At 68.4% G+C, this 113907-nt stretch carries 102 protein-coding genes (1 of these 102 only partly in view); 43 read left to right on the plus strand and 59 right to left on the minus strand.

The window, feature by feature from the left end; translation table 11 throughout:
• Nucleotides 1-97: 97 nt before the first annotated feature.
• The 4 genes from PV762_RS09230 (at nt 98) to PV762_RS09245 (ending at nt 6455) form a co-directional block, all read left to right on the plus strand.
• Nucleotides 98-2155 (plus strand): M13 family metallopeptidase, encoded by a 2058-nt coding sequence (locus PV762_RS09230; RefSeq protein ID WP_421034726.1) that lies wholly within the window; start codon nt 98-100, stop codon nt 2153-2155.
• 422 nt (nt 2156-2577) lie between these two features.
• Entirely contained in the window at nt 2578-3132 is a 555-nt protein-coding gene (locus tag PV762_RS09235) for a hypothetical protein (protein ID WP_421034727.1), read from the plus strand.
• Nucleotides 3133-3205: 73 nt separating this feature from the next.
• Complete coding sequence (locus tag PV762_RS09240) at nt 3206-4207, plus strand: Bug family tripartite tricarboxylate transporter substrate binding protein (protein ID WP_421034728.1); 1002 nt, start codon at nt 3206-3208, stop codon at nt 4205-4207.
• Between the two features lie 313 nt (nt 4208-4520).
• Nucleotides 4521-6455: a Cache 3/Cache 2 fusion domain-containing protein gene (locus PV762_RS09245; protein WP_421034729.1), complete on the plus strand. Its 1935-nt coding sequence runs from the start codon at nt 4521-4523 to the stop codon at nt 6453-6455.
• Nucleotides 6456-6548: 93 nt separating this feature from the next.
• On the opposite strand, the gene PV762_RS09250 is transcribed toward PV762_RS09245, so the two are convergent.
• Entirely contained in the window at nt 6549-10472 is a 3924-nt protein-coding gene (locus tag PV762_RS09250; RefSeq protein ID WP_421034730.1) for a DUF3683 domain-containing protein, read from the minus strand.
• Nucleotides 10473-10882: 410 nt separating this feature from the next.
• Here PV762_RS09250 and ugpB point away from each other — a divergent pair, with 410 nt between their 5' ends.
• From ugpB to ugpQ, 5 genes are all read left to right on the plus strand, one after another.
• Nucleotides 10883-12208 carry a sn-glycerol-3-phosphate ABC transporter substrate-binding protein UgpB gene (gene ugpB, locus PV762_RS09255; protein WP_421034731.1) on the plus strand — a complete coding sequence of 442 codons (1326 nt, stop codon included), beginning with the start codon at nt 10883-10885 and terminating at the stop codon, nt 12206-12208.
• Nucleotides 12209-12288: 80 nt separating this feature from the next.
• On the plus strand, nt 12289-13176 hold the full coding sequence (gene ugpA / locus PV762_RS09260; protein ID WP_421034732.1) for a sn-glycerol-3-phosphate ABC transporter permease UgpA: 888 nt from the start codon (nt 12289-12291) through the stop codon (nt 13174-13176).
• 1 nt (nt 13177) lies between these two features.
• A complete protein-coding gene (ugpE, locus tag PV762_RS09265; RefSeq protein ID WP_421034733.1) occupies nt 13178-14026 on the plus strand; it encodes a sn-glycerol-3-phosphate ABC transporter permease UgpE in 849 nt (282 codons plus the stop codon).
• A gap of 73 nt (nt 14027-14099) precedes the next feature.
• Nucleotides 14100-15197 carry a sn-glycerol-3-phosphate import ATP-binding protein UgpC gene (locus tag PV762_RS09270; RefSeq protein WP_421034734.1) on the plus strand — a complete coding sequence of 366 codons (1098 nt, stop codon included), beginning with the start codon at nt 14100-14102 and terminating at the stop codon, nt 15195-15197.
• Nucleotides 15198-15249: 52 nt separating this feature from the next.
• Nucleotides 15250-16029, plus strand: a complete 780-nt coding sequence (ugpQ, locus tag PV762_RS09275; protein WP_421034735.1) for a glycerophosphodiester phosphodiesterase — start codon at nt 15250-15252, stop codon at nt 16027-16029.
• 8 nt (nt 16030-16037) lie between these two features.
• Here ugpQ and PV762_RS09280 read toward each other — a convergent pair whose 3' ends face one another.
• From PV762_RS09280 to PV762_RS09290, 3 genes are all read right to left on the minus strand, one after another.
• Nucleotides 16038-16643, minus strand: coding sequence for a GNAT family N-acetyltransferase (locus PV762_RS09280; protein ID WP_421034736.1), 606 nt, complete (start codon nt 16641-16643; stop codon nt 16038-16040).
• Nucleotides 16644-16670: 27 nt separating this feature from the next.
• The gene (locus PV762_RS09285; RefSeq protein WP_421034737.1) at nt 16671-18062 is read right to left on the minus strand and encodes an MFS transporter; all 1392 of its coding nucleotides are present in this window, start codon (nt 18060-18062) and stop codon (nt 16671-16673) included.
• A gap of 346 nt (nt 18063-18408) precedes the next feature.
• On the minus strand, nt 18409-20040 hold the full coding sequence (locus tag PV762_RS09290) for a gamma-glutamyltransferase family protein (RefSeq protein ID WP_421034738.1): 1632 nt from the start codon (nt 20038-20040) through the stop codon (nt 18409-18411).
• A 186-nt stretch (nt 20041-20226) separates the two neighbouring features.
• Between PV762_RS09290 and PV762_RS09295 the strand changes: the two genes are divergently transcribed.
• Nucleotides 20227-20499 carry a hypothetical protein gene (locus PV762_RS09295; RefSeq protein WP_421034739.1) on the plus strand — a complete coding sequence of 91 codons (273 nt, stop codon included), beginning with the start codon at nt 20227-20229 and terminating at the stop codon, nt 20497-20499.
• Between the two features lie 113 nt (nt 20500-20612).
• Here the strand turns inward: PV762_RS09295 and PV762_RS09300 are convergent, their stop codons facing one another.
• Both PV762_RS09300 and bfr read right to left on the minus strand, forming a co-directional pair.
• Nucleotides 20613-20849 (minus strand): (2Fe-2S)-binding protein, encoded by a 237-nt coding sequence (locus PV762_RS09300; protein ID WP_421034740.1) that lies wholly within the window; start codon nt 20847-20849, stop codon nt 20613-20615.
• Between the two features lie 214 nt (nt 20850-21063).
• Complete coding sequence (bfr, locus tag PV762_RS09305; RefSeq protein WP_421034741.1) at nt 21064-21540, minus strand: bacterioferritin; 477 nt, start codon at nt 21538-21540, stop codon at nt 21064-21066.
• A gap of 222 nt (nt 21541-21762) precedes the next feature.
• Here bfr and hemP point away from each other — a divergent pair, with 222 nt between their 5' ends.
• From hemP to PV762_RS09345, 8 genes are all read left to right on the plus strand, one after another.
• Complete coding sequence (gene hemP / locus PV762_RS09310) at nt 21763-21987, plus strand: hemin uptake protein HemP (protein WP_067277199.1); 225 nt, start codon at nt 21763-21765, stop codon at nt 21985-21987.
• A 179-nt stretch (nt 21988-22166) separates the two neighbouring features.
• Nucleotides 22167-24407 carry a TonB-dependent hemoglobin/transferrin/lactoferrin family receptor gene (locus PV762_RS09315; RefSeq protein WP_421034742.1) on the plus strand — a complete coding sequence of 747 codons (2241 nt, stop codon included), beginning with the start codon at nt 22167-22169 and terminating at the stop codon, nt 24405-24407.
• A 16-nt stretch (nt 24408-24423) separates the two neighbouring features.
• On the plus strand, nt 24424-25521 hold the full coding sequence (locus PV762_RS09320; RefSeq protein ID WP_421034743.1) for a hemin-degrading factor: 1098 nt from the start codon (nt 24424-24426) through the stop codon (nt 25519-25521).
• Complete coding sequence (locus tag PV762_RS09325) at nt 25515-26378, plus strand: heme/hemin ABC transporter substrate-binding protein (RefSeq protein ID WP_421034744.1); 864 nt, start codon at nt 25515-25517, stop codon at nt 26376-26378. The genes PV762_RS09320 and PV762_RS09325 overlap by 7 nt, the downstream gene beginning before the upstream one ends.
• A complete protein-coding gene (locus PV762_RS09330) occupies nt 26375-27448 on the plus strand; it encodes a FecCD family ABC transporter permease (RefSeq protein ID WP_421034745.1) in 1074 nt (357 codons plus the stop codon). The genes PV762_RS09325 and PV762_RS09330 overlap by 4 nt, the downstream gene beginning before the upstream one ends.
• A complete protein-coding gene (locus tag PV762_RS09335; protein ID WP_421034746.1) occupies nt 27448-28236 on the plus strand; it encodes an ATP-binding cassette domain-containing protein in 789 nt (262 codons plus the stop codon). The genes PV762_RS09330 and PV762_RS09335 overlap by 1 nt, the downstream gene beginning before the upstream one ends.
• Complete coding sequence (locus PV762_RS09340) at nt 28233-28961, plus strand: energy transducer TonB (RefSeq protein WP_421034747.1); 729 nt, start codon at nt 28233-28235, stop codon at nt 28959-28961. Before PV762_RS09335 ends, PV762_RS09340 begins: the two co-directional genes overlap by 4 nt.
• Nucleotides 28962-28973: 12 nt before the next feature.
• Entirely contained in the window at nt 28974-30458 is a 1485-nt protein-coding gene (locus PV762_RS09345) for a DUF2325 domain-containing protein (protein ID WP_421034748.1), read from the plus strand.
• Between the two features lie 574 nt (nt 30459-31032).
• Here PV762_RS09345 and PV762_RS09350 read toward each other — a convergent pair.
• The 3 genes from PV762_RS09350 to PV762_RS09360 all read right to left on the minus strand — a co-directional run bounded on the left by PV762_RS09350 (nt 31033) and on the right by PV762_RS09360 (nt 33618).
• The gene (locus tag PV762_RS09350) at nt 31033-31683 is read right to left on the minus strand and encodes an Imm1 family immunity protein (protein WP_421034749.1); all 651 of its coding nucleotides are present in this window, start codon (nt 31681-31683) and stop codon (nt 31033-31035) included.
• Complete coding sequence (locus PV762_RS09355) at nt 31631-32422, minus strand: hypothetical protein (RefSeq protein ID WP_421034750.1); 792 nt, start codon at nt 32420-32422, stop codon at nt 31631-31633. Before PV762_RS09355 ends, PV762_RS09350 begins: the two co-directional genes overlap by 53 nt.
• An 80-nt stretch (nt 32423-32502) precedes the next feature.
• Complete coding sequence (locus PV762_RS09360) at nt 32503-33618, minus strand: serine hydrolase domain-containing protein (protein WP_421034751.1); 1116 nt, start codon at nt 33616-33618, stop codon at nt 32503-32505.
• Between the two features lie 251 nt (nt 33619-33869).
• Between PV762_RS09360 and PV762_RS09365 the strand changes: the two genes are divergently transcribed.
• Both PV762_RS09365 and PV762_RS09370 read left to right on the plus strand, forming a co-directional pair.
• On the plus strand, nt 33870-34256 hold the full coding sequence (locus PV762_RS09365; RefSeq protein WP_421034752.1) for a DUF1090 domain-containing protein: 387 nt from the start codon (nt 33870-33872) through the stop codon (nt 34254-34256).
• A gap of 183 nt (nt 34257-34439) precedes the next feature.
• A complete protein-coding gene (locus tag PV762_RS09370; RefSeq protein ID WP_421034753.1) occupies nt 34440-35558 on the plus strand; it encodes an ABC transporter substrate-binding protein in 1119 nt (372 codons plus the stop codon).
• A gap of 91 nt (nt 35559-35649) precedes the next feature.
• On the opposite strand, the gene PV762_RS09375 is transcribed toward PV762_RS09370, so the two are convergent.
• Nucleotides 35650-36042 carry a GFA family protein gene (locus PV762_RS09375; RefSeq protein ID WP_421034754.1) on the minus strand — a complete coding sequence of 131 codons (393 nt, stop codon included), beginning with the start codon at nt 36040-36042 and terminating at the stop codon, nt 35650-35652.
• A gap of 20 nt (nt 36043-36062) precedes the next feature.
• A complete protein-coding gene (locus PV762_RS09380; protein ID WP_421034755.1) occupies nt 36063-36560 on the minus strand; it encodes a DoxX family protein in 498 nt (165 codons plus the stop codon).
• A 291-nt stretch (nt 36561-36851) separates the two neighbouring features.
• Between PV762_RS09380 and PV762_RS09385 the strand changes: the two genes are divergently transcribed.
• Both PV762_RS09385 and PV762_RS09390 read left to right on the plus strand, forming a co-directional pair.
• Nucleotides 36852-38000: a carbohydrate-binding protein gene (locus tag PV762_RS09385; protein WP_421034756.1), complete on the plus strand. Its 1149-nt coding sequence runs from the start codon at nt 36852-36854 to the stop codon at nt 37998-38000.
• A 13-nt stretch (nt 38001-38013) separates the two neighbouring features.
• Nucleotides 38014-38550, plus strand: coding sequence for a DUF2867 domain-containing protein (locus PV762_RS09390; RefSeq protein ID WP_421034757.1), 537 nt, complete (start codon nt 38014-38016; stop codon nt 38548-38550).
• 42 nt (nt 38551-38592) lie between these two features.
• Here the strand turns inward: PV762_RS09390 and PV762_RS09395 are convergent, their stop codons facing one another.
• Entirely contained in the window at nt 38593-39855 is a 1263-nt protein-coding gene (locus PV762_RS09395; RefSeq protein ID WP_421034758.1) for an MFS transporter, read from the minus strand.
• A gap of 198 nt (nt 39856-40053) precedes the next feature.
• On the opposite strand from PV762_RS09395, the gene PV762_RS09400 reads away from it, so the two are divergent.
• Nucleotides 40054-40920 (plus strand): CsgG/HfaB family protein, encoded by an 867-nt coding sequence (locus tag PV762_RS09400; protein WP_421034759.1) that lies wholly within the window; start codon nt 40054-40056, stop codon nt 40918-40920.
• A gap of 202 nt (nt 40921-41122) precedes the next feature.
• A complete protein-coding gene (locus tag PV762_RS09405; RefSeq protein ID WP_421034760.1) occupies nt 41123-43735 on the plus strand; it encodes an RICIN domain-containing protein in 2613 nt (870 codons plus the stop codon).
• A 94-nt stretch (nt 43736-43829) separates the two neighbouring features.
• Here the strand turns inward: PV762_RS09405 and PV762_RS09410 are convergent, their stop codons facing one another.
• From PV762_RS09410 to PV762_RS09425, 4 genes are all read right to left on the minus strand, one after another.
• Nucleotides 43830-46658 carry an alpha-galactosidase gene (locus PV762_RS09410; RefSeq protein WP_421034761.1) on the minus strand — a complete coding sequence of 943 codons (2829 nt, stop codon included), beginning with the start codon at nt 46656-46658 and terminating at the stop codon, nt 43830-43832.
• On the minus strand, nt 46655-47797 hold the full coding sequence (locus tag PV762_RS09415; RefSeq protein ID WP_421034762.1) for an amidohydrolase family protein: 1143 nt from the start codon (nt 47795-47797) through the stop codon (nt 46655-46657). The genes PV762_RS09410 and PV762_RS09415 overlap by 4 nt, the downstream gene beginning before the upstream one ends.
• A 75-nt stretch (nt 47798-47872) precedes the next feature.
• A complete protein-coding gene (locus tag PV762_RS09420) occupies nt 47873-48697 on the minus strand; it encodes an endo alpha-1,4 polygalactosaminidase (protein WP_421034763.1) in 825 nt (274 codons plus the stop codon).
• 101 nt (nt 48698-48798) lie between these two features.
• Nucleotides 48799-51672: a TonB-dependent receptor gene (locus tag PV762_RS09425; protein ID WP_421034764.1), complete on the minus strand. Its 2874-nt coding sequence runs from the start codon at nt 51670-51672 to the stop codon at nt 48799-48801.
• A gap of 303 nt (nt 51673-51975) precedes the next feature.
• Between PV762_RS09425 and PV762_RS09430 the strand changes: the two genes are divergently transcribed.
• The 5 genes from PV762_RS09430 to PV762_RS09450 all read left to right on the plus strand — a co-directional run bounded on the left by PV762_RS09430 (nt 51976) and on the right by PV762_RS09450 (nt 57336).
• Complete coding sequence (locus PV762_RS09430) at nt 51976-52857, plus strand: EamA family transporter (RefSeq protein ID WP_421034765.1); 882 nt, start codon at nt 51976-51978, stop codon at nt 52855-52857.
• Between the two features lie 56 nt (nt 52858-52913).
• Complete coding sequence (locus PV762_RS09435) at nt 52914-54242, plus strand: D-tagatose-bisphosphate aldolase, class II, non-catalytic subunit (protein ID WP_421034766.1); 1329 nt, start codon at nt 52914-52916, stop codon at nt 54240-54242.
• Between the two features lie 54 nt (nt 54243-54296).
• Nucleotides 54297-55472, plus strand: coding sequence for an SIS domain-containing protein (locus tag PV762_RS09440; RefSeq protein WP_421034767.1), 1176 nt, complete (start codon nt 54297-54299; stop codon nt 55470-55472).
• A 22-nt stretch (nt 55473-55494) separates the two neighbouring features.
• Nucleotides 55495-56460, plus strand: coding sequence for an N-acetylglucosamine kinase (locus tag PV762_RS09445; protein WP_421034768.1), 966 nt, complete (start codon nt 55495-55497; stop codon nt 56458-56460).
• Between the two features lie 63 nt (nt 56461-56523).
• Nucleotides 56524-57336 (plus strand): DeoR/GlpR family DNA-binding transcription regulator, encoded by an 813-nt coding sequence (locus PV762_RS09450; protein ID WP_421034769.1) that lies wholly within the window; start codon nt 56524-56526, stop codon nt 57334-57336.
• Nucleotides 57337-57355: 19 nt separating this feature from the next.
• Here the strand turns inward: PV762_RS09450 and PV762_RS09455 are convergent, their stop codons facing one another.
• The 6 genes from PV762_RS09455 to PV762_RS09480 all read right to left on the minus strand — a co-directional run bounded on the left by PV762_RS09455 (nt 57356) and on the right by PV762_RS09480 (nt 62184).
• Nucleotides 57356-57739: a hypothetical protein gene (locus tag PV762_RS09455; RefSeq protein ID WP_421034770.1), complete on the minus strand. Its 384-nt coding sequence runs from the start codon at nt 57737-57739 to the stop codon at nt 57356-57358.
• Between the two features lie 229 nt (nt 57740-57968).
• Nucleotides 57969-58841 (minus strand): ChaN family lipoprotein, encoded by an 873-nt coding sequence (locus tag PV762_RS09460; RefSeq protein WP_421034771.1) that lies wholly within the window; start codon nt 58839-58841, stop codon nt 57969-57971.
• A 113-nt stretch (nt 58842-58954) separates the two neighbouring features.
• Entirely contained in the window at nt 58955-60034 is a 1080-nt protein-coding gene (locus tag PV762_RS09465; RefSeq protein WP_421034772.1) for a S49 family peptidase, read from the minus strand.
• 14 nt (nt 60035-60048) lie between these two features.
• Nucleotides 60049-60435 carry a Rieske (2Fe-2S) protein gene (locus PV762_RS09470; RefSeq protein ID WP_421034773.1) on the minus strand — a complete coding sequence of 129 codons (387 nt, stop codon included), beginning with the start codon at nt 60433-60435 and terminating at the stop codon, nt 60049-60051.
• A 73-nt stretch (nt 60436-60508) separates the two neighbouring features.
• Nucleotides 60509-61165, minus strand: a complete 657-nt coding sequence (locus tag PV762_RS09475; RefSeq protein ID WP_421034774.1) for an HAD family hydrolase — start codon at nt 61163-61165, stop codon at nt 60509-60511.
• A gap of 47 nt (nt 61166-61212) precedes the next feature.
• Nucleotides 61213-62184 carry an RluA family pseudouridine synthase gene (locus PV762_RS09480; protein ID WP_421034775.1) on the minus strand — a complete coding sequence of 324 codons (972 nt, stop codon included), beginning with the start codon at nt 62182-62184 and terminating at the stop codon, nt 61213-61215.
• An 825-nt stretch (nt 62185-63009) separates the two neighbouring features.
• Here PV762_RS09480 and PV762_RS09485 point away from each other — a divergent pair.
• From PV762_RS09485 to PV762_RS09495, 3 genes are all read left to right on the plus strand, one after another.
• Nucleotides 63010-66234, plus strand: a complete 3225-nt coding sequence (locus tag PV762_RS09485; protein ID WP_421034776.1) for an Rne/Rng family ribonuclease — start codon at nt 63010-63012, stop codon at nt 66232-66234.
• A 224-nt stretch (nt 66235-66458) separates the two neighbouring features.
• Nucleotides 66459-67982, plus strand: coding sequence for an oligopeptide:H+ symporter (locus tag PV762_RS09490; protein WP_421034837.1), 1524 nt, complete (start codon nt 66459-66461; stop codon nt 67980-67982).
• 86 nt (nt 67983-68068) lie between these two features.
• Nucleotides 68069-69028, plus strand: a complete 960-nt coding sequence (locus PV762_RS09495) for a hypothetical protein (protein ID WP_421034777.1) — start codon at nt 68069-68071, stop codon at nt 69026-69028.
• 88 nt (nt 69029-69116) lie between these two features.
• On the opposite strand, the gene PV762_RS09500 is transcribed toward PV762_RS09495, so the two are convergent.
• Both PV762_RS09500 and PV762_RS09505 read right to left on the minus strand, forming a co-directional pair.
• The gene (locus PV762_RS09500; RefSeq protein ID WP_421034778.1) at nt 69117-69524 is read right to left on the minus strand and encodes a hypothetical protein; all 408 of its coding nucleotides are present in this window, start codon (nt 69522-69524) and stop codon (nt 69117-69119) included.
• Nucleotides 69525-69666: 142 nt separating this feature from the next.
• Entirely contained in the window at nt 69667-70638 is a 972-nt protein-coding gene (locus PV762_RS09505; protein ID WP_421034779.1) for a LysR family transcriptional regulator, read from the minus strand.
• A 160-nt stretch (nt 70639-70798) separates the two neighbouring features.
• Between PV762_RS09505 and PV762_RS09510 the strand changes: the two genes are divergently transcribed.
• Complete coding sequence (locus PV762_RS09510) at nt 70799-72013, plus strand: MFS transporter (RefSeq protein ID WP_421034780.1); 1215 nt, start codon at nt 70799-70801, stop codon at nt 72011-72013.
• 15 nt (nt 72014-72028) lie between these two features.
• Here the strand turns inward: PV762_RS09510 and PV762_RS09515 are convergent, their stop codons facing one another.
• From PV762_RS09515 to PV762_RS09540, 6 genes are all read right to left on the minus strand, one after another.
• Nucleotides 72029-72376 (minus strand): nuclear transport factor 2 family protein, encoded by a 348-nt coding sequence (locus tag PV762_RS09515; RefSeq protein ID WP_421034781.1) that lies wholly within the window; start codon nt 72374-72376, stop codon nt 72029-72031.
• Nucleotides 72377-72446: 70 nt separating this feature from the next.
• Nucleotides 72447-73163 (minus strand): hypothetical protein, encoded by a 717-nt coding sequence (locus tag PV762_RS09520; RefSeq protein WP_421034782.1) that lies wholly within the window; start codon nt 73161-73163, stop codon nt 72447-72449.
• A 99-nt stretch (nt 73164-73262) separates the two neighbouring features.
• Nucleotides 73263-73835 carry a putative glycolipid-binding domain-containing protein gene (locus PV762_RS09525; RefSeq protein ID WP_421034783.1) on the minus strand — a complete coding sequence of 191 codons (573 nt, stop codon included), beginning with the start codon at nt 73833-73835 and terminating at the stop codon, nt 73263-73265.
• Between the two features lie 17 nt (nt 73836-73852).
• Nucleotides 73853-74218: a hypothetical protein gene (locus PV762_RS09530; protein WP_421034784.1), complete on the minus strand. Its 366-nt coding sequence runs from the start codon at nt 74216-74218 to the stop codon at nt 73853-73855.
• A gap of 20 nt (nt 74219-74238) precedes the next feature.
• Complete coding sequence (locus PV762_RS09535) at nt 74239-74649, minus strand: VOC family protein (RefSeq protein WP_421034785.1); 411 nt, start codon at nt 74647-74649, stop codon at nt 74239-74241.
• Nucleotides 74650-74662: 13 nt separating this feature from the next.
• Nucleotides 74663-75307 carry a LysE family translocator gene (locus tag PV762_RS09540; protein ID WP_421034786.1) on the minus strand — a complete coding sequence of 215 codons (645 nt, stop codon included), beginning with the start codon at nt 75305-75307 and terminating at the stop codon, nt 74663-74665.
• A gap of 99 nt (nt 75308-75406) precedes the next feature.
• On the opposite strand from PV762_RS09540, the gene PV762_RS09545 reads away from it, so the two are divergent.
• The 5 genes from PV762_RS09545 to PV762_RS09565 all read left to right on the plus strand — a co-directional run bounded on the left by PV762_RS09545 (nt 75407) and on the right by PV762_RS09565 (nt 78415).
• Nucleotides 75407-75820, plus strand: a complete 414-nt coding sequence (locus PV762_RS09545; protein ID WP_421034787.1) for a VOC family protein — start codon at nt 75407-75409, stop codon at nt 75818-75820.
• A 10-nt stretch (nt 75821-75830) separates the two neighbouring features.
• Entirely contained in the window at nt 75831-76634 is an 804-nt protein-coding gene (locus tag PV762_RS09550; RefSeq protein ID WP_421034788.1) for a prolipoprotein diacylglyceryl transferase family protein, read from the plus strand.
• Nucleotides 76635-76774: 140 nt separating this feature from the next.
• Nucleotides 76775-77296, plus strand: coding sequence for a GNAT family N-acetyltransferase (locus PV762_RS09555; protein ID WP_421034789.1), 522 nt, complete (start codon nt 76775-76777; stop codon nt 77294-77296).
• Nucleotides 77293-77730, plus strand: coding sequence for a GNAT family N-acetyltransferase (locus PV762_RS09560; RefSeq protein ID WP_421034790.1), 438 nt, complete (start codon nt 77293-77295; stop codon nt 77728-77730). The genes PV762_RS09555 and PV762_RS09560 overlap by 4 nt, the downstream gene beginning before the upstream one ends.
• 49 nt (nt 77731-77779) lie before the next feature.
• Entirely contained in the window at nt 77780-78415 is a 636-nt protein-coding gene (locus PV762_RS09565) for a DJ-1/PfpI family protein (protein ID WP_421034791.1), read from the plus strand.
• A 79-nt stretch (nt 78416-78494) separates the two neighbouring features.
• Here PV762_RS09565 and PV762_RS09570 read toward each other — a convergent pair whose 3' ends face one another.
• The 27 genes from PV762_RS09570 to PV762_RS09700 form a co-directional block, all read right to left on the minus strand.
• The gene (locus PV762_RS09570; protein WP_421034792.1) at nt 78495-79058 is read right to left on the minus strand and encodes a DUF4240 domain-containing protein; all 564 of its coding nucleotides are present in this window, start codon (nt 79056-79058) and stop codon (nt 78495-78497) included.
• Nucleotides 79013-80248, minus strand: coding sequence for a VWA domain-containing protein (locus PV762_RS09575; RefSeq protein WP_421034793.1), 1236 nt, complete (start codon nt 80246-80248; stop codon nt 79013-79015). Before PV762_RS09575 ends, PV762_RS09570 begins: the two co-directional genes overlap by 46 nt.
• Complete coding sequence (locus PV762_RS09580) at nt 80245-82620, minus strand: DUF5682 family protein (RefSeq protein ID WP_421034794.1); 2376 nt, start codon at nt 82618-82620, stop codon at nt 80245-80247. Before PV762_RS09580 ends, PV762_RS09575 begins: the two co-directional genes overlap by 4 nt.
• A gap of 13 nt (nt 82621-82633) precedes the next feature.
• Complete coding sequence (locus tag PV762_RS09585) at nt 82634-83737, minus strand: ATP-binding protein (RefSeq protein WP_421034795.1); 1104 nt, start codon at nt 83735-83737, stop codon at nt 82634-82636.
• Nucleotides 83734-85359 carry a DUF5691 domain-containing protein gene (locus tag PV762_RS09590; protein WP_421034796.1) on the minus strand — a complete coding sequence of 542 codons (1626 nt, stop codon included), beginning with the start codon at nt 85357-85359 and terminating at the stop codon, nt 83734-83736. The genes PV762_RS09585 and PV762_RS09590 overlap by 4 nt, the downstream gene beginning before the upstream one ends.
• Nucleotides 85356-86768, minus strand: a complete 1413-nt coding sequence (locus PV762_RS09595; RefSeq protein WP_421034797.1) for an SWIM zinc finger family protein — start codon at nt 86766-86768, stop codon at nt 85356-85358. The genes PV762_RS09590 and PV762_RS09595 overlap by 4 nt, the downstream gene beginning before the upstream one ends.
• A gap of 137 nt (nt 86769-86905) precedes the next feature.
• Nucleotides 86906-87325, minus strand: a complete 420-nt coding sequence (locus PV762_RS09600; RefSeq protein WP_421034798.1) for a lysozyme inhibitor LprI family protein — start codon at nt 87323-87325, stop codon at nt 86906-86908.
• Entirely contained in the window at nt 87322-87795 is a 474-nt protein-coding gene (locus PV762_RS09605; protein ID WP_421034799.1) for a DUF7684 family protein, read from the minus strand. The genes PV762_RS09600 and PV762_RS09605 overlap by 4 nt, the downstream gene beginning before the upstream one ends.
• Before the next feature lie 128 nt (nt 87796-87923).
• Nucleotides 87924-89009, minus strand: a complete 1086-nt coding sequence (gene nagZ, locus PV762_RS09610; protein WP_421034800.1) for a beta-N-acetylhexosaminidase — start codon at nt 89007-89009, stop codon at nt 87924-87926.
• Nucleotides 89010-89047: 38 nt separating this feature from the next.
• Nucleotides 89048-89443, minus strand: coding sequence for a holo-ACP synthase (gene acpS / locus PV762_RS09615; RefSeq protein ID WP_421034801.1), 396 nt, complete (start codon nt 89441-89443; stop codon nt 89048-89050).
• Nucleotides 89444-89513: 70 nt separating this feature from the next.
• Nucleotides 89514-90296 carry a pyridoxine 5'-phosphate synthase gene (locus PV762_RS09620; protein WP_421034802.1) on the minus strand — a complete coding sequence of 261 codons (783 nt, stop codon included), beginning with the start codon at nt 90294-90296 and terminating at the stop codon, nt 89514-89516.
• The gene (recO, locus tag PV762_RS09625; RefSeq protein ID WP_421034803.1) at nt 90293-91069 is read right to left on the minus strand and encodes a DNA repair protein RecO; all 777 of its coding nucleotides are present in this window, start codon (nt 91067-91069) and stop codon (nt 90293-90295) included. The genes PV762_RS09620 and recO overlap by 4 nt, the downstream gene beginning before the upstream one ends.
• A 5-nt stretch (nt 91070-91074) precedes the next feature.
• Entirely contained in the window at nt 91075-91968 is an 894-nt protein-coding gene (era, locus tag PV762_RS09630; RefSeq protein ID WP_421034838.1) for a GTPase Era, read from the minus strand.
• Nucleotides 91969-92287: 319 nt separating this feature from the next.
• Nucleotides 92288-92995, minus strand: a complete 708-nt coding sequence (rnc, locus tag PV762_RS09635) for a ribonuclease III (protein ID WP_421034804.1) — start codon at nt 92993-92995, stop codon at nt 92288-92290.
• Between the two features lie 31 nt (nt 92996-93026).
• Nucleotides 93027-93383, minus strand: coding sequence for a DUF4845 domain-containing protein (locus tag PV762_RS09640; protein WP_421034805.1), 357 nt, complete (start codon nt 93381-93383; stop codon nt 93027-93029).
• Nucleotides 93384-93465: 82 nt separating this feature from the next.
• On the minus strand, nt 93466-94437 hold the full coding sequence (gene lepB, locus PV762_RS09645) for a signal peptidase I (RefSeq protein WP_421034806.1): 972 nt from the start codon (nt 94435-94437) through the stop codon (nt 93466-93468).
• A gap of 17 nt (nt 94438-94454) precedes the next feature.
• Nucleotides 94455-96263, minus strand: coding sequence for a translation elongation factor 4 (gene lepA, locus PV762_RS09650; RefSeq protein ID WP_421034807.1), 1809 nt, complete (start codon nt 96261-96263; stop codon nt 94455-94457).
• 563 nt (nt 96264-96826) lie between these two features.
• The gene (locus PV762_RS09655) at nt 96827-98317 is read right to left on the minus strand and encodes a DegQ family serine endoprotease (protein ID WP_421034839.1); all 1491 of its coding nucleotides are present in this window, start codon (nt 98315-98317) and stop codon (nt 96827-96829) included.
• Between the two features lie 136 nt (nt 98318-98453).
• On the minus strand, nt 98454-98921 hold the full coding sequence (locus PV762_RS09660) for a hypothetical protein (protein ID WP_421034808.1): 468 nt from the start codon (nt 98919-98921) through the stop codon (nt 98454-98456).
• Nucleotides 98922-98984: 63 nt separating this feature from the next.
• Nucleotides 98985-100232 (minus strand): beta-ketoacyl-ACP synthase II, encoded by a 1248-nt coding sequence (gene fabF, locus PV762_RS09665; RefSeq protein WP_421034809.1) that lies wholly within the window; start codon nt 100230-100232, stop codon nt 98985-98987.
• Between the two features lie 9 nt (nt 100233-100241).
• On the minus strand, nt 100242-100481 hold the full coding sequence (gene acpP, locus PV762_RS09670; protein ID WP_058936430.1) for an acyl carrier protein: 240 nt from the start codon (nt 100479-100481) through the stop codon (nt 100242-100244).
• A gap of 195 nt (nt 100482-100676) precedes the next feature.
• Nucleotides 100677-101450, minus strand: coding sequence for a 3-oxoacyl-ACP reductase FabG (gene fabG, locus PV762_RS09675; RefSeq protein WP_421034810.1), 774 nt, complete (start codon nt 101448-101450; stop codon nt 100677-100679).
• Nucleotides 101451-101502: 52 nt separating this feature from the next.
• Nucleotides 101503-102444: an ACP S-malonyltransferase gene (gene fabD / locus PV762_RS09680; protein WP_421034811.1), complete on the minus strand. Its 942-nt coding sequence runs from the start codon at nt 102442-102444 to the stop codon at nt 101503-101505.
• 151 nt (nt 102445-102595) lie between these two features.
• Entirely contained in the window at nt 102596-103585 is a 990-nt protein-coding gene (locus PV762_RS09685; RefSeq protein ID WP_421034812.1) for a beta-ketoacyl-ACP synthase III, read from the minus strand.
• Entirely contained in the window at nt 103582-104715 is a 1134-nt protein-coding gene (gene plsX, locus PV762_RS09690) for a phosphate acyltransferase PlsX (RefSeq protein ID WP_421034813.1), read from the minus strand. Before plsX ends, PV762_RS09685 begins: the two co-directional genes overlap by 4 nt.
• A 228-nt stretch (nt 104716-104943) precedes the next feature.
• A complete protein-coding gene (gene rpmF, locus PV762_RS09695) occupies nt 104944-105129 on the minus strand; it encodes a 50S ribosomal protein L32 (RefSeq protein WP_067065736.1) in 186 nt (61 codons plus the stop codon).
• 216 nt (nt 105130-105345) lie between these two features.
• Entirely contained in the window at nt 105346-105909 is a 564-nt protein-coding gene (locus PV762_RS09700) for a YceD family protein (RefSeq protein WP_421034814.1), read from the minus strand.
• 50 nt (nt 105910-105959) lie between these two features.
• On the opposite strand from PV762_RS09700, the gene PV762_RS09705 reads away from it, so the two are divergent.
• Together PV762_RS09705 and PV762_RS09710 are read left to right on the plus strand one after the other, a co-directional pair.
• Nucleotides 105960-106571, plus strand: a complete 612-nt coding sequence (locus tag PV762_RS09705; protein ID WP_421034815.1) for a Maf family nucleotide pyrophosphatase — start codon at nt 105960-105962, stop codon at nt 106569-106571.
• 35 nt (nt 106572-106606) lie between these two features.
• On the plus strand, nt 106607-107398 hold the full coding sequence (locus PV762_RS09710; RefSeq protein ID WP_421034816.1) for an SAM-dependent methyltransferase: 792 nt from the start codon (nt 106607-106609) through the stop codon (nt 107396-107398).
• Here PV762_RS09710 and PV762_RS09715 read toward each other — a convergent pair whose 3' ends face one another.
• Nucleotides 107399-108952 carry a DEAD/DEAH box helicase gene (locus tag PV762_RS09715; RefSeq protein WP_421034817.1) on the minus strand — a complete coding sequence of 518 codons (1554 nt, stop codon included), beginning with the start codon at nt 108950-108952 and terminating at the stop codon, nt 107399-107401.
• A gap of 74 nt (nt 108953-109026) precedes the next feature.
• Nucleotides 109027-110151, minus strand: a complete 1125-nt coding sequence (locus tag PV762_RS09720; protein WP_421034818.1) for an MraY family glycosyltransferase — start codon at nt 110149-110151, stop codon at nt 109027-109029.
• A gap of 142 nt (nt 110152-110293) precedes the next feature.
• Here PV762_RS09720 and PV762_RS09725 point away from each other — a divergent pair, with 142 nt between their 5' ends.
• From PV762_RS09725 to PV762_RS09735, 3 genes are all read left to right on the plus strand, one after another.
• Nucleotides 110294-112339: an SLBB domain-containing protein gene (locus PV762_RS09725; protein ID WP_421034819.1), complete on the plus strand. Its 2046-nt coding sequence runs from the start codon at nt 110294-110296 to the stop codon at nt 112337-112339.
• 4 nt (nt 112340-112343) lie between these two features.
• Nucleotides 112344-113474, plus strand: coding sequence for a Wzz/FepE/Etk N-terminal domain-containing protein (locus PV762_RS09730; RefSeq protein WP_421034820.1), 1131 nt, complete (start codon nt 112344-112346; stop codon nt 113472-113474).
• Between the two features lie 66 nt (nt 113475-113540).
• Nucleotides 113541-113907: the 5' portion of a MarR family EPS-associated transcriptional regulator gene (locus PV762_RS09735; RefSeq protein WP_421034821.1), read on the plus strand. 29 nt of this gene lie beyond the right edge of the window; only the first 367 of its 396 coding nucleotides appear in the window; it begins with the start codon at nt 113541-113543; its stop codon lies beyond the right edge, outside the window.

Here is a 113907-nt window from a genome sequence, read left to right on the forward strand (position 1 = left end):
GGAAGCCATGCGCGGGACGCCTCGGATGGCGGCTCGGGAGGGGCTCGTTTAGCCTGTGAGGCTTGTCGTTTTCGCCACACATTGGTGACAAATAACCATGTTTCCTCTACGCCTGATCGCCGCCGCGGCCGCCTCCACCCTGGCCTTGGCCGTCGCGCCGGCCCGCGCGCTGGACGTCGCCAGCTTCTCGCCCGACGTTCCACCCTGCGCCGACTTCTATGACTACGTGAACGGCCCCTGGGTCGCCCGGACCGAGCTGCCGGCCGACCGCACCCGCATCGGCAGCTTCGACGCGCTGCGCGTCGCCAATGACCGGCTGCTGAGCGAGGCGCTGGCGGAACTGCTGGCCAAGCCGGCGCTGCAGAAGTCGACGGGGCTGAAGCAGGTCGCGGCGTACTACGCCAGCGGCATGGACCGCGCCGCCATCGAGGCGCAAGGCCTGAAGCCGATCAAGCCGCTGCTGGACCGGGTCGCGACCATGAAATCGGCCGGTGATCTGCCGTTCGCGCTGTCGCAGCTCGGCCGCGTGGGCATCGCCGCGCCGGTGAGCGCGTCCGTGCGCGCCGACGTCAAGAACACCCGCGTGAACGTGCTGACGCTGGGCCAGGCCGGCCTGGGCCTGCCCGATCGCGACGACTACTTCAAGGACACCGACATCGCCAAGAAGCTGCGCGCGGCCTATCGGCTGTATGCGCAGCGCCTGCTGTCGTCGGCCGGTTTCGACGCCACGCCACCCACGATCGACGCCCTGATGGCCTTCGAGTCGCAGCTGGCCGAGGCGACGACGCCGCGCGCGCAGCTGCGCGACCCGCTGAAGGTCTACAACCCGATGACGGCGCCGGAACTCGCCGCCAAGGCGCCGGGCCTGAGCTGGGACGCCTACCTGAAGGCGCTGACCCGCAGCGACCAGCGCCCCGGCGGGGTCGAGCGGCTGATCGTCGCGCAGCCGGACTTCATGACGCGCGTCGGCAAGCTGGCGCAGGACGTCCCGCTCGCCACCTGGCAGACCTATCTGCGGGTGCGGGTGCTGGAGAACAGCGCCGCGCGCCTGCCCAAGGCTTTCGCCGACGCCGACTTCGACTACCGCGGCGCGACCATCTCCGGGCTTGAACAGCCGATGCCGCGCAACGAGGAAGTCATCCAGCTGATCGGCGGCCGCACCGGCGGCAGTCCGCTGGGACTGGCGCTGGGCGAGCTGTTTGTCTCCAAGGCCTTCTCGCCGGAGGCGCAACGCCGCGCGACGCTGCTGATCGGCGACGTCAAGGCCGCAATGAAGACGCGCATCCAGAACCTGGCGTGGATGAACCCCGAGACCAAGGTCAAGGCGCTGGAGAAGCTGGAGGCGATGCAGCCCAAGATCGGCGCGCCCGAGACCTGGCCGAAATACGAGGGCATGACGCTGGATCCCAAGGACTTCGCCGGCAACCAGCTGCGCGCCGCGGCCTGGTTCCACGGCGAACAGATCAAGGACCTCGACCGCCCGAGCGACCGCACGCGCTGGACGATGTCGCCGTACATCGTGAACGCGCAGGCCGGCGGCCTCAACGAGATCACCTTCCCCGCCGGCATCCTGCAGCCGCCGTTCTTCGACGCGAAGGCCGACGACGCCGTCAACTACGGCGGCATCGGCATGGTGATCGGGCACGAGATCGTCCACCACTTCGACGACCGCGGCCGGCAGTTCGACAGCATCGGCAGCCTCAACGACTGGTGGACCGCCTCCGACGCCGAGAACTACAAGGCGCGCGCGGACCGCGTGGTGGCGCTCTACGAGAGCTACGAGCCGGTCAAGGGCACTCACATCAACGGCCGCCTGACGCTGGGCGAGAACATCTCCGACATGGCCGGCATGCCGATCGCCTTCGACGCGCTGCAGAACGCGCTGCGCCGCACGGGCCAGGACAAGTCCCGGGACAAGACCCCGGACAAGATCGACGGCTTCACCCCCGAGCAGCGCTTCTTCCTGTCCAACGCCATGGTCTGGCGCAGCAAGTCGCGCGAAGCGGCGCTGCTGAACCAGTTGCGCACCGACCCGCATTCGCCGGGCAAGTACCGCGTGCTGGCGCCGATGTCCAACATGCCGGAGTTCGCCAAGGCCTTCAACTGCAAGACCGGCGACGCGATGGTGGCGGCGGATCCGATCAAGGTCTGGTGATATGTTGAACCCGCCGCGGCGACCGTTGGCCGCGGCCTCCGGGGCCTGCCCGCCGTGAGGCGCGGCAGGCCCCGTGCCATTCGGGACCCGTGCCTTTCGGAACCTGCGCGCGGAAGTCATGGGCCTCGCGCCGCACGCTTGGGGCCAGGTCTTGTCATGGCTCCGTCATGTGCGTCCGGCGAGACGTCGGCCGGAAAGTCACGCATGACTTTTGATCCGATGGATACTGGGGAAAGTCGATCCGCGGATCGTCGCGGCGACGTGCGTTTCGTCGCAGATTTCCCGCGCTCCGCCCCCCGGCTTCGACGCTTGGTCGCGCACCGCTTGGTCGACGACCCCGGGCTGCCTACGCTGAAAAAAGACCGATCGTTCCGCCACCGTGACGCGGGCCGCGACGGTTCCTCAGCCCACAGGAGCACGACATGCACACCACCACCCGCACCGCCCGTCAGACCACCCGCCTCGTCCGCACCAATCTCCTCCGCGCCGCCGCCGGCCTCGCCGCCGGTGCCGTCTTCTCCGTCCTGTTCATCGGTTCCGCCCAGGCCGCGCCCGACGACCTGCAGCGCGTGGAGATCTCCGGCCGCCGTCCCGGCGAGATCCCGCGTACCGACGTGCGCGCCACCTGCCCGGGCGTGGACAAGGCGCTCGATGACCGGCTGGCACGGGTCCAGGCCATCGAAGGCAAGGAAGGGCTGTCCACGGTCAGCTTCCGCCTGAACGGCAACGTCGTGAGCGACGTGCAGGACCGCGGTCCCCTGGCCTACCGCACCGCCCTGCGCCGGGCCGTGCGCGCGCTGCAATGCCAGGGCGCGGCGCGCGACACGCTCTACGTGATGCAGGTGTCGTTCCGCAACGAGGACGAGCGCGACGACATGGGCAGGCGGGTCGCGCTGCTCGAGATGGCCCCGCCGGCGGCGGGATCCGTCGTCGGCGCGGCGAGCGCGGCGGGCGCGGCGATGGTCGACGGGCGCTGAGCGGGTTGTTCCGGAAGAGGAGGTCCCGGGCGCTGGCTAGGATGGTCGGCACGCCAACCCGGAGACCTCATCCATGCCTGTCCGCCCGCACGACGCCTCGCGCCGTTCCCTCGTGATCACGGGCGCCCTCGGCGCCACCGCCGGCGCCCTGGGCTGGCCGGCGACCGCTCATGCGGACACCTGGCCGTCCAAGCCGATCCGATGGGTCGTCGCCTACCCCGCCGGCGGCGGCTCGGACTTCCTGGCGCGCCAGATCGCGCCGGTGCTCGGCAGGGCGCTCGGACAGACGCTGGTCATCGACAACAAACCCGGCGCCGCCGCCATCATCGGCACCGACAACGCCGCCAAGTCGCCGCCGGACGGCTACACCCTCCTCACCGGGGACATCGGTGCGATGGTGTTCAACAGCGCGCTCTACAAGAAGCTGCCCTACTCGGCGACGGACTTCGCGCCGGTCGGCTCCATGGCGCGCTTCCCGCTGCTGCTGGTGGTCAATCCCAATGCCGGGTTCAGCTCGGCCAGGCAGTGGCTGGACACCATCAAGGCCCGGCCGGGAAAGTACAGCTACGCCTCGCCCGGTGTCGGCAGCCCGCATCATCTGGCGATGGAGCTGCTCAAGGACCGCACCAGCAGCTACATCGTCCACGTGCCCTATCGCGGCACGGCGTTCTCGACGCAGGACCTGATCGGCGGCGTGGTGCCGATGGGCATCCTCGACACCGCCGCCGCGCTGCCGCACCTGCGCGCCGGCAAGCTGAAGGCGCTGGCGGTGTTCTCCCCCAGGCGCATCGCCGCGCTGCCCGACGTGCCCAGCATCGACGAGACCGGCGTGACCGGCGTCGAGCTCAGCGCCTGGCAAGGTCTGTTCGTCCCGAAGGGCACGCCCGAGCCGATCGTCGCGCGCCTGGGCTCGGAGCTCGGCAAGACGCTGGCGCAGCCGGACCTGAAAGTGAAGCTGGAGGATTTCGGTCTGGAAGTCATCCCGGGCGACGCCGCGACGCTGGCCCGTGTCATCCAGACCGATACGCAGAAATGGCACGCCCTGATCCGCAGCCGCGGCATTTCGGCGGAGTGAATTCCGAGGGGTCAGGTCGGGTCAGGTCAGGTCGCGTCGAGGCATGCGGAGGCGGCGGGCGGTAATCGACCGTCCGGTCGGTAGCCATGCGCGGGTGGTAGCGCTGTCCTCCTCTCGGGCGATGCGCGACTCATTACTTCACGTCAACGTGAAATAGCCACGGGTTATCCCTTGGAAAGCAATAGCTCAGATAGGCCGAAACCCAGTCATACACACTACAGTTTGATAAAGCGCAAAGATAAAAACCATAACGACGCGCGAGGAGGCTTTCCCCCATCACTTCCGTTCCGCCTTGTCGCGGAGCCGTCCGGACATGAACAACACTCCCGCCGTGCGCGCGACGGTCGCCCGTCGCGTGTCCATCTGGTCCAGCGCCGCGATCGCGGTGCTCCTGATGATCATCTGCGGCGCCCTCTCCTGGGTGCTCACGAACCAGGCTCAACAACGCACGCTGGACTACATGTCGGCGGAAGCGGCTTCGGTGGCGCGTGTCGCGGACGCCCTGGACCGCACGGCGCGGGACTCGGCCAACCGGCTGTACGACGTGCTGGCCGGCGACTTCGAAGGCGGCGCCTTCACGCTGGACGGCGACGGCGAACTGGCCTTCAACGGCCAGAAGCTCAACGGGAACTTCGACGCGGTCGACCGTTTCACCCGCCGCACCGGCGGCGTGGCGACCATCTTCGCGCGCAAGGGTTCGGACGACTTCATCCGCATCACCACCTCGCTGAAGAAGGAAGACGGCTCGCGCGCCGTCGGCACGACGCTGGACCGCGCCGGCGCGGCGTTCAGCAAGCTTTCCGGGGGCGATACCTACGTGGGGCCGGCGACGCTCTTCAAGGTGCCCTACATGACCCGCTATTCGGCGATCAAGGACGCGGGCGGCAAGGTCGTCGGCATCCTGTTCATCGGCTTCGACATGCGCGGCCTGCAGCAGGAACTCGTGAAGATGGCCGACGCGGTCAAGCTCTACGAGACCGGCGGCCTGTACCTCCTGGATCCGGGCAAGACACCGGCCGACGCGCTGCTGCGCGCCCATCCGCGCTCGCAAGGCAAGAAGCTGTCGGAAGTGATGCCGGCCGACCAGGCCGAGCAATACGTCAAGACGCTGACCACCGACGGGGACGGCGTGCTGGAGCAGGTCCAGGCCGTCTACGGCGACAGCTACAAGGACGCGTTCGCCGTGGCGCGCAAGTCCGAAGCCACCGGCTGGTGGGTCGTCGCCGAGGCCTCGCGCGCGCAGGCGCTGGCGGCGCACAACGCCACGCTGTGGGTGCTGTGGGGCCTGATCCTGGCGACCGTCGTGCTGCTGGGCCTGGGCGTCACCTGGATCCTCGGACGCTGGGTCGGCCGACCGCTGGCGGACCTGAACGACGCCGTCAGCGCCGTCGCCGCGGGCGACCTCACCCGTCCGGTGATCGTGCGTCAGCAGGATGACCTGGGCGCCCTGGCGGCCGGCGTTGAACGCATGCGCGTGCAGCTGTCGCGCACCATCAACGAGGTGCGCCAGGCCAGCGATTCCATTGGCACCGCCTCGGCGGAAGTCGCCGCGGGCAGCCGCGACCTGTCGGCGCGCACCGAGCAGTCGGCCAGCCACCTGCAGGAGACCGCCTCCGCGCTGGAAGAACTCGCCAGCTCCATGAGCCAGACCGCCGCGTCGGCCTCGCAGGCCCATCAGCTCGTGGGTGAGTCCGACCGCGCCGCGCAGCGCGGCGGCAACGTCGTCGCCCAGGTCGTGACCACCATGGACGCGATCTCCGCCGCCAGCCGTCAGATCGGCGACATCATCGGCACGATCGACTCGATCGCCTTCCAGACCAACATCCTGGCGCTCAATGCCGCGGTCGAGGCCGCGCGTGCCGGTGAACAAGGTCGCGGCTTCGCGGTCGTCGCCGCCGAGGTCCGGCACCTCGCCCAGCGCAGCGCGGAAGCCGCCAAGCAGATCAAGGGACTGATCACCACCAGCGGCGAACGCGTCGAATCCGGCGCCAAGCTCGTCGGCGACACCGGCGAGGCCATGCGCGACATCGTCACCAGCGTGAAGCGCGTGACCGACATCATCGGAGAGATCTCCACCGCGTCGCGCGAGCAGTCGCTGGGCGTCACCCGCATCAACGGCGCGGTGGCCCAGCTGGATCAGGGCACGCAGCAGAACGCCGCGCTGGTCGAGGAGAGCACCGCCGCCGCGGAAAGCCTGCGGGAGCAGGCGCACCGGCTGGTGGAGCAGGTCGGACAGTTCCGCGTCTGACGCGACGGCCTCCATGGGCGCGAGCAGCGCGCCCAACAACAAAGCCCGCCGGAAGGCGGGCTTTTTCGTCGGCGCTTCAGCCGAACCGGATCGTCAGACCAGCACGCGCTCGATGCCGCCGTGGTTGGCCTTGGCCACGTACTCCGGCATCCAGTTCTCGCCGAGGATCCTGCGGGCCATCTCCACGACGATGTAGTCCGCCTCGAGCAGGCCGTTCTGCATGTCGTCGCCGTAGCGGCTGAGGCCTTGCAGGCAGGACGGGCAGCTGGTGAGGATCTTGAGGTTCTCCTCGGCGCCGACCTTGCCCGCTGCACGCAGTTGCGTCTCCGCCTTGCGCAGCTCCTCTTCCTTGCGGAAGCGCACCTGCGTCGACACGTCCGGCCGCGTGACGCCCAGCGTGCCGCTCTCGCCGCAGCAGCGCTCGCTCTTCATCACCTCGGGACCGACGAGCGCCTTCACCGTCTTCATCGGCTCCTGCAGCTTCATCGGCGAATGGCAGGGGTCGTGATAGAGATAGGCCTGCTTGCTGTCGAGCTGGATGCCCTTCTCCAGCAGGTACTCGTGGATGTCGATGATGCGGCAGCCGGGGAAGATGTCCTCGAACTTGTAGCCTTGAAGCTGGTCATAGCAGGTGCCGCAGCTGACCACCACCGTCTTGATGTCGAGGTAGTTCAGCGTGTTGGCCACGCGGTGGAACAGCACGCGGTTGTCGGTGATGATCTTCTCGGCCTTGTCGAACTGGCCCGAGCCGCGCTGCGGGTAACCGCAGCAGAGGTAGCCCGGCGGCAGCACGGTCTGCACGCCCGCGTGCCAGAGCATGGCCTGCGTCGCCAGCCCGACCTGGCTGAACAGGCGCTCCGAGCCGCAGCCCGGGAAGTAGAAGACCGCCTCCGCTTCGGACGACGTCTTCTGCGGGTTGCGGATGATGGGGACGTAGTCCTTGTCCTCGATGTCGAGCAGCGCACGCGCCGTCTTCTTCGGCAGGCCCCCCGGCAGCTTCTTGTTGATGAAGTGGATGACCTGTTCCTTGATCGGCGCGGTCCCCACCGTCGCCCGCGGCGCGGCGGTCTGCTTGCGCGCGACGCGCTTGAGCAGGCTGTTGGCGATGCGCTGGGCCTTGAAACCGACGCCGACCATCGCCGCGCGGGCCACCTTGATCGTCTCCGGATTGGTCGCGTTGAGCATCAGCATCGCCGCGGCGTTGCCGGGACGGAAGCTCTTCTTGCCCATCTTGCGCAACAGGTTGCGCATGTTCATCGTGACGTCGCCGAAGTCGATCTTCACCGGGCACGGGTTCACGCACTTGTGGCAGACCGTGCAGTGGTCGGCGACGTCCTCGAACTCCTCCCAGTGCTTGATCGACACGCCGCGGCGGGTCTGCTCCTCGTACAGGAAGGCCTCGACCAGCAGCGAGGTCGCAAGGATCTTGTTGCGCGGGCTGTAGAGCAGGTTGGCGCGCGGCACGTGGGTCGCGCACACCGGCTTGCACTTGCCGCAGCGCAGGCAGTCCTTGATGGACTCGCTGATCGCGCCGATGTCGCTCTGCTGCATGATCAGCGACTCGTGCCCCATCAGCCCGAAGCTGGGCGTGTAGGCGTTGGTCAGGTCGGCGAAGGTCGTCTGGCCGCCCTGCCCGCCGGTGCCGGGTCGCAGCAGCTTGCCCTTGTTGAAGCGGCCTTCCGGATCGATCCGGGCCTTGTAGCCGGCGAAGCCCGCCAGCTCCTCATCGGTGAGGAACTCGAGCTTGGTGATGCCGATGCCGTGCTCGCCGGAGATCACGCCGTCCAGCGAGCGCGCCAGCGTCATGATCCGCGCGACCGCCTCGTGCGCGGTCTGCAGCATCTCGTAGTTGTCCGAGTTCACCGGGATGTTGGTGTGCACGTTGCCGTCGCCGGCATGCATGTGCAGCGCCACCCAGACGCGGCCGCGCAGCACTTCCTTGTGGATGCGCTTGCATTCCGCCACGATGGGCGCGAACGCGCCGCCGGCGAAGATGTCCTGCAGCGGTTTCAGGATCTGGCGCTTCCAGCTCGCGCGCAGCGTGTAGTCCTGCAGCTGCTCGAAGTAGGAGCGATCGCCTTCACGGGGAAGGTCCAACTCCTGCATCCACGTGCGCCATTGCAGCCCGGTCTCGTCCAGCAGCGCCAGCGCCTGCGCCACGCGGTCCTCGAGCAGCTCCGCGCTCGGAATCTCGCCGGCGTCGTCGCCCTTGCCCAGCGGCAGGTTGCCGTTGGCGAAGAAGGTGCGCAGCGCCTCGACCAGCGCCAGCTTGTTGCGCAGCGACAGTTCGATGTTGATGCGCTCGATGCCCAGCGTGTACTCGCCCATGCGGGGCAGCGGGATCACGACGTCCTCGTTCACCTTGAACGCGTTCGTGTGCTTGGAGATCGCCGCCGTGCGCTTGCGGTCCAGCCAGAACTTCTTGCGCGCATCGGCGCTGACCGCGACGAAGCCTTCGCCCGAACGGCCGTTGGCCAGGCGCACGACCTCGCTGGTGGCGCGCGCGACCTCGTCGGCGTCGTCACCGACGATGTCGCCGATGAGCACCATCTTTGGCAGCCCGCCGCGCTTGCTCTTGGTGGCATAGCCGACCGCCTTCAGGTAGCGGTCGTCCAGATGCTCGAGGCCGGCGAGGATGGCCCCGTTGGGCTTCTTCATCTCGCCGAACATGAAGTCCTTGATGTCGACGATCGACGGCACGCAGTCCTTCGGATTGCCGAAGAACTCCAGGCAGACCGTGCGCACATGCGCCGGCATGCGGTGCACGATCCAGCGCGCGCTGGTGATCAGGCCGTCGCAGCCTTCCTTCTGGATGCCGGGCAGGCCCGCGAGGAACTTGTCCGTCACGTCCTTGCCCAGGCCTTCCTTGCGGAAGGTGCGCCCGGGGATGTCCAGGCGTTCGGTGCGTTCCAGCGTCTTGCCGGTCGCGTCGTAGTAGTGCAGGTCGAAGCTCGCGACCTCGACGTCGTGGATCTTGCCGAGGTTGTGGTTGACGCGGACGACTTCGAGCCATTTCGCGTCCGGCGTCACCATGCGCCACGAGGCGAGGTTGTCCAGCGCCGTGCCCCACAGCACCGCCTTCTTGCCGCCGGCGTTCATCGCGACGTTGCCGCCGACGCAGGACGCTTCCGCCGAGGTCGGGTCGACCGCGAACACGAAGCCGTGCAGCTCCGCCAGGTCCGACACGCGCTGCGTGACGACGCCGGCTTCGGTCCAGATCGTCGCGACCTCGCGGTCCACGCCCGGCAGGCGCTGCATCTCGACGCCGCGCATGGCCTCGAGCTTCTCGGTGTTGATCACCGCGCTGTTCCACACCAGCGGCACCGCGCCGCCGGTGTAGCCGGTGCCGCCGCCGCGCGGGATCACCGTCAGGCCCAGCTCGAAGCAGCCCGCCACCAGTGCGGCCATCTCGGCCTCGGTGTCCGGGGTCAGCACGACGAAGGGGTACTCGACGCGCCAGTCCGTCGCGTCGGTCACGTGCGAGACACGCGACAGGCCGTCGAACTTGACGTTGTCCTTGGCGGTGATCTTCGCGAAGACCTTGACCGCGCGCTTGCGCAGCTCGGCCACCTGGTCGAACTGGTGGGAGAAGGCGCCCACCGCCGCTTCCGCCGCCGTCAGCAGTTCACCGACCCAGGCATCGCGCTTGGCGTCGTCCTCCGGATGACGACGACGCTGCACTTCGCCCAGACGGTGGCGCAGCGCGCCGATCAGCGCCGCGCGCCGCTTGGGGTTGTCGAGCAGGTCGTCCTGCAGGTACGGATTGCGCTGCACCACCCAGATGTCGCCGAGCACCTCGTACAGCATGCGCGCGGAGCGGCCGGTCTGGCGCTCGGTGCGCAGCTGGTCCAGCAGTTCCCATGACCGGGCGCCGAGCAGGCGAAGGACGATTTCGCGATCGGAGAAGGACGTGTAGTTGTACGGAATCTCGCGCAGCCGGGCGGCGGGCGCGTGCGGCTGGCTCAGGTCGCCGGCCATCGCGGGGTCGGCGGGCATCAGCAGATGCGGTGCATTCATGGCGGCCAGGTGCTCGCGCACCGGGGTTGCGGCAGGCCGGCGTCCAGGGGAGCGGAAACCGATGCCAGGCTGGAAAGACAGGCGGAGAAGGCAAGGCCCCGCGACCGGACAGCGCCCTGGACTTGTGGTCCCCGCACCCGCTGGACACGGGCGTGGAAGCGGCGTTCGCGAATGGCCGCGATCGGCGGCCGGCCCGGTCTGGGCAATGGTTGGAATCCTAACCCACCCCCAGAGGGCCATCCCCGGCGAGGGACTCTAGGGATCTGCCGCCGTCCACCCCTCGGCGGACGGTTCGCCAGTGTCACAATCCATCGATAAGCTCGCCGGCCCTCGCCGGCCCTCGGCGGACCGTCCAACCGACGATGTCCGCCGCGGACCGCAGAACCACCCTCCCCGAGCATCGGAGACCCATGAAGCACCTCCCGACATCCCTGTTGGCCACCTCGGCCGTTGCGCTCGCCGCGCTGATCGCTCCCGCCGCCGCGTCGGCGCAGACCGAGATCCAGTGGTGGCACTCGATGGGCGGCGCCCTCGGCGACTGGGTCAACGACCTGGCCAAGGACTTCAACGCCAGCCAGAAGGACTACAAGATCGTCCCGACCTACAAGGGCAGCTACGACGAGTCCATGGCCGGCGCCATCGCCGCCTTCCGCGCCGGCAACGCGCCGCACATCCTGCAGGTCTTCGAGGTCGGCACCGCCACCATGATGGCCAGCAAGGGCGCGATCGTGCCGGTGGGCCAGGTCATGCAACAGGCGGGCGCCAAGTTCGACAACGCCGCCTATGTGCCCGCCGTCGCCGGTTACTACGCCGCGCCCAACGGCCAGATGCTGAGCTTCCCGTTCAACAGCTCGACGACCGTCTTCCATTACAACAAGGACGCGTTCAAGGCCGCCGGCCTGGACCCCAACAAGCCGCCCAGCTCCTGGCCGGAAGTCGCCGCCGCCGCCGCCAAGCTCAAGGCTGCCGGTCACAAGTGCCCGTTCACCACCAGCTGGGTGAGCTGGACGCAGCTGGAGAGCTTCTCCGCCTGGCACAACGTCGAGTACGCGACGAAGAACAACGGCTTCGGCGGCCTGGACGCGCGGCTGACGTTCAACTCGCCGCTGCACGTGCGCCACATCGAGAACCTGGCCAACATGGCCAAGCAGGGCCTGTTCGTCTACAAGGGCCGCGGCAACAGCGCCGACGCGACCTTCTACTCCGGCGAATGCGCCATGATGACCGGCTCCTCCGGCCTCTACGCCAACATCAAGAAGAGCGCCAAGTTCGCGTCCGGCATCGCGCCGCTGCCCTACTACCCCGACGTGCCCGGCGCGCCGCAGAACACCGTCATCGGCGGCGCCAGCCTGTGGGTGATGTCCGGCAAGAAACCGGCCGAGTACAAGGGCGTGGCCGCGTTCTTCCAGTACCTGTCCAGGGCCGACGTCGCGTCCGAGAGCCACAAGCGCACCGGTTACCTGCCGGTGACCAAGGCGGCCTACGAGCTGACCGAGCAGAGCGGCTTCTACAAGCAGAACCCGGGCACCGACGTCGCCGTGCAGCAGATGATCCGCAAGACGACGGAGAAGTCGCGCGGCGTGCGTCTGGGCAACTTCGCGCAGATCCGCACCGTCATCGACGAGGAAATGGAACAGGTCTGGGCCGGCAAGAAGCAGCCCAAGGAAGGCCTGGAGGCCGCGGTGAAGCGCGGCAACGAACTGCTGGAACGCTTCCAGAAGGCCAACAGGTCCTGACCCCCGGCTGAGCCGACCGGGGCGCCGTCGCGCTCCGGTCTGCCCGCCCTTTCCGATTCCTCTTTCGACGCCCTCCCCGGATGTCCCAACAGAAACGCGTGGTGTTCCGATCGCGCTGGCTGCCCTGGCTGCTGCTGGCGCCGCAGGCGCTGGTGATCGGCGTGTTCTTCTTCTGGCCCGCGGCGCAGGCGCTGCTGCAGAGCCTGCAGCAGCAGGACGCCTTCGGCCTGTCGACCGAGTGGGTCGGCTTGGCCAACTTCCAGAACCTGATCGAGGACGACAGCTACCTCGCCTCGTTCAAGACGACGGCGGTGTTCTCGCTGCTGGTGGCGGTGATCGGGCTGGCGGTGTCGCTGCTGCTGGCCACGATGGCCAACCGCGTCGTGCGCGGCGCGCCGGTCTACAAGACGCTGCTGATCTGGCCCTACGCGGTCGCGCCGGCGATCGCGGGCGTGCTGTGGCTGTTCATGTTCGCGCCGTCCATCGGCGTGGTCGCCTACGGCCTGCAGCAGATGGGCATCAACTGGAATCACCTGCTCAATGCCGACCACGCGATGACCCTCGTCGTGATGGCCGCGATCTGGAAGCAAATCTCCTACAACTTCCTGTTCTTCCTGGCCGGGCTGCAGTCCATCCCGAAGTCGCTGCTGGAGGCCGCCGCGATCGACGGCGCCGGCCCGTGGCGCCGCTTCTGGACGATCACCTTCCCGCTGCTGTCGCCGACCTCGTTCTTCCTGCTGGTGATCAACGTGGTCTACGCCTTCTTCGACACCTTCGGCATCATCGACGCGGCCACCCACGGCGGCCCCGGCAAGGACACCGCGATCCTGGTCTACAAGGTCTACTACGACGGCTTCAAGGCGCTGGACCTCGGCGGCTCGGCCGCGCAGAGCGTCGTGCTGATGGTCATCGTGATCACGCTGACGGTCCTGCAGTTCCGCTTCGTCGAAAAGAAAGTGCAGTACTGACATGGTCGAGCGTCGCCCCGCCCTGACGATGCTGTCGCACCTGATCCTGGTGCTCGGCGTGCTGATCGTCGCCTTCCCGCTGTACATCGCCTTCGTCGCGTCGACGCAGACGGCCGCGGAGATCGTCCAGTCCCCGATGCCGCTGCTGCCGGGATCGCACTTCCTGGACAACTACGCCGCCGCGCTGTTCGGCAACACCGGCGGCGGTTCCAAGGCCCCGGTGGGCCAGATGATGTGGGTCAGCTTCGTCTCCGCGATGGTCATCGCGGTGGGCAAGATCGCGATCTCGCTGCTGTCGGCCTTCGCGATCGTCTACTTCCGCTTCCCGGCGCGGAACTTCTTCTTCTGGGCCATCTTCGTCACCTTGATGCTGCCGGTGGAAGTGCGCATCGGCCCGACCTACCAGGTCGTCTCCGACCTGAAGATGCTCAACACCTACGCCGGGCTGACGGTGCCGCTGATCGCCTCGGCGACCGCGACCTTCCTGTTCCGGCAGTTCTTCCTGACGATCCCGGACGAGCTCGTCGAAGCCTCGCGCATCGACGGCGCCGGTCCGCTGCGCTTCTTCCGGGACGTGCTGCTGCCCTTGTCGAAGACCAGCATCGCGGCGCTCTTCGTCATCCAGTTCATCTACGGCTGGAACCAGTACCTGTGGCCGCTGCTGGTCACGACCGACGAGCAGATGTACCCGGTCGTCATCGGCATCAAGCGCATGATCAGCGGCGGCGACGCGGCCAACGACTGGAACATCATCATGGCCACCGCGATGTTGGCGATGATCCCGCCGGCGCTGGTCGTCGTGCTGATGCAGCGCTGGTTCGTGAAGGGCCTGGTGGACGCCGAGAAGTAAGCGCCGGGAAGCAACCGCCGGGAAACAATCGCCGACCACCAAGCGCCGACAAGTAAAACGAGAGAAGACTCCGATGGCAAGCATTTCCCTGCGCAACGTCGTCAAGCAATACGGCAGCGGCGCCAAGGCCAACCCCGTGATCCACGGCGTCAACGCCGAGATCCGGGACGGCGAGTTCGTCGTCATCGTCGGCCCGTCGGGTTGCGGCAAGTCCACGCTGCTGCGCATGGTCGCCGGCCTGGAGGAGATCAGCGGCGGCGAGATCGCCATCGGCGAACGCGTCGTCAACGAGGTCGAGCCCGCCGACCGCGACATCGCGATGGTGTTCCAGAACTACGCGCTCTACCCGCACATGAGCGTGTTCGAGAACATGGCCTACGGCCTGAAGATCCGCAAGCTGTCCGAGACGCAGATCCGCGAGCGCGTCGACAAGGCCGCGCGCATCCTGGAGCTCGCCCACCTGCTGCAGCGCAAGCCGCGCGAGCTCTCCGGCGGCCAGCGCCAGCGCGTCGCGATGGGCCGCGCGATCGTGCGCGACCCGCAGGTCTTCCTGTTCGACGAACCGCTGTCCAACCTCGACGCCAAGCTGCGCGTGCAGACGCGGCTCGAGATCCAGAAGCTGCACCGCGAACTCGGCGTCACCTCGCTGTTCGTGACCCACGACCAGGTCGAGGCGATGACGCTGGCGCAGCGCATCGTCGTCATGAACGGCGGCCGCATGGAACAGTTCGGCACGCCCGAGGAGGTGTACGGCCGCCCGGCGACGACCTTCGTCGCGAGCTTCATCGGCTCGCCGGCGATGAATCTGCTGAAGGGACGCGTGGAAGCGGGCGCCGGAGGCCGTCGATTCGTCATCGGCAACGCGGTACTGCCGCTGCCGCAACCGGCCCCGCGGGAGGGGGAATTGATCCTCGGCCTGCGCCCGGAACACGCGCTGCCGCATGACGGCCAGATCGTCGCGGGCGACACCACGGCCTGGCCGCTGAAGGTGGAGATGGTCGAGATGCTGGGCGCGGAGCGGCTGGTGTACGGCCGGCTCGGCGATGCGACCTTCACGCTGCGCATCGACGGCACGGACGCCCCGCCGCGGCCCGGCGACGAGGTCCTGCTGAAGGCGCCCGCCGAGCGGCTGCACTGGTTCGATCCGGCGACCGGGCAGCGCGTCGACTGAGCGCGACGCCGGTCTCGAGTCGATGCGAGGATCCTCGATCACGGAGAACGACATGACGCTGCGGACACCCACCCTCACCGACGAGTCCACCTGGCCCTGGTCGCTGCCCTTCTGGGTGGCCCATCGCGGCGCCGGCAAGCTCGCGCCGGAGAACACGCTGGCGGCCTTCCGCGAGGGCGCGCGCCACGGCTACCGCGCCTTCGAATGCGACGTGAAGCTGAGCGCGGATGGCGTGCCCTTCCTGCTGCACGACGCGACGCTGGACCGCACGACGAGCGCGCGCGGCCGCGCTGCGGACCGGACCTGGGGCGAGCTGTCGCGGCTCGACGCCGGCCGCTGGCACAGCCGCGCCTTCGCGGGCGAGCCGCCGCCGAGTCTCGAAGCGATCGCCGCCTTCGTGCGACGCAATCAGCATGCGCTGAACATCGAGATCAAACCCACACCGGGTGACGAGTTCCGCACCGGCGAGGTGGTCGGCGGAGAAGTGCTGCGACTGTGGGAAGGATCGGCGCCGGATACGGTGCTGTTCAGCAGCTTCCAGCCGGAAGCGCTGCGCGGTGCGCGGGAATCCGCGCCGCAGGTGCCGCGGGGCCTGCTGCTCGACAAGATCGACGGCGACGGCTGGTTGCAGCTGGCGCAATCGCTGGGCTGCCGCGCCGTCATCACGCATTACGCGCTGATGGACCAGGCGCTGGTGGAACGCCTGCATGAGGCGGAGATGAAGGCGCTGGTCTACACCGTGAACGACGCCGCCGCCGCGCAGTGGCTGATCGCCAACGGCGTCGACGGCATCATCACTGACGCGGTCGACCGCTTCAGCCCGACGGCCTGAGCCGCGCCTCAGCGCGCGGGGTCGATCAACTCGTTGACCGAGATCATTCCGTAGATGCAGGTGTCGCTGAGCTCGCCCGACACGTTGAGCGCGTCGTCTCTCAGCAGGCCTTCCAGCGAGAAGCCGCACCGCTCGGCGACGGCGCGGCTCGCCGTGTTGCGCGAATCGGTGCGGATCTCCAGCCGTCTCGCGCGTAGCGGGCCGAAGGCCATCCGCGCCAGTGCGACCACCGCTTCGGACACCAGCCCGCGCCCGGTGTGCGCCGGGCTGATCCAGTAGCCCATCTCGTAGCGGCGCACCTTCCACTCCAGCGTGTGCAGACCCGCGCCGCCGATCAACGCGCCGGCGCTGCCGTCGGCCTCGCGCTCGTGCACGTAATACGCCAGGTGCTGCCGTTGCAGGAACTGCGACTGCATGCGCCGCGCGACCGCTTCCGACTGCTCGACGCTGGGTGTCTCGTGCGCCCAGGGCATCCAGGGCTTGAGGTGCTCCTGCGCGTCGAGCACGGCACGGTTGAGGAGGGGCCCGATCCCCGCGCGCGGCGCGAGGAGCAGGAGCCGCGACGTCTCCAGGCGCTCGGGAACGTCGATGAGGATGGGGTCGTCGGTTGGCATGACGCGCATGGTGGAGGGTGACCGCAATCAGTTGCCGTTGGCCGGCTGCAGGTTCGTGCCGTTTGCCTGACTCGCAGGAGGGAGCCGCGGCATCGCTTCGACGCCCAGCGGGGTCTCTTCCTCCTCGACCTTGGGCAGCGCCTTCACGGTGCGGATGGCCCGGACCTGCCAGGCCAGCGCCGCCAGCAGCAAGGCGCCCACGCCGGCAAAGGCCAGCGCGGCGCGCAGGCTGACGTGTTCGCCGAGCCACCCGCCGATCAGCGCGCCGGGACCGGCGGGAATCAGGATCAGCCAGCGCATCGTGCTGGTCATGCGGCCCAGCAGCGGAGCGGGCGTCACCGCCTGCCGCAGGGAGATGAAGTTGATGAAGATCAACACCGCACCGACGCCGAACATGAACAGCGTGAACGCGAAGACCGCCACGCCGATCGCGTTGGGCGGCGCGACGCACAGCGCCGCCCAGCCGATGCCGCACATCGCGAAGCCGCCGATCAGGCTGGGGCCCGGCCCGAAGCGCGTGGTGATGCGATGGCCGAAGGCGCTCGCCAGCACGGTCCCGGCGCCCAGCGCGATGTAGGAGAGGCCGACGCTCTGCGCCGACAGGCCGAGCACGCGCGTCGCAAACAGGATCTGCACCACCTGCGCCGCCTGGTTGAACATCTGCCAGACGCCGACCGCGCAGGCCAGCGCGACCAGCATCCGCTTGCCGCGCACGAAGGCGACGCCGGCCTTCAGGTCGCGCCAGAAATCGCTGCCGTCCAGGCGGTGCAGGGTCTCGTTGACCTTGACGCCGCGCAGGATGGCCGCGGAGGCGACCAGCAGCAGCGCGTCCACCGCCAGCGCCAGCGGCGCGCCGACCAGCTTGATCAGCGCGCCAGCGACGCCGGGGCCGGCGACTTCCGCCCCCGAAGAGGCCAGCGCATTCTTCGCATGCGCCTCGACCAGCCGGTCGCGGCTCACGACCTGCGTCAACACGATCTGAGAGGCGCTGCCCGCGATCGTGTAGACCGTGCCGAGCAGGAATCCGACGAAGTACAGCCAGGGCATGCCCAGCCAGCCCATCCAGTGGGCGACTGGGACGCTGAACACGGCGACGGCCAGCGTGAGCTCGCCGACGATGTAGACCGGCAGCTTGCGCACGCGGTCCAGCCAGACGCCGGCGGGCAGCGAGAACAGCACGAAAGGCGCGAGCTCCATGGCCGTCAGCACACCCATCTGCGTCGGCGAGGCGTGCAGCAGCACGGCTGCGGTCAGCGGCAGCGCCAGCAGCGTGATCTGCCCGCCCAGCGAGCTGATGAGGATGGACGTCCAGAGACGCCGGTAGACGAGGTTGCGCAGCAGATCGCCGGCGGGAAGCTGGATGAGATCCAGCAGGCGGTCGAGCGAACGGTCGACCCACGTGCTTGTCCTGTTGGACATGATGACACTCCGGATGCGGTCCGCACGGGGCGTCGTGCGCCGGGTGCGGACCGGGCGAGCGGGACGCCGTCAGCGTCGCGGTCGCAGAAAGCCAAGGACCTGTCGGGCCGGCCCGGTCGGGGCGATGGGGGCCGGCGAGCGCCGTGAGGACGCTACGGTCGTCGCGCCCAGCCGGACTGACCGAGCGCGCGCACCGACGCCAGGGCGTCGTTTTTGGTGCGGTCTAGCAGCTTGGTCATGCGTCGGCTCCGATCGTGGATCGTGGCGTGAGAGCTTCCGGGGAGGAAGAAGGCGTCGATGCTATCAGCGCCCCGGCGTCATCGACAAGTGAGGAAAGGCAGGGGACTCACCATCCGGCGGCCGCGCCGTCCCGGCGCGGATCGCTCGCCGCGACGTAGCCCTCCACCGCCGGATCGCCGAGACGCCAGATGAACTGGCCCGCGCCGAAGTCCTGGTAGCTGTCGTTGATCTCCGCGATCTGATGGCCCAGCGCGCGCAGCCCGGCGACGGCTTCGGGATTCATCGTCGACTCGACGTTGATCGACAGCCCCACGTTGTAGCGCCAGCGCGGCGCGTCGCAGGCGGCCTGCGGATGCTGCCGGTGATCGACCATGCGGACCAGCGTCTGCAGGTGGCCCTGCGGCTGCATGTTCGCACCCATGACGCCGTAGCTCATCTGCGGCTGCCCGTCCTTCATCAGAAAGGCCGGGATGATGGTGTGGAACGGCCGCTTGCCCGGCGCGACGACGTTGGCGTGTCCCGCCTCGCGCGTGAAGCCGTGACCGCGGTTCTGCAGCGACAGGCCGTAGCCCGGCACCACGACGCCCGAGCCGAAGCCGTGATAGTTGCTCTGGATGAAGCTGACCATCATGCCGTTCTCGTCGGCGGCGGTCAGATAGATGGTGCCGCCCTTGACCGGATTGCCGGCCTGGAAGTCTTGGGCCTTGCGGCGGTCGATCAGCTTCGCGCGCCCGGCCAGGTAGCCGGGATCCAGCAGCTCCGCGGCCTGGACCTTCATCGTCCGCGCGTCGCTGACGTAGCGGTAGGTGTCGGCGAAGGCCAGCTTCATCGCCTCGATCTGCAGGTGATGCGACTCGGCGCTGTCCACCGGCAGCGACGCGATGTCGAACTGCTTGAGGATGCCCAGCGCGATCAGCGCCGCGATGCCCTGCCCGTTCGGCGGGATCTCGTGCAGCGTGTGGCCCGCGTAGTCCATCGAGATCGTGTCCACCCATTCCGGCGCATAGGCGGCGAAGTCGGCGGCGGTGATCGCGCCGCCGGTCTCGCGCGCGAAGGCCGCCGTGGCCTCGGCGATCTCGCCGCGGTAGAAGGCCTCGCCGTTCGTCTCCGCGATCAGACGCAGCGTGCGCGCGGCCGCGGCGAAGCGGAACACCTCGCCCACCTCCGGCGCCCGGCCCTTGGGCAGGAAGGCCTCGGCAAAGCCCGGCTGCGACACGAGGTCCTCGACCTTCGACGCCAGCCGCCACTTGCCCTGCACGACCACCGGCACGGCGTAGCCGCGCTCGGCGATCTCGATCGCGGGCGCCATCAGATCGGCGAAAGGCAGTTTGCCGTAGCGCTTGCTCAAGGCGACCCAGCCGCCCACCGCACCCGGCACGGTCACGGCGTCCCAGCCGCGCAGCGGGAGCGAGGAACCCGCGCCGTACTTGCGATCGAAGTACTCGGGCGTCCACGCTTGCGGAGACAGGCCGGAGGCGTTCAGTCCCTGCAGCGTCTTGCCGTCCCACACGATCGCGAAGGCATCCGACCCCAGACCGTTACTGCAAGGCTCCAGCAGCGTCATGCAGGCCGCGGTCGCGATCGCGGCATCCACCGCGTTGCCGCCCTGCCCGAGGATGCGCAGGCCCGCCTGCGCGGCCTGCGGATGCGAGGTCGACACGACGTTGCGCGCGAAGACCGGGCTGCGTCGGCTCGCGTAGCCGGTGGTCCAGTCGAAGGCGTGGTGGGGGGCGGTCATCGCTGTCTCCTGAAGGGGTGCGCGGCATCTTGCCCGATGCCCTGCCCGTGCGACAGCGCGCAAGACCTGACGCGTGAAGGACCCGTGCGGATTGCGTAACCCATTGCAAAGCAGCGTCGGGCTGTCAACACAAGGTGTCGCCGCGTCGTTGTCTGCTCACCTTGTTCAACCCGCTGGAGAAACCAGATGCAAGCCTTCAAGACCATCAAGACCCTGGCCCTGATCCCCGCCCTGCTGATTGCCGGCGCCGCGATGGCCCAAGGCACCGCCACCCCGGCAGCGCCCACGACGCAAGCCGCTCCGGCAGCGACCGCAGCCCCGGCGTCCGACGCCAAGGCCGAGCACAAGGGCGGCAAGCATCACAAGGCGGCCGGCGACAAGACCGCCGCGCACAAGGCCGGCCACAAGAAGGCCGACAAGGCTGAGAAGCCGGCCGAAGGCGCTTCCGCCGCCAAGTAATCGGCGCGGAAGTGGGGGCGCCACGGGCGTCTCCACGCCCCAAAAAAAAACGCAGCACCGGGCGACCGGTCTGCGGTTTTTTTCGTCCGGCCGTCATGCCGGAAGCGGCGCGCTCAGGCGGCCAGTTGCGCGATCGGGATGACGCGCGGGCTGCTGGCGCAGGTGACGCCGTGGGAAGCGGCGCAGTGGCGCAGCGCTTCGTTGAACACGTCGCGCGCGCAGTCGTGGCAGCTGCCGCAGGCGGAGGCCACCTGCGTCTCGTCCTGGAGCACCTCGAAGTTGTGCACGCCGTCGGCGACGTTGCGACGGATGTCGCGGTCGGAAACTCGGTGGCAGAGGCAGACGATCATGGCGGCGGCGAGTCAGGAAAAACCTGGGATGGCCGTGATACTAGCGCAAACGCGAATCCCTCTCAATTAGATTGCAGAAGCCCTTCGGCGCGTCCGACAACTGTCAGTGAACAACGACACAGCGCCGGTCTCGTCATCAAGACGAAAAAAAGCCCCGCTGGGCGGGGCTGGGGTTCCTGGCGGCGGCTGGGGTCCCGGGAGGGCGGGCTGGCGATCAGCTGGCTTCGCCCATCTGGCTTTGCAGCCAATTCTGCTCGCCGATCTGTCCGATCAGTTCGATCTGGGTTTCCAGATGGTCGATGTGCTCTTCGGTGTCGGCGAGGATCTCCTCGAGGACCTCGCGGGAGATGTAGTCGCGCACGCTCTCGCAATAGGCGATGGCTTCCTTCAGCAGCGGATGGCTGCCCATCTCGATCTTCAGGTCGCAGTGCTGGGCCTCGACGGCGTTCTCGCCGATGTAGAGCTTGCCCAGGTCCTGCAGGTTCGGCAGGCCTTCCAGCAGCAGGATGCGATCCATCAGCTTGTCGGCATGCTTCATCTCCTCGATGGACTCGGCGTACTCGTGCTTGGCCAGGCGCTCCAGGCCCCAGCTCTTGTACATCTTGTAGTGCAGGAAGTACTGGTTGATCGCGGTCAGCTCGTTCTTCAGCTGCGCGTTCAGATACTCGATGACCTTGGCGTCGCCCTTCATGTTCTTCTCCTGGGAATTCGGTCGGATGGGGCGCATTGTCCTCATCCCTACGTCGAATGGGGACAAGACCCGCCGCCCGCGCTCTGCATGCGAAGTATTCGCAGCCTGTTTCCGTCGTCCGCCCGGGTTGTCCCCCCCGTCCCAGCGGCGTTCGATCAAGAAAAAAGCAATCATCGCGATTCTTGGTTGATATTGCGAATCGTTCTCATTAAGATGCTTCGCATGAATGCCCACCACCACCCCCATCTCGAAGCCCTGCAAGCCGTTGCGCTGGACAGCGCACGCGTCGCCGCAGGTTCGCCGCGCGAAGCGGTTCCGCTCGTTCAGCGCCGCCGCATCAGCAGCCAGGCGCTGATGGGCAACGATCGCGAGGTCGAGATCGAACACGCCGGCTCGCTCTACCGGCTGCGCGTGACCTCGCTGGGCAAGCTCATCCTGACCAAGTGATCCGCTGAGCGGCGCGGCCGGCCGAGGACCGGTCCGCCCGCTCGCGATCCCCGTCCCAGTCTCCGTCTCCGTTTCCCCTTCCGCCCTCTCTGCCGGCCGTCCGCGAGGACCGCCTGCCCGCACCAGCCCGCGTCGTGCCAGCCCGTGCGAGATCCAAGAACTACAAGGATTTCGTCACCATGCCACTGCGCCCGACGCCCGTCGCGCTCGCCCTGTCGTTGGCTTTCCCGCTGGTGTTCGCGCCAGCCTTCGCCCAGACCCAGCCGGCCTCCACGACCACCTCGACCGCCGCGAAGACCGCGACCGCCGAGGCCCCCCAGCCACTCGGTGAACTGACCGTCTCCGCGACCCGCACCGAACGCTCGGTCGACGCGGTGCCCAACACGGTCACCGTGAAGAACCGCAAGCAGCTCGATCGCCGCGACGCGCGCGATTTGAAGGACCTGCTGTCCGACGAGGTCGATCTCTCGGTCAAGGCCATGACGCCGCGCTTCACGGCGGCGGGCGCCTCCACGGGCCGCTCGGGCAACGAAGGCATCAACATCCGCGGCCTGGAAGGCAACCGCGTGCTGATGATGGTGGACGGCATCCGCCTGCCGCAGAGCTTCGCCTTCGGCGCGTTCGCGAGCGGCCGGGCCGACTTCGTCGACCTCAACAGCCTGGTCAGCGCCGAGGTGCTGCGTGGCCCGACGTCCACCTCCTACGGCGGCGACGGCCTGGCCGGCGCGCTGAGCCTGCGCACGCTGTCGCCGGAGGACCTGCTGGTGAACGGCAAGACCTTCGCCGGCTTCGCCAAGCTGACCGGCCTGAGCGCCGACGACTCCAAGCGGGCCAGCGCCGCCGTCGCCTTCGGCGCGGAGGACTGGAGCAGCCTGGTGCAGGCGACAGTCCAGCGCGGTCACGAGACCAAGAACGAGGGCGGCAACGACGCGCCCAACGCCACGCGTACCACGCCCAATCCGACCGACGTCGAAACCCGCAGCGTGATGGCCAAGCTCGGTTATCGCGTGAACGCGAACCACCGCCTGATGGGCACGCTCGAGTACCGCGAGCGCAAGGTCGACACCGACGTGCTGACGGCCGTGACCGCGCCGCCGGCGACCGGCACGCTGCCGGGGACGGCGGTGCTGGGGCTGGTCGCGCACGACAAGCTGGAGCGCACGCGGGTCTCGCTGGCGCACCGCTACGAGGACCTCAACGCCGCGTGGCTGCAGCAGGCGACCACGCACGTCTACGTGCAGGACAGCGAGACGCGCCAGTTCGCCGCCGAGGACCGCAACACCTCGCCCGACCGCACGCGCCTGGGCACCTACAAGGAACGCGTGATCGGCGTGAGCTCGCAGGCGCAGACGCAGCTCGCGAACCAGCGCCTGAGCTACGGCGTCGACCTCAGCCGCAACACGATCGACGGCGTGCGCGACGGCACCGTGCCTCCGGCCGGGGAGACCTTCCCGAGCAAGGCCTTCCCCGACACGAAGTACACCTTGGCCGGCGCCTTCGTGCAGGACGAGATCGAGGCGGGCGACTTCACGCTCATTCCCGCGCTGCGCTTCGAGCACTACAAGCTGTCGCCCAAGCAGAACGGCTACACCGGCCAGATCGTCTCGCTGTCGGACCAGGCGGTGACGCCGCGGATCGGCCTGATCTGGCGCGCGACACCCGTCGTCCAGCCCTACGTCAACTGGGCGCAAGGCTTCCGCGCCCCGACGCCGGACCAGGTCAACAACGGCTTCACCAACCCGATCCAGGGCTACCAGAGCATCGGCAACCCCGACCTGAAGGCGGAACACGCCAACAGCTGGGAACTGGGCCTGCGCGGCAAGCTGATGGAGACGCTGCGCTGGCAGCTGAGCGCCTACGACAACCGCTACCGCGACTTCATCTCGCAGGAGATGGTGCGCGGCTCCTTCACGCCCAACGATCCGGCGATCTTCCAGTACGTCAACCTGAGCCAGGCCCGCATCAAGGGCGTGGAAGCGCGTGTCGTCTGGGACATCTCCTCGAGCTTCAACGTCAACGCGTCGGTGGCGAAGTCGCGCGGCCACAGCATCGAGAACGGCGTCGAGACGCCGCTGGACAGCGTGCAGCCGTTGCGCGGCAAGGTCGGCGCGCGCTACGAGTCCGGCCCCTGGGGCGTCGAAGCCACCTGGCTGCACAGCTCGGGCAAGAAGCCGTCGGACGTCAGCACGGCCGGCCAGTTCACGCCGAAGAAGTACGACGTCGTGGACCTCGGCGGCGCCTACCGCTTCGACAAGACCTTCTCGTTCTCGGCCTACGTCACCAACCTCTTCGACAAGAAATACTGGCGTTGGGGCGACGTGACCGGCATCAGCGCGGCCACGCCTGCGGCGCTGGCCACGATCGACAGCTACACCGCCACCGGCCGCGCCTTCCAGGTGACCCTGCGCGCCGATTTCTGACCAGGAGTTGTTCCCCATGCATGCCAGCTTCACCGCTTTGCGACAGGCCTTCGCCACGGCGCGCCAGGAACGCAAGGCGCGCCACCGCGACATCGCCAGCGACCTGCGCATCTCCGAGGGCGCGCTGCTGGCCGCGCACGTCGGCCCGTTCGCCGACGACGAGTCCCCGCTGCGCGCGCGTCGCCTGCGCGCGGCGTGGCAGGACCTGATCGCCGCGCTGGAGCCGCTGGGCCCGGTCATGGCGCTGACCCGCAACGAGTCCTGCGTGCACGAGAAGGTCGGCGTCTACACCGCCGTCAGCGCGATGGGGCCGCAGCGCCAGATGGGCCTGGTGCTGGGCGGCGCGATCGACCTGCGCGTCTTCTACAGCCACTGGCGCCACGGCTTCGCCGTCGCCGAACGGCTGTCCGACGGCGCGGTGCAGCGCAGCCTCCAGTTCTTCGACGCCGCCGGCCAGGCCATCCACAAGGTCTTCGTGAAGCCGGAGAGCGATCTCGCCGCCTACGAGGCCTTGGTGGCGCGCTTCCTGGCGGATGACCAGCAGCCCGGCTTCGAGCCCGGCGATGCGTGGCAGGAGCCGGCGGAAGTGTCGGACGCGCACATCGATGTCGCGGCCTTCCGCGGAGAGTGGGCGTCGCTGCGCGACACGCACGATTTCTTCGGTCTGCTCAAGCGTCACGGCCTGACTCGCACGCAGGCGCTGCGCCTGGCCGAACCGCGTTTCGCGCAGCCGCTGGCGCTGTCCAGCGCGCAGGAGCTGCTGAGCCGCGCCGCGCAGGAGAACGTGTCGATCATGGTCTTCGTCGGCAACCCCGGGATGATCCAGATCCACAGCGGTCCGGTGAACAAGGTCGCGATGATGGGACCGTGGATCAACGTACTGGATCCGGGCTTCAACCTGCACCTGCGCGAAGACCATATCGCTTCGGCCTGGCTGGTGCGCAAGCCGACGGTCGACGGGCTGGTGTGCTCGCTGGAGCTGTTCGACGCGCAGGGCCGCACGATCGCGATGATGTTCGGCGAACGCAAGCCCGGCCAGGCCGAGCGCTGCGACTGGCGCAACCTGCTGGAGAGCCTGGTCGAAGGCGCGCCGGCGGAGGCCGTGCCGTGCTGAGCCGCCGCCACGTCCTGTCGCTGGCGCCGGCCGCGGCGCTGCTGACGCTCGGCGGTCGGGCCTGGGCCGCGCCGCAGCGCGTCATCGCCGTCGGCGGCGCGCTGACCGAGCTGATCTACGAACTGGGCGCGCAGGGCGAGCTCGTGGGCGTGGACAGCACCTCGCTGTACCCCTCGGACGCCACCAAGCTGCCCAACGTCGGCTACGCCCGCACGCTGGCCGCCGAAGGCCTGCTGTCGCTGGCGCCGACGATGGTGGTCGCGACCGAGGAAGCCGGCCCGCCCGCCGTGCTGCGCCAGCTCGAGGCCGCCAAGGTACCGCTGCACGTGCTGCGCGCGGAGCACCGCTTCGAAGGCGTGCTCGAGCGGACGAAGGCGCTGGGCGAGCTGCTCGGTCGCCAGCGGCAGGCGACGGCCCTCTCGCAGAAGCTGCAGGCCGAATGGACCGCGAGCCGCGCCCAGGTGACGAAGCTCGCAGCCGGCCATCGCGCGCCGCGCGTGCTCTTCGTGCTGTCGAACGCGGCGAACCAGGCGCGCATCGCCGGTTCCGCCACGGCAGCCGACGCGATGATCGGCTACGCCGCCGCGACCAACGCGCTGGGCGATGCGCAGGGCTACAAGATGCTCTCGCCCGAAGCAGCGATCGCCGCGGCGCCGGACGTGATCCTCGCGACCACGCAAGGCCTCGACGCCAGCGGCGGCATCGACGGCCTGCTGAAGCTGCCGGGACTGGCGCAGACGCCGGCCGGTCAGAACCGGCGCGTGGTCGTGATGGAAACGATGGAGCTGCTCGGCTTCGGGCCACGCACGCCGAAGGCGTTGACGACACTGGCCCAGGCTCTGCATACGCCACGATGAGCTCGGTCGGATCCGCCCTGCCCTCGCCGATCACCACGGTGCCGGCACGGCGCGCGTGGTCGCGCCCGATGCTACTGACGGCGGCGCTGGTGCTGACGGTGGTCGTGGCGGTGCAGTTCGGCGCGATGCCGATCGCGGCGGCCGATTGGCTCAACGGGCCTTGGAGCGACGCGGCCAAGACCGGCGGCGCGCACGTGCTGTGGCAGCTGCGGCTGCCGCGCCTCGGGCTGACGCTCGCGGTGGGCGCGGCGCTCGGCCTCGCCGGCGCGCTCAGCCAGGCGCTGTTCCGCAATCCGATGGCCGAGCCCAGCCTGCTCGGCGTCACCAGCGGCGCGGCCGCGGCGGTGGCCCTCACCCTCACCGTCTTCGCCGGCCTGCATGCGGCGCTGCCCGCGGACGTCCGCCTGTGGCTGCTGCCGCTGGCCGGTTTCGTCGGCGCACTGGCGGTGTGCTTCTCGCTGGACCGCCTCTCGCGCTGGCTCGCGCCGGGTTCGATCGCAGCGCTGCTGCTGTGCGGCCTCGCGCTGCAGGCGATGACCTTCGCGGTCGTCGGCCTGTGCAGCTTCATCGCCAACGACGAGCAGCTGCGCGCGATCAACTTCTGGACGTTGGGATCGCTGGCCGGTGCCAACTGGATCATGGCTGCGGTGATGGCCGGCGCGCTCCTGGCGCTGGGCACGCTGGCGCTGCGTGTCGCGCCACGCCTGAATGCACTTGCGCTCGGCGAAGCGGCGGCCGCGCACGTCGGCATCGACGTCGAACATCTGCGCTGGCAGTGCATCACCATGGTGGCGCTGCTCTCGGCGCTGGCGGTGGCCTGGTGCGGCAACATCGGTTTCATCGGCCTGATGGCGCCCCATCTGGCGCGGCAGCTCGTCGGCGCGGACCAGCACCATGTGCTGCCCAACGCCATGCTCGCCGGCGCGCTGCTGCTCGTCGTCGCGGATACCCTCGCACGGACGCTGGCGGTGCCGGCGGAGATCCCCGTCGGCGTGTTCAGCGCGCTGATCGGCGCGCCGTGGTTCCTCTTCCTGCTGCGCGGCGCGGTGCGCCGCATGGGGAGCGCGTGATGGGCTCGCTGCTGACCTTGCAGGACGTGCGCGTGACGCTGGGGAATGCTGCGATCGGCCCGCTGACGCTGCGCGTCGATCCGGGCGAACGCATCGCGATCCTCGGCCCGAGCGGCGCCGGCAAATCGACGTTGCTGCGACTCATCGCGCGCGAGCTGCGTCCGGCGGCCGGCGCGCTGCATTTCGATGGACAACCGCTCGGCACGTGGTCGCTGGCGGCATTGGCGCAACGCCGCGCGGTACTGCCGCAGCAGCATGGTGTCGCCTTCGGACTGCCGGTCGAGCTCGTCGTCGCCCTCGGCCGCGTCGCACGCCAAGGCGACGGGCGCCAGGACGCGATCGTGCGCGAGGCTTTGACGCAAGCGCAGGCCGAGCACCTGCACGGTCGCCGCTTCGACACGCTGTCCGGCGGCGAACAGGCGCGCGTCCAGCTGGCGCGTGTGTTCGCGCAGGCTTGGGATGCGCGCGACGGGTTGCTGCTCGTCGACGAGCCGGTGGCCGCGCTCGATCCGGGACTGAGCGTCTCGCTGATGGCGGCGATGTCAGACTTCGCGACACAGCGTGGCCACGCGCTGGTGGCGGTGCTGCACGACCTCAACCTCGCGATGAATCATTTCGACCGGCTCTGGCTCATGAAGTCGGGCCGGCTGCTGGCCGACTGCGACGCGCTGCCGGCGACCCTGCCGCTGCTGGAACAGCTCTACGACACGCGCCTGCGGCTGCTCCGCGATGAACACGGGCTCGCGATCCTGCCGATGCTGGCGGGCGCAGTGGGAGCGCGCGCATGAGTCCTCGTTGGACCGGCTGGGCCGTGACCGGGGCGATCCACGCGGCCATGCTGCTGGCGCTGGTGAACGCCTTCGCGCCGAAGCGGCCGCCCGCGCCCGTGCCGCTGACGATCAGCGCACGTCTGGTGCCTTCGAAGCCGACATCGGAAGCGACGCCTCCGTCGTCCATTCCCATCGAATTGCCCCGCTCAGCGTTGAGCGTTCCTCCGACGCCGGACATCCCGCCGCCGCCCGTGCAGATCGAGGTCACGCCGCCGATCGCCGTCGCCGCGACGCCGCTGCGATTCGACCCTCCTGCGGCGGCTGCGCCCGATCAGGGCACGGCGGTGGCCGGCCCCGTCGCGGTCGCCGCGGTCTCGACGGCGGCAACGACGTCCTCGCCAGATCCGGCGACCGTCCCGGCACCGGCGACGACCGATGTCCCGGTCCAGATACCCGCCGACCATCGCGCCTGCAGCGCCCGGCAGATCGAGCGTCACTACCCGGGGATGCTGCGCGATCGCGGCATCGAGGGCCGGGTCGTGCTGCGCGTGAAGGTCGACGCCGACGGTCATGCGGCCGAAGTCGTCGTGGCCGGCGGCAGCGGCTGGCGCCTGCTGGACGAAGCCGCGCGTCGCGTCGCCGAATCCTGTCCTTTCGTCCCTGCCCGACGCGGCGACCAGCGACTGGTCAGCTGGGTCGAGTACCCGGTGCGCTTCGCGCTCCAGGCGTCCCCCTTGCAGTAAGGAGTCCACCCCATGTGCGACAAGCCCACCGCCCCTTCGCTCCTGAGCCTACTGGCGCGCGCCGACGCGGGCGCTTCCGGATTGCCAGGCGATTCCCCGTTGCTGGCCTCCGCCGCGAACGCGGTGACGGGCGGCGGCGTCTTCATGCAGGAGGGCGACACCGTGCCCGCCGCGGTGGCCGGTCTGCCGCTGGCGCAAGCCCTGGCACGTGGAGACTCCATCTCCTCGTCATCGTCCTCCTCGCCCTCCTCGTCCTCATCCGACGACACGCCAGTGCCGCGCGGCTCGCGCCGTCGTCGCCTGTGGGAACTGCCCGCGCAGGCGTTGTGCCCGGTGATCGGCGTGTGCCTGCCGATGCCGGTGCTGCGTCGCAAGCTGGGCAAGATGCTCGGCGGCGAGGCGCTGGCCAACGACTACGAGATGCACTGCGGCGCGATCAACGAATGCGCGCGTCGCGGGCCGATCTCCGAGATGCTTCAGAAGGAGCTGGACCAGCGCTTCTCGATCGCGCTGCGGCAGTCGTCGCAGCACAAGACGGCGGAGTCGCTGACGCGTTGGTGGAACGCCGCGCAGCAGGGCAACGACGTCGGCGGCGCGCTGTGGGGCGCGTTGACGCATGCGCGTTGCGACGCGGCGTTGCAGGAGCAGGTCCTGCGCGACATCCACATGCTGCAGCATCAGGTCGGCGCGGCGAACCGCGCGGACCTGCAGCGACTCGACGAGCTTCAGGACGAGCACGCGATCCTGACGCGCGAGCTGGCGCAGGCGCAGTCGCGCAGCACGCGCCTGCTGGCGGAGCGGGCACGCGAGCTGGAGCTGTCCCAGGCCGAATGCCTGCGCCTGCGCGGCGAGCTGCTGGCGCGCGACACGCTGGCGGCCGGGCTGCGCGAGGAGCTGCAGCAGCTGGAGGAGAGCATCCCCGGCCTGCGCCACCGCCATGAGCAGGCCAAGCACCTTCAGGCGCAACAGGACCGCATCCATCAGCTGGAACGCGCGCTGCTGACCTCGCGCCAGCAGGCCGAGCGCGAGCAACGACGGGCGGACGAATTGCAGCAGGCGCTGGCGCAATCGGAACGTCAACTGGAGCAGCACCAGACGCGGACGGCGCAGCAGTCCGAGTCGCAGCCAAACGCGGAGTCGCTGCCGTCGCTCGACGAGCGCTCGGTGCTGTGCGTCGGCGGCCGGCCGGCGGTGGTGCCGATCTATCGCCAACTGATCGAGCGAACCGGCGGACGTTTCCTGCACCATGACGGCGGCGAGGAAGACGCGGTGTCCAAGCTTGATGCCAGCCTGGCTGCAGCGGACCTCGTGATCTGCCAGACCGGCTGCATCAGCCACGACGCCTACTGGCGCGTGAAGGACCACTGCAAGCGGCACAACAAGAAGTGCGTCTACATCGAGTCGCCGAGCGCGAGCGGCATGCGCCGGGCGTTGGGTTCACTGAGTACGGAAGAGCCCGCGGAAGCAGCGCCCCTGCAAGCCGGCCAGCAAGAATGAAAACACTTGGTCGGCTGGCAACAATCTGCCAGCCTGACTACCGCTTCAGGCCGAGAGCGGAGGTTCACCGATGCCCGCTTTGCGCCACCGCGCTGAGTTCTGCTAGCTGTCGCGACTAGCCTCGGCTTGCCCGTGCGGTTCAGCCGCAGCGACCGGCCAGTTAAGCGGCCGTCCGGCTCGAACGAAGTCCAAGTATTCGTCCTGCCCGATTCCGCGGTTTGTCCAACGATCTGGGTGGGTGCTCAGTATTCTTTCGGCTGCCGCAAGCGCTGCATCTGCGTCTCCAAACTTGCCAGCTGGCGCATGAGGGCCGTCCACTTCCGCATACGGGAAGTCGTAGATGTCAACGAAGTCCTCTGCTCCGATGTCTTGAACATTGAACACCCACAACTCAACGTCTTCTGCGGTCGGGCGGAGTTCAACATGACGAATGAAACCTGCCATTCCCGGCGACTGACCAAGAAACTGCTCGACTGATTTGCCGCGTCTCAGGACTGTTGGGATGTCACAGGTTGGTAGATGTCTCACGAGGTCTCATCCGTGGGAATGCGAGTCTAAGCTGGCCGTCTGAACTCTAGTCTTCATGCCACTCGATCCATTCGGGCCGGGCTCCAGAGTTCTCGTAAAAGTAGGCGACGGCCTTGTAGCACTGTTCCAACTCAATGCACCAAGACAACGGATACGCCTCGACCTGCCCATTTGCCAATGTGAAGTTCGCCGAGCCTGGGCGGCCACTTGTCGACCTTGAGCAGAACCCGCTGTCGCCGGCATGCCGCAGATACATCAGCCATGCATCCTCACCATTGCGCAGCATGCATAGGGAAGGCCCTGCCGGGACGGAGGCCCAAAGCTCGAACGAGGGTGACCGATCGAAATGATCGAGGAGTCGCCCAGTGTGCTCCGTGGAAAGTACGGCCTCGCGTTGACCATTGAAGTCGAAATAGATCAAAGATGCGCCACAAGGTTTGAGTTCAGTTGGCCAGCCTACCCGAAAGCTGCCACCTTCAGCGTCGCGGGTAAGGATCCAGCCAGCCACACCAAGAAGTGCGTCAACATCGAATCGCCGAGCGCGAGCAGCATGCGCCGGTCGCTGGGATCGCTCAGCGATGCCGATGACCGTTCCGCCTAGCCGGAAACAACAAGGCCCAGGGGACTGGGGCCTTGCTCCAAGTTCAGCGCACGAGATGCTCGAACACCCCATCGACCATCGTGGCGAAGGACACATGAGCGTTGCCGCGCACAGTCGGCACGATCGCCAGGAAGTCCGACGACAGCAACTTCTCGGTGAACCTGCGCCGAGTGTTGGCGTCCAACATCCACGCGCGAATCACCTGTCGGAACTCCCCGCGGTCCCAGGCGAAGGGATTGCTGTAATCGTGCTCGCCCCAGAATCTCCAATGGCTCTCCCTGACGAACTGCGCGGTGGACATCGGGTCATCGCATTCCAGCCAATGCGCCAACAGCGGCTGGATCGCGATCCCTCCGACATCGAACATCAGGAGCACCTCGAAAGGATCGTGCAGCAATGCGGGTCTGGACGGATCGATGCCGGCGCGGATTGCGAGCGCAAAGTAGGCCAGCGCAAAACCCGACAGGGCGGACTGTTGCGACGCCGTCCAACTGCCGGGTGGGCATCCTCCCAGACGATCCAAGGCAATCGCCAGCGAATGACGGATCTCGGCCCCTTGCGCCAGCAGCTCCAACATCCGCGGCACGAAATATCCCACCTCTGCCGGGTTCTGCACCTGGCTCTTCGCGGAATCGCCATACTCGAAGAGATGCTCGACCGTGAGCCGCTTCAACGGCCACTCGCGCAACTGCTTGTCCACTTCTTCCGGCATGCAGCAGGCCGTGCAGACATCCAGCGGCAGCGCTGGCCGGCGGAACTCAGCAAACGCGACATAGGTCTCCTCGACCGCGGCGCGAAGCATCTGCGAGAGTTCAGCGTGCTCGGTGGCTGTCATTCCCTGCCCACGACATCGGATTTCATCGCCGCATTCTGTCAGCCCGCCGCCTGACAACCGTGTGCGAGTCGGTCACCAAGTCAGCCGTACACCGCGCGCCGCACGTCCTTGTGCAGCGCCTCGTCGAACGGGAACTTCTGGGCGAAAAACACCACTGCGAGTTGGTTCGCCGGGTCGACCCAGAACAGCGTGGAGGCCGCTCCGCCCCAGGAGAACTCGCCCACCCTGCTGGCCGGCTCGTCCGCCGTGGTCGGCGCGATGCGCACCGAGCCGCCGAGCCCGAAGCCGATCCCCGGGCTCTTCAGGAAGTGACGCGGCGCGATCGCCGGATCCAGGTGATCGACGAGCATCAGCTTCACCGTCGCCGGCCGCAGCACGCGCACGCCGTCGAGCTGGCCTTCGCCCAGCAGCATGCGCGCGAAGCGCAGGTAGTCGTCGATGGGGCCGATCAGGCCCGCGCCGCCGCTGGCGAAGAGGAAGGGCACCTCGGGCTCGCGCTGGGCCGGGCCGTCGGCGCCGAAGCGGTAGGTCGCGGCCCGCCGATCCTTGACCGCGTCCGGCTGCGTCCAGTCCGTCTCCTTCATGCCCAGCGGCCGCAGGATGTGGCGGCGCACGTGCGCGTCGAAGGGCTCGTCGCCCAGCACTTCCACCAGGCGCGCCACGATGTCCGTCGAGGTGCCGTACTGCCAGGCCGTGCCCGGCTCGTGACGCAGCGGCAGCGCCGCGACAGCGCGACTGAACGCGGCCAGGTCGCGCGAGGTCTCCAGCGGATTCGCCGCCCGGAACGCGCGATCGGCCGGGCCGTCTTCCATCGCGTACGTGAGCCCCGACGTGTGCCGCAGCACGTCGCGCACGAGGATGGGCCGCTCCGCCGGCCGCTCGCCGCGACCGTCGTCCGCATGGACGCGCATATTCTTGAACTCCGGCAGGTAGAGCGCGATCGGATCGTCCAGCCGGAATCGGCCCGCATCCCACAGCCGCATGAGCGCCACCGACGCCACCGGCTTGGTCATCGACCAGATGCGCGCCAGCGTGTCGCGGGCCATCGGCTGCCGCGCCTCGCGATCCGCCAGGCCGAAGGCGCCGAAGTAGCGCTCGGTCCCGCCTTGCCAGACGACCGCCGACACCCCCACGGCGCGACCGTCGGCGACCACGCCGCGGAGCATCCGCTCGATGCGCTTCGGCGAGATCGACACGGACGCGCCGCCGGATCCGGGCGCGCCGCGCGATCCGCCAGCTGTGGCGGTTGCGCCCGTTGCCGCGGCTGCGGCAGAGGCGGCGGTTGCGGCCATGACCGCGGTCGGCGCAGCGAGAGCTACACCAAGGAGGTGGCGACGGGAAGGTGCTTGCGTCATGGGCCGATGCTAGAGCCGTACCCGCATGTAATCGTTCCGTTGGTCGCCTGCCCTGATCTAGACTTTCCCGACCACTGCTTCAAGGGATCGTCATGAAGGTACTGGTCGCCTCGTTCTTCGCCATCGCGTGCTCAACGGCGGTCCACGCCGCTGACTCGCCCGCGCCCTCGCCCGCCTGCGCGGCCAAGCGGGCCAGCATCGAATCCCAGATCTCCGAGGCGACCGCCAAGGGCAACCGCCGCCAGCTCTCCGGGCTGAAGTCGGCGCTGGCCGCCAACAAGCGTCACTGCACGGATGCCTCGCTCGCAGCCGATCGGGAGCGCGACATCGCCGCCGCGACGAAGAAGGTGACCCGCCGGGAGGCCGACCTGGCGACCGCGCAGGCCAAGGGCGATCCGAAGAAGATCGCGAAGGAGCAGAAGCAGCTCGACGAAGCCCGCGAGGCCCTGGCCGAGGCGCAGAAGCCGCTGTCCCCGTAGCGCCACGGCGCGAGGAGCGCCCCAAAAGAGGTAGCGCGTCGACCCCCGGGGACCTTCTTTCCGGCCAACCGCGCCGCCTGTCGGAACGCCCGGCCGGCGCTCCCCCAGTCGCCCATCTGCTACCGCAACCATCATCCCAGTGATCACAATGGACGGTCCCGCACGCCAGCTGCCGTACCCACCATGACCCTTGCTTTCGCCCGCCGCGCCCGCCACCTGATCACCCTCCTGTGCCTCGCGGCCGCCTCGACGGCGCAGGCCGACATCGTGGTCGGGCAGGTCGCCCCGTTCACCGGACCGCAGGCCGTCACCGGCAAGGCGATCCGCGCCGGCGCCAAGCTGTGGATCGACGACGTCAACGCCCGCGGCGGCGTCAAGGGCCAGAAGATCAAGCTCGTCACCCGCGACGACGCGAACAAGGCCGACGACACCGTCCGACTGGTCAAGGAACTGATCAGCACGGACGCGCCCACGGCTCTGATCGGGACGGTAGGCACCACCAACCTGGAAGCGCTCAAGCAGGACGGCATTCTCGAGAAGTCGCGCGTGTCCATGGTCGGCGCCGTGTCCGGCGCCAACAGCGTGATCACCGCGCGCAACATGTACCCGGTCAAGGCCAGCTACCGCGAGGAGGTGGACCGCCTCTTCAAGCAGCTCGGCGAGATGGGCCGCACCAAGGTCGCGGTCGTCTATCAGGACGACGGCCTGGGACGCGACGCGCTCGCCGGTGCGCAGGCTTCGGCGAAGACCTACGGCCTCACGCTGGTGGCGCAATCGGGTTACGTGCGCAACACGACCGAGGTCGGCCAGGCGGTGGCCGACATGGTCAAGCAGTCGCCCGACGTGATCTTCCTCGCCGCAACCACCGCGGCCGCCATCGAATTCACCGACAAGTACCAGACCGCCGGCGGCCGCGCCGCCCTGTACGGCATGTCCATCATCGACGTGCAGGCGCTGCTCGCGAAGCTCGGCCCGGACCGCGCGCGCGGCTTCGCGTTCTCGCTGGTGCTGCCGACCGACGACCGCGCCGACCGCGAAGTCGTCCGCGACTACCAGCGCCTGCGCGGCAACGCCAAGGACCCGGACCTGTCCTCGCGCTCGCTGGAAGGCTTCATCGCCGCCCGCGCGCTCGTCAAGGCCCTGGAGCGCACGGCCGCGGCCGGCCCCGTCGGCCTGACGGAGACCCTTGACCGCGGCTTCGAGACCGACGTCGGCGGCCATCGCCTAACCTTCGGCAAGGGCCCGACCTCGCGCTACGTGGACTTCGCCGTGCTCGGCGCCGGCGGCAAGCTGGTGCGCTGAGCGCAGCCGATCCAGAAGAATCATCAGCACTGGACGAAGGCGCCCGAACAGGCGCCCCTGAGCGCTCGACCGCGGCGTCAGGCCCGGCTCGTCAGTAATGCTCCGCGTCCGGCGGCGGAACGACCCATCCGTGCTTGCGACTCTCGTAAACCGACACGTTCGGCGCCGGGAAGCCCGGCTCCGCGAACGCGCCGACCGGGATCGCGATGAACTCAGGCATCGCCTCCATCTCGTAGTAGACCGTCGCGCCGCAGTTCGGGCAGAAGTGGAACGTGGCGGTCGACCCTTCGTCACCGGTGATCGCGTACGTCGACGATGGACCCGACGGGCTCACGTCTTGACGACGGAACCGGGCCTGCTCGGCGAAGGGGCCGCCGGTCCTGCGCTGGCAATTCAGGCAGTGGCAGATGGAGATGCGGACGGGCTCGCCCACGACCTGGGCCGTGAGCCGGCCGCAACTGCAGGAGGCCAGGCGTTGCGTCATGGGGAAGTCCTCGCGGGGTTTCAGCCATCTTGCCACGCCCGGGCCGCCGCCCACGGCATCCGCGCATCCACCGCATACGCCCCGCCGCCGCGCACGACGACGTAGCCGGCCAGCACGGCCATCAGCACGGGGTACTCGATGCCCCGGTCGATCCACGGCCAGGTCGGGCCGAGCGCGACGCAGATGCCGATCATCTCCATCGTGAAGGCCAGCGCGACCCAGCGCGTGCAGAAGCCGACCGCGAGCGCCGCCGCGCCGACGGTCTCCAGCAGCATGACGAGGACCGCCAGCTGCGGCGCGAACGGCAACCCCATCACCTGATCGATCAGCCGGGTCGAGCCCGCCATCGGATCCGCCATCGATCCGTGCGAGGTCCCCAACGCCTTCGGCAGCCCGTGCGTGAACAGGATGGCGCCTAAGGCGACGCGCAGCAGCGCGTACGCCGCCGGCTCGAGGCGGGCGGCCAGACCGCGAGGCGGCGTCGATCGACGGGAGACCGGGAGGGAGGCTGGGGCCATCGAACAGACTTTCGAGTTGCTGGTCGACGGCATTCTTCGGATCCGCGGCGCGCCGGTCGAGCAGCGCGCGCGAGCATCTGAATTCAACGCGGCTCAACAATGCCCGACCCGAGTCGTCGCAGTCCGGTCACGTCCGCAACACGGCGATACCTCCTTGCCAGTGCCGTGCCGCCGCACAACCGCTTGTTTCCAACGAAGCGAAGTTCCCAGGGTTTTCCCGAGAGACTTGGTGAAAGCGCTTTCACATAGTGGTGCGCCTCCCTTCCACACCACTGACTCAGAGGAGATCCCATGACACGCTGGATTCGATCACTCGCCGCGGTCGCGCTCGCCCTGACGGGCGTCGCGGCACAGGCACAGAACTGGCAACTCGTCTGGCAGGACGAGTTCACCAACGGCATCGGCCCGCAATGGCGCTTCGAGACCGGCACCGGCTCGGGCGGCTGGGGCAACAACGAGCTGCAGTACTACCGGCGCGAGAACGCGACGGTCGAGAACGGCCAGCTCGTGATCACCGCGAAGCGCGAGGACTTCGGCGGCATGCGCTACACGTCGTCGCGCATGACCACGCAAGGTCTGGCGCAGTTCAAGTACGGCCGCATCGAGGCGCGCATCAAGGCGCCGTCGAGCTCAGGCATGTGGCCCGCGTTCTGGATGCTGGGCAGCAACATCAACTCGGTCGGCTGGCCCGCATCGGGCGAGATCGACATCATGGAACACGTGAATGCCGATTCGGACATCCACGGCACCATCCACTGGCAGGGTCCGGACGGCGGCCACGCGTCCTACGGCGGCCACACGCCCACCAACGTCGCGGACTATCACATCTACGCCGTGGAATGGGACGAGAAGACGATCCGCTGGTTCGTCGACGGTCGTCAGTTCCACGTCGTCGACATCACCAACAGCGTCAACAGCACCGAGGAATTCCATCGCGACTTCTTCCTGCTGCTGAACCTGGCGGTGGGCGGCAACTGGCCGCAGTGGAACATCGACGAGAGCAGGCTGCCCGCGAAGATGTACGTGGACTACGTGCGCGTCTACAAGAAGGATGCGGGCACGGCGTTCTCGACGACGCTGCAGGCGGCCAACTTCGCGCTGCAGTCGGGCATGCAGCTCGAGGCGTCGACCGAAGGCGGCCAGAACCTCGGCTGGATCGAGACCGGCGACTGGGCGGTGTGGAACCTCAACCTGCCGCAGGGCGGGACCTACACGGTCGAGTACCGCGTCGCCAGCCTGAACGGCGGCGGCGCCCTGCAGCTGGAGATGGCCGGCGGCGCCCCGGTGTACGGCGCGCTGGGCGTGCCGTCGACCGGCGGATGGCAGAACTGGACGACGATCTCGCACCGCGTGACCTTGCCGGCCGGCCAGCAGCAGATCGCCGTGAAGGCCAACGGTCCGGGCTGGAACCTGCGCTCCGTGAAGATCACGAAGTCGTGATGCAATGCGGCGGATGTCCTCCGTCCGCCGCGTTGCCCCTCCGACCGACAGTCGACTCGCGCCGACCTACGCCGGCGCGAATCTCGCCGACGCCTTCGCCATCACGCTGGCCGACGACGCGCCGGACGACGCGATGGCCTTGGCCCGCGCCACGCTGGCCGATCCGCCGTGGTGGTTCCGCGCGCTGCTCGCGATCCGCGACGCGGCGGTGAAGCCGCTCGGTCTGAAGACCTCGGCCGCGATGCGGCATCACCTCGATGAGATAGGCGTCGAGCACGTCGACATCTTCCGCGTGCTGTCCGCCTCGCGCGACGAGGCGATCTTCGGCGAGCAGGACCAGCACCTGGATTTCAAGCTGTCCATCCTGATCCGTCGCGTCGAGGGATCGACGCACCGCGAAGCGGTGGCGACCACGGTCGTGAATTGCCACAACCGGCTCGGCAGGTTCTACCTCGCGCTCATCCTGCCCGGGCACGTGCTGGTCGTGCGATCGCATCTGAAGGCGGCGGCGAAGCGCTTCGGTCGGACCACCGCGAAGTTCCCAAGCTGATCTCCCCGTCACGGGCCGCTTCGTTGCCCGGTGTTCGTACGCTCAAGCGGCCGGTGCCGCCTTCTCCTGATCGCGCCTGCCGGCGGTGAGCCACAGGATCACCGCGAACACTGCGCCGCCGACGCTGGCGAGTCCGAAGAACATCATCATCGCGTCATAGCCGGCGGGATTCTGCGCGCTTGCGCCCGCGCGGTCGTTGAGCCAGCCGGCGACGAGGTTGGCCCCGGCGATTCCGGCGTTCTGCGCCACCCACATCAATCCGATCGCCGTTCCGAAGCGCGCCGGCGAAACCAGCTTGCTCACCAGCGGCCACATCACCGCGGGCACCAGCGAGAAGCTCACGCCGATCAGCGCGGTGGCGACCCAGAGGCTGGTCGAGGTGAGCGCCATCGTGGCCATCGCGATGGGCAGCAGCACCGCACCGAAGGCGAGGAACGGCGCATAACGCCCGAGGCGGTCGCACAACCAGCCGAAGGCCGGCGTCGCGAAGACCGCCGCCAGGAACACGTAGCTGTTCATCGCGCCGGCGGACGCCAGGTCCAGGCCGTGCGTGTGCTGGAAGTACTTGATCGAGAAGGTGCTGCGGAACGCCAGGATCACCGAGTACCAGAGCACGCACAGCGTGAGCAGGTACCAGTAGGCCTTGCCGAAGTGCAGCAGGTCGCGCCAGACGAAGGGCTGCGCCTGCTGCTCGATCTCGCCTTTGGCGGAGGCGGCGATGCGGCGGTCCATCGTCCAGTAGGCCAGCGCCGCGGCGAACGAGGCCGCGGCCATCGCGGCGGCGATCATCAGCGGCGGTTGCCAGCCCTGCGCGTAGGCGTGAGGAAACCAGGTCGGCGACATGTCGGAGGAGAACGAGCCCAGCCGCCCGATGGACAACGCCAGCCCCATCGATAGCGCCACATTGCCGCCGACGAAGTACTGCGCCAGCGCCGCCAGCGTGGCGATGCCGAAGGTCTCGGCGCCGATGCCGAACAGCAACCGTCCCGCGGCCATGCCGGCAAAGTTGGGGCTGAGCGCGGTGAGCAACGCGCCGAGCAGGCAGACGGCGGCGGTCCACACGGTCATGCGCGCGGCGCCGAAGCGGTCGACCAGCACGCCGCCGACGAGGATCAGCACGACGTTGGGCAGGCTGTAGATCGCGTTGAGCAGGCCGATCTGCTGGTCGCTGAAGCCGCGCTGGCTCTGCAGCGCGTCGGCGACGGGGCCGATGGAATCGTAGACGTAGTAGTTGCCGTACAGCGACGCGGCGATCAGCGCGCACACCAGCCACGCGACGGCGCGGCTCGGGGACTTGTCGTTCATGAGGAGAGCCTGGGGAATCCTGGGCGGTCGCGGGGACCGAAGGCGCGGATTCTCCCCTCACGCTGGTAACCGCCCGTAAAGGCGCCGTCACGACGCGACATTCCGCGACGCAGCCACCCATCGGTGGGGGCTGGGTTCGCCCGCATTTGGGATAAGGTCCGGGCCGTTCCCGCAGCCCTTGCGTCCAGGAGATCCCCCATGACAGTCTCGCGTTCCTTCGCTTCCACCGGCCCTGCCCTGCCCCGCGTGGGCAGTGTGATCGCCGCCTGCATGGCCGTGGCGATGCTCGCCGGCTGCGGCAAGCAAGGCGCGACGCTGGGCGAGGGCAGCTCGGAGATCTCCGGATCGGCCGGACCGGCTGGCGCCAACAAGGCCAACCGCGAGTTGATGAAGTGCGACGCGCCGGTCGCGACGCTGTCGCTGATGGAGAACCCCAACGGCTACACGATCAGCGCGCCCAACGGCCTGCCGAACTCGCCGCTGCCGCTGGTGCGGCTGCTCGCGCAGCAGAGCGGCTGCTTCCGCGTCGTCGATCGCAACTCGGGCCTCAAGGCCACGATCAAGGAGCAGGAGCTCAAGGACGCCGGCATCCTGCGCCAGCAGGGCAGCACCGTGCACAAGGGCAAGGGCTACGAAGCCCAGTACACGCTGATCCCGAGCCTGACCTTCAGCGAGCAGGACGCGGGCCGCCAGGTCGGCGGCATCCTCGGGATGATCCCGGTGCTCAACAAGTTCGTCGGCGCGGCCGAGCACATCAAGCTCAAGGAAGCGCAGGTCGCGCTGCTGCTGACCGACAACGAAACGACCGAGCAGGTCGCCGCCGCGACGGGCTCGGTGCGCGTCACCGACCTGGGCATGGGCGGGCTCGTGCTGGGCAAGCTCGGCGGCGCCGCGGGCGCAGGCTGGGCCAACAGCAATGAAGGCAAGGTCATCGCCGCCGCGTTCCTCGACGCGCACAACCAGCTCGTCGTCCAGGCCCGCATGCTGCAGGCCAAGGACCTACCGGATCCGGTGCCGATGAAGAAGGCCGGAGACACCGCCAAGAAGGCCGCGGCCGGCGCATGACCTGGCCCGCCGCGCGGCCTGCGGCGGCGCGACCTCGATGGCGACGTCCCAGGCGCCATCGAGCGTGCTGCGGACCGCCCCTCCTCGGGAGAGGTAGTGTGTCCATCGACGCTTACCGCTGATTGCAGCTCTTGCGTCTCCCCGTTGGAACCGCTTTCAAGGCACGGGAAGAATCGCCGTCGACTCACAACGAGAGACGAGCATGACCCTTGCTTCCAGCCCGAACTTCGGAAAGCTCCAGGCCGCGCCGACCGCGATCGCGCTGGCCGTCAGCCTGCTGCTGAGCGCCTGCGGCGGCGCCGACTCACCCGACTCGGCCGCCGGCCCTGCGGGCACGGCGGCCTCCGATCGTGCGAGCGCCCAGGCGCAGTCGACGACGTCGCAGACCGCGTTTCCCGTGGGGCAGTACAGCCTGCGCGGCGTTCAATCGGGGATGTGCATCGACATCGAAGGCGCGAGCACGGCCGACGGCGCCAAGACACTGCAGATGCCGTGCAACGGTGCGGCCAGCCAGCGCTTCGACATCAGCGCCGCCGCCGACGGCAGCTACGCCTTCCGGAATGTCCGCAGCGGCAAGAACCTGGACGTCAGCGACATCTCGACCGCCAACGGCGCACTCATCCAGCAATGGGGCTACGGCGGCGGCGCGAACCAGCGCTTCGTCGTCACGGCCAAGGGCGATGCGTTCCACATCGTCGCGAAGCACACCGGCAAATGCGTGGATGTGAAGGACTTCAGCCTCGTCGCCGGTGGCCGCATCCAGCAATGGAACTGCGGCAACAACGACAACCAGCGGTGGACGTTCGTGGCGGCCGGCACTCCGGCTCCGGCTCCAGCTCCCGCACCAGCTCCCGCTCCGGCGCCCTCGCCTGCACCAGGCCCGTCCCCCGCACCGGCCCCGTCGCCCGCGCCATCTCCGGCGCCGGCGCCTTCACCGGCTCCTGCGCCTTCACCAGCTCCTGCTCCAGCCCCTGCGCCGGGACCCGCCCCCGCACCGGCTCCCGGACGCGGCGCCAACGTGGCATGGGTCGAGTACCAGGCCGAAGACGGCCAGACCAATGCCCAGGTCCTCGGCCCGAGCCGTCAGAAGTGGGACGCGAACCACATCGAGGCTGAAGCCATCGGTCGCAAGGCGGTGCGCCTGAACCGGACCGGCGACTACGTGTCCTTCAAGACGACCGCGGCCGGCAACGGCGTGGTGGTGCGCTACTCGATTCCCGACGCGCCGAACGGCGGCGGCATCGATGCCACGCTGGGCCTCTATGTGAACGGCGTGCGCGTGAAGTCGCTGCCGCTGACCTCGCGCTACAGCTGGTCCTACCAGGGCGGCCTGATCGGCGATCCGATCGTCGACAAGCCGGCCGGCCAGCCGCACACCTTCTTCGACGAAGTGCGCACGCTGCTGCCCGACAACATCCCCGCCGGTGCGACCGTCATGCTGCGCCGCGACGCGCAGGACACGGCGGGCTTCTACGTGATCGACCTGGTCGACATCGAGCCGGTGCCGCAGGCGCTGACGATGCCGGCGGGCTTCACTTCGGTGACGGCCTTCGGCATCCAGCCGGGCGACGGCAAGGACCATGCGAACGACGTGCTGCGCGCCCTGCGCTCGACCAGCAAGCTGTGGTTCCCGCCGGGCGACTACCTGCTGCAGAAGATCGACGGCGGCAACGTCGGCCTGGACAACCCCGGCATCGAGGTGCGCGGGGCCGGCATGTGGCACACCAACCTGCGCGGTCCGAAGTCGATGTTCTTCTGCTACGGCGCGAGCGCCCGCTGCGTGTTCGGCGACTTCTCCATCCTCGGCGAATCCAAGGCCCGCGCCGAGGAAACCGAAGGCGTGCAGAAGGCCTTCGCCGGCCCGATGGGCGCCAACAGCCTGATCGAGAACGTCTGGATCGAGCACGTGGTGGGCGCGATCTGGGTCGGCAACGATCCCCCGTACCAGACCCAGCCGACGCAGAACCTGACCATCCGCAACTGCCGCATCCGCAACACCTACGCGGACGGGATCAACTTCGACAACGGCACGTCCAACTCGCTGGTGGAAAACTGCCACCTGCGCAACACCGGCGACGACGCGCTGGTGGTGTGGTCCATCAAGTGGACCGACTGGGTGAAGGACAAGACCTGGCAGCTGGGCGACGGCTTCATCTCGCCCGCGGGGAAGAACGCGCCGGACCAGGGCCAGGGCGTCAACAACGTGTTCCGCAACAACACGGTGCAGATGCCGTGGCGCGCCAACTGCTTCGCGGCCTATGGCGGCGCCGGCAACGTGTTCAAGGACAGCGTCTGCGAGGACGTGCTGACCTGCCCGGGCATCCTGATCGACAACGAGTTCAGTCCGTATCCGTTCGGACCGGGGACGACGACCTTCAGCAACATCTCGCTGATCCGCGCGGGCGGGCCGATGTTCAACGAGAACACGGGCAACCCGTGGTTGCATGGCGCGCTGAAGTTCTACCTGCGCGAGGGCGACATGAACGACATCCTGGTGGAGAACGTCGACATCATCGACCCGACCTACTCCGGCATCGAGTTCCGCGGCTTCGGCACGGCCTTCGTGCCGCCGGGCGAGAGGTTCCACCCCGATCTGCTGCGCGACGCCGACAACGCGAAGTTCCGCAACGTGAGGTTGAAGAACATCCGGATCACCAACCCGGGCCGGTACGGCATCGAGCTGATCGACAACGGCGGTCGCGGCGCGGTCAACTTCGACGGCGTGATGGTGACCAATCCGGCGCTCGGCGGCCTGAAGCAGGACAACGCGCCGGGGAGCTTCTTCATTCGAGGAAGCGGCAACGCGGGCTGGTGACTCCCTGTCTCACGTCCCTTTTCGCACACGGGGAGAGCAGGAGCGCTGGCGTACTTCCACCGCCGCTGGCCCTCACCCCTGTCAGCACACCACGCTAGGCTTCGAGTCGCAGTTGCCCGAACGCAGCAGGCACATGGAAGTTCGCCTTCTCGCTGCCCGTCGGATTCCACGCGCTGAACTGCCGCGATGCCTTGTTCCCTTCGATGCGGAACAGGTTGATCCGCCAGCCGTCGAGCGACTGCGCGTTGCGAGGCATCGGCACGACGAGCTCGGCCGTCCACATCCGGTGGACCTCGTCCACCGACGTGCGCGCGCGGCTCTCGCCGATGAAGCGCTTGCGGCCCTGCCCGCGCACCTCGAGATCCATCACCAGGCCGTTCGGCGAGACCTCGACCTCGCGGTAGCGGTCCGTGCCCGCGTCCTGCGGCGATTGCAGGAAGACCTCGACGACGTCGCGCTCCCACAGCGGCCAGATGTCCGTCGCGGAGACCTCGCGCTCATAGGTCGTCAGCGCGTTATAGCGACTGCTGAAGCGCAGGTGCAGCGCGCCGTCCGCATGCATCAGCTGCACGCGCGTCGACTGCGTTCCCGTCAGCGGTCGGCCGCGCCAGTCGTGCGCGAAGAACAGCGCCGGCGCCTCTTCCCACGCCGAGGCCAGCGCGAAGCCATCGCGGCCGATCAGCCGTGACGGCAGCCGCGCTGCGCGTGCGAGCGGGCGCTCGATCGCCGAGCTCAGCACCGCTTCGATCAGCAGGTTCTCCTTGAAGCTCAACTTCAAGGTCGGCTTCGCCGCATCGACAGAACCGAGCTCCGTGCCGTTCACGTAGTCGCGGATCTTCCAGACGCCCGGGCCGAGGCCACGCAGCGTCACCGAGCCGTCGAAGCTGGGCGCGTAGAACGCGTAGTGCATCACCCCGTTCTTCTCGACGACGTGCGTCTCCGGCTTGTCGAAGGCGATGTCGTAGAGCTCGCCGCGATAGGCGCCGTCGGACAGCCCCTTCGCGTTGTGCGCGGTGATCCATGTGCGCCAGTGCGTCTCGCGCTCCGGCGTCAGCAGGAAGGAGTCCTTCGGCTTCGGATCCTCGGGCCAGGTGAACTTCGTCGACACCACGCCGCCGACGCCCACCGCGGACGCGAAGTCCATGCCGCCGGTCGACAGCTCGACGTGATCGCCGGCATACGCCGACCAACGCCCCATCTGCGCCTTCAGCGCCTTGCCCTTGTGACGCACCTGCCAGCTCGACAGCGGGTCCGACGCCGGCGCCTGGTCGATCCACGGCATGTTGTGGAACGCGTAGCTCGTGCCGCAGGGGCAGACCTCGACCACGGCCTCCGGATTCACCGAATGGCAGGCCTCGAACATCACGCGATAGAAGTCCGCCATGTGCTCGTACGAATCCTCCGGCTTCTTGTGCTGATGTTTCGGGTTGAAGCACGGCGCGACGCCGTTCAGGTGCTGGCCGTCGACCTTGACGCCGTCGAAGCCCCAGTCCTTGATGATCTTGCGGAACATCGCCGCCGTCCGCTCCTGCGTGCCCTTCGCGCCCGGGCAGATGTACAGGCAGTTCCACCACGTGATCATCTGCGGCGCGCCGTTCTGGTCGAGCAGCAGCAGATCCGCGTGTTCATGCAGCTCGTCGCTGCCCGGCGCCACCGCCAGCGGCGCGATCCACAGCCGCGCCTTCATGCCGCGCGCATGGATGTCGGCCACCAGCGCCTTCATGTCCTCCTCGCCGCGCGGGAACTTCTTGAGGTCGATGTCGAACCAGTCGCCCGTCTGGCGCTGCCAGCCGTCGTCCAGCACCGCCCACTTCAGCCCCAGCTCCTGCGCCTTCGGCAGCGTGGCGCGCACGCGCGCCAGCGAGAAGTCGCGCTCGTAGCCCCACGCGCACCAGACCGCATCGTGGGCGCTGCGCGGCGGCTCCGGCGCGGCCAGGCCCTGCGCGTTCATCAGACGACGGTAGCGGTCCAGCGGCACGAAGCAGTCGCCCTCGTGCACCGCGACGAAGGCCAGCGGCAGCGCCAGCGTCTCGCCCGGTGCGAGCGTGCGCGGCTCGTCGCCGCGCAGCGCGATGTCGACCTGCTCCCCCACGGCCTTCACCGGCAGCGAGACCAGGCGCGGCAGCTTGTCCAGATGACCGACCGCGACGCCCAGGTCGCGTCGCCACACGTCCACGAGCGGCGTGCCGCCGCCGTAGTCGGACGAATCCATGCCGAGGAAGTTGCGCTGCTCGAAGCCGCGCTTGACCGGCTGCATCCAATCGCGCCGGTCCGTGTGCGTGGAGCCCGAATAGGTCCACCACCCGCCCGCATGTCGCGGCGCCGCCAGCAGGCGGTGCGACGCGACGGTCCAGCCCTGGACCATCAGCGGCTTGTCGGAGCGGTTGATGAAGGCGACCTCGATCAACGCGACGCCGGGGTGCTCGTCGAGCAGCGTGACCGTCATCGTCTTCTCGACGGACACGCCTGACCCCGTTCCTTCCGCCTTGCCCGTCATCGTCAGCCGCTGGCCGGCACCGAAGGGCGTTGCGCCGCTGCTCGGGACCGCGCCCGTCAGCGCGAAGCGCTCGAGCGTCCGGGGCGTCGTCGGCGGCGGCGCGCTTGCCGCCTCCGCGCCGAGCAATGCGGCGCCAGCTGCGGCTGGCTTCAGTTCCGCGATGACAAGTTGCTCGCCCGCGTCGAAGCCGGTCAGCGCCAGCGGACGCGCGCCGCCGAGGCGGACGATCCGGCTGCGCATGCGCTCGTCGAATTGCAGCGAGAGCCGCTCATCCTGCAGCCGCACGTGGCCGCGGCCGAGGTCGGCCGCCCGCGCCGTCGCGGCGGCGCCGGGCGACGCGACGGTCGCGGCCAGCGCCAGCGTCGGCGTGATCGTCGCGACCGGCGCCGCGCCCAGCCATTGAAGGAACGCGCGACGCCCGGTCATTGAGCCGCCTTCCAGGCGGTCGGGAAACTCCGCTCGGCGTTCAGGTGGTACAGCTTGTCGACGACCGCCTTCGGCAGCCCCAGGCCCTTCACCGGTTTCTTGAGATCGGACACCTTGAACGACTCCTCCGTGTTGAAGTAGCGCCAGTGCATGCGCCACACCGGCTCGACTTCCTTCAGCAGCTCGGCCCCCGATTGTTGCGGCGGTTGCGAGACGTCGGTGCCGTACATCAGACGGTCCTGATACTTGATCATGAACGCGCGGACCTTGGCGCGGTCCAGCTGGCTCTGGTACTGCAGCTGCCCGATGCGCGCGGCCAGGTCGACCTTGGCCAGCGGGAAGCGGTCCAGGAACGCGGCCAGCTCGTCGACGTTGCGCTCCAGCGAGGCCATGTGCATGCCGATGAACTTCAGCTTCGGATGCGCCGCCACCATGCGGTCGCGCGCGGCCATCTGGTCTTCCCAGCTCGGCATCTCCGGATGCAGCGCCATGTGGTACTGCGGGTGGTGCGCGAAATACTCGCGGTCGTTGATGACCGTCATCTTGTCCAGCGGCAGCCAGCAGTTGTGCGGCTCGCCCTGGTGGCCGAGCATCGTGATGCCCTTGTCCTCGAAATACGTGAACAGCGGCGTGAAGCGCGCGTCGTCGATCATGACGAGCTGGCCCTGCTTGTCGCGCAGGCTCATGCCGATGTTCTTCCACACCTTCACGCCGACCGCGCCGGCGCGCAGGCCGGCATCGACGCGCTGTTTCGTCGCGGCTAGCCAGCCCGGTTGATCCGAGGTGTCCGACGAGAAGCTCACCGCCCAGGCCACGTCCGCCGGACGCGCCTTGCGCAGCTCGATCGCCGCCTGCTGCTGCTCGTCCAGCGGCGGGAAATCCGGGTAGTCGACGTTGATCGTCAGCACCTTGAAGCCGAGCTGGCGCGCGGCGTCGATGAACGCCGGATCGGCGTTGTGCAGGTGCACGTGCGAATCGATCTTCGGGACCTTCGCGAAGTCCGCCATCGTGTAGCGGGCTCCGTCGTTGTCCTTGGACTTCGGTGCCGCCAGGACGCCAAAGGAGGCGGCCATCGCGACGGCCGTCAGTGCGGCGCTCAGCAAAGCCGGCAGCGCGGCGCGGACGGGAGTTCTCGTCATGTGGGTCATCGGATCAACAACAGTGGGAACAGTGGACCCCGTTGAAGCGGATCCACTGAGGACAGTGGAAAAGGATCAGTTGCAGCTGTAGCGGTAGGCGTCGTCCAGGTCCAGCGGCAGCACCAGCGTGCGGATCTTCGCGGCGGTCATCTTCGTGCAGAGCTTGTCGCGCGCGCCGTTGGTGTTCTTCTTGTACTTGGACGCGTACTCGGCGTTGAACACGGGCTTGTTCTTGCTCGTGAACACCGAGTAGCCGCCGCACTCGTCGTACTGGTTGCACTGCTCGTTGACGGCCATGTCGAAGTACGGCTCCAGCTGCGCCAGCTGGTCCACGTCGTTCTTCAGCGCGATCGCCAGGCCGCGGCCATGGGCGGCGTTGGCGAGGTACTTGTTGTAGTCGAGCTGCGTGGCGGCCGTCAGCGGGAAGCCGGTCGAGTTGGTGTAGCCGTCGACGTTGTCCGGCTCGACGCCGTCGCAGCCCTTGGCCACCGCCAGGTCCAGGCGGCTGAGCATCACCGCGCGCACGTTGGCCGAGCGGGTGTCCAGCCACTTCTCGCCGGCCCAGCCGTCCAGCGCCTTGCCCATGTCGGCGGCGTTGAAGCTGCCGAAGTCGGCGCGCCAGTTCTCCGAGCTGCCGGCGGAGAAGTAGCAGACGACCTTGCGGCCCTGCGCCTTGAGTCCGGCGATCGTCTGCGCGGTCGTGTCGAACAGGTCGATGTCGTACATGGCCACGTTGTAGCCGCTGTTGAGCGTGCCCGTCAGTTGCCACTGCCAGGTCGTGTTGACGCCGGGCTTCCACCACGACTGCGCTTGCGCGCCGGTCGCGGCGGTGAGTCCCAGCGCCAGTGCGGCGGCGGTGGCGAGGCCGGTGGCCATCGAACGGATCAGCGATCGTTTCATGAGTTCTCCTGTGATCGGGCCGGCGATGCGGCCCGCTTGTTGTGGAACCCCCAACGTCCTCTTTCGGAACATCCCGATTTGGAATCTCCCGGTCGGCGGCATCAGAACTTGATGCTCGCCCCGATCGTGAACGCCCTGCCCCAGCGGTTGTAGCCTTGCGGCAGGGTGATGTTGCCGTCGCCCAGCGTGTACTCCTGCTTGGCGTCGGTCAGGTTGCGGCCCTCGATGGAGATGCGCAGCCACTTGTTGACTTCGTACGCGGCCTGCGCGGTCAGCCAGGTGATGGCCTTGGCGCGCTCGTTGAAGCCGGGGCCGATCACGTTGATCGCCGACACGAAGTCGTCGGTGTGGTCGGCCGTGGCGCTGAGGCTCCACGGGCCCTTCTCGTACAGCAGGCCCAGCGACGCGGTCGCCGGCGCGATGCCTTCCAGCGGACGCTTCTCGCCGCCGACCCAGCTGTCGGACGTGTTGCGCGTGTACTGCGCCCGCACGCCGAAGCCGTTGTCCCACAGGTGCTGGAAGCCGATCTCCATCCCGCGGACCTTGGCCTTGTCGCCGTTGATGGGCTTCATCACATTGAACAGGTGGCCCGGCACGCCGATGTCGACGCCGGTGGTCCAGCTGGTGGTGATCTGGTTCTTGATGTCCTTCTGGAACACCGCGAAGGTCAGCGCCGAGTTGCGCGCGTAGTACCACTCCAGCGAGGCGTCGTACTGCCTGGCGCTGTAGGGTTTCAGGTCGGCGTTGCCGCCGAAGACCTGCGTGAAGTCGCCCCAGGCGACGCTGGCCGTCGTGCTGGTCGGCGCGAGCTGCTCCACCGACGGCCGCGCCATCGTCTTGGCGGCGCCCAGGCGCAGCTGCAGCTTGTCGGTGAAGTGCCAGACGAAGTTGGCCGACGGCAGGCCGTAGGTGTACTCGGCGTTCTGGCTGATCTCGGTCGGGTCGCCGTATTGGGCCGTGTAGTTGAACGGGCCGTTCTCGGTCAGGCTCTCGATCTTGGCGTCCCAGGCCTTGGCCGTGGTCTTGGTCTTGACCAGGCGCACGCCGATGTCGGCGTTCCACTGCTCGCCGGAGAGATCCGCTTCGACGAAGAACGAGGTCGTCTTCTCCCGCACGCGGTAGCTCTGCAGCGGATTCCAGACCGGACCGGCGTTGCTGAAGTCGTAGGTGCCGCCGTCCGGACGCGGCTTGCCGTTGTAGGCCTGCAGCGCCGCCAGGTAGTTGGGCACGTCGAAGCCCAGGAACGAGCGCGGGAAGCTGCCGCTGACGCCGTTCATGAAGTTGGGCGGGCTCAGGTGCTCGTTGAGCACGTTTCCGCCGAGCTGGCCGACGTTGATCGCGTTGGTGCCCGAGTAGTAGTTCTCGCCGCCGTTGATCGCGTTGTCGACCAGGTCCCGGTTCTTGTCGCGCCGCGTGGCCTGCACGCCGAACTGGATCTGGTCGACGTTGAAGCGGTCCACCGACCAGGCGCCGTTCAGCGTCAGGCCGCGGATCTTGTCGTCGATGTTGTCGCCGCTCAGGCCCAGGTAGTGGGTGTTGAAGTCGTTGGGACCGAAGGCGCCGCTGGCCAGGCCGGCGATCAGGTCGCGGCCGTCGGTGAAGGTGGTCTTGATGTCGGGCACCTGCGAGCCGGTCAGGTTCACCGTCGTCACGTTGGGCTGGTTCATGCGCAGCACCGTGTAGGTGTCCTGCCCGCCCGAATGCCGTTTGGACGACGACTGGTAGAGGTCGCCGTTGAACTTCAGCGTCTCGGTGGCCTTCCACTCGGCGTTGATGCCATAGACCGCGCTGTCGACGACGCGGTGCGTGGTCAGGTTCAGCAGCTCGGGGTTGAGCTGGTTCTCCGGATCGGCGCTGTCCATCGTGAAGCCGGTGACGACGCCGTTCTCGGTCTTGATGTTGGACCAGCGGCCAGGCGCGAACAGCGTGTAGAAGGACTGCTGGTAACCGACCTGCGGCGAGTTCAGCCGCGTCTTGATGCCGTCGACGGTGACCTTGAGCGCATCGCTGGGACGCCACTCGACCTTGCCCGAGAAGGCGGTGCGCTTCTTCTGTTCCTGGATGGTGCCGACGCGGAACTGGCCCGGGCCGATCAGGCCTTCCTCATCGGGGTCCAGCACGCCATTGCCGTTCGGATCGATGTTGCCGCCCCAGGCGTTGCCGGTCCAGTTGGCGGCCGGGTCGGAGATCGGGTTGCGCGTCCAGCCGCCGTCGTTGCCGGCGGTGTCGGTGCGGACCTTGCGGTCGGCGTACACCACGCCGAACAGCACGCCCAGTTCCTTGCCGAAGGTGTTGGAGTAGGTGGCCGAGACCTTGCCGCCGTTGAGCTTGGACATGGTGTTGCGGTCGCCTTCGACGCGCAGGAGGCCGTGCTGGCCGGGCTGGTCGAAGGGGCTGGCCGAGCGCAGGTTCACCAGGCCGCCGATCGCGCCTTCCATCACCGAGGCCTGCGCGGACTTCACGACGTCGGCGCCGCTGATGATGTCCGAGGGCAGCACGTCGAAGGCGAAGTCGCGGCCTTCGCCGTCGGTGGCCAGGATGCGGTTGTTGAAGGTCGTCAGCGTGTATTCAGGGCCCAGACCGCGGACGCTGACCTTCTGGCCTTCGCCGCCGGCGGTGCGCGAGATCGACACGCCGGTGATGTGGCTCAGCGAGTCGGCCACGTTGTCGTCGGGGAAGCGGCCCAGTTCGGTGGCGCTGATGCTGTCCTGCACGCCCGACGCGCTGCGCTTGAGGTTCAGCGAACGCTGCAGGCTGGCGCGGGTGCCGGTGATCTCGACACGGTCCAGCGTCTGATCGGCATCCTTGGCCTTCGCGTCGGTCTTGGCTTCGGTCGGTGCCGAGGCGGCGGCCGCCGGGGGCTGGACCTGCGCCTGGGCCGCGCCCATGGCGGTCAGGGCGGCGATCGCGGCGGCGGCGGCCACGGGCCGCGGCGCAAAACCGGCAATCAGGAGGGAGGACAGGGGAGCTCGCATCTCAGGGTTCCTTGTGTTGGCTTGTCCGCTGCCAGTCCTGGACCTCGACCGGCTTGGCGCAAGTCTACGCAGTCTTTCGATTAATTTCGCATATCGTTTTTACCGACGTTTATTCTTTCGAATTGATGACTGTCGAAAGAATTCGAGCAGCATTTTCTTACTGACGCACCGCGACCGCACTCGATATGTCCGGGTTTTCCCGCGAAATTCGCCTGTTCAGGGCCTGTCGCGGTTTCTTCCGTTGTGTTTCCGGTTTCATTGCCCTATTCTTTCGTTCGAAAGCTACGACAAGGAAAGCGATCCATGCAACGACATTGGCTGACCTATGCGCTGGTCACGACCCTTTTCTGGGGCGCGTGGGGCGCGCTGACGGGCTTGTCTTCCGCACGCGGCTTCCCGGACACGCTGGTCTACGTCGTGTGGGCGCTGACGATGATCCCGCCGGCGGTGTTCGTGCTGGCGCGCGCGGGCTGGAAGCTGCAGCGCGACCGCCGCGCCGTGATCCAGGGCCTGACGGTCGGGCTGCTGGGCGCGGGCGGGCAGATGCTGCTATTCCGCGCGGTCGAGTCCGGCCCCGCCTACCTGATCTTCCCGATCGTCTCGCTGTCGCCGGGCGTGACGATCGCGCTGTCCTACGGACTGCTGCGCGAGCGTACCGGGAAGCTCGGCGTGGCCGGCATCGTGCTGGCGCTCTTCGCCCTGCCCTTGTTCGATTACCAACCCGGGCAGCAGAGCCAGGCGCTGGGATTGTGGTTTGCGCTGGCGCTCGTGGTGATGCTGGCCTGGGGCCTGCAGGCCTACTTCCTGAAGACCGCCAACAACGCCGCCAGCGCCGAGAGCATCTTCTTCTACATGACCCTCAGCGCGCTGCTGTGCATTCCGGCCGCGCTCTGGATGACGGACTTCTCCAAGCCCATCCCCTGGGGCTGGGACGGCCCCGGCCTGGCGGCCTTGATCCAGGTGCTCAACGCGGTGGGCGCGCTCACGCTGGTCTACGCCTTCCGCTACGGCAAGGCGCTGGTCGTCTCGCCGCTGGTCAACGCCGGCGCCCCGCTGCTGACGGCGCTCGCGTCGATGGCGATGAGCGGCGCCGCGCCCGGCGGATTCAAGCTGGCCGGCGTCGCGCTCGCGCTGCTCGCCGCGCTGCTGCTGGCCCTGCAACCCGAAGGCGACGCCAAGACCTGACCCCACGGTCCGGTCGTCCGCCCCTCATCCGACAGATTCGACAGGAAGGATTCCCCTTGAAGCTCATGCTCGATCTCGTGCGACGCCACAAGCAGTCGGCGTCCGGATCCCCGGCAGGTCCGACAGGTCCGGACGGCACGGCCGCGCCGGCCATCGGCATCCCGTCGATGTGCTCGGCGCATCCCGTCGTCATCGCCGCGACGCTGCGCGAGTGCGGCGCGCTCGGCCGCCCCGCGCTGATCGAGGCGACCTCCAACCAGGTCAACCAGGACGGCGGCTACACCGGCATGAAGCCGGCGGACTTCCGCCGCTTCGTCGAGGCGATCGCGAAGGTCGAGGGCGTGGACCCCGGCCTGCTGATCCTCGGCGGCGACCACCTCGGCCCGAACGCCTGGCGCAAGCAGCCCGCGGCGCAGGCGATGGCCAAGGCGGAAGTGATGGTGGCGCAGTACGTCGCGGCCGGCTTCCGCAAGATCCACCTGGATTGCTCGATGTCCTGCGCGGACGACCCGGTGCCGCTCTCCGAGGCCGAGATCGCCGCCCGCGCCGTGCGTCTGTGCCTGGCGGCCGAAGCCGCCTGGCGCGACACGCCCGATCGCGGCGAGCCGCCGGTCTACGTCATCGGCACCGAGGTGCCGGTGCCGGGCGGCGCGCATGAGGATCTGGAAGACCTCGCGGTGACCTCGCCGGAAGCGGCCGGCGCGACGCTGGCGCTGCACCGCGACGCGTTCGCGACGTCCGGCCTCGAGGCCGCCTGGGAACGCGTGATCGCGATGGTGGTGCAGCCGGGCGTCGAGTTCGACCATCACAAGGTCATCGACTACAAGCCCGAAAAGGCGCGCGCGCTGAGCGCCTTCATCGAATCGCAGCCGGGTCTGGTCTTCGAGGCGCACTCCACCGATTACCAGACCCCCGGGCGGCTGGCGCAACTGGCGCGCGACCACTTCGCGATCCTGAAGGTCGGCCCCGGCGCGACCTTCGCGCTGCGCGAGACGCTGTGGGCGCTGGCCGCGGTCGAGCGCGAATGGCTGGGCCCGCAGGCCGGCCAGGACAACCTGATCGATACCGTGCTCGGCGTCATGCGCGCGGAACCCGGCCACTGGGCCCCCTACTACCAGGACCCGTCGCGGCTGCAGGTCGACCTGGCCTACAGCCTGAGCGACCGCATCCGCTACTACTGGGCGCATCCGACGGTGCAGACCGCCTGCGCGGCGCTGCTGGACCGGCTGGAGCATTCGCCGCCGCCGCTGACGCTGCTGAGCCAGTACCTGCCGCGCCAGTACGACGCGATCCGCGACGGCCGCCTGCGCAACCGCCCCGCGGAGATCCTCCGCGACGGCGCCGCGCAGTCGCTGCGTCCCTACCTCGCCGCCTGCGCCGCCTGAACGGCTGAGCCGTTCCCACGCCCCGCCCTCTCCAACAGAACAAGACCCGTCACGATGAGCCTGCTCAACTTCGAAACCGCCGAACTCGCCCGCCGCGGCGCGCCGCACACCGCGCGCGAGATCGCCCAGCAACCTGAGGTCTGGCGCACGGTGCACGCGCTGGTGCAATCGCAGCGCGTGGCGATCGACGCCTTCCTGCAGCCGCTGCTGGCGCGGCCGGACCTGCGCATCGTGCTGACCGGCGCGGGCAGCTCCGCCTTCATCGGGCAATGCCTGACCCCGGCGCTGCTGCAGCAGTTGGGCGCCAGGCCCGGTATCCGCGTCGAGGCCATCGCCACGACCGACATCGTCTCCAACCCCGCGCAATGCCTGCAGCCCGGCGTGCCGACGCTGCTGGTCTCGTTCGCCCGCTCGGGCAACAGCCCGGAGAGCCTGGCCGCCGTCGAGTTGGCCGACGCGACGGTTGGCGAGTGCCATCACCTCGCCGTCACCTGCGCGGCGGAAGGCACGCTGGCGCGCCGCCTGGGCGACCGCGAGCGCGCCCACGTGCTGCTGCTGCCCGACGAGACCCACGACCGCGCCTTCGCGATGACCTCCAGCTTCACCGGCATGCTGCTGGCCGCGGCCTGGGCCTTTGGCATGGCACTGCCGTCGGCCGAGACGCTCGGCGACGCGGCGCGCCAGCTGCTTGCCACCGAGGCGGCGCGCCTGGACGCGCTGAACGCGGTGTCCTTCGAGCGCGTCGTCGTGCTCGGCAGCAACGGCTTGCAAGGCCTGGCGAAGGAAGCCGCGCTGAAGGTGCTGGAGCTGAGCGACGGCCGCCTCGTCGCCCTGGCCGACTCGCCGCTGGGATTCCGCCACGGTCCCAAGACGGTGCTGAACGACCGCACGCTGGTGCTGATCGTGCTGTCCAACGACAGCTACACCCGCCGCTACGACCTGGACCTGCTGCGCGAACTGCGCCGCCAGGGCCGCGGGCGCATCGTCGCGCTCAGCACCTCGTCGCTGAACGCCGAGGACGCGCTGGCCGAGGACGACGTGCTGCTGGCGCTGCCGGTGAACGCGCCGGACCTGGCGCTGGCGCCGGTGGCGCTGGTCTTCGCGCAGTGCCTGGCGCTGCTGGCCTCGCTCAAGCTCGGCATCACGCCGGACAATCCGAGCGCCTCGGGCACCGTGACGCGCGTCGTCAGCGGCGTCATCATCCATCCGCTGGCCGCTTCGGCGCCTTGATCCGCAGCTTCCGATCCCGCTCATGACACCCGGCACCCAAGACACTGGCGAACGTCCGATCTTCCTCGGCATCGACGGCGGCGGCACCAAGACCTGCTTCCTGCTGCTGGACGGCCACGGCCGCCAACTGGCCCGCCACACCACGACGACGAGCTACTACCTGGAGATCGGCTTCGGCGCGTTGCGTGCGCTGCTGCGCGACGGCGTCGCCGAGACGCTGCAACAGGCGGGCGTCGCGCCGGCCCGGGTGACCTCCGCCTTCGCCGGCCTGCCGGCGCACGGCGAGGACAGCGCGCTGGTCGCCGACTTCGACAGCCTGCTGGCCGGCGCCCTGCCGCGCGCGGTCATCGGCAACGACATGGTGTGCAGCTGGGCCGGCTCGCTGGGCGGCGACGACGGCATCAGCCTGGTCGCGGGCACCGGGTCGATCGCCTACGGCGAATGGCAGGGACGCGGCGCGCGCTCCGGCGGCTGGGGCGAGGTCTTCGGCGACGAGGGCTCGGCCTACTGGCTCGCGCGCGAAGGCCTCGCGCTGTTTTCGCGCATGGCCGACGGCCGCGCCGCGCCGGGACCGCTGCTCGGGCTGGTGCGGGAGCATTTCCAGCTGACGCACGACCTGGACCTGTGCGCGGCGATCAACGGCGATGCGGCGCGCAGCCGGCTCGCGCAGTTCGCTCGGCTCGTGTCCTCGGCCGCCGCGGACGGCGACACGCAGGCGATCGCCCTCCTCGGCCGGGCCGGCGACGAACTGGCCGCGCTCGCGGGGGCGATCGCCCGGCAACTGGCGCTGCCGGCGGACGCGCAGGTGCCGGTCTCGTACACCGGCGGCGTGTTCGAAGCCGGCGCCACCGTCACCGACGCGCTGCGACGCGCGCTTGCCCGCGACGTGCCGGGCGCGACGCTGATCGCGCCGCGCTTCGGCCCGGAGCTGGGCGCGGCCATGTACGCGGCGCGGCTGGCGGGTTTTCGCCTACGGCCGCAGACCTGATTCAGGTCCTTACGAACGCAGCCGCCTCGATATCATTCGAAAGTTTTCGACTTCCGGATCGTCATGACCACCACCACCACCGTCCCCATCGCCGAGAAGCCTGACGCCGCGTTGCTGATCGACGAGCGTCGGCGGCTGATCCGCGAGCAGGTGCAGGCGCAGGGCAAGGTGACGGTGGAGGAACTGGCCGAGCGCTTCGGCATCTCGGTGGTGACCATCCGCAGCGACCTGAACGCGCTGGCGTCGACCGGCGCGCTGCTGCGCACGCACGGCGGCGCGCTGGCGCATCGCGACACCGAGGAGGTGCCGATCAGCGTCAAGCAGAAGCTGCATCACGAGCAGAAGGTGCGCATCGCCGTGGAGGCCGCGAAGCTGATCCGCGACGGCGAGACCATCCTGCTGGATTCGGGCTCGACGACCGAGGAAATCGCCAAGCAGATCCGCGGCCTGCGGCTGCAGTCGCTGAACGTGATCACCAACGCGCTGAACATCGCGGTGCTGCTGGCGACGGTGCCCGGCGTGAACGTGATCATGCCGGGCGGGCTGCTGCGGCAGAACTCGTACTCGCTGTCGGGTCCGCAGGCGGTGACGGCGCTGCAGAGCCTCTACGCCGACCGGCTGTTCCTCGGCGTGGACAGCCTGGACCCGGAGATCGGCCTGATGACGCCGCATCTGCTGGAGGCGCAGCTGAACGCGCAGATGATGAAGATCGCGCGCCAGATCGTCGCGGTCGCGGACGCGTCCAAGCTGATGAAGCGCAACCTCTCGGTGATCGCGCCGGTCGAGCAGATCGACATGCTGATCACCGACAAGGAGGCCGACGAGCACATCGTCGGCGAACTGCGGCGTCGGGGCGTCGAGGTCGTGCTGGCCTGACCCGCAACGCCGCGGGCGATCAGACCGGCGGCATCACCGGCTGCGGGATCACCAGCAAGTCGACGAGCACGTCGGACGGCAGATGGCCGCCCTGAGCGATCGTCACCGAGAGTTCGTCGGTCTTCGCCTCGGCGCCGATCGCGTGTTCCTCCGACGTGAACCCGTACTCGAAATGGATGGGCGGCTCGTCTGGCAACGCGCGTTCGCCGCTCGCAGACTGCACCGCCTGCATCAGGTGCATCGCCGCCGACACCACCTGCATCACCTGCATCGCCGCGGCGAAATCAAGCGCCCCCCGCGGGACCGCAATCACATCGTTCAAGGTCTGCAGCTCAGAGTCCCACTCAGTAGACGCCCTCGGGGTGGTCGGGACTGTTTCATCGGCATTCAGTTCATGGTTCACGGGAAGTTCTCCTTGGCAATGTGGCGCCTCAACGAGCGCCGGACTTCGATTGCATCCCGTCTCGCGCCGATCGGGGCCGGCGCGCCTCGGATGCCATGCCGTAGTCCTCCTTGCCGCCGAGCCCGGCACCTGAGATGCACCGGCAGCAGGTGTCAGAACCCTGTCTTGGGAATACAGGGAAAAGCGGAGAGCCCCCGGATTCCCGCGCCCTCCGTTCGTGAACGCCGGCTCAGCGTCTGAACGGCGCGCAGGGATCTTCCCGCAACGGCGCGGGCGCACGCTCGACGCGGTCGTAGCCACCGGCGGGCGTGGCGCTTCCGGGCTCCAGATAGGCGATGGCGTCGATGTCCGACGCCGGCACCCCGGCCGCCTGGAGGTAGACCGGCACGGCGACATCGCGACGCACGTGGCCGTTCCCGGCGATCAGCACGACGCGTTTCGCGCCTGACTGCCGCGCTGCGAGCATCGCCTGCGCCATCGCGGCGTCACGCGCGCGCTGCGCCTGGACCATGCCGGGCAGCATCGCCTCCGGCATCGCGCCGCAGTGTCCGTCCTGGATGTCCTTGCTGAGCGTGTCCTGCTGCGTGCCGTTCCACGTCGCGCGGTTGCGCAGCACGAGCAGGTCGGCCGGCCAGGCGGCGTCGCCTTCGCGGACGATCCTGCGGATCTGGTCGCGATCGATGTTGCCGCCGCGAACCTCCGCGCCGGATTGCAGCGCGACGTCGAACAGCGGCTGATGCAGCGGCCAGCGCCAGCCCTTGCGGTCGAACTTCGCCGCGTCGATGACGGCGTTCACGTCGCCCGGCGTCGTCTTGCGCGCCGTCGCCACGGCGGCGTCCTCGCTGCGCGAGAACTGCTCGAACACCACCACCGTCCTCGGCTCCTGCGCGATCAGCCGTCGCAGCTGCTCCGCGCGGGCGCGATGGTGGTCGGGGTTGTCGTGCAGCTCGCCGAGCAGGACGAATTCAGGCTCGACCTTGGACGAGGCCGGCGCCGCGGCCGTTGCGTCCGTCGCGTCCGTCGCGTCCGTCGTCGTCGACGCGCACGCGGCGAGCAGCATCGTCAGGAGCGCCAGCGTGGCGCCTCGGAAGGCAGTGTTCATGGGTTCGGTCCTGGGAAGAACGGGAAACGGAACAGGCCTGCCGAGCGTTGGCTGGGTCGGGCGAAGGGATCAGCGATCGATTGTCGCCCCGGAGCCTCCGCTGGAAAGGGGACTCAGCGGATCGTCATCGTCGATCGCACCGCCTTGACCGCGCCCTCGCCCATCGCGGCGCCGAAGCGCTTGGCGATGCGTTCGGCGACGTTGTCGCGCGGCGTGTAGTCGACGACGTCCTCGGCCTTCACCACCTCGCGGGCGACGTAGTCGAGGGTGCCGGTGCCGTCGGCCAGACCGAGCTGGACCGCCTGCTCGCCGTTCCAGAACAGGCCGGAGAACATCTCCGGCGTCTCCTTGAGCCGCGTGCCTCTGCCTTCGCGCACCACGGCGATGAACTGCTGGTGGATCTGGTCCAGCATCGCCTGCGCGTAGGCCTGCTGCCTGGGCGTGACCGGCGAGAACGGGTCCAGCATCCCCTTGTTTTCACCCGCCGTCATCAGCCGGCGCTCGACGCCGACCTTCTTCATCACCTCGGTGAAGCCGAAGCCGTCCATCAGCACGCCGATCGAGCCCACCACCGACGCCTTGTCGACGTAGATCTCGTCCGCGCCCGCGGCGATGTAGTACGCGCCGGACGCGCAGATCTCCTCGACGACCGCGTAGACCTTCTTCTTGTGCAGCGCCTTCAGGCGCTTGAGCTCGTCGTTGACGATGCCCGACTGCACCGGACTGCCGCCCGGCGAGTTGATGCGCAGCACCACCGCCTGCGAGCCCGGATCCTCGAACGCGGCCTTCAGCGCGGCGTTGATGAGTTCGGCGCTGGCCTCGGTGTCGGGCGCGATCTCGCCGCGAACCTCGACGAGCGCGGTGTGCGGCCCGGTCGTCGCGCCGCCATGGTGCTTCGCCGAGAACATCGACCAGATGAACAGCAGCAGCACCGACACCCAGATCAGCCGGAAGAAGCTCTTCCAGCGCCGGTCGCTGCGCCGGTCGCGCAGGTAATCATGAGCGAACTGCTCGATCACGTGCTCGTAGCGGCCCGGAACGGCCGAGCCGCCCGGGGTGGGCGCCGAGCCGGCCGCGGCATGCGCCGATGCGCCGGGTGCCGTGGCGTTCAGGATGTCTTCCGGCCGCGCGGTCGCGTCCGGGATCGGGCGCGGCAGGTCGCTTTCAGCGCGGGAATCGTCGTTGGGGTTCATGCAATCCTCGAAACTCAATCCTCGAACACGGGGCGCGTGTCGCGGGAGGGATACCAGAAGACCTGGCCGTCCTGCTCGCGCACGTCAAGCTTGGTCAGGCCGAAACGGCCGCACATGCCGGTCACGCAGCGCCCGTCCCGCGGGTGATACGCCGCGCCGTGGATGCTGCAGATGATGTATTCCTTCTTGCTGTCCAGGAACTCGCCTTCCTGCCAGTCCATCTCGGTCGGCACATGCGCGCAGCGGTTGAGGTAGGCGACGACCTCGCCGTCGAAACGCAGCGCGAAGGCCGTCGCCGGCTGGCGGAACTGCAGCACGTCGAAGGTGTGCGCGCGGCCGCGCTCCTCCAGTTCGGAGGAGGCGCACAGCGGCACCGGGGGCAGGTCTTGCTCGGACGTCATGCGAAAAGGATCCGGGAAGCGGGAGGGATCGGAAAAGGCGCGGGGAGGGATCGGCGAGAGCTCGGGCGGCGCATCACGCGTTGGCCAGCAGCCAGTCGCGCAGCGTCGGGACGTCGTGCGCGACCAGCAGCGGCTCGAAGCCGCGCAGCGATTCGTGTTCATGCGCGCCGTAGGTGACCGCCACCGCCGGGCAGCCGGCATTGCGCGCCAGCTGCAGGTCGTGCGTGGTGTCGCCGATCATCAGCGTGCGTTCGGGCTCGACGCCGAACTCGCGCATCAGCTCCAGCAGCATCTGCGGGTTGGGCTTGCCGGCGGTCTCGTCCGCGGTGCGGGTGCCGTCGAACAGCGTCTTCATGTCCACGGCGGCCAGCGCCTCGTCCAACCCGCGCCGGCTCTTGCCGGTCGCGACGGCCAGCCAGTGGTGTCGCGCCTTCAGCTCGCTCAGCAGCCCGGGCACGCCGTCGAACAAGGTCACCTCGTGCGCCGATGCGAAGTAGTGATGGCGGTAGCGCTGCCCGAGTTCCGGATACCGCACCGGGTCCAGGCCCGGCAGCGCGTACTGCAGCGCCTCGATCAGGCCCATGCCGATGACGTAGGCGGCGTGTTCGCGGGACGGCGGCTCCAGGCCGAGGTCGGCCGCTGCGCGCTGCATGCAGTTCACGATCAGCGCGGTGGAGTCGAACAGGGTGCCGTCCCAGTCGAACACGATCAGGTCGAAGCGTTGAGGCATGGCGGTCCGCAAAAGGCGTCAGGTCGTCGGTCGTCGCGCATCGGGCGTCAGTACGCCGGACGACGCAGCGCGGCCAGGAGTTTCTCGCACTCCGGCGGCAAGGGCGCCTCCAGGGTCAAGGTCTCGCCGGTCGCGGGGTGCACGACGCGCAGCTGCCGCGCATGCAGGAACATCCGGTCGAAGCGCAGCGCGCCGCGCGCGATCAGGCGGTTGGCCTCGAAGTCGCCGTACTTGGGATCCCCGACAATCGCATGGCCCTCGTGAGCCAGGTGGACCCGGATCTGGTGCGTGCGGCCGGTCTTGATCGTGACGTCGAGCAGGCTGTAGCCGGCGGCGGCGGCCCCCTTGCTGTCGCCTGAATAGGCTTCCACCACCTTCACCAGACTGATGGATCGCTTGGCCTGCTCCGCCTGCGGATCCTTGGGATCGGGCACCGCCCTCACCCAGCGCTCGCCGTCGCTGCCGACGAACTTCAGCAGCGGGACGTCGACGACCTTCCTGCTCTTCGCCCAGGTACCGGCGACCAGCGCCGCGTAGGTCTTGCCGGTCTCGCGGTCGCGCAACTGGTCCTGCAGGTGCGTCAGCGCGCTGCGCTTCTTGGCGATCATCAGCAGGCCGGAGGTTTCCTTGTCCAGCCGGTGCACCAGCTCCAGGAACTTCGCCTGCGGGCGGGCGCGGCGCAGCTGCTCGATCACGCCGAAGCTCACGCCCGAGCCGCCGTGCACCGCCACGCCGGCGGGCTTGTCGACGACGATCAGGTGCTCGTCCTCGAAGACGATCGGGAACTCGCGGGCCGGCACGGCGGCGGCCTGGTCCGCCGGCTTCTCCGCCAGCCGGACCGGCGGCACGCGCACGACGTCGCCGACGTCGAGCCGCGAGTCGGCGCTGCAGCGGCCCTTGTTGATGCGCACCTCGCCGGACCGGATGATCCGGTAGACCAGCGTCTTGGGCGCGCCCTTCAGTTCACGGATCAGGAAGTTGTCCAGCCGCTGTCCGGCGGAGCCCTCGTCGACGGTCAATTGACGGACCTGGGCCGGCGTGACCGGCGCCGCGGTTGACGGCTCGGCCGACGCCGCGGGCGCAGCCGGGGCCGGCGACCGGGCCTGGGGGGGCGCGGCGCCCCTCGCGGCACTGCGGGCAGTCCCTGGGGCGGCCTTGCGGGCTTTAGCCCCTATAATGCTGCTTGCCACGTTTCCGTTCTAAGTATTTGATTTTTCTCATTTTACTCGGACGCACGCGTCCGAGGTCGGCGAGAACGTGGCAGTGAGCAGCGATTGTGAGTAGGCTGCTCATCACTTTTGGTGATGCAACGTCAGGTCATCGATGTCGGGCCCGCTTCCCAAAGCGAGCGGGCAGTCACCGAGGCCGGACGGCAGAGCAACATCGTGAGAACCATGCCCGCGAGGCCGGTCGCATTCCAGGATGTCGGCAGGCGGCGCGGGCAGTACAACAAGGTTTCACGACGTCAGAAGACGGGCTGCAAGGCCCCGGCGCTGACGTCAGCACCCAGGCTCCGATTCCGGATGTTTTCTTCGGTCCATTCCACCCCCCGCCGCTTGCGAGCGCGTGTTGGCTTCGTCCACACGCCAGGCTCCGGCCGTGGTCGGGTCGCGCCTCAGTCGGCGCGCTTGAGGACCAAGACAGCCGACCCGGGGCCTGCGGCGCACGCGCCAACGCTGCATCGCTGAACGGCCAACGAGCCGTTCGATTTGCAGTCCAGGGCGATCCTTTCATTGGTTCTTTCGTGTTTCTCGTGCATCGGTCGAATCGCCCGCCGGTGACCCACCGGCGGCGGTTCTGAAGCACGCGCGTCAGCGGCAAGGCCCTGGCGTGGAGGAGAACTGATGAAACGCATGCTGATCAACGCGACGCAGCAGGAAGAGCGTCGCCTGGCCATCGTCGATGGACAGAAGCTGTTGGACTTCGAGACCGAGATCGAGGGCCGCGAACAGCGCAAGGGCAACATCTACAAGGCGGTCGTGACGCGCGTCGAGCCGTCGCTGGAGGCCTGCTTCGTGGATTACGGCGAGGACCGCCACGGCTTCCTGCCGTTCAAGGAGATCTCGCGCACCTACTTCCGCGAAGGCGCCGACGTGCGCTCCGCCAAGATCCAGGACGTGATCAAGGAAGGCCAGGAACTGCTGGTCCAGGTCGAGAAGGAAGAGCGCGGCAACAAGGGCGCGGCGCTGACGACCTTCGTGTCGCTGGCGGGCCGCTACCTGGTGCTGATGCCCAACAACCCGCGCGGCGGCGGCGTCTCGCGCCGCATCGAGGGCGAGGACCGCGAGGAACTCAAGGACGCGCTCGACCAGCTCGAGTACCCGAAGGGCATGTCGCTGATCGCCCGCACCGCCGGCATCGGCCGTTCCGCCGCCGAGCTGCAGTGGGACCTGAACTACATGCTCAAGCTCTGGACCGCCATCGACGAAGCGTCGGGCGGCAAGGGCGCCTTCCTGATCTATCAGGAGTCGTCGCTGGTGATCCGCGCGATCCGCGACTACTTCACCGCCGACATCGGCGAGATCCTGATCGACACGGACGACATCTTCGAACAGGCCCACCAGTTCATGTCGCACGTGATGCCGGAGACGGCACACAAGGTCAAGCGCTACCGTGACGACGCGCCGCTGTTCAGCCGCTTCCAGATCGAGCACCAGATCGAGACGGCCTTCAGCCGCACGGTGAACCTGCCGTCGGGCGGCGCCATCGTGATCGACCACACCGAGGCGCTGGTCTCGGTGGACGTGAACTCCGCGCGCGCCACCCGCGGCGGCGACATCGAGGAAACCGCCACCCGCACCAACCTGGAAGCCGCCGACGAGATCGCGCGCCAGATGCGTCTGCGGGACCTGGGCGGCCTGATCGTCGTGGACTTCATCGACATGGAGGAGTCCAAGAACCGCCGCGAGGTCGAACAGCGCCTGCGCGACGCGCTGCGCCAGGACCGCGCCCGCGTGCAGTTCAGCTCGATCAGCAAGTTCGGCCTGCTGGAACTGAGCCGCCAGCGCCTGCGCCCGGCGCTGAGCGAAGGCAGCCACATCACCTGCCCGCGCTGCAACGGCACCGGCCACATCCGCGACACGGAGTCCTCCGCGCTGCAGATCCTGCGCATGGTCCAGGAAGAGTCCATGAAGGACAACACCGCCGCCGTGCACGTGCAGGTGCCGGTGGAAGTGACCTCGTTCCTGCTCAACGAGAAGCGCACCGAGATCACCAAGATCGAGCTCAAGCAGCGCGTGACCGTGCTGCTGGTGCCCAACCGTCACCTCGACACGCCGAACTACAAGCTCGAGCGCCTGCGCCACGACGATCCCCGCCTGGAAAACCTGCAGGCGAGCTACACGATGATCGAGGAGCAGCAGGAAGAGGAAAGCATCACCCGCCGCGGCGCCGAGAAGAAGAACAAGCAGGAGCCGCTGATCAAGGGCATCCTGCCGGAGCAGCCGGCCCCGATGCCGGTCGCTGCCGCGCCCAAGGCCGTCGAGCCGGTGGCTGCCGCCCCGGTGGCCGCCCCTGCGCCGGCCGCGCCCGTGGCCGCCGGTGGTGGCTTCTTCGGCTGGATCAAGAGCCTGTTCGGTGGAGAACCGGCGCCCGCGCCGGCACCGGCCCCCGCGGCCAAGTCGGCCGAGCCCGTCAAGAAGGAACGTGGCGAGCGCGGTGAACGCAGCGAGCGTGGCGAACGCGGTGGTGATCGCGGCCGCGGCGGCGATCGCAACCGCCGTGGCGAACGCGGTGAGCGTGGCGAACGCGCTGGCGGCGAACGCGGCGAGCGCGGTGAACAGAAGGCCCGCGACGGCAAGCCGCGCGGCGAGGGCAAGCCGCAGCAGGAAGGTCGCGGCGAGCGTCCGGAACGTGGCGAGCGCGCCGAGCGTGGTGACCGTGCCGAGCGCGGTGGTGAACGCGCTGAACGTGGCGATCGTGCCGAACGCGGTGAACGCGGCGGTGAACGTGGCGAGCGCGGCGGTGACCGTCCGCGTCGCAGCGATCGCGCCGACAAGCCGGAACAGGCAGTCGATGGCGCGCCGCGTCAGGAGCGCACCGAACGCGGTGACCGTCCTGAGCGTGGCGATCGTCCGGAACGGGGTGAACGTGCAGAGCGCGGTGATCGGGGCGAGCGTGGCGAAGGCCGCCGCCGCCGCGAGGAACGTCCGGCTGACGGCTCGCAGGAGCAACTGAGCGCCCTGGCCGGCACCGAAGCCGCCAACGTCGAATCGCCGATCGCGTTCGCCGACACGCAGCCGCTGGAAGCGCCCCTGGGCGAAGCCGGTGACGAGCGTCAAGGCCGTCGTCGTCGTCGTCGCGGCAATCGCGATCGCGGTGAAGGCGTCGAGGGCGCGGAGCAGGTCGAAGGCACGCTGGTCGAAGGCCAGGCCCAGTCCGGCGAGTCCTCGTTCACCGAAGGCGCCGGTTCCGCCGCCGCTGCGGTGGTCGACGGTGAAGCCCCGGTGGGCGAAGAAGGTGCGGAAGGCGGCGAAGGCCAAGGCCGCCGTCGTGGCCGTGGTCGCGACCGTTATCGCCGTGACCGTCGCGAGGGCGAAGGCGCACTGGCCGACGGCGTGACCGCCGACGGTGAGGTCGCCGCCACGCCGGCTGTCGCCGCGCTGGACGGCATCGTGCTGGACGCCGGCGCATCCCCGCGTCAGCTGGAACTGGGCGACGAGCCGAAGCAGGCGCCGGTGCAAGCGCCGGTGGCGGCTGCCGCGCCGACGCCGGCTCCGGTCCAGGCCCCAGCCCCTGCTGCCATTGCCGCCGCTCCGGCTCCTGTTGCTGCGCCAGTGGTTGCCGCTACGGTGGCTGCTGCTCCGGTGGCTGCTCCGGCTCCGGCTCCGGTCGCACGCTTCGAGCTGCCGATGACCGAGCTCAGCGCTGTCGCCGAAGGCGCCGGCCTGGTCTGGGTCAACAGCGACGCCGACAAGATTGCCGCCGCCAAGGCTGCGATCGCTGCCGAGCCGGCCGCCGCGCCGCTGGGCCGCGAACCCGCACCGGTGGTGGTGGTCGACGAAGGCCCGCTGGTGCTGGTCGAGACCCGCAAGGATCTGAACCAGATCAAGCTTCCTTTCGAAGCCTGATTCGAAGCTTGATGCCGGCATGAGCTCCCTCTCCCGCACCGCGGGAGAGGGGCCATCAGAGAGCCGCTCACACCTGAATCGCCACAGCCGCCGAGACACCCCTCGGCGGCTTTCCTTTTGGGGCGTCACGAGCGCCCCGACATGACGGAGACAGCCACTTGACCACCTCCTCCACCATCGCCGCCCGGCCGGGCGACGCGGCCGGCGCCAAGGCCGCGCCGAAGATGCCGCCGCAGATCCCGTACATCATCGCCAACGAGGGCTGCGAGCGTTTCAGCTTCTACGGAATGCGCAACATCCTGACGGTGTTCCTGATGACCAGCCTGCTGCTGGCGATCCCGGAGCCGCTGCGCAAGGGTGAGGCCAAGGAGGTGTTCCACACTTTCGTCATCGGCGTGTACTTCTTCCCGCTGCTGGGCGGCTGGCTGTCGGACCGCTTCTTCGGCAAGTACAACACCATCTTCTGGCTGAGCCTGGTGTACTGCGCCGGCCACGCCTGCCTGGCGATCTTCGAGGACAACCTGCGCGGTTTCTACTTCGGCCTGTTCCTGATCGCGCTGGGCTCCGGCGGCATCAAGCCGCTGGTGAGTTCCTTCATCGGCGACCAGTTCGACAAGAGCAACCGCACGCTGGCGCAGAAGGTCTTCGACGCCTTCTACTGGATCATCAATTTCGGCTCGTTCTTCGCGTCGCTGCTGATGCCGATCTTCCTGGACAGGTTCGGCGCGAGCGTCGCGTTCGGCATCCCGGGCGCGCTGATGTTCATCGCCACGGTCATCTTCTGGAGCGGCCGTCGCAAATACACGCACGTGCCGGCCGGCGCGTCGCACCGCGATCCTCACGGCTTCCTGAAGGTCGTGCGCACGGCGCTGCTGTCGCAGGCGCCCGGGCAGGGTCGCGGCGGCCTGTTCGTCGCCGGCCTGGGCATGGTGCTCGCCGTCGGCGCGCTGCTGCTGACGCCCAACCTCGGCTTCGTGATCGCCTTCTGTTCGGCGCTGGTGCTGGTGATGGGATTCGGCGGCGTCGGCGCCTGGATGCAGCTGGAGCGGGCCCGCGCGGTGCATCCGGATGAAGCCGTCGAGGGCGTGCGCACGGTGCTGCGCCTGCTGGTGCTGTTCGCGCTGGTCACGCCGTTCTGGTCCCTGTTCGACCAGAAGGCCTCGACCTGGGTGCTGCAGGCCGACCAGATGGCCAAGCCGGAGTGGTTCAAGTCCTCGATGATGCAGGCGCTGAATCCGGCGCTGGTCATGATCCTGATCCCGTTCAACAACCTCGTGCTGTACCCGCTGCTGGCCAGGATGGGCCTGGAGGTCACCGCGCTGCGCCGCATGGGCGCGGGCATCGCGTTCGCGGGCCTCGCCTGGATCGTGGTCGGCGGCCTGCAGCTGTGGATCGACGGCGGTCACGCGGTCGACATCACCTGGCAGGTGCTGCCGTACGCGCTGCTCACCCTGGGCGAAGTGCTGGTGTCGGCGACGGGCCTGGAGTTCGCCTACAGTCAGGCGCCGCTGGCGATGAAGGGCGTGATCACGAGCTTCTGGAACCTGTCGGTGACGATCGGCAATCTGTGGGTGCTGCTGGCCAACTCCAGCGTCAAGGGCGCGGCGGTGACGGCCTACATCCAGTCCACGGGGACCAGCGTCACGGCGTTCCAGATGTTCTTCTTCGCCGGCTTCGCGCTGCTGGCGGCGCTGCTCTTCGCGCTGTATGCGCGCGGGTACCGGATGCAGGACAACTACCGGGGCTGACGCCCCGCGTCGGGCAGGCTGTTCAAGCTCGCTTTCAGACACGTTTCACAGACACGTTTTTCAGGCAAGGTCAGGGAGATACGGACATGGCTCGAATCCTTTCACTCGTCGCGGCGCTGGCCGTGCAGGCCGCGGTGGCCGTTCCGGCGGCGATGGCGCAGGAGAGCGTCAAGCTCAACATGGTGCCGCTGCCGTCGACGCGGCAGCAGGTCGATCTCACGATGGACATGAAGATGACCATGTCCATGCAGTTGCCGGCCAACGCGACGGACCAGCAGCGCGCGCAGATGGAGCAGATGAAGGCCTCGATGCCGATCACGATGAAGGTCGGCATGCGCCAGGACCTGTCGACGACGGCCAAGGCGGCGGACGGTGCCTACACGCTCAACGCCGAGGTCACCACGCTCAAGAGCGAGATGCGCGACGGCAAGGGCGAAACCAAGCCGATCCCGCAGACGCCGCCGGTGCGCTTCAGCGCGCGGCTGAAGGACGACCAGTTCGAGAAGATCGATCTGCAGCTGCCCAATGCCGGACAGGCGCAGGCGCTGAGCAAGGAGATGCAGGAGCAGATCTTCAACCAGAGCTTCGACTGGATGCGCAAGTTCAATGGCAAGTCGGTGAAGGTCGGCGAGACGATCGAGATGCCGATCGAGATGAACCTGCCGATGGCCTCGGGCAAGGCGGGCAAGCTGGTGGGCCGGTATACGCTGACGTCGGTGGACAAGGGCGTCGCATCCTTCGACGTGGACGTGCGGATGGACATGAGCTTCGCCGCGCCGATGAAGGCGGCCTCGGGCGCGTCGGCGCCGGCGGGTCCGGTGGAGGGTGCGATGACCGGCGCGGGCAAGGGGAAGATGGACCTGCGCCTCGCGGATCGGCTGATGCTACGCAGCACGATGGCGATGACCATGGGCGTGGACATGGCCGGCCCGCAGGGCAACAAGATGCGCATGGACATGGAGATGTCCATGTCCGGCACCGGCAAGGCCCTGCCGCCGGGAGCGAAGAAGCCGGCCGCGCCGGCGAAGCCTGCATCGAAGGGCTGAATGCAGGGCTGAACGATCGCCCTTGCCGCTCGACGGCACCATGAAGAAGACCGCCCGAGGGCGGTCTTGTTCTTTCTTCTTCGGCAGTTCATTGGAGCAGCCTGAACACGCTGGTCATCGCCCCCAGTATCCCGAAGCCCCCGCAGATCGTGACGATCGTCCAGCGCAGGTGAACGCTGAACTTGTCCTCCATCACTGCGAGGATCTCAATCTTGGCGTTGTTCAGGTCGACCTTGGTGGCCACCTTGTCCCACACGTTCTCGAACTTTCCCTCCACCTCCGTCCGCAGCAGGGACAGATCGGCTTTGGGGGCCATCTTGTCCTTCATGTCCTCCAGCTCGATCCGTACCACCGCCAGATCAGCCTTGGTGGCCAGTTGCTGTTGAGCCTGCTGCACGCCCGCAGACATCTCCCTCCGAATCGCTTCCGTCGCAGACCGCGCCGCGTTCTCAGGCACCCCGGCGCCTGTCAGCGCCAGAAAAACATCGAATTCCATTCATACCTCGCTTTCACAAAAAGTCAGGCCCGCGGTGGAAATTTACGCGGCGAGGCAATCCCTGGCACTAGCTGGTTCTAGTGTTCTCTGTCGTGATTCGGGACGAATGAGTCGTCGTGATGCTCAAAAGTTGGAAGGCCGATCACGCCTTCGTGCGTCGACGCACTTCGCGCATGCCGCGCATCGTCGGAATGACTTCGCGCATCACCTGCTGGAAGGCGCGCAGACGCGCGGGTTGGAGGCGTCTCGACGGATAGACGAGCGAGATCGGCAGCGGCGTCGCGCACCACTCGGGCAGGACGCGCACGAGGCGCCCTTCGGCCATGTCGTCGAAGACCGCCCATTGCGACACCAGCGCGAAGCCCAATCCCCGACGCGCCGATTCGATCAGCGCGAAGAGGCTGTCCGTGCCCAGTCGGGGACGGAACCCGATGTGCATGTGCTCTTCGCCGTCGGCGGCGCGCAGGTCCACGCCGTCGCGATAGAACGCCAGCAGCGCCAGCCACGGCTGCGCGCCGAGCAGCGCGGCGATCTCCTCCGGCGGGCGCTTGCCCAGGCCCTTCGGCAGCTTCATCGCGAGCTGCGGCGTCGCGACCAGCACGCGGGGAATCTCGGCGAGCTGCGTCGCGATCAGGTTGGGCTGGCTGATCTCGCCGACCAGCAAGGAGCAGTCGACGTTCTCCCGGCTGAAGTCCGGCAGCTGGTCCTGCAGCATCCATTCCACCGACACGCGCGGATGCCGGGTGAGGAAGGCCGCGAGCGGCTCGATCAGCTGGCTCTGCCCGAAGGCATGCGGAACGCGCAGACGCAACGTGCCGGACAGTTCCTCGCCGCCTTCAAGTTCTTCCGCGAGGGACTGCCACCCGTCGATGAGGTCCTGCGCCTGCGCAGCGCAGCGCTCGCCCTCCTCCGTCAGGCGGAGCCCGCGCGTGGAGCGCTCCACCAGCCGCGCGCCGAGCAGCGACTCCAGCATCTGCACGCGTCGGCTGACGGTGGGCTGCGTGGTCGCGAGCTGCAGCGCGGCGGCGGAGAAGCTGCCGGCCTCCGCCACGCGGAGGAAGGTCTGCAGCAGCGCGAGGCGGTCCTGGCCGCTGTCCCGGTTGGCGTCGTTCATGCCTCGCTTTATACGCTGCGCGTATGGGCGCTGTGCAAGCCGGGCCGGTTCCCCGCACGGCCCTGAATCCGAAGAATACGGGTCATTCGGTCCTCACCCGACCCTCCGACCTTCGGCCCTTCTTCTTCACGCCATCTTGAATCATCCTCCGGGAGTTGCCATGTCCAGCCTTCCCATGCCTTCGACTGCCGCCGCCGCGCCGCGCGACCCCGCCACCCCGTCCGCACCGTTGATCGTGCTGCTGGCGGCGTCGGCGGGGCTCGGCGCCGCGTCGCTGTATTACAGCCAGCCGATCCTGGCGCCGCTCGCCGAGGACCTGCACGCCTCCACGTCCGGCATCGGCGCGGTGCCCATGCTCACCCAGCTCGGCTACGCCGCCGGCATCCTGCTGCTCACGCCGCTGGGCGACCGCTTCGATCGTCGCAAGGTCATCCTGACCAAGTTCGTGCTGCTGATCGCCACCTTGCTGCTGTGCGCCTTCGCGCCCGGCTTCGCGCCCTTCCTCTTGGCCAGCGCGGTGCTGGGCCTGACGGCCACGCTGGCGCAGGACGTCGTGCCGATGGCCGCGACCTTGAGCCCCGTCGCGCATCGCGGCCGCATCGTCGGCCAGGTGATGACGGGCCTGCTGCTGGGCATCCTGCTGTCGCGCGTGATGAGCGGCGTCATCGCGCAGGCGTTCGGCTGGCGCTGGGTCTACGGACTGGCGGCGACGGCGCTGACGGTCACCGGCCTGGCCAGCTGGCGCTGGTTGCCGTCCTCGCCGCCGGCGATGCGCACGACGTATGGCGCCCTGCTCCGCTCGCTGGGTGGCCTGTGGCGGACGCTGCCCACGCTGCGTCGCGCCGCGATCGCCCAGGCCTTGCTGGCGGTGGCGTTCAGCGCTTTCTGGTCGACGCTGGCGGTGATGCTGCACGAGCGCTTCGGACTGGGCAGCGCGGTCTCCGGCGCCTTCGGTCTGGCCGGCGCGGCCGGCGCGCTGGCCGCGCCGCTGGCGGGACGTTTCGCCGACAAGCGCGGCCCCGGCGTGGTGACGAAGCTCGGCTCGCTGCTGGTGGCGCTGTCCTTCGCGGTGATGTCGGTGACCGCGTGGTTGGACCGCGGTGCGGCGATCGTCGTGCTGGTCGTGCTCGCGATCGTCTTCGACTTCGGCGTGCAGGCCGCGCTGGTCGCGCACCAGACGATCGTCTACAGCCTTGACCCGGCCGCGCGCAGCCGCCTCAACGCGCTGTTGTTCACGGGGATGTTCATCGGCATGGCGACCGGTGCCGCGCTGGGCAGCGTGCTGCTGACCCACTGGGGCTGGGTCGGCGTGACCGGACTGGCGACGGTGGCGAGCGCCGGAGCGCTGCTGGTCCGCTTGACCGCGGACGAGTGAAGCCGGGCGCGACGTTCAGTCGCCTCGACCCAGGAAGGCGCGGATCGCCGTGATCTGGCCCTCCACATCGAAGTCCAGTACGTCGACGACGAACAGCTCGATGTTTCCGTCGACGAGGATGCGCAGCTCGCCGGCCACCGAGTTCGCACTCTCCAGCACGTGCAGCACCTCGATGTGAATCGACGCAGCCGACTCGAAGTTCTTGCGCGTCTCCGCAATGGCCGCGTCGCGGCCCTTCACCGAGAGATTCCAGTCGCGCAGCGTGACCTCCTCGGAGAACATCGAGGCGATGCCGTCGAGATCCTTCGCAGCGTAGCGGCGGAGGTAGTCGAGGAAGATCTCCCGCGGCGAAAAGACTGGCATGGATGGCGTCGAGGTCGATGAGGCCCGGGAGGATAAGCGAAGGCCGCGCGCGGCGGCGCCATGGAACTCGTCAGCGTGGCCGGCGGGCGATGGCCTCGTCCGTCAGGATCGGCTGCTCCGCGCAGACACGCTCCCACAGGTCCTTGTAGCCGACGACCTCGGGCACGACGAGATCGCGCAGCGGCGCGGGCACGTTCTGCACCTCGACGTACTGCTCGCTGCCATCGGGCAGCGTCCGGAAACCCTCTTCATAGTCCTCGCGGTCAAGTTCCTCGCGGGCATCGAACGTCACCAGGGCCTGCAATTGACCGGCGCTCATCATGTGGTCGTCCTGCAGCCACAGGGTCGTGCAGACGCGCCCCTTGAGCCACAGCTCGCCATGGTTGTAGCAACTGACGACGGCCTCCGCGATGTCGGCGTCGCCGTGGGCCGTGATGGTCGCGCCGCCGCTCGCGATCGCGCGCGCAGTCAGTCGGCCGGTCACAACGAGGAACGGACCGCCGTCGGTGTTGATGTTCAGCACGGAGCCGTCGAGTCGCAGGTCGCCGATGACGGCGATGCCGGCGATCTCGAACGCCTCGGCACCCTCCCTGATGTCGAAGCGCGTCAGCCAATCCTGATCGCCCCAGCCGGGCCAATCGAGCAGTAGGGATCCGTCAAGATGCCAGTCGCCTTCGCACACCAGCACGTGATAGCGCGAGAGGTCACGGAGGTAGTTCATCGACGACGAGGACAGACCGAATCGTTCGGCCGCCGCCGCACAGGTCATCACGGAGAACTGAGGCATGGCTCGCAGCAGAGAAATGAGGATGCGGACATGCTAGCGAGCGCGCTACGGATCCCGAGGCTGACGGCTTGGCTGAAAGTCACTTCGGACGCGGCGCTTTCAGACCCGCCGGAACAGCCCCGGATAGTCGATCACGAGGCCGTCCTCATCCACCGGCAGATCGGCGGTGAAGCCGGAGCCGTCCAGCGATTCGAAGCGATAGAGCCGGTCGTCGAGCCGCGTATAGGCCTGCGCCTGCGCGCGCACCGTCAGCGTGGTGCCGTCGACCCAGGCCATGCGGAACTCGAGTCGTTCACCGATGGCCAGCGAGACGCGTCGGATCGGAAAGCTGTTGGTGAACGGCGTGGGCCAGATGTCGATGTCCAGGCATCCGTCGAGATCGGCAAGTGTCCGCCCCTCGCCGTCCTGCCAGCGGCCCTCGCCATCGGTCTTCAGACGCATCGAGCGAAGCGATTCGCCCTCGCCGTCGATGAGCGACAACGCCGCTTCGCGCAGTCGCCAACGCTCATCCCAGTCGAGCCGATAGGCGAGTCGAAACGGCCCGGCTTCTTCGTCGATGGCGATGACGACGCCATCGGCGTGTCCGTCGGAGAGCCGCAGATGCTCGATGCCCACGCCGGTTTGGGCGGCATTCCACAGGGGGATCCAGCAGACGGTGCGAGGCAGAGGCATGACGGGCTCCTTGATCGCTACTTCGCCCACTCCGGCTTGCGCGTCGTCGCGCAGAAGCGTTTCGCCTCGTCCTTGCCCATGGGCTCCACCTGCGGGTCCAGTGGCTGAAGCACTGCCATCACGGCGGGATCGCCACGGTACTTCTTCTTCAACGCTGCCAGGCGCGCGTCAATGCCGGAACAGCTCTGGCACATGCCCCACTCGATGTCCCTTCGGCGCTCCGCATCGCCTTCCCCCGGCTCGCCGAGCCAGTGCGTGCAGGCCCCGTGTCGTTCGACGAGTGCCGTCACCTCCTCCGGGAGCGCTGCGGGGGCCGCAGAAGCCGCCAGCGACGACAACGCGACGAGGCACGCCATCGCGCCGCGTCCGACGAGTCGCTGCAATGAGGAATCGCCGGAGGCTCTCACACGCCCTCCGACGACGACGGCTCCGCCTCATGGCACACCACGCACAGCTTGTTCCCGTCCGGATCGCGGAAGTAGGCGCCGTAGTAGTTCGGGTGGTACTGGGGCCGCGGGCCGGGCTCGCCTTCGCAGGTTCCGCCGTGGGAGAGCGCCGCAGCATGGACCTCATCGACCATCGCCCGCGACGCCGCCATGAAGGCGGTCATCTGCCCGTTGCCGAAGCAGGCCTCGCCTTCGAGCGGCCGGCCGATCAGGAACAGCGGTCGCACGGTCTGCGCGGACTGCCAGCCGGCGCGTTGAGAGGTCGGATCGGTGAAGCGGTGCGGCTGCTTCAGCGCCGCCATCACCGGCGTGTAGAACGCCAGCGCGCGGTCGAAGTCGGTGACGCCGACGAACAGATGGGAAAACATGGTCGACCCTCCCTCACTGCGTCCGACCGCGCCAGCCGATCAGGCTGACGCCCAGCGCGACGAAACACGCGCCGAAGGTCCGGTTCATCAGCTTCACCCGCGTCGGCGAGGCGAGCCCGCGGCGCAGCGCCCGCGCGAGCAGCACGTAGAACGCATGCGCCAGCACCGCGCAGCTGGAGAACGTGACCGTCAGCACGACGAAGTCGCGCAGCGCGGACTCCGGATGATTCATGAACTGCGGGAACAGCGCGGTGAAGAACAGGATCGCCTTCGGATTGGTCAGCGCGACCATGATCCCTCGAAGGAACAGTGCGCGGCGCGACAGGCCGGCCACTTCCGCCGCGGCCGCGTCGCCGCTGACCATCGACATCCGCGCGCCCTGGCGCCATTGCTTGATGCCCAGCCAGATCAGGTAGCAGGCGCCCAGCAGCTTGACGACCAGGAAGGCCTGGGCCGAGGTGCTCAGCAGCACGCCCAGGCCCGCGGTCGTGGCCGCGGACACCGCCAACAACCCGATCGCATTGCCCACCGAGCCGACCATCGCCCGCCGCGGCCCGACGCTGAGCGAATTCGAGATCGCCATCAGCACCGCCGGCCCCGGGGTGAACGTGACGAACAGCGCCACACTGACAAAGCCCAACCAGCTGGTCACATCCACACCGATCTCCCAAGCGCACGACACAGAGGATGCCGATGTTAGCGGCGCGGGCTTCGGGGATAGGATCGTCCGATCGATCACCCCTGCCCGGGAGTCCCCATGCGATCCGTGTTCCACCTGGCCTATCACGTGCGAGACCTGGACGATGCGCGCGCCTTCTACGGCGGCGTGCTCGGCTGCGAGGAAGGCCGCAGCACCGACACCTGGGTCGACTTCGACTTCTTCGGCCACCAGATCTCGCTGCACCTCGGCGAGCCGTTCCGGACCGGCAACACCGGGAAGGTCGGCGACCACATGGTCCCGATGCCGCACCTCGGCGTGATCCTGACGATGCCGGACTGGCGCGCGCTCGCGGACCGGCTGGAGACGCACGGCGTCGAGTTCGTGCTGAAGCCGAGCATCCGCTTCGCGGGACAGCCCGGCGAGCAGGCCACGATGTTCTTCCTCGATCCGTCGGGCAATCCGATCGAGGTCAAGGGCTTCGCGTCCACGGACGGGATCTTCGCGACGTGATCCGCCCGCAATGAACGAGGCGGTCGCCATTGGGCCCCTGGTGCTGCCCTGGGCCTTCCTCCACCTGTGCGTGGCGGTCGCAGCGTCGATGGCGGTGGCAGCCTTCCTCATGCGCAGGCGCCAGCAGGACGCGGGACCGCTGCTGTGGCGCAGCCTGTGGGTCGCGGTCGTGTTCGCGCGGCTGGGCTTCCTCTCCGAATACAAGGAGCTCTACGCGGAGCACCCGCTCAGCATCCTCAACCTGCGCGACGGCGGCTGGTCGCCCGAGGTCGGCATCATCGCGATGTGGATGTATGCAACCTTCAAGCTGCGGAACCTGCCGGCGATGCGACTCGCGGCGTCCGTGCCGCTGGCGGTGGGCACGGCGATCGTGATCGCCGGGCAGATCCAGCTCGCCATGCGCCCCGCGTCCGAGCCGCTGCCGGCGCTGCGCTTCGAGCAGTTGAACGGTGAACCCATCGACCTCGCCGCGCTGCGCGGGAAGCCCGTGGTGATCAACCTCTGGGCGACCTGGTGCGGACCGTGCGTGCGCGAGATGCCGATGCTCGCGCAGTCGCAGCGCGACTGGCCGGACGTGCGCTTCGTCTTCGTCAACCAGGGCGAGGACGCCTCCCACGTGGCGAAGTGGCTGAGCCAACAGCGTCTGGACATGAGCAACGTCGCCATCGACGAACGGCGCGAGGCGAGCGCGGTGTTCAAGCAGGCGGGCTATCCCACCACGCTGCTCTTCGATGCCTCAGGGAATCTAGTCGGCAAGCGCACCGGCGAGCTGTCGAAGCCGGCGTTGGAGGCGATGTTGACGCAGCTACGCTGAGGCCGACGGACTCACGTAGAAACGACTCGATCGTCGCCTGCGCATAACCGATCAGTCGACCATCGTCACGACGGATCATCCAGTTGAACCACAACTCGCCGCCATCCGGCGATCGGCGGATCGCTGCTCGACAATCACCTATGCTGCTGCGCCCGCTCTCCCTCACCGACACCGCCGCCATCGACCTCGTCGCCGAGCGCATGCGCGCGACGCTGATTGAAGTCGAAGGCGAGGAGGCCGGCGGCACGATGTATTCGATGGACTGGCTGCGCGACCGGGTGCGATGGCATCTGGACGGCCGCGCGGCGGAAGTCGTCGTCGCGGAAGACGAAGCCGGCGTCATCGTCGGCCACACGATCTACCGCGTCGAGTGCGAGTCCGATTCCCATTCCGCCTCGCTCAACGCAGCACCTTTCGGTTTGATCTCGACCACCTACGTCGTGCCGGAGGCGCGACGGCTCGGCGTCGCGCAACGCCTGCTCGCGCATGCCGAAGCCTGGTTCCTCGAACGCCACGTGCCGTTCGCATGCACCTGGACGTCAGAGACCAACACGCCGTTGATCGGCCTTTATGACCGCAACGGCTACGTCGAATCGGAGCGCGGTCCCAACCAACTGACGCAGACCATGATGGTCCGATTGACCAAGGCGCTGACCGCATGAATGCCTTCACCACTGCCGCCTTCGACGATCCCAAGCCGGGTCTTGCCGCGTTGGTCGAGGCAGGTCTCGACCAGCACAACGAGGCCTTCGCCGACCACGGCGCCTTCGACGGGCAGCGCGGGCTGTCGAGCGCCGCCTACGACGCCGGCGGTCGCCTCATCGGCGGTGCGGTCGGCCGCACGCTCGGGCGCTGCTGCGAGCTCAAGCAGCTCTGGGTCGATGCCGCGCACCGGCATGCCGGCGCCGGCGCTGCCGTCGTCCGTGCCTTCGAGGAACGCGCCATCGAGCGCGGCTGCGACACCTTCTACCTCAGCACTTTCAGCTTTCAGGCCCGTCCGTTCTACGAGCGCTTGGGCTACACGGTGCAACTGGAGATCCCCGGCCACGGCGTCGCGGGCTCGAAGTTCTTCATGGTGAAGAAACTGCCCGGCTGATCGCCCGGTACGCGCACCCGGCAGGCACGCACCTTGCCGCCATCGCGGCATGAACACCCCTACCCGCACCGTCCATCTTTACCTCTTCGAAGGCTTCGCCGACTGGGAGGCCGCCTACGCGGTCGCGGGCATCAACACGCCCGAGTTCCAGAAGACACCCGGCGACTGGCAGGTGAAAACCGTCGCCGCCGCCGGCGCCAACCTGACGCGATCGATGGGCGGCCTGTCGGTGATGCCCGACATCCGCCTGTCGACGCTGTTCCCGGACGACAGCGAGCTGCTGATCCTCCCCGGCGGTGCCGGCTGGGACAAGGGCGAGCACATGGAAGCGGCGAAGAAAGCCAAGGAGTTCCTCGACGCCGGCAAGCGCGTCGCGGCGATCTGCGGTGCGACGGCGGGCCTCGCGCGGCTCGGCGCGCTCGACGACCGTCAGCACACGAGCAACGCGCTGTCCTACCTGAAGGGCGTCGGCGAATACGCCGGCAGCGACCGCTACGTCGACGAGCCCGTCGTGATCGACCGAGGCTTGATCACCGCGGGCGGCATGTCCGCGCTCGACTTCGCGCGAGCCATCTTCGACACGCTCGACATCTACGATGCCGAGACGCTCGAAGCCTGGTACCAGCTCAACAAGACCGGCAAGTCGGCCTACTTCGCGAAGATGGCGCAGGGCGCGCAACGCTGAGACCGCCGACAACCGAAGCGTCGACCCGCGCGCGCCCGCTCGCGGGTCGGCGCGGGTCGGCGCAGCGACCGCTGCCTGCTCAGTCGAACCCGTAGGCCTCGGCCAGCCGGGGGAACAACTCGGCGACTTCGTCTTCCTGCCACGGCTCGCCGGCCGGGCCGTCGCGTTCGATCTCGCTGACCTCCCTGTCGATCTCACCGCCGCCCAGCGCCTCGTAGGCATTCGACGCCGCGTAGCCGAAAAGCTCGAGTTCCGGCTCGTCGCTCACCGGCCCATCCGCGAGCGATTCAGGATCGGCCAGAGCCGCCTCGAAGCGCTCACGGCCTTCGGAGATCAACCAGTCGCGGAAGTACTGGAAGCCGTCATCCGAGCAGCCGCCCATCATGACGTAGGCGGCGCCCCAGAGATCCCATCGGTAGGCCTCGTCCAACAGCGCGCCGTAGCGTTGATCGAAGGCCTTGACCTCCTCCAGCGACAACTGCATGAGCAGATGCTCAAGTTCGGCGGATCGCTGCTCGGTGTCGTCGCCTGCGCTCTGCCGGGCGCGTTCGATCAGATCCCAGAAAACGTCTTCATCCATCATTGCCCTCTCCTTTTTCAGTTGCCCTTGGCCGCCGTCACGATCCCCTGCGCTGCCGCCCACGCGCCAATGTCGTCGCGCCGGATCGCCGCGGCCATCAGGCCCGGGAAGGCGTCCGGCGTGCATGCGAAGGACGGTACGCCCAGCGCCGCCAGCTTGGCCGCGAGCGCGCGGTCGTAGGCCGGCGCACCTTCGTCGCTCAGCGCCAGCAGGGCCACGCACTGCACGCCGCTCTCGACGAGCGCCGCCGCGCGTCGCAACAGTTGCGGCTCGACGCCGCCTTCGTACAGATCGGAGATGAGCACGAAGATCGTGTTGCGCGGCTCTCGGATCAGGGACTGGCAATAGGCCACCGCGCCGTTGATGTCGGTGCCGCCGCCGAGTTGCACGCCGAACAGCAGATCGACCGGATCGTCGAGCTGCTCGGTCATGTCGACCACCGCCGTGTCGAAGACGACCAGCCTGGTGCTGACCGCGGGCAACGAGGCGAGCACCGCGCCGAAGATGCTTGAGTACACCACCGAGTTCGCCATCGACCCGCTCTGGTCGATGCAGAGCACCACCTCGCGCTGCGGACGTCGAGCCTTGCGACCGTAGCCGTGCAGCGTCTCGGGCACCACCGTGCGGAGCTCCGGCTGCCAGTGACGCAGGTTGGCCCGGATGGTGCGGTGCCAGTCGATCTCCGCCAGCCTCGGGCGGCGGTTGCGCTGGCTGCGGTCCAGCGCGCCGGTCACGGCCGCGCGCATCGGCTCCTCGAGCCGCTTCATCAACTCGTCGACGACCTGCCGCACGACGCGGCGCGCCGTGTCCTTCGTGCCCGCCGGGATCACCCGGGACAGGGCCATGAGGTTCGCGACCAGATGGACATCGGGCTGCACGCCCTGCAGCATCTCCGGCTGCAGCAGCATGTCGCGCAGGTTCAGGCGCTCCAGCGCGTCCTTCTGCATCACCTGGACGACGGAACTCGGGAAGTACTTGCGGATGTCGCCCAGCCATCGCGCCACGCGCGGCGCGGAGTTGCCGCGTCCGCCGCGCCGGTCGTCGCCCAGGCCACCGCCGTCGCCGTAGAGCGCGCTCAGCGCCTGGTCCATCTCCACCGCGTCGCCGTGCAGGCCGCCGCAGCTGTCTTCGGCTTCGCCGCCGAGCACCAGGCGCCACCGGCGCAGGCGATCCGCATCGGTCGTGGTCGTGTTCGTGTTCGCGGGGCCTGGCACGGTGGCCGTCGGGTCCGTCAAGTCGTCAGGCGCGCTCATGCCTCCACTCCCAGCATCAATCGAAGCAGCGGCAAAGGAAGCGCCGCGCGTGCGTCGTCCCATTCCGCCGCAGCCATCACGGCGCCTGCACCGCTGCCCTTCCGCGCTGCGCGTTGACCGAGGTCGCGTCGCTCGCCCGCGTCGAAGTGGGCGAAGGTGCGTCGCACCAGCGGCAGCACGCGGATGAAATGTTCGTCGTCCAGGCCGCCCAGCCAGCCATCGACCAGCGGCCAGACGCCGTCGTGATGCAGCAGCACGACGGCATTGCGGTTGAGGAAGCCGTCCAGCCACGCCGCGGCCTTGGCCGGTTCCGCGGCGCGCGACAGCTGCAGCGACATCGCCGTTCCCGCGTCGTCCGCCGTGATCAGCGCGTCGTCCAGCAGCAATCGCGTGCACAGGCCGCGCAGCAGCGCGTGCGCGCCTTCGCGGGCGGCCAGTTGCGAGATCGCGGCGCGCCATTGCGTCGAGGGCTCGGACTGGCGGCCCGGATCCCGCAGCCTCACCGCCGCCTGCGCGCCGAGCACCCGGTCGCGGACCTGTTCCGCCGCGGCCTCGTCCAGTGAATCGCCCATCAAGGGCAGGCTGATGGCCGCGCGCGTCACCAGGCCGTCGAAGACATGGCCCACCAGGGCCGCGTCGGTCTGCCGCACGTTGCCGTAGCGGAAGACGTTGGCCAGCGGCGGCAACGCGCCCAGCAGCTGATCGGCATCGCCGGTGACTGCGGCGTGGTCCTGCAGCGCACGCGACGCGATCGTCACCGCCTCCGGCAGATCGGCCAGCAGCACGCGATCGACGAGTTCAGCCAACGCCGCCAGGTGCGTGGCCCGCCCGCAGCGCTCGGCCACCGCGGTCGTCGCCGCCTGCGCGACCGACTGGCCCCAGCGGCTGGCCTCGATCACGCGCAGCGCGAACTCGGGCTGCCATTGCAACGTCCAGACCTCGTGGAAGGTGCCGCGCGAGGACTTGCCCGTGCGCGCGATCTCGCCCCACGGCAGGTCGATCAGCCGCAGCCGGTGCAGCAGGTGGCTGCGCGCCAGGTCGTTGGGCTGGCGCAGGTCGAGGTCGAGCGTCTTCTGCGTCGCCTCCGGCTTCATGCGCAGCGACTTCTGCAGCTGTTCGAGATTGCGCTGCAGCGGCACCGTGGGCACGTCCGCCGGCACGCGACCCAGGCGGTCGCCGATGACCAGTTCGTCGCGGATGAAACCGAGCACCGCCTCGTCGCCCAGCGTCATGACGGTGCGCGTCGCTTCGTGCAACTCCTCCAGGCCCGGCGCGGGCCGTTGCCGCAGCGCGGCCAGCGTGTCGGCCAGCCGGGCCGCCTCGATCAGGTGGGCGGACGAGCAGTCGAGATCGCGCTCGCGCATCAGTCGCGCGACGCGCGCCAGCCAGCCGATCGCGCGGGGACGGCGCCCGCCACCCGGGTGGCCGATCTTGCCCTCATGGCCTTCTTGACCTTCCTTGCTTTCCTGGCTTTCCTGGCCGCTCAGCCACAGGTGTTCGTACCAGCCCGGCGAGTGGATGCCCGCGCCGTAGCCGCTGGCGCGCGCGAGGTGCCGATACGTCCACGGCACCCACGTGCTGGTGACCTTGAGCTTGGGCACGCCCTTCAGCAGTGCCTGGTCCGCCTTCGCGGTGAAGTCCGCCCGCAGGCCGCCCAGGTGCCACGCGCCGCAGACCACCGCGATGCGCTCGAAGCCCTCCTTGCGCGCCGCGCGGATGCACTGGCGCATGTGGGCCTCCCGCAGCACCTCGCGATGGGCGCGCGGCGTGCGCGGAGCCAGCGTTTCGTCCTCGCCGGACTCGGCGCGCAGGGTGGTCATCGCCTCGGAGATCGCTGCGAACAGGTCCTCGCCGTCGCCGCGCTCCTCGACCATGTGGTTCCACCAGGTCTCGCCGTCGGCGTAACCCGCCGCGCGGGCGAGCCAGTCCAGCGGATCGCAGCGACGCGTCGACGGCCCGGCGGGCTCTTCCGCTTCGCCCGCTTGACCCGCCTGCTCGGCCTTGGGCGCCTCGGCGGCTTGCCGTTCCTCTTCCTCCCCCGCCCTCTCCAACGCAAGCGAGACGCCGACCGGCAGATCGATGAACCGCACCGGCACGCCGGCAAGTCCGGCCCAGCGCAAGGCCTGCCACTCCGGCGAAAAGCTCGCGAACGGGTGATAGACCGCGCGGCCGGATTCCTCGACCCCGTGCGTGAGCAGCGCCACCGGCGGCGTCATCGCGGGATCGAGCACGGCGGCGACGAGGCCGTCCGCTTCGGGTGGCCCCTCGATGAGCACGCAGTCGGGCTTCAGCACCTCGAATGCGGCGAGCAGGCTGCGCGCGCAGCCCGGGCCGTGGTGCCGCACGCCGAAGTAGTGGACCGGATCGCTCATGGCGCCCCGCGCCTCAGGACTGCTCGCGGCAGGCGCGGTACAGGTCCTTCCAGTCGGTGCGTTCCTTCACGACGGTCTCCAGGTATTCGTTCCAGACGACCTGGTCCTGCACGGGGTCCTTGACGATCGCGCCGAGCAGGCCCGAGGCCACATCGCGCGGGCGCAGTACGCCGTCGCCGAAGTGGCCGGCCAGCGCCATGCCGCTGTTGATCACGGAAATCGCCTCCGCCGTCGACAGCGTGCCGCTGGGCGACTTCAGCTGGGTCTTGCCGTCCTCGGTGCGACCGTTGCGCAGTTCGCGGAAGATCTGGACGATGCGCCGCACTTCCTTGAGCGCCGGCGGCTCGGCCGGCAGCTGCAGCGCCACGCCCAGCTCGGCCACGCGCTTGACGACGATGGACACCTCGGCGTCCTCGCTCGCCGGCACCGGCAGCACCACGGTGTTGAAGCGGCGCTTCAGCGCGGCGGACAACTCGTTCACGCCCTTGTCTCGGTTGTTCGCCGTCGCGATCACGCTGAAGCCGCGCGTGGCCTGCACCTCGGTGCCGAGCTCGGGCACCGGCAGCGTCTTCTCCGACAGCACGGTGATCATGCAGTCCTGCACGTCGGCGGGGATGCGCGTCAGTTCCTCGATGCGGGCGATCTTGCCGTCGCGCATCGCCTTCATCATCGGACTGGGCACCAGCGCCGCCTCGCTCGGCCCGTTGGCCAGCAGCTGCGCGTAGTTCCAGCCGTAGCGCAGCTGTTCCTCGCCGGTACCGGCGGTGCCCTGGATCAGCAGCGTCGAATCGCCGCTGACGGCCGCCGACAGGTGTTCCGACACCCACGACTTCGCGGTGCCCGGCACGCCGTAGAGCAGCAGCGCGCGGTCGGTCGCCAGCGTGGCGACGGCGATCTCCATCAGCCGTTCGTCGCCGATGTACTTGGCGCTGACCTCGAAGCCGTTCTCCAGCGTCCCGCCCATCAGGTAGCGCAGCACCGCCCAGGGCGACATCGCCCAGTTCTCGGGACGCGTGCGCGTGTCCTGGCGCTTCAGCTCGGCGAGCTGCGCGGCGAACTGGTGCTCCGCATGGCGGCGCAGGACGTGCGAGGCGGCGGTCTCGGTGGAAGTCGTCATGAGGTCCTCGGGGTCGGATCGGGTGAGAGGGCGAGCAGGGCGCGGCGCAGCGCTGCCGTCTGCGCGACGGCCTGCAGCTGCTCCGCGTGGGCGGCGGTTTCGTCGGCGGCGCGGATGTCGGCCAGCGAGGCGTAGGCGGAGAGGCTGTCGGCATGCACGACCGCGCCGAAGTCGACCAGCATCGCGCGGACGGCGTAGTCGTCCTTCAGCGTCCCGGCGCGGGCGCGCGACAGCAGTTGGCCGGTCATCGCCTGCGAGAGCTCCGCGCCGAGCATCTCGCCGCCGCTCGCCGCGGCGACGAGCGCCGACAGCGGCAAGGCGCCCTGTTGCAGGTGTCGCAGCCAGTGGCGTTCGCGACGGACCTGCGGCAGCCATTGGAGCGCCTGCGCCGCGTGCTGCGTCTGCAGCGGGCTCTGCGTCTCGAGGAAGGCTTCGCACCAGTCGATCTCGCGCGTCGCGGAGAGAACGTCGAACCAGCCGCGCATCACGGCGTCGGCCCAATCGGTCTTGATCGCCCAGGCGAGCAACTCGACGGGCGTCATCCCTGTCGTGGTGGTCCACCAGCCCAGCGGCACCTGGCGCACCAGTTGACAGAGCCACCAGGCGCGTTCGCCGAGCTTCTCGGTGGACGAGCGCGCGATGACGATCTGATCGGACACCCAGTCGGCACTCGCCGCTTCAGGCGCATCGATGACCCAGTGCTGGCGCAGCAGCGTGCGCTCGCGGCGCAGCATCGGCGAGAGCCGCTCGACGGCGCGTCGTGGATGGGCCGCATCGGGCAGCCGCAGCAGCAGATCGAGCGCGACATCACGGACCTCTCGACTGCGGTCGGCGCGCAGCCGATCGAGGAGCGCCTCGTCGTCGATGCCGAGCCCGACCGCCAGTTGCGCCACCAGATCGGCGCGTTCCTTCGCGGAGAGCTCCGGCAGCGAGGCCTCCAGGCGTCGGCGACCCGCGGCGGGGTCGGCGGCGCGCTCGCGGGCAAGGAAGGCGCGACGCTGCTCCAGCGTACCGTCGGTCCATGGGGTCTCGCCGGGAGCGTCACCGGCTGCGCCCGCGGCGAAGTGCCAGTCCTCGCGCTGCCGCGCCAGCCACAGCCCGCGCTCGCCGAGCACCGGCAGCAACGGCGCGCGCAGTGCGACGGCGCGTCGTCCGGCGTCCAGCGCCAGCGGCAGCAGCATCTCGGGCAGGCGCAGATTCGCCTCGGCCAGTGCCACGAACGCCAACTGCTGAAGTCGCGTGGGCGCTTCGGTCAGCGCCCAGCGCAACAGCGTGCGCGGCGAGCCGGCGACGCCCTCGATCCCATCGAGGCGCTCGGGAACGACCGCGAGACGGTCGACGGCCGCGGGCTCCGTGGGCGGGGCGGTCCAGATGCGGTCCTGCGTGCCCGCGGCATCGCAAGTCGCGATCACGGCCATCGTGCGCAAGACCTGACCCGCCGGTCCCTCGACGATACTGGCGGGCGGCGCGGCCTGCGTGCCAGGCGCAGCCTGTCCGGGCGACGTGACCTGACCGACTTGTGCAACGAGCGCGCCGACCTCACCGGGCCATTCGGGCAGAGGACCGGACTGTCGGTCCGTCCCCACCATCGCCACGGGCAGCAGCGGCTTCCAGGCGCTCATGCGGCACTCCTCGACCACGCGGGGCCCTTCGTTCCAGACTGCCAGGCGGTGAGCGGACGCAGCGCACGGCCGTCCCACTCGCCCATGACGGCGAGCGGATGACCGCCGGCGACGGCCATCAACGACCACCAGTCGGCATCGCCGACCAGCAGCGGAACGGCGCGGCCGTCAGCCGTCAGATGGGGACCGGCATCGGCGGCGACCGGCGTCGCGTTCGCGAGCACGACCGGATGCAGCATCGCGAAGGGGTGGGCAGCCACGCGTTCGGCGACGCGTTGCCATTCGTCCTGCCAGGACTCGGATCCGGCGAGGCGCACCGTTCCGACGGCCCCCTCGGGCTCCAGCGTCGGCGACGCGTCGGCGATCAGTGCGCGCAGCGGCGCGTTGCCGGGATAGAAGGCGAGCGTCAGATCCGCGGCGATGCCGGGCAGCCACCTGCCTTCGAAACCACGGCCGCCGTGCGCGTGATCGAGCAGCCACGCGCGCCGGCGCGAGCGCTCGCCGTGCAGCCAGACGCGGCGCTCATTCAGACGGCCTTCGCGCTCCTCGACGATCACGCCGAGGACCGCCCAGCGATCGGTGACGCGCTCCCCGGCCGCGAGCACCTCGGCCTGGTCGAGCGGCCAGCCGCAGACGGTGCGCAGATCGGCTTGAACGGGCTCCGGCAGCGTCTCGCGACGGGCGAGGCCCTCGCAGGCGAGCTGCAGCAGACCGAGGCGTGAGAGCGTGCGTTCCGGCCAGTCGGCGCCGACGCGCCAGCCGTCCGCGGCGGCGGCGATGCGCTGGCCGAGGCCGGGCGCCTGGGCATCCACCATGCGCGCCGCCATCGTGCGCCAGCCGCGGATCGCCGCGTCGTCGAGCGCGCCGAGTCCGCGACCGATCTGATCGCCGAGCCAGCGCTGCAGTTCAGCGGACGCTTCCTCGATGCGACGCCACCGGTGCGACTCGCGCTTGAGCGCGTTGTCGGGATCGGCAAGCGCCGACGCCGCCTGCGCGGGATCGACGCCGTCGGCGATCTGCGCGGCGCGCTCGGCCGCGCGCTCGACGGCCTTCTGGTCGCGCTCTTCCTTCTTCTGCGCGCGTTCGCCGCGGGAAGCGATCCATTCGGCGACCCAGGCGGGGGGCTCCGCGGCGGCGAAGCGGGAGGCGTCCTGCGCCCTCAGCATCAGCAACGCGAGGCCGTGCTTGCAGGGGAACTTGCGACTGGGACACGAACAGCGAAAGGCGGGACCGCTGAGGTCGACCTGCGTCTGGTAAGGCTTGGAGCCGCTGCCCTGGCATTCGCCCCAGACGGCGGCGTCATCGGCGCCGAGCAACGGCCATTTGGCCGGCGAGGTCAGCCCTCGCGCGGCCTTCGCCGATGCCTCGTCCGGCGCCAGCGCCAGCACGCCCTCCATGGTCAGCGTCATGCTGGCCCGCTCCCTGGTCGAATCGTTGTGGGTGAGTTCGGGGGCGAGTCTAGCTGGAGCGGCACATGACTCAGGTCACCCAGAACGGCGCCGCGCACCGAGGCTCAACGAGCCTCCAGTCACGTCGGTGTCATCGCTCAAGGCTGCGTCTTGAAGGCTTCGAGCTGCTTGATGCGCAGCTGCGCGTGCTCGCGCATGCACCCAAGGTACTGCAGGTTGCGGATCGAGCCTTCAGACCACAGGTCGAGCACCGCCTTGCAATCGGCCTCGCGGAACTTCACCCACAGGCGCTGAGCGGCGACGAGGCTGTCCTTCGGCTTCGCCGGCTTGGCTCCGCCGACCTTGGCGGGCGTTTCCGCCAGCACGCGGCGATAGACGTCGTTGAGCTGCTTCTCGATCTGCTGCTGCTCCTGTGTGGCGCAGTCGTTCATGTCGACGGTGCTCACGACGTTCGCGCAGTCCAGCGCGTGCGCGGACGAGGCCGCGGACATCACCAGCGCCGCGAAGGCGAGTCGTCGCGCGATCGTGCGGTCGAGGTGGAAACCTTTGCTCTTCATGGATGCTCCTTGTGATCAGAAGGACATACGACTCGAAAGGCAGCTTGGACGCGCTCAGGATCCGCGGCGACGGCCACATGCACAACGATCAATTCGTCCAACGCTTCGGTGGGATGAATTGCGCAGCGGACTGCGTAGTCGAACACCTCGCTCAGCGTTTCATCGTCATGCCAGGTGGTCATGACGAAGCCACTCTCCGGCACAGCGGTGCCGCTGAACTTTGCGATGTTGGCCCAATCGATGGCATCGTCCCAACTGCTTGCGGCCACGCCCCACGCCATGGCGTAGAGGCAGCCTTCGGCGACGAGCCAGTCGCTGATGCGATTCTGCTGAGCGGGCGTCACTGGGACTTCGGCCACGACGACTGCGCGGAATGGCGCACGCGCCGCGAGTGTGCGCAGCGCCCCGTCGGGATCGACGTGACGGTAGACCGGCAGCGGGATATCAATCGGACCTTCGCGCATGTGCATCCCCGTTTCGGGCTGTTTTATTTCTGCTGAGCACGAAATGACCTTCGACTTCCATCATGCGCAAGGAACCCGGCGCCATGATGACGATTCGCTCGGTCAACTGCCGCTGAGCGGCCCGTCCACGCGAATCAAGGCAGGCGCGCCAGCGCCTCCAGATAACGCGGCGCCAGCATCAGCTCATCCCAGGTCAGCGGTGCCGATTGCGGCACCAGTGCCGCGCGGCGCGCTTCGCTGTCGATCGCGGGCGTCCACGTGCCCTTGGCTTGCGCGTCGGTCAGGCCGTCGAGCAGCTCGTCGATTGCGCGACCGCCCTGCTCCTGGCTCTGGTTGCACAGCAGCACCAGGTCGCAACCCGCGCCCAGCGCGGCGAGCGCCGCCTCGGTGTATCCCACCGGCCGGCCCTCGATCACGCGCGCCGCGGCCATGCCGAGGTCATCGCTGAACACCGCGCCGGCGAAGCCCAGGCGGTCGCGCAGGATGTCCTGCAGCCAGCGCTGGCTGAAGCCCGCCGGACGGCTGTCCACCTTGCGGTAGACCACATGCGCCGGCATCACCGCCGACAGGCTCAGGCTCAGCCATTCGAACGGGCGGACGTCCTCCGCCAGGATCGCCTTCAGCGAGCGCGTGTCCACCGGCACGCCCACGTGGGAATCGACGCTCACCGCGCCGTGCCCCGGGAAGTGCTTGCCGCAGCTCGCCATGCCCGCCAGGGCCAGGCCTTGCATCAGGCTCTGCGCCAGCAGGCTCACCACGCGCGGATCGCTGTGGAAGCTGCGCGATCCGATCACCGCGCTGATCGACTGGCGTCCGGCATCCTGGTGGTCCAGGTCCAGCACCGGCGCGAAACTCATGTCGACGCCGCAGGCCCGCAGTTCCAGCGCCAGCACCAAGCCGGTCGCCGTCGCGGCCTGGATCGCGCGCATCGCGTCGTCCATCCACAGCTCGCCGAGCGCGCGCATCGCCGGCAGCGCCGTGAAGCCGTCCGTGCGGAAACGCTGGACCCGACCGCCCTCCTGGTCGACCGCGATCAGCAGATCGGGACGGATCGCCTTCGCTTCGGCGCACAGCGACGTCAGCTGCGCGCGGCTCTCGAAGTGGCGCGCGAACAGGATCATCCCGCCGGTCAGCGGATGCGCCAGCCGGCGGCGATCGTCCGCCGTCAGCGTCGTGCCGGCGATGTCCAGGATCACGGGCGAATGCAGGTGCTCGGTCATTGTCTGTGTCTCTTTCATTTTCAATCGCGTCAATCGCGTCAATCGCGCATCTCGACGACGACGAACGCCGTCGCATAGTCGGTCTCGTCGCTCACGCTGACATGCGCGCTCAGCCGCTTGGCTTCGAACCATTCGGCCAGCGCACCGTGCAGCTGGATCCCCGGCTTGCCGCTGCGCGCCTTGACGATCTCGCAGGCGCGCCAGGTCATCGGCATCCGCATGCCCATGCCGATCGCCTTCGAGAACGCCTCCTTGGCCGAGAACCGCGTCGCCAGGTAGGCGATGCCCCGTGCCTCGACCTTGGCGTACCGCTCGCGGAACACCTCGATCTCGTGCGGGCCCAGCACCTTCTCGGCGAAACGGACGCCGCGCCGTTGGAAAGTCTCCCGGATGCGCCGGATGTCGCAGACGTCCGTGCCGATGCCGTAGATCATCGCGACCCTTTCATGCGCCTCGCGTGCGCGCTCCGTGCCCGCCGTGTGGACGTTGAGTGCGGAAGTGCAATCAGACGTACGCGCGCTGGATGCAGCGCTGGTAGTCGCGCACCGCCTCGGTGTAGCCGAGTTCCAGCGCGTCCGCGATCAGCGCGTGGCCGATCGAGACCTCCGACACCCCCGGCACCTCGCGCAGGAAGCGCGTCAGGTTGTCTCGGTTCAGGTCGTGGCCGGCGTTGATGCCCAGCCCCTGCGCCAGCGCCGCGCGCGCCGCGGCGGCGAATGCGGCCACCGTCTCGGCCTCGCGCGGCGTGCCGAAGGCGCTCGCCCAGGTCTCGGTGTAGAGCTCGATGCGGTCCGCCCCCAGCGCGGCCACGTGCGCCATCGCCTCCGGCAGCGGGTCCATGAACAGGCTCACCCGCACGCCCAGCGACTTGCACTCCGCGATCATCGGACGCAGCCGTTCGGCGTCCGCCGGCAGGTTCCAGCCGTGGTCGGAAGTGAACTGGTCCTCGCTGTCCGGTACGAAGGTCGCCTGGTGCGGCCGCGTCTCGCGGATGAAGTCCATCAGGTTCTGCGTCGGATTGCCTTCGATGTTGTATTCGGCCCGCGGCCAGGACTTCATCAGCGCGGCCAGATCCCGCACGTCGTCGGCGCGGATGTGGCGCGCGTCGGGTCGCGGATGCACCGTGATGCCCTGCGCGCCGGCCTCCAGGCACAGCTGCGCCGCGCGCGTCACGCTGGGAATGCCCAGGTGCCGGGTGTTGCGCAGCAGCGCGACCTTGTTGACGTTGACCGACAGCGCGCATCGCGCATCGTGGCGGCCGGATTCGGGAGCGATCAGCGGATTCATGTGAGCAGCTTCTGGACGTCGAGCAGCACTTGCCGCGTCCGCAATGGACGATGCCCCAGATGATAGTGAAGCAACGCGCGCGACAACGGCTTCAACGCCGGACCCGCCTGTTCGCAGGCCTGCTGCAGCGCCGCCTGGCTGCCGTGCAGCAGCGCCGCCTGGAGCTGGATGACGGCCTGGCCCGTCAGTTGGGGGGCGTCGTGTGCCGGCACGATGACGCCCGACTCCGGCGCGAGCATGTAGAGCCGCTCCGGGTCCAGCGGCGCCTGCGTCGTCGAGAGCACGCTCAGGTCGGGCAGCAGGCCGCAGATCGCGAGCATCTTCAGCTCGAAGGCGCGCAGCGCCGCGTGGGCGTCGTCCACGGAGGTCAGTTGCGGCAGCAAGGCCGCATAGGCATCGAACAGCTCGGGCTGCGCATCCTGGCGCGGCAGGAACTTCAGCAGCAGTTCGTTGACGTAGTAGCCGCTGAACAGCGCCGCGCCGCTGGGCAGCGTCTGCCCGCCGACCCACTCCGCGCCGCGCAGCGACTGGACCTCGGCCGCGCCGTCCTCGTTCACCTTCGACGGCTTGGACAGCGTCACCTGAAGCCGCAGGAAGGGCAGCAGCACCGATCGCAGCTGCGAATACGGCCGTTTCGCGCCCTTGGCGACCACCGCCAGCCGGCCGTGTTCGCGACTGAACAGGTCCAGCACGAGGCTGGTCTCGCTCCAGTCGTAGTGATGCAAAACAAAAGCCGCCTGCGTGGCGGGCGGCTTCGGGGCGCGTGTGGCCATGGGCCTTACTCGTAACCGTAGCTTCTCAGATGCTCTTCGGAGTCGGCCCAGCCCGACCGCACCTTCACCCAGAGCTCCAGGAACACGCGCGCGTCCCACAGCTTCTCGAGTTCCTGGCGGGTCTCCGAGCCGATGCGCTTCAGGCGCTCGCCGCCCTGGCCGATGATCATGCCCTTCTGCGCGTCGCGCTCGACCACGATGGTCGCGGCGATGCGGCGCAGGTTGCCCTCCTCTTCCCAGCGATCGATGATCACCGTGGCTTCGTAGGGGAGCTCGTCGCCGGTCAGGCGGAAGAGCTTCTCGCGGATCATTTCCGCGGCCATGAACTTCTCGCTGCGGTCGGTCAGCGCGTCTTCCTCGTAGAACCATTCCTGGTTCGGGAGGTAGGGCTTCAGGATCTGGAACAGGCGCTGCACGTCCGAGTCCTTCTTGGCCGACAGCGGCACGAACTCGGTGAAGTTGCGGCGCTCCTGCATGCTCTTGAGCCAGGGCATCATCTCGGCTCGCCGGGTCACCGCATCCAGCTTGTTGGCGATCAGGACGACCGGCTTGTCCTTCGGCAGCAGCGACAGCACCTTCGCGTCGTCCAGGCCGAAGCGGCCCGCCTCCACCACGAACAGCACCAGGTCCACATCCGCCAGCACGCCCTGGACGGTGCGGTTCAGGTTGCGGTTCAGCGCGCTGCTGTGCCGGGTCTGGAAGCCGGGCGTGTCGACGAAGACGAACTGCGCCTCGTCGACGGTGCGCACACCGGTGATGCGGTGGCGCGTCGTCTGCGCCTTCTTCGAAGTGATCGAGACCTTCTGCCCCACCAGCGCGTTCAGCAGCGTCGACTTGCCGACGTTGGGCCGGCCGACGATCGCGATCAGGCCGCAGCGCAGGTCGCCCTCGTACGGCATCGCGCCGATGCCGCCCTGGATCTCGGGCAGGTCCTCGCCGCCATCGTCCTCGTCGAGGTGTTCGCCTTCCTCGCCTGCTTCGCCTTCCTCGTGGGCGCGCGCGTCGGCGTCCTGGTCCGGCGGAGCGTCGGCGGCGTGTGGTGTGGCGTCGTGCGGCGTGGCGGGGTCGTGCGGGGCGTTCAGATCAGGGTCCTCGGAAACAGGGGGAAGGGCAACGGATTCAGAAGGGGATGCGGAAATGGCATCGGAAATGGAATCGGACGAGGACGTCGACTTCGGCGTCCTCGGCGTGCTGGGGGCATTCATCGCGGGCTCCGCGTCAGTCGCGCAGGCCGGTACCGGGCCGGTCGCCGGCGAGCAGTTCGTCCAGCACCTGCCGGGCGGCCTCCTGCTCGGCGATCCGGCGCGAGCGCCCTTCGCCGCGGCGCGACAGCGTCAGCGAGGCCACTTCGCATTCGACGGTGAAGGTCTGCGCGTGGGCCTGACCCCGCGTCTCGGCGATGCGATAGGACGGCACCGGCAGCTTGCGCGCCTGGAGCCACTCCTGCAGCGCCGTCTTGGAATCCTTGGCCCACTGCTCGATGCCGCTGGCGGCGATGGTCTCGCCCAGCAGCCCGCGCACGATCTCGCGCGCGGCCTCATAGCCGCCGTCCAGGAACGCCGCACCGATCACGGCCTCCAGCGCGTCCGCCAGGATGGACGGGCGCTGACCGCCGCCGCCACGGGCCTCGCCCTCGCTCATGCGCAGCGCCTCCGGCATCTGCAGCACCAGCGCCAGGCGGTGCAGGCTGTCCTCGCGCACCAGGTGGGCCCGGATGCGGGTCAGATCGCCTTCGTCGGAACCGGCGAAGCGGTCGAACAGCATGGCCGACACCGTCAGGTTGAGCACCGCGTCGCCGAGGAATTCCAGGCGTTCGTTGTGCTGCTGACCGAAGCTGCGATGCGTCAGCGCGCGCTGCAGCAGACCCGGCTGCGTGAAGCGGTAGCCGAGGCGTTGCTGGAGGGCGTCGAGCGCTTGCGGGGTCATGGACGGAGGTGGGAAGGAAGGTTCAGGACGGTCAGCGGGTACTGCCTTTGTACTTGATCACCAGGAAGGCCGGGCCGAACAAGGGTACTTCCTTGTCGTAGGCAAAGCTGATCTTCACCTTGTCATCGACCTTGGTGATGATCAAGTCCGCCGGCTCGACGCTGACGATCGAATACTCGATGTCCTTGGTGCGCTGGAACTGGTTGCGCGCCTCCGCCACCGTCGGGGGCGCGTCTCGGGCGATCTTCTCGATCGCCCGCTGGATGGTGTAGTACTCCATCACCGTCGGCACCACGCGCAGCAGGATCACCGATCCGCCACCGATGATCACCGCCCAGAACATCAGTCCCAGCAGGCTGATGCCCCGTTGAATCTTCCGTGCCCTCATCACGCGTCGCTCCGGTGTTTGTCGTTGGAACAGAGTAGTCGATCGTCTGCCGGACTGGGGTCAGCCAGTGTGTCAGCCGAAATTATTGGATACGCCCGATGCGCTTCAGGCTGCCGAAGTTCATCCAGACCACGAAGGCGCGGCCCACGATGTTCTCATCCGGCACGAAGCCCCAGAAGCGCGAGTCCATCGAGTTGTCCCGGTTGTCGCCCATCATGAAGTAATGGCCGGCCGGCACCTTGCAGGTCACGCCTTCCAGCGTGTACTTGCAGTTCTCGCTGTACGGGAAGTCATATTGCTTGCGGATGTTGCCCTGCGACTGCACGTCCACCAGGATCTGGTGTTCGACCGCCCCCAGCTTTTCCGTGTAGCGCGGCCGGAAGCGCATCGAGCTCGGATCCTCGTCGAAGAACTCGCCCTGCGACACCGTCTCGACCTGCTTGCCGTTCACGTACAGCTTCTGGTTCAGGTAGGCGATCTCGTCGCCGGGCAGGCCGACGGCGCGCTTGATGTAATCGACGCTGGGCGTCTGCGGGTAGCGGAACACGACCACGTCGCCGCGCGCCACGTCGTTGTTGTCGATGATCTTCTTGTTGATCACCGGCAGCCGCACGCCGTAATGGAACTTGTTGACCAGGATCAGGTCGCCGATCAGCAGCGTCGGCACCATGGAGCCGGACGGGATCTTGAATGGCTCGAACATGAACGAGCGAAGCAGGAAGACGATCAGGATCACCGGGAACAGGCCGGCGGTCCAGTCCAGCCACCAGGGCTGGCGCAGGATCTCCTCGCGGGCGCCCTCGACGTCGCCGTCGACGCGCTGGATGCCCTGCGCGGCCAGCGACGCGCGGCGCTGTTCGTCGTTCTTCGCCAGTTGCGCCGCCGCGCGTTCGCGCGAGGGCTGGAAGTGGAAGCGCTCGGCCAGCCAGTACGCCAGCGTCACCGTGGTCAGGATCAGCAGCAGCAGCGAGAAGTTGCCGTTCCAGTAGCCCTGGTACCAGCCGCCCAGGTAGGCGATCAGGGTCACATACAGCAACCCGGTCAGTGCGCTCATGGCTTTCATGCGGAAACTTATTCTTCGACTTGGAGGATGGCCAGGAAGGCTTCTTGCGGCACCTCCACCGAACCGATTTGCTTCATGCGCTTCTTGCCGGCCTTCTGCTTCTCCAGCAGCTTGCGCTTGCGGCTGATGTCGCCGCCATAGCATTTTGCCAGCACGTTCTTGCGCAAGGCCTTGATGTTCTCGCGCGAGATGATGTTGGCGCCGATGGCCGCCTGGATGGCCACGTCGTACATCTGGCGCGGGATGATCTCGCGCATCTTGGCCGCGACCTGACGTCCGCGGAACTGCGACTGTGCCCGGTGCACGATCAGCGACAGCGCGTCGATGCGGTCGCCGTTGATCAGCATGTCGACCTTGACGACGTCGGAGGCGCGGTATTCCTTGAACTCGTAGTCCATGGACGCGTAGCCGCGCGAGACCGACTTCAGCTTGTCGAAGAAGTCCAGCACGATCTCGGCCAGCGGGATCTCGTAGGTCAGCATGACCTGGCGGCCGTGGTACGCCATGTTCAGCTGCACGCCGCGCTTCTGGTTGGCCAGCGTCATCACCGCGCCGACGTACTCCTGCGGCATGTACAGGTGGACCGTCACGATGGGCTCGCGGATCTCGGCGATCTTGCTCTGCTCCGGCATCTTCGAGGGGTTCTCCACCTCGATGACTTCGCCGTCGCCCAGCTGGACCTCATAGACCACGCTGGGCGCGGTCGTGATCAGGTCCTGGTCGAATTCGCGCTCCAGGCGCTCCTGCACGATCTCCATGTGCAGCAGGCCGAGGAAGCCGCAGCGGAAACCGAAGCCCAGCGCCTGCGAGACTTCCGGCTCGAAACGCAGCGACGCATCGTTCAGCTTGAGCTTCTCCAGCGCGTCGCGCAGCTGGTCGTATTCGCTGGCTTCGGTCGGGTACAGGCCCGCGAACACCTGCGGCTGGATCTCCTTGAAACCGGGCAGCGCCTCGGCGGCCGGGCCCAGGTTGTTCGGCAGCTTCTTTTCCAGCGTGATGGTGTCGCCCACCTTCGCCGCGGACAGTTCCTTGATGCCGGCGATGATGAAACCCACCTCGCCCGCGTTGAGCTGGTCGCGCTTTTCCGACTTGGGCGTGAACACGCCCAGGTGTTCGGCCGGGTAGATGGCGTTGGTGGCCATCATGCGGATGCGCTCGTTCTTCTTGAGCGTGCCGTCCACCACGCGGACCAGCATCACGACGCCGACGTAGTTGTCGAACCAGGAGTCGATGATCATCGCGCGCAGCGGGGCCTCGACCGTGCCCTTGGGCGGCGGCATGCGGGCGATGACGGCCTCGATGATCTCGTCGATGCCCATGCCGGTCTTGGCGGAGCACGGGATCGCATCGGTGGCGTCGATGCCGATGACTTCCTCGATCTCCGCCTTCGCGCCGTCCGGATTGGCGGAGGGCAGGTCCATCTTGTTCAGGACCGGCACGACCTCGACGCCGAGCTCCAGCGCGGTGTAGCAGTTGGCCACCGTCTGCGCCTCGACGCCCTGGCTGGCGTCGACCACCAGCAGCGCGCCTTCGCACGCGGACAGCGACCGGCTGACTTCATAAGAGAAGTCCACGTGTCCCGGGGTGTCGATCAGGTTCAGGTTGTAGACCTGTCCGTCCGCCGCCTTGTATTGCAGCGCGGCGGTCTGCGCCTTGATCGTGATGCCGCGCTCGCGCTCGATGTCCATCGAGTCCAGCACCTGCGCTTCCATCTCCCGGTCGGACAGCCCGCCGCAGCGTTGGATGATCCGGTCGGCCAAGGTGCTCTTGCCGTGGTCGATGTGGGCAATGATGGAGAAATTGCGGATGTGCTTCATGGACTCGGACGGAGACCGCGCGCTGTGTCCGCCACCTCAAGCGCGCTCGAGCGGAGCACGCTGATGCATGCTGAACATGCTGGGGACGGTCGGTCGGGGCGGTGATGCAGGGACCTTCGCAGGACCTGAGCAAGACATAAAAAAAAGGCACGTCTAAACGGTGACGCGCCTTCCAACAAAACGTATGGCAACTGCTTGTTGGGCTTTCATTGTAGCCAAAAGCCCCGCCCTGGAAACCGCATGGATGCGAGCTTCTCGCGCGTTGCCCTTCGCCAACAGCAATTTTGTACACAGGTTATCCACAAAACGCGGGGACATCCTGTGGATCGCTGAGCCCATCAAAATGATGCCTTCCGATTCACCGTCGGAACAGCGACAAAGCTGCCCGAACGCGGCTTGATTGTAGCGGAGCGGGGCACCAATACCCCGTCTATCCCCGCCTTGGTCACAACCGTTAGCAAGCACCAACCGACGACGACTTGTGCACCGCGTCGCGGTCCGCCGGATGAATTTTTCCGCATTGCGGAAAGCCCCAGGCCGGCGGTGGGTTGACGGTGCCCGATTCAGCCTTTGCCAGGCTTGAGCACGACGTAGGTCGCCACCTCGCCGCGACGCACCAGCATCTGCAGCGATTTGCCCTTCTCCAGCTTGGCCAGCGCCGCCTGGAACTGCTTGACCGTCTTCACCTCGGCGTTGTTCGCCGAGAGGATCACGTCGCCGGTCTTCAGACCGGCACGGGCGGCCGGGCCGTCCACGGTATCGATGCGCAGACCGCCGTCGACCTTCAGTTCCTTGCGTTGCGCCTCGGTCAGTTCGGTGACCGTCAGACCCCAGGCCGAAGCGCCGGTCGCCGCGGGCGCCTCCGCTTCCGGCGTCGCCGCCGCGCGGTCGTCGGGCAGCGCGTCGAGCGTCGCGGTCAGGTCCTTGTAGGCGCCGCGCCGGAACACCTGCAGCGGCACCTTGGTCCCGGGCTTGGTCGCCGCGGCCAGGCGGCGCAGGTCGACCGCCTTCTCCACGGTCTTGCCGTCGAACCTGGTGATCACGTCGCCGAGCTGCAGTCCGGCCTTCTCGCCGGGACCTGCCGGCGTGATGCGGCTGATCAGCGCGCCTTGCGGCTTGCCCAGGCCGATGGCCTCCGCGACTTCCTTGCTGACGTCGTCCGGATAGACGCCCAGCATGCCGCGCGTCACGCGGCCGCCGGCGCGCAGCTGGTCGGCCACGCGCATGGCCTCGTCGATCGGGATCGCGAACGAGATGCCCATGAACCCGCCCGACTGGCTGTAGATCTGCGAGTTGATGCCGACCACCTCACCGCGCAGGTTCAGCAGCGGACCGCCGGAGTTGCCCGGGTTGATCGCGACGTCGGTCTGGATCAGCGGCAGCAGGTCGCCGGTGTCGCGCGCCTTGGCGCTGACGATGCCGGCCGTCACCGTGTTGTCGAAACCGAACGGCGAGCCGATGGCCATCACCCATTCGCCGACCTTGAGCCGGCTGACGTCGCCCATGCGCAGCATCGGCAGGTTGTTCGCATCGACCTTGAGCACCGCGACGTCGGTGCGGCGGTCCAGGCCGACCACCTTGGCCTTGAACTCGCGCTTGTCGGTCAGCGTGACGGTCACCTCGTCGGCATCGTCGACGACGTGCGCGTTGGTCATCACGAAGCCGTCCGCGCCGATCACGAAGCCCGAACCCAGGCCGCGACGCTGCGGCGCGTCCTCGTCATCCTCGTCGTCCGGGGTCGGCGCGGGCGCCGCGCCGGGCGGCGTGCGGCGCTGCGGCGGCACGGGAATCCCGAAGCGGCGCAGCAGTTCGCGCATCTGGTCGTCGATCTGCGCATTGGCGACCTTGACCTTCTCCGAGGTCCGGATGTTGACCACGGCCGGCCCCACCTGTTCGACCAAGGCACTGAAGTCCGGCAGCGCGCGCGCCAGTTCCGGGGCGGCGACGGGCACCGACGCGGTCACCGGGGTCGCGACGGTGGCGGTGGCAGCGGGCGCCGCAGGCTTCGTCGCGGTCTGGGCCGCTTGTGCGGCCGCGCCGAGCGAGGCGCTCATCAAGGTGGCGCCGGTGAGCGCCAGCGCGAGACGTCGAAGGGAACAGGGGCGATCGGAATTGAGCATGAACACTCGCAGGTGGCGATGCAAAAACGGAAGGCCCACATCATGCCCGGAATTCAGAAACGACATGGTGTCAGCCTGCAGCGAGAAAGAGGTGGAGCCTGAGCGAGGCCCATTGCGCCTCGTGCGCGCGTCGCGACAACGCGATCCAGCGCTCGCGTGGCGTGCGACCACGAACACCTTCCGCATCAGTGACGGCGTTCAGCCGCAGCAGCATCCATTGTTCGAGGTCGATGACGACGTCCGGCGAAACGGCAAGCGGCTCTCCCGCGTGCTGCCACCACCACTGCGCACCGTCCCATCGCAGCACGGCCTGCGCCCGTGACCGGACCGGCAACGCGGCCCCCGCCACGGCGGCGAGCAGGATCGCCGCCCACGCGACCATGCCGTCGGCGACACCGGCCTGGAGCAAGGCCGCGATGATCGCCGCCGCCACGCCGCCGCACAGCACCGCGCGCTGCACGCGCACCCAGCTCGCATCGTCCGTCAATGAAAAACGCCGGGCAGTGGCCCGGCGTGATGTCGATCGGTCCGGCGTCATGGGGCGCCGTCCGTCTCGTGCGCGATCTGCTGGAGGTGCTCGACCTGATCAGCAGATCCGCGGTCAGATCCGCTTGAAGATCAGCGTGCCGTTCGTGCCGCCGAAACCGAAGTTGTTCTTCGCGGCGTACTCGATCGGCATCTTCCGCGCCTCGTTGGCACAGTAGTCCAGGTCGCACTCGGGATCCTGGTTGAAGATGTTGATCGTCGGCGGAGCGACCTGGTCATGCAGCGACTTGACGGTGAAGACGGACTCGATGCCGCCCGCGCCGCCCAGCAGATGGCCGGTCATCGACTTGGTCGACGACACCACCAGGCCGTTCTTCGCATGGTCGCCGAAGGCCTTCTTGATCGCGTTGGTCTCGTTCGCATCGCCCAGGGGCGTGGACGTGCCGTGCGCGTTCATGTACTGGATCTGGTCCGCGTTCAACCCGGCGTTGCGCAGCGCGTTGCGCATCGAGCGCGTCGGGCCGTCCACGTCGGGCGCGGTCATGTGGTACGCGTCGGCGCTCATGCCGAAGCCGACCAGCTCCGCATAGATCTTCGCGCCGCGCTTCTTGGCGTGTTCGTACTCTTCGAGCACCAGCACGCCGGCGCCCTCGCCCAGCACGAAGCCGTCGCGATCCTTGTCCCAGGGGCGGGACGCGGTCTTGGGGTCGTCGTTGCGGGTGGACAGCGCGCGGGCCGCGGCGAAACCGCCGACGCCCAGCGGCGACACCGTCGATTCCGAACCGCCGGCGACCATGACGTCGGCGTCGCCCGCCTCGATCATGCGTCCGGCGGTGCCGATGCTGTGCAGACCCGTGGTGCACGCCGTCACGATGGCCAGGTTCGGGCCCTTGAACCCGCACTTGATCGAGACGTGACCCGAGATCATGTTGATGATCGATGCCGGCACGAAGAACGGACTGACGCGGCGCGGGCCGCGGCTGGTCAATTCCGCGTGGGTCTCCTCGATCATCGGCAGACCGCCGATGCCGGAGCCGACCAGCACGCCGATGCGTTCCGCCAGTTCCGGGTCGAGCGCGTCGCCGGTGGGCAGACCCGCGTCGCGGATCGCCTGCAGCGAGGCCGCCAGCCCGTAATGGATGAAGGTATCCATGTGGCGGGCTTCCTTCGCGGGGATGTAGTCATCCACCTTGAAGTCCTTGACCTCTCCCGCGAAATGGCAGGCGAGGACCGAGGCATCGAAACGGGTGATGGTGTCGATGCCGGACTTGCCAGCCACGATGTTGGCCCAGCCTTCCTCGACCGTGTTGCCCACGGGCGAGATCAGGCCGAGACCGGTGACGACGACGCGACGACGGCTCATGCTGCTTGCTTACGCCTTCTGGTGCTTGACCGCGTAATCGATGGCCAGCTGCACGGTGGTGATCTTCTCGGCCTCTTCGTCCGGGATCTCGATGCCGAACTCGTCTTCGAGGGCCATCACCAGTTCCACGGTGTCCAGAGAATCAGCGCCCAGATCGGCGACGAAGGCCTTTTCATTGGTCACATCGGCTTCGGGCACGCCGAGCTGCTCGGCGATGATTTTCTTGACACGTGCTTCGATATCGCTCATGACTCCTCCAGGAGGGGGTGGTTTGCTAGAACAACCCGGGATTCTAAGGCCTTAGAGTGGCGCCCCTAGTCGGACCTCCCGAGGCGCGCCTTCCACGACGGAGACGGCGCGCGCTCGCACTCTATCAGCCCTACACCGGCCGGGTGAATCCGGTGGGTGGGCCGCCCGCACCACTGGCGCGGGACGGGATCCACCTCAATTCATGTACATGCCGCCGTTGACGTGCAGCTCCACGCCCGTGATGTAGCTGGCCTCCGGGGAAGCCAGGAACGCCACGGCATGGGCGATCTCGGCCGGATCGCCCAGGCGGCCGGCCGGGATCTGGGCCAGCAGCGCGGTCTTCTGCGCCTCGGGCAGCACCTCGGTCATGTCGGTGGCGATGAAGCCGGGGGCGACGCAGTTGACGGTGACCGATCGGCTGCCGAGCTCCCGGGCCAGGGCACGCGTCATGCCCGCGACGCCGGCCTTGGCGGCCGCGTAGTTGGCCTGGCCGGCGTTGCCGGAGGCGCCCACCACCGAGGTGATGTTGATGATGCGGCCATAGCGCTGCTTCATCATCGGGCGCATCACGGCGCGGCTGGCGCGGAACACGGCCTTCAGGTTGGTGTCCAGGACGGCGTCCCAGTCCTCGTCCTTCATGCGCATGGACAGCTGGTCCTTGGTGATGCCGGCGTTGTTGACCAGCACCTGGATGCCGCCGTCCTGCTTGACGATCGCATCGATCAGCGCATCGACGGCCGCGCCGTCGTTGACGTTCAGCACCGCGCCGCGGCCGCCGTGCGGCGCCAGGGCCTCGGTGATGGCCTGCGCGCCGGACTCGCCGGTGGCGGTGCCGATCACGGTGAAGCCCTTCTGGGCCAGCGTCAGCGCGATCGCACGGCCGATACCGCGGCTGGCGCCGGTCACCAGCGCCACGTGCTTGCTGTCGGACTTGCTATCGGACTTGCTATCGGACGTGTTGTCGGACATGAGGAACCTCGGGGGGAATTCGGAAGGAGGAGACCGCAGTGCCTGCGGCGACTCAGGCCAGCAGCGCCTTGACCTCGGCCAGCGAGGCGGGGTCCAGCACCGTGGCGCTGACCAGCTCGGCGTCGATGCGCTTGGCCATGCCGGCCAGCACCTTGCCGGGGCCGCATTCGATGACGGTACTCAAGCCGCGCGCCTTGAGCGCCTGCATGACCTCGACCCAGCGCACCGGACCGAAGGCCTGGCGGAACAGCGCGTCGCGCAGCGCCTGGGCGTCGTCGGTCACGGCGACGTCGATGTTGTTGATCACCGGGAAGGCGGCGGCCTGGAACGACACGGCGGCGAGCTTCTCGCGCAGACGTTCGGCGGCCGGCTTCATCAGGCTGGAATGGAAGGGCGCCGACACCGGCAGCGGCAGTGCGCGCTTCGCACCGGCGGCCTTGAGGGCCTCGTTGGCCTTCTCGACGCCCGCCTTCGAACCGGCGATCACCGTCTGCTTCGGATCGTTGAAGTTGACGGCCTCGACCACCTCGCCCGATTCGGCGGCGATCTTGTGGCAGACCTCGCGGACCACCGCAGCGTCCAGGCCCAGAATGGCCGACATCGCGCCGGTGCCGACCGGCACGGCTTCCTGCATCGCCTGCGCGCGGAAGCGCACCAGCGGCAGCGCGTCGGCCAGGCTGAGCGCGCCGGCGGCGACCAGCGCCGTGTACTCGCCCAGCGAGTGGCCGGCGGCGGCGGCGGGGACCAAACCAGTCTCGGCGATCCAGGCGCGGTAGCAGGCGATGCCGGCGGTCAGCATCACCGGCTGGGTGTTGGTCGTCAGGTCCAGCTGTTCCTTCGGGCCGTCCTTGATCAGCGCGGCGATGTCCTCGCCCAGCGCGGCCGAGGCCTCGGCCAGCGTGCGCACCACTTCCGGGTGATCGCCCCAGGCGTCCAGCATGCCGACCGACTGCGACCCCTGCCCGGGGAAGACGATTGCGAAGTTCTTGCTCATGGTTCGAGTCCGAGACGATCCAGGAGGATCTGGGAGGAAGAAGAGGCGCGCGCGACCGACGCGCGGCCTCTGGCGTGCCGCCGCTGCGCGCGCTTCCGGCTGCCGCGAAGGAGGCGGGAAGTGGCGCCTGGACGGCGTCGGAAGTCGGGAATCAGAAGTCCAGCAGCACCGCGCCCCAGGTGAAGCCGCCGCCGACGCCTTCCAGCATCACCGTGTCGCCGCGCTTGATCTTGCCGGCGCGCACCGCAACGTCGAAGGCCAGCGGGATCGACGCGGCGGAGGTGTTGCCGTGCTCGTCGACGGTGGCGATCAGCTTGTCCAGCGGCATCTTCAGCTTCTTGGCCGTGCCTTGCATGATGCGGATGTTGGCCTGGTGCGGGATCAGCCAGTCGATATCGGCATCGGTGCGGCCGGCCTTGTCGAGGACCGAGCGGGCGACCTTCTCCAGCACGCCCACGGCCAGCTTGAACACCGCCTGGCCGTCCATCTTCAGCAGCGGATGGCCGAGGACATCGCCGCCGGACACGGTGCCCGGCGTGCAGAGGATGTCGGCATGGCGTCCGTCGGCATGCAGTTCGCTGGCGAGGATGCCGGGCTCGTCGCTGGCACCGACGACCACGGCGCCGGCGCCGTCGCCGAACAGCACGCAGGTCGTGCGGTCCTTGAAGTCGAGGATGCGCGAGAACACCTCGGCGCCGACCACCAGCGCCTTGGTGGCGGCACCGGTCTTGATCATCGAGTCGGCGACCGTCAGCGCGTACACGAAGCCCGAGCACACGGCCTGCACATCGAAGGCGGCGCAGCCGTGGATGCCGAGCTTCTGCTGCAGCAGGCAGGCCGTCGAGGGGAACACCATGTCCGGCGTGGATGTGGCGACGATGATCAGGTCGATCTCGTCGGCGCGCACGCCGGCCGATTCGAGCGCGGCCTGCGCGGCCGGCAGGGCCAGGTCGCTGGCGGTGACCTGCGGATCCGCGAAGTGACGGGCGTGGATGCCCGTGCGTTCGACGATCCAGTCGTGCGAGGTTTCAATCCCGTCGCGGGCCAGGCGGTCCGCCAGGGCGGCGTTGGTGACGCGGTTCGCGGGCAGGTGGCTGCCCGTACCGAGGATGCGGGCGTGGCGCGTGGAAGCAGTGGTCATGCAGCGTGGGCGGCGGCGGCCGCCGTGTCTCCAGCATCGCCGCCTTCCTCGTTGGCAGGCGCGGGAAGCGCCTGCAGCGTCGCGACGATGCGATCGTGAACCCGGTCCAGGAGCCGGTTGCGGGCCGCATCATACGCCCGGTTCAATGCCTGCTCGAAGGCGAAGGCATCGGCGGAACCGTGGCTCTTGAAGACCAGGCCGCGCAGGCCCAGCAGCGCCGCGCCGTTGAAGCGGCGATGGTCGACGCGGTCCTTGAATCGCTGCAGCACCGGCATCGCCAGCAGCGCGATGACCTTGGTCCACCAGTTGCGGGTGAACTCCGCCTTGATGAAGCTGGAGATCATGCTGGCCAGCCCCTCCGCCGTCTTCAGCGCCACATTGCCGACGAAGCCGTCGCACACGACGATGTCCGTCGTGCCCTTGAAGATGTCGTTGCCCTCCACGTTGCCGTGGAAGTTCAGCTGGTCGTGCGAGGCGGCCTCGCGCAGCAGTTCGCCGGCGCGCTTGATCGTCTCGTTGCCCTTGATCATTTCCTCGCCGATGTTCAGCAGGCCGACCGTCGGGTTCTCCTTGCCGTCCACCGCCGACACCAGCGCGCTGCCCATCACGGCGAACTGCAGCAGGTGTTCCGGACCGCAGTCGACGTTGGCGCCCAGGTCCAGCACCGTCGTGAAGCCGCCGATCTGGTTGGGCATCACGGTGGCGATGGCCGGGCGGTCGATGCCTTCCAGCGTTTTCAGCAGGTACTTGGCGACTGCCATCAGCGCGCCGGTGTTGCCCGCGGAGACGCAGGCATGCGCCTGAGCGGGCGTGCCGTCCTTGGCCGGCTTGAGCTGCGAGAGCGCCACCCGCATCGACGAATCCTTCTTGCGCCGCAGGGCGACTTCGATGGGATCGTCCATGCTGACGACCTCGCTGGCCGCGACGATGCGCGTGCGGGGCCAGCTCGCGGCGGCCTTGAGCGCCTCCGGCAGGCCGACCAGCACGAGCTCCGCATGCGGATGCGCGGCGAGGAAGGCCTGGCAGGCAGGGAGGGTGACGGCGGGGCCGTGGTCGCCGCCCATGCAGTCCACCGCCAGGCGGAGCGGCTCGGCGGAGGGCGATGAGCGGGTGGCGGGAATTGCGGTCATCGAAACCTGAGAAGAACACCGGTCGAAGGTGCGACTGTAGCGACCCCGCAAGAAGCGTGCGCGACAACGGGCGGCTGCCGGAAGAAGGGGGCGCCCGTCCGGGGGAGGGATCGGAGAAGGATCAAAAACGCGAAAGCCCGGCGACGCGTGATGCGGAACCGGGCTCTACTTGTTTGTGCGACCAGGCGGAGGCCTCGGGGAGCCCTCCGGACCGGCTGATCGAATCGATCAGGCGGCGTCGGCCTTGGTCTTCAGCACCTTGCGGCCACGATAGAAGCCGTTGGGGCTGATGTGGTGGCGCAGATGCACTTCACCGGTGGTCGGCTCGATCGCGGTGCCCGGGGTGACCAGGGCGTTGTGCGAGCGGTGCATGCCGCGCTTCGAGGGGGACTTCTTGTTTTGCTGAACGGCCATGGTTGATTCTCCTAAAGGCTTCGGCTGGCTGGTGATTCGAGGTTGCTCGGGCTCTCGAGAGAACTCGAGCTGTACCGCGGATCCGACAAGGATGTTCCGCTACCGACGCCTCGGTCCCGGGCCGCACGGCCACTCCGATACATTCGGGTGGAACATTCGGGTGGACGCACTTCGATCCGGGAAAGCCGGAAACTATAGCACAGCACCGAACCGGTGTCACGCCTTGCCGCCGGAGCCCTTCTTCAGCGCCGCCAGCGCGGCGAACGGATTGGGACGTTCTTCCGCCGGCAGTTCGTCTTCCTCGATGTTCGCGTGCGGCAACGGCTCCGGGCAGACCTCGTGGCGCGGCACGACCGGCAAGGTCAGGAGCAGTTCGTCCTCGACCAGCTCGCGCAGATCCAGGTGGCGCGGGAGCGCCAGGACGTCGTCGTCGGAGTCCATGTCCATCTCCGCCGCCATGTCCTCGTCCTTGACGAAGCGGAACCAGCGCGACACCGTCAGGTCCTCGCGGACCGGCTGGAGGCAGCGCTGGCAGGTCACCGCGACCTGCGCTTCGGCGGTCAGCTCGAGCCACGCCTGCGGCTCGCCGCCCTTGGGCGTGCGCAACTCGCCCTGGGTGGACCAGGACACGGGCGGCCACTGGGCCGGATCGGACTCGGGCGCGGCCGCTTCGGCCAGGCGCGTCAGGCTGGTCGCGGGCCACTCGCCCTCCAGCGTGCCGCCCTCCCGGGCAAAGACTCCGACATCGAGCTTCAATGGATCGAACGAACGCGGTTTCATGGGGCGCAAGTGTACGAGCGGCCTCCGCCCCGATGGGACAATCCCGGCTCATGACCGCTGCTTCCCCGCTCGTCCGCCCGCTTGTCCTGGGCTCCACCTCCCGCTACCGGCGAGAGTTGCTGGAACGGCTGCGGTTGCCGTTCGAGACGGCGGCCCCCGACGTCGACGAGACACCGCTGCCGGCCGAAGCGCCCGAGGCCCTCGCCCGCCGGCTGGCGTTGGCCAAGGCCCGCGCGGTCGCGAAGCGCTTCCCGCAGGCGCTCGTGATCGGGTCGGACCAGGTCGCGGACCTGGACGGCCGACCGATCGGCAAACCTGGCACGCACGAGCGCGCCGTCGAGCAGCTGCGCGCCATGCGTGGCCGCACCGTCGTGTTCCAGACGGCGCTGGCCGTGGTCTGCGAAGCGACCGGCTTCGTCGCACAAGACCTGGCCCCGGTACGCGTCCGCTTCCGCGAGCTCAGCGATGACGCCATCGAGCGCTATCTCCGCGCCGAACAGCCCTACGACTGCGCCGGCAGCGCCAAGGCCGAAGGCCTGGGCATCGCACTGCTGGACGCGATCGAATCCGACGACCCGACGGCGCTGATCGGGCTGCCGCTGATCCGCACCGCCGCGCTGCTGCGCCAGGGCGGGCTGGACGTGCTGAGCCTGCTGCCCTGAACCGGCTTTCCTGAACCCGTCCTCCGAGAACAACCATGACCCGCGGCCGCCTCTTCCTCGTTCCCAACACCCTCGACTTCGGCATGAACGGCCAGGAGGTCGACCTGCGCGAAGTCCTGCCCGACGCGGTGCTCGCGCGGGCCGCGGCGATCACGCACTGGGCCGCAGAGAACGCGAAGACCACCCGCGCCTTCCTGAAGCGTGTCGGCGCGATCCATCCGCTCGCGGTGCCCTTGCAGGAGCAGCACATCGAGGAACTTCCCCGCCCGGCCAAGGGCCGCGGTCAGGCGGCCGGCGCGGTCATCGCCTCGTCGAGTGAAGAAAAGCTCTGGCTGGCGCTGCTGGAGCCGGCCATGGTCGGACACGACATCGGCCTGATCTCCGAGGCCGGCATGCCCGCGATCGCGGATCCCGGCGCGAAGCTGGTCGCCGCCGCGCACGCGGCGAAGGTGCAGGTCGTGCCGCTGACCGGACCGAGCTCGCTGCTGATGGCCCTGGCGGCCAGCGGCCTGAACGGACAGAGCTTCGCCTTCGTCGGTTATCTCCCGCTCGACGCCGCCGAGCGGACCGCGCGCATCAAGGCGCTCGACGCCTTCTCGGCGCGCGAGCAGCAGACGCAATTGATGATCGAGACGCCCTATCGCAACGGCGCGCTGCTGCAGGCGCTGATGTCCGCGCTGAAGCCGGGCTCGCTGCTGTCGGTCAGTTGCGGACTGAGCCTGAAGGACGCGTGGACCTACACGGCGACGGTCGAGCAATGGCGCCAGGCGCCGAAGTCGCTGCCGGACAAGGTGCCAGCGGTGTTCGCGATCCTCGGCGCGCGGTGATCAGGATTCGCTGTCGGCCGTGACCGGCGGACGCTTGGCGCCGAACAGCGCGGCGACCTTCCTCTTCGGCTTGATGTTGGCCGACAGGCCGCCACGCGGCGCGTTGGCCGCGCCCTTTTCCCAGGCCGGCGCATCGCCGCCCTGGGTTGCCTCGTAAGGCTTGTCGAACAGCGGGTCGTACGCCTGACGCGGCGCGCGCGACGGCGCATGCGAATGCGACCCCTGCGAGCCGTAAGCCTCGTCGCGGCGGTCCTCGCGCTCGCGACGGAAGTCGCGACGCTCGCCGCCGCCCTCGCCTGGCGACGCGCGCTCGCCCCCACGATCGGAGCGATCGGCGCGCGGGCCGCGATCACTGCGTTCGCCCCGGTCGCCGTCGAAGCGGCGACGCTCGCCCTCGAGCTCGATCGGCTCCAGGTCGAGCTTGCGCTTGATCAGCTTCTCGATCTCGCCGACCAGGCGCGCATCGCCTTTGGTCACCAGCGTGAAGGCCAGGCCCGAGGCGCCCGCGCGTCCGGTACGGCCGATGCGGTGGACGTAGTCCTCGGCATTGAAGGGGACGTCGAAGTTGAAGACGGCCGGCAGGTCCGCGATGTCCAGGCCGCGCGCGGCCACGTCGGTCGCGACCAGCAGGTCCACCTCGCCGCGCTTGAACGCCTCCAGCGACTTCAGGCGCTCGTCCTGCGACTTGTCCCCGTGCAGGGCGGCGGTCCGCAGGCCGTCACGCTCGAAGGTGCGGGCCAGGCGCGCCGCGCCGAGCTTGGAATTCACGAACACGATCGCCTGACGGATCTCGCGCTGGCGCAGCAGCTGCTTGACCGCGGCGCGCTTGTCGTCGTCGTCGACGCTGAAGAAGCGCTGCTCCACGGTGGAGGCCGTGGCGTTCGGGCGGGCGACTTCCACCAGTTCCGGCTCCTGCAGATAGCTCTGCGCCAGGCGCTTGATCTCGGGCGAGAAGGTCGCCGAGAACAGCAGGGTCTGACGTGCCTTGGGCAGGTAGCTGAGGATGCGCTGCAGGTCGGGCAGGAAGCCGATGTCCAGCATCCGGTCCGCCTCGTCGAGCACGACGTACTCGACGTGGTTGAGCACGGCGTTTTTGGCTTCGATGTGGTCGAGCAGCCGGCCCGGCGTGGCGATCAGGACCTCGACGCCGGCCTTGAGCTGCAGCGTCTGCGGCTTCATGTCGATGCCGCCGAAGACGCAGGCCACGCGCAGGTTGGTGTGCTTGGCGTAGGCCTTGACGTTGTTGGCGACCTGGTCGGCCAGTTCGCGGGTTGGGGCCAGCACCAGCGCGCGCACGGGGTGGCGGGCCGGGGACATCGAGGCGTTCTCGTGCTTGAGCATGCGCTGCAGCAGCGGGATCGAGAACGCGGCGGTCTTGCCGGTGCCGGTCTGGGCGGCGCCCATCACATCGCGGCCGGAGAGGACGATCGGGATCGCCTTGGCCTGGATGGGCGTCATCGTCGCGTAGCCCTGATCGGACACGGCGCGCAGCAGCTTGGGGTCCAGCGGCAGCGTGTCGAAAAGAGGGTTGGGCGTCGGGGTGGTTTCTGTCATAAGCGGCGGATTATCCTCCAACGCCCCGAAAGCCCCGGGAAACCACCGATCCGCGCACGCGGACCGTTGCGGGATCACTGCGCCGAACGATCGGTCAGCTTGCGCTGGTCGCCGCGGAATACCATCCACTTCGGGGTCCGGAACCGCACGATGCGCCAGTACAGCGCGACATAGGCGATGCCGAACAGCACCATGCAGCCGGCGATCATCGGCGTCGAGTCCCAGAACAGCAGTGCCGGTGCCAGCGACGACAGGCACAGCGTCCAGAGATAGGGCGCCGTCATCGAATTGCGGCGCGTCATCAGGCGCGCATCGCGTGCGCCAATCGCCCAGCGCATCAGGCGGCGGTAGATCAGCGAGTGCAGGTGGATGCCGTCCGGATCGCCGGGGCTGGTGTTGCGCAGGAAGCGGCGGCGGTAGATGGAGAAGACCGTCTCGAACACCGGGTAGATGCACACCATCAGCGCGAACAGCGGCGACACCTGCGGATGGCGGTGGATCAGCAGGATGGCGATCTCCGCCAGATAGAAGCCCATGAAGTACGCGCCGCCGTCGCCCAGGAAGATCAGGCCGGCGGGATAGTTCCAGACGAAGAAGCCGAGGATGGCGCCCACGCCGGCGAGCGCCCAGAGCGCGAGTTCGGTGTCGCCGACCTGGTAGGCCACGTAGGCGAGGGTCAGCAGCATCAGGCTGACGCACATCGAGGACAGGCCGTTGAAGCCGTCGATGATGTTGACCGAGTTGGCCACGCCCGCGACGACGAAGATGGTGATGATCACGGCGCCGACGGTGGTTCCGACGATGAAGTCCAGGCCGGGGATGTCGGTGCGCGAGATCATGGCCTGCAGGAGCCAGCAGCCGAGGCCGGCGGAGATCGCGGTGGCGATCAGCCGCTCGCGCGGGGAGACCTTCTTGGTGAAGTCCTCGATCAGGCCGGCGGCGAAGGCGGGCAGGCCGCAGAGCAGCAGCAGCAAGCCGGTGCGGGCCTGGGGGTGCTTCAGGAAATAGGCGAGCGCGACCATGCCGCACAGGCCCGCGAAGATCCCGACGCCGCCGATGCGCGGCACGGGGCGCGCATGGAACTTCTGCGGGCCGGACAGGTCGTGGTCCGCAGAAAAGTGGCCATGCACCGTCGACGAATGAACGACGTAGAGCGTGATCGCCGCCGCCAGCGCGAACGGGATGAGCAAATACAACATGGGCGGCAGTGTAACGACCGGCTTCGGGGCGGCGGCGGTTTTGGCGCAACAGTGCTGCCATAGAATGCGCCGCTGGTCGCTCCGACACCCTGGTCATCAGGTCCGTCGCGGGCGGCCAAGTTCATCTGAGACGAGATCACGCATGGAATATCGCGCCCAACGCGCCCCTTCGCCGGTGTCGACGACTCGCGCCCGCCCTTCCTTCGCAAAGCCCGTGCTGGCGGTGCTGGCCGCCTGCCTGATGGCGGCGCCGGCCTTTGCGCAGGTGCAGACGGGTTACGGTCAAACCACTTCGGACCAGGGCGCAGAACTGTCGGGGCCTGTCCGGCTGAACTCGACGAACCGCACGTCGCAGGACGCGGCCCAGCAGCAGCAACAGCAGCAAACGGGACAGTCCTCGCAGAGCCGGTCGCCTCGGTATGTGCCGGGCGAATTCGAGATCTACGTCAACAAGCTGCTCGGCATCGATCTGAAGGACCCGGAGGTCATCGACCAGTTGAAGCGCGCCGAGTCCGAAGTCTACGAGTCGACGCAACGTACCCAACAGCAGTCGCAGAACTTCACGCAGACCAAGATGGTCACCCCCGACATGGTGATCCGCCGCATCGGCGCGGACCTCATGCTGGACGAGCAGCGCGGCCCCAACGGCGAGGCCGATGGCCCTCGTCAGGCGCCGGCGGACTATCTGATCGGAGTGGGCGACGAAATCCAGGTCACCGCATGGGGCTCGGTCGATGCCGACCTGCGGCTGACCGTCGACCGTGCCGGCCGCGTGACGATCCCGCGCGTCGGACCGGTGCTGGTGGCGGGCGTGCGCTACGGCGACCTGAACGAGGTGGTCCGCGCGCGCATCGCCCAGGTGTTCAAGAACTTCCAAGTCAGCACCTCGCTGGGCAAGCTGCGCACGATCCGCGTCTACGTCACCGGCTTCACCGCGAAGCCCGGCGCCTACACCGTCAGCAGCCTAGCCACGATCGTCAACGGCCTGATCCGCGCCGGCGGTCCGTCGGCGGCAGGCAGCTTCCGCCAGATCGAACTGCGCCGCAACGGCCAGGTCGTCGCCAACTTCGATGCCTACGACCTGCTGCTCAAGGGCGACAAGGCGAGCGACCGCGCGCTGCAGGCTGAGGACGTGATCCACATTGGCCCGATCGGCCCGCAGGTGGCGGTGCTGGGCAGCGTGAACAAGCAGTCCATTCTCGAACTCAAGCCGAATGAGACGGTGGACGATGTGCTCGCGATGGCCGGCGGCTTCAGCGCCGTTGCCGACCGCTCGCGGGTCTCGATCGAACAACTGAGCGAACGCAACGCTCGTCGCTTGCGGGAGTTGGAGTTCCCCGCTCAGTTGAAGACGGCGGTGACCAACGGCGACGTCATCCGTGTTTTCAGCAGCGTCAACACGGCGCTGCCGCTGGGCAAGCAATACAAGCGCGTGACGGTGGAGGGCGAAGTCGCCCGTCCCGGCGAATACGTGATGCCGCCGACGAGCACGTTGCAGGACGCCATCGCGGCCGCCGGCGGCCTGACGTCGCAGGCCTATGTGTTCGGCACGGACTTCTCGCGTGAGAGCGTCCGTCAGTCTCAGCAGGAGAACTACGACCGGGCCCTGCGCGACCTGGAGACGGAGTTCACCAAGAACAGCAGCACGCAACGCGCGACCACGGCCGACGAGGCCGCCGGCAACGCTCAGCGCGCCGCCGGCACCGAGCGGCTCGTGGCGCGCCTGCGCGCCGTGCGACCGACGGGTCGTGTGGTGCTGCAGCTCGAGTCCGATGCGCGCGCGTTGCCGACATTGACCGTCGAGGATGGCGACCGCTTGCTCATCCCGTCCAAGCCCACGACCGTGGGTGTCTTTGGCAGCGTGTTCAACGCGGGCAGCTTCCTGCTCCAGAGCAACGCCTCGGTCGACGACGTGATGAAGCTGGCCGGCGGACCGACCCGCGGGGCCGACGCCAGCGGCGCCTTCGTGATCCGTGCGAACGGAACGGTGGTCAGCGCGCGCCAGTCGAGCAGCGGCTGGCTGGGCTTCGGCTCCAACCTCGCCGGCCTGCCAGCGCTTCCGGGCGACACGGTCTTCGTGCCGGAGCAGATGAATAAGTCGACCTTCATCCAGGACGCCAAGGACTGGACACAGATCCTGGCCAACTTCGGCCTGGGCATCGCGGCTCTGCAGACGATCAAGAACTGACGCCATGTCGACGAGCAACTCTTCCGCCCACATCAGCGCCACGGCTTCGCAGGACGACATGGATCAGGACGGCATCAGCGTCTCCGAGTTTGTCGCGATCATTCGCCCGCACTTTCGCAAAATCGCCGCGCTGGCTCTGGCCGGCGGAGCGATCGCCTACGGCATCTCGCACCTGATCGCCCCCACCTTCACTGCCCGCGCAGTCATCGTCAGTCCGCAGCAGCAACAGAATGCCGCCGCCGCCGCGCTCGCCTCGTTGGGCAATCTGGCCGGACTCGCAGGCGGATCCTCGGCGCTCAAGAGCCCTGCGGACCAATACGTCTCGATCATGCAGAGCGTCACCGTCGGCAATCGGATCATCGACCGCTTCAAGCTGATGGATCTCTACGCCGCGAAGTTTCGCGTCGATGCGCTGAACGGCCTTTCAGACAACGTCCGGATCAGCACAGGCAAGAAGGACAACCTGATCACGATCGAGGTCGACGACAAGGATCCCGCCCGTGCGGCCCAGATGGCCAACGCCTATGTGGAAGAACTGCGCTGGGTGACCAACAACCTGGCGCTGACGGAAGCGCAACAGCGTCGGGCGTTCTTCCAGCAGCAGCTGCAGGAGACAAAGGGCGCGCTGCAGACTGCTCAACTGGCGGTGCAGAAGACCGGTTTCACGGCCGGGGCACTGAAGAGCGAGCCCAAGGCCGCGGCCGAGGCCTACGCGCGAACGAAGGCGGACATTGCAGCAGCGGAAGTCCGGCTCGGTGTCCTTCGCAAGAGCCTGGCAGACAGTGCGCCGGAAGTGCAACAGCAGGCAACCCTGCTGTCGGGCTTGCGCGCCCAGTTGGCCGCATCCGAACGTCCGCTGGATGCGGGCAGCAACCAGGACTACGTCTCCGCATACCGGGAGTTCAAGTATCAGGAAGCGCTGTTCGAGATCTACGCCAAGCAACTTGAACTTGCAAAGATGGATGAGGCGCGTGAGGGCACATTGATCCAGGTGTTGGACGCAGCGACGCCGCCTGAACGCAAGAGCAAACCTCGGCGTGCCGCGATTGCCGTCACAAGCACGATCGTGGTCGGACTTCTGCTCACGGCAATCTTCGGTATTCGCGGCCTGCGTCGCCGCTACTCATCCGTCTGAGGCGCTGTCGGCCTTCGCGCCGAGCGTGTTAGAGTGCCACCCGTTCAACGCCTGAACGGGCAACTCTTGGCTGATCCCACGCCTTCTGAAAACGAGCTGGACTATGCCCTGCTGCGGCAGCTCGAGGACAAGACTCACAGCAACCAGCGCGACCTGGCCAAGCGATTGGGCGTGAGCGTCGGGAAGGTCAACTACTGCATGCGCGCGGTAATCGATCGGGGCTGGGTGAAGGTCAACAATTTCCGCCGCGTGGACAACAAGCTGGCCTATGTCTATCTGCTGACCCCCAGCGGCGTGCACGCCAAGATGCGCCTGGCTCGCCGCTTCCTGGCGATCAAGGAAGCGGAGTTCGAACAGCTTCAGCACGAGATCGAGGCCCTGCGGAAGGAAGTTTCGCGTCGGGACAACGACACAGACGCGCCCTCTTTCGCGA

It is taken from the genome of Mitsuaria sp. CC2 (assembly GCF_048957715.1).
Taxonomy (GTDB): domain Bacteria; phylum Pseudomonadota; class Gammaproteobacteria; order Burkholderiales; family Burkholderiaceae_C; genus Roseateles.

Bases quoted from the DNA above. Each gene is read 5' to 3' on its own strand.
- rnc (WP_421034804.1), bottom strand. From the start codon at position 92,995: ATGACCCCGCAAGCGCTCGACGCCCTCCAGCAACGCCTCGGCTACCGC.
- PV762_RS09505 (WP_421034779.1), bottom strand. From the start codon at position 70,638: ATGAACGACGCCAACCGGGACAGCGGCCAGGACCGCCTCGCGCTGCTG.
- PV762_RS09500 (WP_421034778.1), bottom strand. From the start codon at position 69,524: ATGGAATTCGATGTTTTTCTGGCGCTGACAGGCGCCGGGGTGCCTGAG.
- PV762_RS09730 (WP_421034820.1), top strand. From the start codon at position 112,344: ATGTCGACGAGCAACTCTTCCGCCCACATCAGCGCCACGGCTTCGCAG.
- PV762_RS09585 (WP_421034795.1), bottom strand. From the start codon at position 83,737: ATGACGACTTCCACCGAGACCGCCGCCTCGCACGTCCTGCGCCGCCAT.
- PV762_RS09655 (WP_421034839.1), bottom strand. From the start codon at position 98,317: ATGAGCGCCTCGCTCGGCGCGGCCGCACAAGCGGCCCAGACCGCGACG.
- PV762_RS09355 (WP_421034750.1), bottom strand. From the start codon at position 32,422: ATGACAGCCACCGAGCACGCTGAACTCTCGCAGATGCTTCGCGCCGCG.
- PV762_RS09440 (WP_421034767.1), top strand. From the start codon at position 54,297: ATGAGCCTGCTCAACTTCGAAACCGCCGAACTCGCCCGCCGCGGCGCG.
- PV762_RS09450 (WP_421034769.1), top strand. From the start codon at position 56,524: ATGACCACCACCACCACCGTCCCCATCGCCGAGAAGCCTGACGCCGCG.
- PV762_RS09250 (WP_421034730.1), bottom strand. From the start codon at position 10,472: ATGAATGCACCGCATCTGCTGATGCCCGCCGACCCCGCGATGGCCGGC.
- PV762_RS09715 (WP_421034817.1), bottom strand. From the start codon at position 108,952: ATGACAGAAACCACCCCGACGCCCAACCCTCTTTTCGACACGCTGCCG.
- fabF (WP_421034809.1), bottom strand. From the start codon at position 100,232: ATGAGCCGTCGTCGCGTCGTCGTCACCGGTCTCGGCCTGATCTCGCCC.
- lepA (WP_421034807.1), bottom strand. From the start codon at position 96,263: ATGAAGCACATCCGCAATTTCTCCATCATTGCCCACATCGACCACGGC.
- PV762_RS09705 (WP_421034815.1), top strand. From the start codon at position 105,960: ATGACCGCTGCTTCCCCGCTCGTCCGCCCGCTTGTCCTGGGCTCCACC.
- PV762_RS09420 (WP_421034763.1), bottom strand. From the start codon at position 48,697: ATGAAACGATCGCTGATCCGTTCGATGGCCACCGGCCTCGCCACCGCC.
- PV762_RS09240 (WP_421034728.1), top strand. From the start codon at position 3,206: ATGCCTGTCCGCCCGCACGACGCCTCGCGCCGTTCCCTCGTGATCACG.
- PV762_RS09230 (WP_421034726.1), top strand. From the start codon at position 98: ATGTTTCCTCTACGCCTGATCGCCGCCGCGGCCGCCTCCACCCTGGCC.
- PV762_RS09300 (WP_421034740.1), bottom strand. From the start codon at position 20,849: ATGATCGTCTGCCTCTGCCACCGAGTTTCCGACCGCGACATCCGTCGC.
- PV762_RS09495 (WP_421034777.1), top strand. From the start codon at position 68,069: ATGGCTCGAATCCTTTCACTCGTCGCGGCGCTGGCCGTGCAGGCCGCG.
- PV762_RS09385 (WP_421034756.1), top strand. From the start codon at position 36,852: ATGACACGCTGGATTCGATCACTCGCCGCGGTCGCGCTCGCCCTGACG.
- PV762_RS09510 (WP_421034780.1), top strand. From the start codon at position 70,799: ATGTCCAGCCTTCCCATGCCTTCGACTGCCGCCGCCGCGCCGCGCGAC.
- PV762_RS09710 (WP_421034816.1), top strand. From the start codon at position 106,607: ATGACCCGCGGCCGCCTCTTCCTCGTTCCCAACACCCTCGACTTCGGC.
- PV762_RS09560 (WP_421034790.1), top strand. From the start codon at position 77,293: ATGAATGCCTTCACCACTGCCGCCTTCGACGATCCCAAGCCGGGTCTT.
- PV762_RS09280 (WP_421034736.1), bottom strand. From the start codon at position 16,643: ATGCCAACCGACGACCCCATCCTCATCGACGTTCCCGAGCGCCTGGAG.
- PV762_RS09550 (WP_421034788.1), top strand. From the start codon at position 75,831: ATGAACGAGGCGGTCGCCATTGGGCCCCTGGTGCTGCCCTGGGCCTTC.
- hemP (WP_067277199.1), top strand. From the start codon at position 21,763: ATGAATGCCCACCACCACCCCCATCTCGAAGCCCTGCAAGCCGTTGCG.
- PV762_RS09605 (WP_421034799.1), bottom strand. From the start codon at position 87,795: ATGCACATGCGCGAAGGTCCGATTGATATCCCGCTGCCGGTCTACCGT.
- PV762_RS09285 (WP_421034737.1), bottom strand. From the start codon at position 18,062: ATGTCCAACAGGACAAGCACGTGGGTCGACCGTTCGCTCGACCGCCTG.
- PV762_RS09640 (WP_421034805.1), bottom strand. From the start codon at position 93,383: ATGAGGGCACGGAAGATTCAACGGGGCATCAGCCTGCTGGGACTGATG.
- PV762_RS09545 (WP_421034787.1), top strand. From the start codon at position 75,407: ATGCGATCCGTGTTCCACCTGGCCTATCACGTGCGAGACCTGGACGAT.
- PV762_RS09580 (WP_421034794.1), bottom strand. From the start codon at position 82,620: ATGAGCGATCCGGTCCACTACTTCGGCGTGCGGCACCACGGCCCGGGC.
- PV762_RS09400 (WP_421034759.1), top strand. From the start codon at position 40,054: ATGACAGTCTCGCGTTCCTTCGCTTCCACCGGCCCTGCCCTGCCCCGC.
- PV762_RS09380 (WP_421034755.1), bottom strand. From the start codon at position 36,560: ATGGCCCCAGCCTCCCTCCCGGTCTCCCGTCGATCGACGCCGCCTCGC.
- PV762_RS09485 (WP_421034776.1), top strand. From the start codon at position 63,010: ATGAAACGCATGCTGATCAACGCGACGCAGCAGGAAGAGCGTCGCCTG.
- PV762_RS09270 (WP_421034734.1), top strand. From the start codon at position 14,100: ATGGCAAGCATTTCCCTGCGCAACGTCGTCAAGCAATACGGCAGCGGC.
- PV762_RS09525 (WP_421034783.1), bottom strand. From the start codon at position 73,835: ATGCCTCTGCCTCGCACCGTCTGCTGGATCCCCCTGTGGAATGCCGCC.
- bfr (WP_421034741.1), bottom strand. From the start codon at position 21,540: ATGAAGGGCGACGCCAAGGTCATCGAGTATCTGAACGCGCAGCTGAAG.
- PV762_RS09475 (WP_421034774.1), bottom strand. From the start codon at position 61,165: ATGCCTCAACGCTTCGACCTGATCGTGTTCGACTGGGACGGCACCCTG.
- PV762_RS09660 (WP_421034808.1), bottom strand. From the start codon at position 98,921: ATGACGCCGGACCGATCGACATCACGCCGGGCCACTGCCCGGCGTTTT.
- rpmF (WP_067065736.1), bottom strand. From the start codon at position 105,129: ATGGCCGTTCAGCAAAACAAGAAGTCCCCCTCGAAGCGCGGCATGCAC.
- PV762_RS09365 (WP_421034752.1), top strand. From the start codon at position 33,870: ATGAAGGTACTGGTCGCCTCGTTCTTCGCCATCGCGTGCTCAACGGCG.
- PV762_RS09405 (WP_421034760.1), top strand. From the start codon at position 41,123: ATGACCCTTGCTTCCAGCCCGAACTTCGGAAAGCTCCAGGCCGCGCCG.
- PV762_RS09335 (WP_421034746.1), top strand. From the start codon at position 27,448: ATGGGCTCGCTGCTGACCTTGCAGGACGTGCGCGTGACGCTGGGGAAT.
- PV762_RS09245 (WP_421034729.1), top strand. From the start codon at position 4,521: ATGAACAACACTCCCGCCGTGCGCGCGACGGTCGCCCGTCGCGTGTCC.
- PV762_RS09470 (WP_421034773.1), bottom strand. From the start codon at position 60,435: ATGACGTCCGAGCAAGACCTGCCCCCGGTGCCGCTGTGCGCCTCCTCC.
- PV762_RS09415 (WP_421034762.1), bottom strand. From the start codon at position 47,797: ATGACGAGAACTCCCGTCCGCGCCGCGCTGCCGGCTTTGCTGAGCGCC.
- lepB (WP_421034806.1), bottom strand. From the start codon at position 94,437: ATGAGCGCACTGACCGGGTTGCTGTATGTGACCCTGATCGCCTACCTG.
- PV762_RS09375 (WP_421034754.1), bottom strand. From the start codon at position 36,042: ATGACGCAACGCCTGGCCTCCTGCAGTTGCGGCCGGCTCACGGCCCAG.
- PV762_RS09430 (WP_421034765.1), top strand. From the start codon at position 51,976: ATGCAACGACATTGGCTGACCTATGCGCTGGTCACGACCCTTTTCTGG.
- PV762_RS09340 (WP_421034747.1), top strand. From the start codon at position 28,233: ATGAGTCCTCGTTGGACCGGCTGGGCCGTGACCGGGGCGATCCACGCG.
- ugpB (WP_421034731.1), top strand. From the start codon at position 10,883: ATGAAGCACCTCCCGACATCCCTGTTGGCCACCTCGGCCGTTGCGCTC.
- PV762_RS09565 (WP_421034791.1), top strand. From the start codon at position 77,780: ATGAACACCCCTACCCGCACCGTCCATCTTTACCTCTTCGAAGGCTTC.
- PV762_RS09290 (WP_421034738.1), bottom strand. From the start codon at position 20,040: ATGACCGCCCCCCACCACGCCTTCGACTGGACCACCGGCTACGCGAGC.
- PV762_RS09720 (WP_421034818.1), bottom strand. From the start codon at position 110,151: ATGTTGTATTTGCTCATCCCGTTCGCGCTGGCGGCGGCGATCACGCTC.
- plsX (WP_421034813.1), bottom strand. From the start codon at position 104,715: ATGACCGCAATTCCCGCCACCCGCTCATCGCCCTCCGCCGAGCCGCTC.
- PV762_RS09235 (WP_421034727.1), top strand. From the start codon at position 2,578: ATGCACACCACCACCCGCACCGCCCGTCAGACCACCCGCCTCGTCCGC.
- PV762_RS09460 (WP_421034771.1), bottom strand. From the start codon at position 58,841: ATGAACACTGCCTTCCGAGGCGCCACGCTGGCGCTCCTGACGATGCTG.
- acpS (WP_421034801.1), bottom strand. From the start codon at position 89,443: ATGATCTACGGCATCGGCACGGACGTCTGCGACATCCGGCGCATCCGG.
- PV762_RS09725 (WP_421034819.1), top strand. From the start codon at position 110,294: ATGGAATATCGCGCCCAACGCGCCCCTTCGCCGGTGTCGACGACTCGC.
- PV762_RS09315 (WP_421034742.1), top strand. From the start codon at position 22,167: ATGCCACTGCGCCCGACGCCCGTCGCGCTCGCCCTGTCGTTGGCTTTC.
- recO (WP_421034803.1), bottom strand. From the start codon at position 91,069: ATGGCCACACGCGCCCCGAAGCCGCCCGCCACGCAGGCGGCTTTTGTT.
- PV762_RS09555 (WP_421034789.1), top strand. From the start codon at position 76,775: ATGCTGCTGCGCCCGCTCTCCCTCACCGACACCGCCGCCATCGACCTC.
- PV762_RS09295 (WP_421034739.1), top strand. From the start codon at position 20,227: ATGCAAGCCTTCAAGACCATCAAGACCCTGGCCCTGATCCCCGCCCTG.
- PV762_RS09515 (WP_421034781.1), bottom strand. From the start codon at position 72,376: ATGCCAGTCTTTTCGCCGCGGGAGATCTTCCTCGACTACCTCCGCCGC.
- PV762_RS09320 (WP_421034743.1), top strand. From the start codon at position 24,424: ATGCATGCCAGCTTCACCGCTTTGCGACAGGCCTTCGCCACGGCGCGC.
- fabG (WP_421034810.1), bottom strand. From the start codon at position 101,450: ATGTCCGACAACACGTCCGATAGCAAGTCCGATAGCAAGTCCGACAGC.
- fabD (WP_421034811.1), bottom strand. From the start codon at position 102,444: ATGAGCAAGAACTTCGCAATCGTCTTCCCCGGGCAGGGGTCGCAGTCG.
- PV762_RS09370 (WP_421034753.1), top strand. From the start codon at position 34,440: ATGACCCTTGCTTTCGCCCGCCGCGCCCGCCACCTGATCACCCTCCTG.
- era (WP_421034838.1), bottom strand. From the start codon at position 91,968: ATGCCGTACGAGGGCGACCTGCGCTGCGGCCTGATCGCGATCGTCGGC.
- PV762_RS09390 (WP_421034757.1), top strand. From the start codon at position 38,014: ATGTCCTCCGTCCGCCGCGTTGCCCCTCCGACCGACAGTCGACTCGCG.
- PV762_RS09600 (WP_421034798.1), bottom strand. From the start codon at position 87,325: ATGAAGAGCAAAGGTTTCCACCTCGACCGCACGATCGCGCGACGACTC.
- PV762_RS09595 (WP_421034797.1), bottom strand. From the start codon at position 86,768: ATGACGCTGACCATGGAGGGCGTGCTGGCGCTGGCGCCGGACGAGGCA.
- PV762_RS09535 (WP_421034785.1), bottom strand. From the start codon at position 74,649: ATGTTTTCCCATCTGTTCGTCGGCGTCACCGACTTCGACCGCGCGCTG.
- PV762_RS09345 (WP_421034748.1), top strand. From the start codon at position 28,974: ATGTGCGACAAGCCCACCGCCCCTTCGCTCCTGAGCCTACTGGCGCGC.
- PV762_RS09590 (WP_421034796.1), bottom strand. From the start codon at position 85,359: ATGAGCGCCTGGAAGCCGCTGCTGCCCGTGGCGATGGTGGGGACGGAC.
- PV762_RS09685 (WP_421034812.1), bottom strand. From the start codon at position 103,585: ATGACCACTGCTTCCACGCGCCACGCCCGCATCCTCGGTACGGGCAGC.
- PV762_RS09700 (WP_421034814.1), bottom strand. From the start codon at position 105,909: ATGAAACCGCGTTCGTTCGATCCATTGAAGCTCGATGTCGGAGTCTTT.
- PV762_RS09395 (WP_421034758.1), bottom strand. From the start codon at position 39,855: ATGAACGACAAGTCCCCGAGCCGCGCCGTCGCGTGGCTGGTGTGCGCG.
- PV762_RS09520 (WP_421034782.1), bottom strand. From the start codon at position 73,163: ATGCCTCAGTTCTCCGTGATGACCTGTGCGGCGGCGGCCGAACGATTC.
- ugpQ (WP_421034735.1), top strand. From the start codon at position 15,250: ATGACGCTGCGGACACCCACCCTCACCGACGAGTCCACCTGGCCCTGG.
- PV762_RS09445 (WP_421034768.1), top strand. From the start codon at position 55,495: ATGACACCCGGCACCCAAGACACTGGCGAACGTCCGATCTTCCTCGGC.
- nagZ (WP_421034800.1), bottom strand. From the start codon at position 89,009: ATGACCGAGCACCTGCATTCGCCCGTGATCCTGGACATCGCCGGCACG.
- ugpE (WP_421034733.1), top strand. From the start codon at position 13,178: ATGGTCGAGCGTCGCCCCGCCCTGACGATGCTGTCGCACCTGATCCTG.
- ugpA (WP_421034732.1), top strand. From the start codon at position 12,289: ATGTCCCAACAGAAACGCGTGGTGTTCCGATCGCGCTGGCTGCCCTGG.
- acpP (WP_058936430.1), bottom strand. From the start codon at position 100,481: ATGAGCGATATCGAAGCACGTGTCAAGAAAATCATCGCCGAGCAGCTC.
- PV762_RS09330 (WP_421034745.1), top strand. From the start codon at position 26,375: ATGAGCTCGGTCGGATCCGCCCTGCCCTCGCCGATCACCACGGTGCCG.
- PV762_RS09410 (WP_421034761.1), bottom strand. From the start codon at position 46,658: ATGACCGGGCGTCGCGCGTTCCTTCAATGGCTGGGCGCGGCGCCGGTC.
- PV762_RS09465 (WP_421034772.1), bottom strand. From the start codon at position 60,034: ATGAACCCCAACGACGATTCCCGCGCTGAAAGCGACCTGCCGCGCCCG.
- PV762_RS09620 (WP_421034802.1), bottom strand. From the start codon at position 90,296: ATGAATCCGCTGATCGCTCCCGAATCCGGCCGCCACGATGCGCGATGC.
- PV762_RS09425 (WP_421034764.1), bottom strand. From the start codon at position 51,672: ATGCGAGCTCCCCTGTCCTCCCTCCTGATTGCCGGTTTTGCGCCGCGG.
- PV762_RS09490 (WP_421034837.1), top strand. From the start codon at position 66,459: ATGCCGCCGCAGATCCCGTACATCATCGCCAACGAGGGCTGCGAGCGT.
- PV762_RS09350 (WP_421034749.1), bottom strand. From the start codon at position 31,683: ATGTGTCCTTCGCCACGATGGTCGATGGGGTGTTCGAGCATCTCGTGC.
- PV762_RS09575 (WP_421034793.1), bottom strand. From the start codon at position 80,248: ATGAGCGCGCCTGACGACTTGACGGACCCGACGGCCACCGTGCCAGGC.